Source organism: Escherichia sp. MOD1-EC6021 (assembly GCF_002965245.1).
Taxonomy (GTDB): Bacteria; Pseudomonadota; Gammaproteobacteria; order Enterobacterales; family Enterobacteriaceae; genus Escherichia; species Escherichia coli_F.
The window spans coordinates 1-115,343 of the sequence record NZ_PTRU01000008.1; the positions used below are offsets into that span (position 1 = coordinate 1).

A 115,343-nucleotide genomic window follows, 5' to 3' on the forward strand; every position below is an offset into this window, starting at 1 on the left:
CCGGGTGTGTAAGCGCAGCGATGCGTTGAGCTAACCGGTACTAATGAACCGTGAGGCTTAACCTTACAACGCCGAAGGTGTTTTGGCGGATTGAGAGAATTTCAGCTTGGATCCAGAGTCCGAAGGATTTTGCGCTGAGACAAGGCGGCAAATGAAGCGAAGGAAGGAGCATACTGAAGTATGTGACTGATTTTCGCGAATGCAGCCAACGCAGTATTAGCACAAAAGACACAGGACAGAGCACAGGAATTTGCCTGGCGGCCTTAGCGCGGTGGTCCCACCTGACCCCATGCCGAACTCAGAAGTGAAACGCCGTAGCGCCGATGGTAGTGTGGGGTCTCCCCATGCGAGAGTAGGGAACTGCCAGGCATCAAATTAAGCAGAAGGCCATCCGTCAGGATGGCCTTTTTGCGCTGGTGCGGAAAAAATGCCGGATGCGACGCTGGCTGCATCTTATCCGTCCTACGCTCCCACATAAGCCAGATTCAACAGCGAATACGGCTTCCCCAAATTGCCCACTTAAATACTTCCTCCTTACCAGAAATCTATCCTTAAGCTCCTTAATAACCATTTTCCTGCTAACTAAATTCATGGTTAAGGTTGCATAATGATGCGCAACAAATGTATAACATTTTCCTTACCAAAAAAATAAACAACAGCGACCGACAAAAGCATCGGATTACGGCAGGAGACATAATGGCATGGCTGAAAGTACTGTAACGGCAGACAGCAAACTGACAAGTAGTGATACTCGTCGCCGCATCTGGGCAATTGTGGGGGCCTCTTCAGGTAATTTGGTCGAGTGGTTCGATTTCTATGTCTACTCGTTCTGTTCACTCTACTTCGCCCACATCTTCTTCCCTTCCGGGAACACGACGACTCAACTACTGCAAACAGCAGGTGTTTTTGCTGCGGGATTTCTGATGCGCCCAATAGGCGGTTGGCTATTTGGCCGGATAGCCGATAAACATGGTCGCAAAAAATCGATGCTGTTATCGGTGTGTATGATGTGTTTCGGCTCACTGGTTATCGCCTGTTTGCCAGGCTACGAAACAATCGGTACCTGGGCTCCGGCATTATTGCTTCTTGCTCGTTTATTCCAGGGATTATCCGTTGGCGGAGAATATGGCACCAGCGCCACCTATATGAGTGAAGTTGCCGTTGAAGGGCGCAAAGGTTTTTACGCATCATTTCAGTATGTGACGTTGATCGGCGGGCAACTGCTAGCTCTACTGGTTGTCGTGGTTTTACAACACACCATGGAAGACGCTGCACTCAGAGAGTGGGGATGGCGTATTCCTTTCGCGTTAGGAGCTGTGTTAGCTGTTGTGGCGTTGTGGTTACGTCGTCAGTTAGATGAAACTTCACAACAAGAAACACGCGCTTTAAAAGAAGCTGGTTCTCTAAAAGGATTATGGCGCAATCGCCGTGCATTCATCATGGTTCTCGGTTTTACCGCTGCAGGCTCCCTTTGTTTCTATACCTTCACCACTTATATGCAGAAGTATCTGGTAAATACTGCGGGAATGCATGCCAACGTGGCGAGTGGCATTATGACTGCCGCATTGTTTGTATTCATGCTTATTCAACCACTTATTGGCGCGCTGTCGGATAAGATTGGTCGTCGTACCTCAATGTTATGTTTCGGTTCTCTGGCAACCATTTTTACCGTTCCTATTCTCTCAGCATTGCAGAACGTTTCTTCGCCTTATGCCGCTTTTGGTCTAGTGATGTGCGCCCTGCTGATAGTGAGTTTTTATACTTCAATCAGTGGAATACTGAAGGCTGAGATGTTCCCGGCACAGGTTCGCGCATTAGGCGTTGGTCTGTCATATGCGGTCGCCAATGCTATATTTGGTGGTTCGGCGGAGTACGTAGCGTTGTCACTGAAATCAATAGGAATGGAAACAGCCTTCTTCTGGTATGTGACCTTGATGGCCGTGGTGGCGTTTCTGGTTTCACTAACATTGCACCGTAAAGGAAAAGGGATGCGTCTTTAGTGATGCGCCAGTTGCCAGACGGTATAGCCAGTAGTTGCACCGGCGACATCCCAGGTAAAATCTTTCCAGCTCCAGCCGCTCCCCTCGGGGCGGCTATCCCAAAGTTCTTTTGACGCGCCCAGCCCAACAGAGAACATCAGCCCGAAAGTGGCACTGCGATCGCGACTCATCCCCTGATGCTGTGAATATTCATTTCCGGCAGCGGAAAGCATCGCCGAGGCGATAAAGTGTTGAGCTTTATCCTGCCCGCTCCAGCTATCGTTAGCCATATGGCTGCATCCAGAAAGTAACAATAGCGAACAGACAAAAAGAATACGCAAAACGTGGCCTCCAAAAACAAACCCCGTACAGGACGGGGTTGTGATTACAGGATGCGGCTAATTAATCGGTCGATGCGGATACGGCGCAAACGGCGAATGAGTTTACGAACCTTCACCGGATAATCGGCAATACTTTGCAGATCGCGATAGTGCTTAACGATGGTGGTATGCTCGCGGATCAGCTCCAGTTCTTTCTCTCGCTGTGGCGCAAGCTCCAGTTGCGGATCGTGAATCAAAATGGCGTTTTCCAGATCCAGACGCCAGGCGCGTGGGTTCAGGTTATTGCCGGTGAGCAACATCCACTTATCATCAACCCACATCCCTTTCAGGTGATAGGTGTTGTCGTCATCTTTCCATAACCGAACCACTAACTGGTCAGTGTTGACGTAATACTGCAAACGGCTCAGGAAACGACGCAGATTGATCTCATAGAGATAAGGCAGTGCGCCAATTATCTTGAAAGGCTCATCTTCCGGAATGTAGAAGTCATTCGCAGTTTTATCGCCAACAATAATTTCGACCTTTTTCCCTTCGCGCAGTAACTGGATGATATTACGCACAAGGATTGCTGGCAGGTTGAAATATGGTGTGCAAATGGTTAGTTTCTGCTCGGCACAAGGCATAAGATGGAAAATGGTCTTGTTCAACAGACTCGATTTCCCCAGGCCCACCAATGGCGTAACAGAAAGCTGAACGTTATCAGCATCACCCTGGAAATGATAAGCGGCATCACGCAGCTCCTGGCGGAACAGACGAATGTCATTCTTGATTTCCGGGCTTTTTGGGCGATTAACATCATCCAAACGATTAACGCCGCGACCATTCATTATATTCTGTGTAACCCATTCGAACATAATGTCTGACATCTTGCGGTTACGAATCAGATGATAACGGTCGTAGCGGTATTTATCGTGCTGATGCAGATAAACATCGTTCAAGCTGGCACCGCTATAAAGAACGCTATCGTCGATGATAAAGCCTTTAAAGTGCAGAACACCAAGGGCCTCACGGGTATTGATTGGAACGCCATAAACTGGAACATCTACGCCCGGATTTTCCTGCGCCATGCGGCAGTACCAGTCAGCGTTAGTGTTAGATGCCGCAGCGCCAATGCGTCCACGTTGTGCACGATGCCAGTCGACCAGCACCCGCACATCCAGTTCCGGACGCTGCCGTTTAGCCTCATACAACGCGTTCAGAATGCCTTTGCCACCGTCATCCTGTTCGAGATACAGGGCGACAATGCAAATGCGCTGCTTCGCGCTGGCTATTTTTTCCAGCAGCGTCTCCCGGAAGTCGGCGGGAGCGTAAAAGAAATCGACATCATCAACTGATTGAGAAATCTTGGGTAGTTGGGCAAGGTGTTGTTGATGTTTATTACGCTTAAATTTTGACAACATCACAGTGCATTTCTTCTCTGTTCATTGAAGGGTCCTCTGTGCAATGCAGACGACATAAGCGGGCAATAATAACACCAGTCCCGATTAAGTGGTCAACATTTCCAGTACCTTACTCATGATTCCTCGCGCTGGGCAAGATTTAGCGTAAGCCCAACGATCCCCTCTTCGAGCTGGATATCAACGTTAAACCCGAGCTTGCGGGCCAGCGCCACCATGCCACGATTGTTTGGCATCGTAATACCATTCAGACGTTGCAGTCCGTGATCTCGCGTATAGGTAATCAACTTTTCCATTAAGCGTCGACCTAAGCCTAACCCTTTGAGATCCGAGCGAACCAGCACGGCAAATTCGGCATCGATGTTATCAGGGTCGGAGATCGCACGCGTGACGCCGAGGATCTCTTCCGTTTGATCAATACGTCGTACCGCTACAAATGCCATTTCCCGATCGTAGTCGATCTGCGTCATGTTGGCTAAATCTTCATGGGTAAATTCGTTGATCTCGCTAAAGTAGCGGTAATAAAGATCTTCTTTGGTGACTCGCGAAATGAACTGCTGAAGTTGTGGCTCATCTTCTGGCAAAATCGGGCGGAACAAGCAGCGTTCACCGTTTTTCAATTCTACCCATTCTTCCAGCTGATGAGGATAAGGGCGGACTGCCAGGCGACTCTCGTTATCGCCTTCAAACGGAGCGATATCCAGCGTGACATCAAGCGCGGTAAATTCATTGCCGGAAGCCAGCAAAGGATGAATATCCAGCCTCTGAATCTCCGGACAATCGACAATCAAGTTAGAAACCTGCACCAGTAACTGGCTTAATCCCGCCACATCCAGCGGGCGTAGCGCACTACGTGCACGAATCTTTTTACTTTTGATCCCCTGAATGACCAGATAACGTGCCAGGTTCATGTTCAGCGGCGGTAGTGCGACGACGGCTTGATCTTCAGGACGCCACTCCACACCGCCTTCGCCCAGCATGATCAACGGTCCGAAAACCGGATCGTGCTCAACCACTACTCGCAACTCCTGAGCGCCAGCACGGTTAGCCATACTTTGTACCAACAGGCCGTGGATACACGCCTGCGGCCAGGCCATTTTTACGCGATCGAAAATAGCATTTGCGGCTTGCTGGACTTCATTGGCTGTACGCAAGTAGAGCATGACGCCCTGAACTTCTGATTTATGTGGAATATCCGGCGAGCGTAATTTTAGTGCCACCGGATAACCAATCTGTTCGGCAATATGCACAGCCTCGGTGCTGTCAGTGGCAATCCAGGTGGGAAGTGTGTTCATGCCGTACGCTTGCAGGATAGGCTGAACTTCATGGGTATCGAGCGACGTTGCCCCTTCGACAATGGCCTGTTGCAACAGAAGATGCGCTTCTGCGGTATTAGAGGTCAGATTGCTGGGCAACGCCGGCGTTTCGCGTAGTTGCTTCTGATTACGCCGGTACTCCACCATATGCATAAAAGCGGTGATGGTTCCTTCCGGGGTGCGGTAGGTCGGCAGCCCGGCTTCGCTGAATAAACGTCGTGCCTCTTGCGAGGAGTGCTCGCCGCACCAGTTCGTCAGCAGAGAAACATACTTGCTGCGGGGATGATGCTTTACCGCTTCAATTAATGCATGCGCGCTTTCTGTTGCGGGAGCTGCGGCGCTGGGCGAATGAATAACCATCAGCGCATCAAAATCCTGACTGTGGAGCAGAATATCCAGCGTTTTAATATAATGCTCACTGCTGGCGTCATCGCGAAGATCGAGTGGGTTAGAGATTGCCACATGTTCTGGCAGTGCATCGCGCAATTTCTGGCAGGTTTCTTCACTGAGCGTAGCCAGCTTGCCATTGCGTGACCATAAGGCATCCAGCGCCAGTGCGGCAGGTGCTGCACCGTTGCTGATAATCATCAGCCGCTCTCCACGTAGCGGGCGCATATGGCTAAGGGTTTCGACTGCCGAAAACAGCTCGTGGGTATCCTGCACTCGCAACAAACCGGCGCGCTGAATAGCTGCATCCCAAGCAGGATCCATTCCTGCCGTGGTGTTCAGTAGTCGTTGCGCCGCCGGGCTACGTCCGCTTTTAATCACCAGAATCGGTTTATTACGTGAGGCGCTACGTGCAGCCGAAACAAAACGTCGCGCATCACTTAATTGTCCGAGGTAGAGCAGGATTGCACTAGTTTTGCTGTCGCGCGCCAGATAATCGAGCAATTCATCAACGTCGATATCCAGACTGTCGCCGAGAGCAATAAAGTAGGAAAAGCCCATTTCCCGCTGTTGTGCCCAGTCGAGGATGGTATTGGAGACGGCGGCAGACTGCGAAATAAACGCCAGTTTGCCGCGTTTAATCGGTACAGGCGAAAAGCTGGCATTCAGGCCTTGCCAGGGGGCCAGTAATCCCAGACTGTTTGGCCCCAGCAGACGCATGTTATGGCGCAGGGCGCAGGCGCGGAGATCTTCGTGTTGCGATGCCGGGGCGGAAAGAATAATGCAGGTTTTACAGCCTTTCTCGCCGAGCTCTTCCAGAAGAGTAAGATTGCGGCTGGCATTGGTACATAAAACCGCAAGATCGGGTGTAAAGGGCAGGCTGGCAATATCCGGCCAGGCCAACACACCCAACACCGCTTTCCAGGCAGGCGTCACCGGGAGTACCGGCCCGTTAAATCCCCCCGCCAGCAGGTTACGCATCATCAGGTAACCTGCGCGATTGGGTTTCATCGATGCGCCAATTACCGCAATCGATTTTGGTCGCAGTAGTGCTTCCAGTCCTCGCTGACTCATATCGGTCTCCCGCAGAAGTGACCGAATGATTTTAAACGCTTTCTAACTGTTCTGCTGTGATGCTACCCAGATGTTGCGTTTTTCCTGCCAGATAGCGTGTTTTAAAGCGGGTGAAATACTCGCCTAGACCTGCCGCCGCTCCGGTATCGCCGGCCATATCTAACAGTGCGATGGCAACTTCGGCAGTGCAGTATTGGCCTTCAGCCTGGGCTTCACGCAGGCGATAGGCAGAAAGCCGGGAAAGATCGACGGAAATGACGGGAAGATTATCCAGATACGGACTTTTACGAAACATCTTGCGAGCTTCCGGCCAGGTACCATCGAGCATGATAAACAGCGGTGGCTTACCAGCAGGTGGTGTAAAAATCACTTCCCGTTGCTCATCAGCATACGAGGCGGGAAAGACCACCATTGGCTGATAATCCGGGTTTTGTACCAGAGCCAGCAAATCCTGCGAGGGTTCGGTACGGGACCATTGAAACGCGACGGTATTTGGCAAGATATCGGCAATCAGACGCCCGGTGTTACTGGGCTTCATTGGCTCGGTGTCGAACATCAGCAAACAAAAGCGACTTTTAGCTTCCGCTGGAGTAATTGTCGAACAGAGACATAATTTCTCTGGCAAAAGACAGCGTTGGCAGCGACGAACGCGATTACCGCGGGCAAGAAAAGGACGTGTTGCGCGCGCAATACGCTCGGCGCGTAACTGGAGAACAGCGTTTTCGGTCATAAGAGAGCGTCGAAAAAACGCCATTGTCGCAGAGGAGAAAACGGGGCACAAGATGCACCCCGACAAGATTAAAGCGATTCGTTCAGCCAGCTATCGAAAGGTGCTTTTGGTACTGCGCCATTAAGCATGTCGACAACCTGACCGTTTTTGAAAATCATGATTGTCGGAATGCTACGAATACCAAAGCGGCTGCTTAATTCACGTTCAGCTTCGGTATTCACTTTCACAAAGCGCACTTTACCGCTACGTTCTTGCGCAACATCTTCAAAAATTGGTGCGAAATTACGGCAGGGGCCGCACCACGGCGCCCAGAAGTCGATCACCACAGGCAGATCATCTTTCAGCAATTTATCGAGCGTTTCACCGGTCGCATTAATCACCTCTCCGTCAAATAAGTCGTGACCGCAGCGTCCGCATTTTGCCGCATCTTCGATCCGATCGTCGGGAATGCGATTGATGGCCTGACAATGGGTACAAACGGTATTCATAACTAACCTCGGGATGAGTAAGGAGACTTATCGGCAACGACGCCGGTATGTTTCTAATATGTTACATATTATCGGGGACATTGTTCCAGACAACAATCTGTTTTATTCAATAGGTATGATAGTCGCAGGCTTTGGTACGAAATCATGGCGAACCGCGCGCACTTCGGGTAATCTGCGCGCTTCGCGCAGCGCTGGTGGAGAAAAGCATGAACGATGAGATGAAAGGTAAAAGCGGCAAGGTCAAAGTGATGTATGTCCGCAGTGATGATGATTCTGATAAACGTACCCATAACCCGCGTACCGGGAAAGGGGGCGGGCGTCCAGGAAAATCTCGTGCCGACGGTGGCCGTCGCCCCGCCCGCGATGACAAACAAAGTCAGCCCCGTGACCGCAAGTGGGAAGAGTCTCCGTGGCGCACGGTTTCCCGCGCGCCGGGTGATGAGACGCCGGAAAAGGCCGATCACGGTGGCATCAGTGGTAAAAGTTTTATTGATCCGGAAGTGTTGCGTCGTCAGCGTGCGGAAGAAACCCGCGTCTACGGCGAAAACGCCTGTCAGGCACTGTTCCAGAGCCGCCCCGAAGCGATTGTTCGCGCCTGGTTTATTCAGAGCGTAACGCCACGTTTTAAAGAAGCATTGCGCTGGATGGCGGCAAACCGCAAAGCGTATCATGTGGTGGATGAAGCGGAACTGACCAAAGCGTCAGGCACGGAACATCACGGCGGCGTTTGCTTCCTGATCAAAAAGCGTAACGGTACAACCGTGCAGCAGTGGGTAAGTCAGGCAGGTGCGCAGGATTGTGTACTGGCACTGGAAAACGAATCTAACCCGCATAACCTGGGTGGCATGATGCGCAGTTGCGCGCACTTCGGCGTGAAAGGCGTCGTGGTGCAGGATGCGGCGTTGCTGGAATCCGGTGCGGCTATCCGTACCGCAGAAGGCGGTGCAGAGCATGTTCAGCCGATTACTGGCGACAACATTGTTAACGTGCTGGATGACTTCCGCCAGGCGGGTTACACCGTAGTGACCACCTCCAGCGAGCAGGGTAAACCGCTGTTCAAAACCAGTCTGCCAGAGAAAATGGTGCTAGTGCTGGGTCAGGAATATGAAGGGTTACCGGATGCCGCACGCGATCCGAACGATTTGCGCGTGAAGATTGATGGTACGGGCAACGTTGCCGGGCTAAATATCTCTGTTGCAACCGGCGTTTTGCTTGGTGAATGGTGGCGTCAGAATAAAGCCTGATAAATCAGCCGGGTGGCAACGCTGCCATCCGGCGTTTTCCTGCAAATTTACTCACTTTCTGCCGGTAATACTGGCATCCAGTCAATCGGTTTCTCGCCACGTTGTTCCAGCCACTGATTTGCCAGCACAAAATGGTTGCAGCCAAAGAACCCACGATGCGCCGAAAGCGGTGATGGATGCGGCGCTTTCAGTATGTGATGGCGTTGTTTATCAATAATCGCCCCTTTCTTCTGTGCATGTGATCCCCACAACAAAAACACCACGCCTTCGCGATGCTGGTTGATCAGGCTGATGACTTTATCGGTGAAGGTCTCCCAGCCGAGGCTAGCGTGGGAATGCGCCTGACCTGCGCGAACCGTCAACACAGTATTGAGTAGCAGAACGCCCTGACGCGCCCAGCTTTCAAGATAACCATGATTAGGGCGGGTGAAACCGGGAATAGTATTTTCCAGCTCTTTATACATATTCAGCAGTGACGGCGGTGTCGCAATGCCGGGGCGAACGGAAAATGCCAGACCATGCGCCTGTCCCGGTCCGTGATAAGGATCCTGGCCGAGAATCACCACTTTAACGTCACCCAACTCTGTAAAGCGGAACGCGTTAAAGACATCCTTTTGTGGCGGATAGATAGTGACGCCGGCCTGCCGCTCGCTGGCGACGGTCTGTAGGGTATTAAGAAAATAGGGTTGCTGCTTCTCTTCAGCCAGCACGTCATGCCAGGTTAATTCGTTTGCCATCTCGCTCTCCCGCGAATCTTCAATCCGCCTAGCTTAACTGCTTCTTTCTACAGAACAAAATCATGCTCATTTTTTAGACTTAAACGAGTGCAAAAAAATGTAAATTGGTAAAATTTCACACCTGCATAAGTTGATGTAAAACAATAAAATCCATTTGCGACCACACTTGATGTGTGGTTTTTATTGATTTAAATCAAAGAATCAAGGGTGTTTGAGGAGTATATATACACTCAAGCAACAATGGTTTTACCAATTGGCCGCGACAGGCTAATCAAATCAAATAATTTTGCCGGGGAGGCATCACATGATTACAGGTATCCAGATTACTAAAGCTGTTAATGACGATCTGCTGAACTCTTTCTGGCTGCTGGACAGCGAAAAAGGCGAAGCGCGTTGCATCGTTGCGAAAGCAGGTTTTGCAGAAGACGAAGTGGTTGCAGTAAGCAAACTGGGTGACATTGAATACCGTGAAGTTCCAGTAGAAGTTAAACCAGAAGTTCGCGTTGAAGGTGGTCAGCACCTGAACGTAAACGTTCTGCGTCGTGAAACTCTGGAAGATGCAGTTAAGCATCCGGAAAAATATCCGCAGCTGACCATCCGTGTATCCGGTTATGCAGTTCGCTTTAACTCTCTGACTCCGGAACAGCAGCGCGATGTTATCGCTCGTACCTTTACTGAAAGCCTGTAAGGTTTAAGTAGCAAGTTACTAAGCGGAAGAGGGCGACCTCTTCCGCTTTTTTTCATTAACAGAAAATGCGCACCGCGCAATAGACCAGCAACAACGCCAGCACGATATTTAACTGGCGACCATACTGGCGAAACAATCGCTGAAACAGATGCCCCGCCAGCGCCCAGCACACATTGCCAAAGGTCCCAATCATTGCCAGCAAAACGCTGACGCCAATCACCCAGCTTAACGCCTGCGTTTGTGGCAGGATAAATGTCGACAGTGCTGTAATGCCGTACAAAATAATTTTGACGTTCACAAACTGCAAAGCAAAGCTGGCCCAGAAGCTGATCGGTTTGGCCTGAAGTCCGTCTTCCTTGGTTGGACTGGTAGCGATTTTCCACGCCAGCCAGACAATATATGCCGCTCCTGCCCAACTCAAAAGGTGCACCGCTGCTGGGTCAATAACAGCCAGTGAAAATGAAATTCCTGCACACAGTAACATCACAATCAAAAATCCCAGACTCATCCCTGCCAGCACGTGGGTACTCCGACGAAATCCATGCGACGTGGCAGAGCTAAGAGCGAGTATATTGTTTGGTCCTGGCGTCAGGGCGGTAATCAGGGTGTAGGTCCAAAAAGCACTTAAAAGGGTCGGTGTCACTTGTTATCTCCTCTGTTTTGGTAGACAGTACCCGACACAAAACATTTAAAAAAATGAATGTTTTCACATTCTAAATTCGATATTTTCGATAGGTTTGGAGTTATGGATCTGCGCCGTTTTATTACGCTTAAAACCGTGGTGGAAGAGGGTTCCTTTTTGCGAGCTTCGCAAAAATTGTGTTGCACACAATCGACGGTGACTTTTCATATTCAGCAGCTTGAACAGGAGTTCTCAGTACAATTGTTTGAGAAAATTGGCCGACGGATGTGCCTCACTCGCGAAGGCAAAAAGTTGCTGCCGCACATCTATGAACTCACCAGAGTGATGGATACGCTTCGTGAGGCTGCCAAAAAAGAGTCTGATCCGGACGGAGAACTGCGCGTTGTTTCAGGCGAAACGCTGCTCTCTTACCGAATGCCGCAGGTGTTGCAGCGTTTTCGGCAACGTGCACCAAAAGTGCGTTTATCACTGCAGTCGCTGAACTGTTACGTGATCCGTGATGCTCTACTGAATGATGAGGCCGACGTCGGTGTTTTTTATCGCGTAGGAAATGATGATGCTCTGAATCGACGAGAATTGGGTGAACAATCGCTGGTGCTGGTGGCTTCACCGCAAATTGCAGATATCGATTTTACCCAGCCGGGAAGACATAACGCCTGTAGTTTTATTATCAACGAACCGCAATGTGTCTTCCGGCAGATATTTGAGAGCACGCTGCGCCAGCGGCGGATCACGGTGGAAAATACCATTGAGCTTATAAGTATCGAAAGCATAAAGCGTTGTGTCGCGGCGAATATCGGAGTTAGCTATCTGCCGCGTTTTGCGGTGGCAAAAGAGTTGGAGTGCGGAGAATTAATCGAATTGCCTTTTGGCGAACAGTCGCAGACCATTACGGCAATGTGCGCACACCATGCCGGGAAAGCGGTTAGCCCGGCGATGCACACTTTTATTCAGTGTGTTGAAGAGTGTTTTTTGCCGGGATAAAAATAATGCCGGGCTTAAACCCGGCACCCAACTTGTCGACGAAGTGCGTTTTGTTCATGCCGGATGCGGCGTGAACGCCTTATCCGGCCTACAAGATCGTGCAAATTCAATATATTGCATGAGCCATGTAGGCCTGATAAGCGTAGCGCATCAGGCAGTTTTGCGTTTGCCAGCACTTTTAATTCCGGGCTTAAACCCGGAATTAAGATCACTCTTCTGTCGTTTGCGGTGGTACGCCTGTTCCGCTTGGTTTGCGTCGCTTACCAATATTTTTGGTATCGCGATGGCGTTTTTTCACCCGTGGCTTCTCTTTCTCTTTAGCCTTTTTCTTCTCGGCGCGTTTTGCCAGTACTTTCTTCGATGGCTTGCCGGTCTGCTTTTCGCTTGGCGCACGCGTTTTCGGGCGTAACTCATCAATAACGCGAGCTTTAATTGGCTCTTCAATATAGCGGCCTACTTTGCCCAGCAGCAGATGGTCATGAGCTTCAACCAGTGAAATCGCGGTTCCCTTACGACCAGCGCGAGCAGTACGTCCGATACGGTGTAAATAAGTATCGCCACTGCGTGGCATATCGAAGTTAAAGACATGGCTGACATCCGGAATGTCGATACCGCGCGCGGCAACATCGGTGGCAACCAGTACGTTTACGCGACCTTCGGTCAGACGCTTGATCGCTTCGTTACGCTTGCCTTGTACCATCTCACCTTCGAGATAGCAGTTGTTGATGCCCGCTTCGCGCAACCAGTTTGCCAGTTCATGCACACGCTCACGCTTACGCACAAATACAATTGAGCGGGTCGCTTCCGGTTGTTTTAACAGATGCACCAGTAATGCGGTTTTATGTTCCAGGTCATCGGCGCGGTAATACCACTGATGAATTTTTTTGCGCTCACGGGTGGATGGATTCGCAGAAACTTCCACCGGATCTTCAAGCAGACGCTCGGCAAAATCCTGAATGGCATCGCCTTCAAGCGTTGCCGAGAAGAGCAGGGTCTGTTTACGCCAGCGCGTTTCGCCTGCAATATGTTCGATATCCTGAGCAAAACCCATATCCAGCATACGGTCTGCTTCGTCGAGGATCAGCGTTTCAACCGCGCGGCAATCGAAGTTCTCTTCTTTTATGTATTGCAGCAGACGTCCGGTCGTGGCAACCACGATATCCTGGTTTTCGCTGAATACTTCCGCGTGGTTCATATAGGCTACGCCGCCGGTGATGGTGGCGATATCCAGATGCGTATGTTTCGCCAGTTCGCGGGCATGATCGGCCACCTGCATCGCCAATTCGCGAGTCGGGGTGAGGATCAAAATACGCGGCGGACCGGATTTCTTACGGGGAAAATCGAGCAGGTGCTGCAACGCTGGCAGCAGATACGCCGCCGTTTTACCGGTGCCTGTCGGCGCAGAACCGAGTACATCACGGCCATCGAGCGCAGGCGGAATGGCGGCAGCCTGAATGGCGGTCGGGCGAGTGAAACCTTTATCCTGGAGGGCTTCCAGCAGGCTTTCGTCGAGTTCAAGTTCGGAAAAAGTCGTTACAGTCATGTTCTACCTCTGTGTGGGGCGCTGATTATAGACGTTACGGCTGCAATCTTCATCTGTTTGTATGGATATCGCTTCTCGGGTATTGTTCACACCCGGTGCTATCGCCGTTTTTCCTGCAAGGTTTTATTTTCATGTCACAGTCTACATCCGTGCTTCGTCGTAATGGATTTACTTTTAAACAGTTTTTTGTTGCTCACGATCGCTGTGCGATGAAAGTGGGAACGGATGGCATTTTGCTGGGCGCATGGGCACCGGTGGCTGGGGTAAAACGTTGCCTTGATATCGGCGCGGGTAGCGGGTTGCTGGCATTAATGCTGGCGCAGCGAACCGATGACAGCGTGATGATTGATGCCGTTGAACTGGAAAGTGAAGCTGCGACTCAGGCGCAGGAAAATATCAACCAGTCCCCGTGGGCAGAGCGGATTAATATCTATCCGGCGGATATTCAGCAGTGGATCACACAGCAGACAGCACGCTTTGATTTAATCATCAGTAACCCGCCTTATTATCAGCAGGGCGTTGAGTGCGCTACGCCGCAGAGGGAACAGGCACGCTATACCACTACGCTTGATCATCAATCGTTGCTAACCTGCGCGGCGGAGTGCATTACTGAAGAGGGATTTTTTTGCGTGGTGTTGCCAGAGCAGATTGGTAATGGTTTTACTGAACTGGCATTAAGAATGGGCTGGCATTTACGTTTACGGACGGATGTGGCGGAAAACGAAACGCGACAGCCGCATCGGGTGCTGCTGGCATTCTCCCCACAGGCGGGAGAATGCTATAGCGATCGCTTAGTGATTCGTGGGCCAGACCAGAGCTATTCCGAAGCGTACACTGCGCTGACCCAGGCTTTTTATTTGTTTATGTAAAGGTTGTCGGGGGAAAGGATCGATGGGCCAGAGTGAGTGAGCAACTCCGGGTAATCCAGCGTGAAATGCAGCCCCCGGCTCTCCTTGCGCACCATCGCACAGCGAACAATCAACTCGGCAACCTGTACCAGATTACGCAGCTCCAGCAAATTATTTGATACGCGGAAATGGGCGTAATATTCGTCTATTTCCTGCTGAAGCATATTGATCCGCCGCAGGGCGCGTTCCAGACGTTTCGTTGTGCGCACAATGCCGACGTAATCCCACATAAACAGACGTAGCTCGTGCCAGTTATGTTGAATCACCACCAGTTCGTCAGGGTTCTCAACACGGCTTTCATCCCACGGCGGTAACGTACTGACGCCGTGGGCATAAGGCATACGCCTGGTAATATCCTCCGCCGCCGACCAGCCGTAAACCAGACACTCCAGTAATGAATTTGAGGCCATGCGGTTAGCGCCGTGTAAGCCGGTATAACTCACTTCGCCAATGGCGTACAAACCTTCGACGTCCGTACGCCCATGATCATCAACCATTACACCACCGCAGGTATAATGTGCAGCAGGCACAATCGGCACCGGTTCTTTCGTGAGATCTATCCCCAGCCCGAGCAACTTTTCATAGATCATCGGGAAATGCTGGCGAATAAAATCGGCAGGCTTATGGCTGATGTCGAGATACATACAATCCGCACCGAGGCGTTTCATTTCATGATCAATAGCGCGGGCGACAATATCGCGCGGGGCCAGTTCGCCGCGCTCATCGAAATCGGGCATAAAACGCGTGCCATCCGGGCGCTTGAGATAAGCACCTTCGCCGCGCAGTGCTTCCGTTAACAGGAAATTTCGTGCCTGTGGGTGATAGAGCGCGGTAGGGTGAAACTGATTAAATTCGAGATTGGCGACCCGGCAGCCCGCGCGCCACGCCATAGCAATGCCATCGCCAGAAGAAATATCCGGATTGGTGGTGTACTGATAAACCTTCGACGCACCGCCGGTTGCCAGCACAACCGCTTTTGCGTGGCAGGTTTCAACCGTTTCTTTATTTCGGTTCCATACCCACGCGCCTACAACTCGTCGCGTGCCCGGCAGGCCAATTTTGTCAGAGACAATCAGATCAACCGCGTTGCTGCGCTCCAGCACGCGAATATTCGGATGGTTCTGCGCCTTGCTCACTAGTGTGGTTTCTACTTCTTTACCGGTGGCGTCCGCAGCATGAAGAATTCGTCGGTGACTATGTCCACCTTCACGGGTCAAATGGTAACTTTCTTCGCCATTCGATTGAACGTGGGTATCAAACAACACCCCCTGGTCGATTAACCATTGCACACAAGAACGCGCATTGCTGGCGACAAATTCAACTGCATGGCGATCACAAATACCAGCACCGGCAATCATTGTGTCTTCCACATGCGAATCAATGCTGTCAGTTTCATCAAACACGGCGGCAATTCCGCCCTGGGCATAAAATGTTGAACCTTCCGTGACTGGGCCTTTACTTAGAACGATGACATGATGCCGATCAGCCAGACGTAGCGCCAGTGAAAGCCCGGCAGCGCCGCTACCGATAATCAACACGTCACATGAATGTTCAGGGAGAGTATTCATTTTCTTTGTTTAATTTACTAAACACGGTTTGGTCAGCATAGCATCATGTTGTGCGATTAAACACCTGCTATTTTAATTTTTGTTACAGAGGCTAAACAGACCGAATCACGGCGACGAGAAAACGAGAAGTTACTGGCTGGCGAAGGATTAGGTGGTGAAATAAAAAGGCCGTTGGGTTACTCTTCAGGCAGTTAAATGGGCATTTCTACACAGATAATGCGATGTTCAGATTCTGTAGACTTATAATGATAGATAATGATCCGTCTACAGCATGACAAACAAAAACAGATGCGTTACGGAACTTTACAAAAACGAGACACTCTAACCCTTTGCTTGCTCAAATTGCAGCTAATGGAGTGGCGTTTCGATAGCGCGTGGAAATTTGGTTTGGGGAGACTTTACCTCGGATGAGCGAGCAGTTAACGGACCAGGTCCTGGTTGAACGGGTCCAGAAGGGAGATCAGAAAGCCTTTAACTTACTGGTAGTGCGCTATCAGCATAAAGTGGCGAGTCTGGTTTCCCGCTATGTGCCGTCGGGTGATGTTCCCGATGTGGTACAAGAAGCTTTTATTAAAGCCTATCGTGCGCTGGATTCGTTCCGGGGAGATAGCGCTTTTTATACATGGCTGTATCGGATTGCTGTAAATACAGCGAAAAATTACCTGGTTGCTCAGGGACGCCGTCCACCTTCCAGTGATGTGGATGCCATTGAAGCTGAAAACTTCGAAAGTGGCGGCGCGTTGAAAGAAATTTCGAACCCTGAGAACTTAATGTTGTCAGAAGAACTGAGACAGATAGTTTTCCGAACTATTGAGTCCCTCCCGGAAGATTTACGCATGGCAATAACCTTGCGGGAGCTGGATGGCCTGAGCTATGAAGAGATAGCCGCTATCATGGATTGTCCGGTAGGTACGGTGCGTTCACGTATCTTCCGAGCGAGGGAAGCTATTGATAACAAAGTTCAACCGCTTATCAGGCGTTGACGATAGCGGGATACTGGATAAGGGTATTAGGCATGCAGAAAGAACAACTTTCCGCTTTAATGGATGGCGAAACGCTGGATAGTGAGCTGCTTAACGAACTGGCTCATAACCCAGAAATGCAGAAAACCTGGGAAAGCTATCACTTAATCCGTGACTCAATGCGGGGTGATACTCCCGAGGTGCTCCATTTCGATATCTCTTCACGCGTAATGGCCGCCATTGAAGAAGAGCCAGTACGTCAACCGGCGACACTGATCCCAGAGGCCCAGCCTGCGCCGCATCAATGGCAGAAAATGCCATTCTGGCAGAAAGTACGTCCATGGGCTGCACAGCTTACCCAAATGGGCGTAGCAGCATGCGTATCGCTTGCAGTTATCGTTGGCGTCCAGCACTATAATGGGCAATCTGAAACGTCCCAGCAGCCCGAAACGCCAGTATTTAATACACTGCCGATGATGGGTAAAGCCAGCCCGGTTAGCCTGGGAGTACCTTCTGAAGCGACTGCAAACAATGGTCAACAGCAGCAGGTACAGGAGCAGCGTCGTCGCATTAATGCAATGTTGCAGGATTACGAACTGCAACGTCGACTCCACTCTGAACAGCTTCAGTTTGAGCAGGCCCAAACACAGCAAGCCGCTGTACAGGTGCCAGGAATTCAAACTTTAGGAACGCAATCGCAGTAATGAAGCAACTTTGGTTTGCCATGTCATTAGTGACAGGTAGCCTGTTATTCTCTGCTAACGCCTCGGCCACTCCCGCGTCCGGGGCGTTATTACAGCAGATGAACCTGGCCAGTCAGTCACTGAATTACGAGCTGTCATTCATCAGCATCAATAAACAGGGTGTTGAGTCTCTGCGTTATCGACATGCACGCCTCGATAACCGTCCTCTTGCACAATTGTTGCAAATGGATGGCCCGCGCCGGGAAGTGGTACAGCGCGGCAATGAAATCAGCTACTTTGAACCGGGCCTTGAACCGTTCACGCTTAATGGCGATTACATTGTTGATTCTCTGCCATCGCTCATCTATACCGATTTCAAACGCCTTTCTCCTTACTACGACTTTATCTCCGTGGGACGCACGCGTATTGCTGATCGTCTTTGCGAAGTCATTCGCGTGGTGGCCCGTGATGGCACACGCTACAGCTACATCGTGTGGATGGACACCGAATCGAAATTACCGATGCGGGTTGATCTCCTTGATCGCGATGGTGAAACGCTGGAACAATTTCGCGTGATTGCTTTTAACATTAATCAGGATATCAGCAGCAGTATGCAGACGCTGGCGAAAGCAAATCTGCCGCCGCTGCTTTCTGTTCCTGTAGGTGAAAAAGCTAAATTCAGCTGGACGCCAACCTGGTTGCCACAGGGGTTTAGTGAGGTTTCCAGCAGCCGACGTCCGTTACCGACGATGGACAACATGCCTATCGAATCACGTCTCTATTCCGACGGATTATTCAGCTTCTCGGTAAACGTTAACCGCGCTACGCCATCGAGCACTGATCAGATGTTGCGCACCGGACGCAGAACCGTCAGTACAAGCGTACGTGATAACGCCGAAATCACCATTGTCGGCGAACTGCCGCCGCAAACGGCGAAACGCATTGCCGAGAATATTAAGTTCGGGGCAGCGCAATGATCAAAGAGTGGGCTACGGTCGTCTCCTGGCAAAACGGGCAGGCGCTGGTCAGTTGTGATGTTAAAGCCTCATGCAGCAGCTGTGCTTCTCGTGTCGGTTGCGGTAGCCGCGTGCTGAATAAACTTGGCCCACAAACCACGCATACCATTGTCGTACCCTGTGATGAACCGTTAGTGCCGGGGCAAAAAGTGGAATTAGGAATCGCCGAGGGCAGCCTGCTTAGCTCCGCATTACTGGTTTATATGTCGCCGTTGGTGGGATTATTCCTCATCGCTTCGTTATTTCAGCTACTCTTTGCTTCAGATATTGCAGCATTATGCGGTGCGATTCTCGGCGGCGTTGGTGGATTCCTGATTGCACGCGGCTACTCGCGAAAGTTTGCTGCCCGGGCGGAATGGCAACCGATCATCTTAAGCGTGGCATTGCCGCCAGGCCTTGTGCGATTTGAAACATCTTCGGAAGACGCGAGCCAGTGATTTCACTGGCTTTGTTGCATTTTGCATAACAAATGCGAGGACGTTTCCAGATACCACAATCCATACGGTATGAACATTTCCTCGCCTCAATGTTGTAGTGTAGAATGCGGCGTTTCTATTAATACAGACGTTAAGCTCAGAACAGCGACTTCTAAAAGCCTGGTTAACCGGGCATTAAGGCACAATAATCATACTTTATGAAGAATATACGTAACTTTTCGATCATAGCTCACATTGACCACGGTAAATCGACGCTGTCTGACCGTATTATCCAGATCTGCGGTGGCCTGTCTGACCGTGAAATGGAGGCGCAGGTTCTCGATTCCATGGATCTTGAGCGTGAGCGTGGCATTACCATCAAAGCGCAAAGCGTGACGCTGGATTACAAAGCGTCTGACGGCGAAACCTATCAGCTTAACTTTATCGACACCCCGGGCCACGTAGACTTCTCCTATGAAGTTTCCCGTTCGCTGGCTGCCTGTGAGGGTGCATTGCTGGTGGTCGACGCCGGGCAGGGCGTAGAAGCGCAAACCCTGGCAAACTGCTACACCGCGATGGAAATGGATCTCGAAGTAGTGCCGGTACTGAACAAGATTGACCTGCCGGCAGCTGATCCTGAACGCGTAGCAGAAGAGATTGAAGATATCGTTGGTATCGACGCCACCGACGCAGTGCGCTGCTCAGCAAAAACCGGCGTTGGTGTGCAGGACGTTCTCGAACGTCTGGTGCGCGACATTCCGCCGCCGGAAGGCGATCCGGAAGGCCCGTTACAGGCGCTAATTATCGACTCCTGGTTCGACAACTACCTGGGCGTTGTTTCACTTATCCGTATTAAAAACGGCACCCTGCGTAAGGGCGACAAAGTGAAAGTCATGAGTACCGGGCAGACCTATAACGCCGACCGTCTGGGTATTTTCACGCCGAAGCAGGTTGACCGCACTGAACTGAAATGCGGTGAAGTTGGCTGGTTGGTATGTGCGATCAAAGACATCCACGGTGCACCGGTAGGCGATACCTTAACACTGGCGCGTAATCCGGCAGAAAAGGCGCTGCCTGGCTTTAAGAAAGTCAAACCGCAGGTTTACGCAGGCTTGTTCCCGGTAAGCTCTGACGACTATGAAGCCTTCCGTGACGCGCTGGGCAAACTCAGCCTGAATGATGCCTCACTGTTCTATGAGCCGGAAAGCTCCAGCGCGTTGGGCTTTGGTTTCCGCTGCGGCTTCCTCGGCTTGCTGCACATGGAGATCATTCAGGAACGACTGGAACGTGAATACGATCTGGATCTGATCACCACTGCGCCGACCGTAGTGTATGAAGTTGAAACCACGTCAAGAGAAGTTATCTACGTCGACAGCCCATCCAAGCTGCCAGCGGTAAATAACATTTACGAACTGCGCGAGCCGATTGCAGAGTGTCACATGCTGCTGCCGCAGGCATATCTCGGCAACGTTATTACGCTGTGCGTAGAAAAACGCGGCGTGCAGACCAATATGGTTTACCACGGTAATCAGGTGGCGCTGACGTACGAGATCCCGATGGCGGAAGTGGTGCTCGACTTCTTCGATCGCCTGAAATCTACCTCTCGTGGTTATGCGTCTCTGGATTACAACTTCAAACGCTTCCAGGCGTCCGACATGGTACGTGTAGACGTATTAATCAACGGTGAACGTGTTGATGCGCTGGCGTTGATCACCCACCGTGATAATTCGCAAAACCGTGGTCGCGAGCTGGTGGAGAAGATGAAAGATCTGATCCCACGCCAGCAGTTTGATATCGCCATTCAGGCAGCGATTGGTACGCACATCATTGCGCGCTCCACCGTGAAACAGCTGCGTAAAAACGTACTGGCTAAATGTTATGGTGGCGATATCAGCCGTAAGAAAAAGCTGCTGCAGAAGCAGAAAGAAGGTAAGAAACGCATGAAGCAGATCGGTAACGTCGAGCTGCCGCAGGAAGCGTTCCTCGCCATTCTGCACGTCGGCAAAGACAACAAATAACCCTTAGGAGTTGGCATGGCGAATATGTTTGCCCTCATTCTGGTGATTGCCACACTGGTGACGGGCATTTTATGGTGCGTGGATAAATTCTTTTTCGCACCTAAGCGACGGGAACGTCAGGCAGCGGCTCAAGCGGCTGCTGGTGACTCACTGGATAAAGCAACGCTGAAAAAAGTTGCGCCGAAGCCAGGTTGGCTGGAAACCGGGGCTTCTGTTTTTCCGGTGCTGGCTATTGTATTGATTGTGCGTTCGTTTATTTATGAACCGTTCCAGATCCCGTCAGGTTCGATGATGCCGACTCTGTTAATCGGTGACTTTATTCTGGTAGAAAAGTTTGCTTACGGCATTAAAGATCCTATCTACCAGAAAACGCTGATCGAAACCGGTCATCCGAAGCGTGGCGATATCGTGGTCTTTAAATACCCGGAAGATCCAAAGCTTGATTACATCAAGCGTGCGGTGGGTTTACCGGGCGATAAAGTCACTTACGATCCGGTTTCAAAAGAGCTGACGATTCAGCCGGGATGCAGTTCCGGTCAGGCGTGTGAAAACGCGCTGCCGGTCACCTACTCAAACGTGGAACCGAGCGATTTCGTTCAGACCTTCTCGCGCCGTAATGGTGGGGAAGCAACCAGCGGATTCTTTGAAGTGCCGAAAAACGAAACCAAAGAAAATGGAATTCGTCTTTCCGAGCGTAAAGAGACTCTGGGTGATGTGACGCACCGTATTTTGACAGTGCCGATTGCGCAGGATCAGGTGGGGATGTATTACCAGCAGCCAGGGCAACAACTGGCAACCTGGATTGTTCCACCGGGCCAATACTTCATGATGGGTGACAACCGTGACAACAGCGCGGACAGCCGTTACTGGGGCTTTGTGCCGGAAGCGAATCTGGTAGGTCGGGCAACGGCTATCTGGATGAGTTTCGATAAGCAAGAAGGCGAGTGGCCGACTGGTGTGCGCTTAAGTCGTATTGGCGGCATCCATTAATAGCTTATCTTCGTTCACGTTGTCGCCGTTATGGCGACAACGTGAATTATTTATGAGATAAATCCCCCGTGGCTAACGACATCCCCCCTCGTTGTGTATAGAATATTCCCCCGAAGTTTAAGGTTGGCACCTCCAGGTTGCCACGGCACACGAAACAGCGTTGGTCCCCATATACCGGTAAACTGAAACTGCAGCGAAGCAGTTAGCAGAGCCATGTATATCAGGTCTGTTTCGTGTGCTGAATTGTTGACGCATTTATTTATTGGTATCGCATGAACCCCATCGTAATTAATCGGCTTCAAAGGAAGCTGGGCTACACTTTTAATCATCAGGAACTGTTGCAGCAGGCATTAACCCATCGTAGTGCCAGCAGCAAACATAACGAGCGTTTAGAATTTTTAGGTGACTCTATTCTGAGCTACGTTATCGCCAATGCGCTTTATCACCGTTTCCCTCGCGTGGATGAAGGCGATATGAGCCGGATGCGCGCCACGCTGGTCCGTGGCAATACGCTGGCTGAACTGGCGCGCGAATTTGAGTTAGGTGAGTGCTTACGTTTAGGGCCAGGTGAACTTAAAAGCGGTGGATTTCGTCGTGAGTCAATTCTCGCCGACACCGTCGAAGCATTAATTGGTGGCGTATTCCTCGACAGTGACATTCAAACCGTCGAGAAATTAATCCTTAACTGGTATCAAACCCGTCTGGACGAAATTAGCCCAGGCGATAAACAAAAAGATCCGAAAACGCGCTTGCAAGAATATTTGCAGGGTCGCCATCTGCCGCTGCCGACTTATCTGGTAGTTCAGGTACGTGGCGAAGCGCACGATCAGGAATTTACTATCCACTGCCAGGTCAGCGGCCTGAGTGAACCGGTGGTTGGCACAGGTTCAAGCCGTCGTAAGGCTGAGCAGGCTGCCGCCGAACAGGCGTTGAAAAAACTGGAGCTGGAATGAGCAACGATAAAAGTTACTGCGGATTTATTGCTATCGTCGGACGTCCGAACGTTGGCAAATCCACATTGTTGAATAAATTGTTGGGGCAGAAAATCTCCATCACCTCCCGCAAGGCGCAGACAACTCGTCACCGCATTGTGGGGATCCATACTGAAGGCGCGTATCAGGCGATCTACGTCGATACCCCAGGCCTGCATATGGAAGAAAAACGCGCCATTAACCGCCTGATGAACAAAGCGGCGAGCAGTTCCATTGGCGACGTTGAGCTGGTGATTTTTGTCGTTGAAGGCACCCGCTGGACGCCGGACGATGAAATGGTGCTCAACAAACTGCGCGATGGCAAAGCGCCGGTAATCCTCGCGGTGAACAAAGTGGATAACGTGCAGGAAAAAGCCGATCTGCTGCCGCATTTACAGTTCCTGGCAAGCCAGATGAACTTCCTCGATATCGTGCCGATCTCTGCCGAAACCGGGCTGAATGTCGACACTATCGCGGCAATCGTGCGTAAGCATCTGCCTGAAGCGACCCATCACTTCCCGGAAGATTACATCACCGATCGCTCACAGCGTTTTATGGCGTCTGAAATCATCCGCGAAAAACTGATGCGTTTCCTCGGCGCTGAACTGCCGTACTCCGTGACCGTGGAGATCGAACGTTTCGTCTCTAACGAACGCGGTGGTTATGACATCAACGGTTTGATTCTCGTTGAGCGTGAAGGGCAGAAGAAGATGGTTATTGGCAACAAAGGGGCCAAGATCAAAACCATCGGGATTGAAGCGCGTAAAGACATGCAGGAAATGTTCGAAGCGCCTGTCCACCTTGAACTGTGGGTAAAAGTGAAATCTGGCTGGGCCGACGACGAACGCGCACTGCGCAGTCTCGGTTACGTTGACGATCTTTAATTAGCATACTCTATGACTTTCGAGGTGCAGGAAGGCGGCAAGACCGTGAATCCCTGGGAGCTTACTAAAGTAAGTGACCAGGGTGAACGGGTGCAGCCAAGGCACCTGCAACTTGAAAGGCGACGAGTATGATGGAAGGCTGGCAGCGCGCATTCGTATTGCATAGTCGCCCGTGGAGCGAAACCAGCCTGATGCTGGACGTCTTCACGGAGGAATCGGGTCGCGTGCGTCTGGTTGCCAAAGGCGCACGCTCTAAACGCTCTACTCTGAAAGGTGCATTACAGCCTTTCACCCCTCTCTTGCTACGTTTTGGCGGGCGTGGCGAAGTCAAAACGCTGCGCAGTGCCGAAGCTGTCTCGCTGGCGCTGCCATTAAGCGGTATCACCCTTTACAGTGGTTTGTACATTAACGAACTTCTCTCCCGCGTGCTGGAATACGAGACGCGCTTCTCTGAACTCTTTTTCGATTACTTGCACTGCATTCAGTCTCTTGCAGGTGCCACTGGTACGCCAGAACCCGCGCTGCGCCGCTTTGAACTGGCACTGCTCGGTCATCTGGGTTATGGCGTCAATTTTACCCATTGTGCGGGTAGCGGCGAGCCGGTAGATGACACCATGACGTATCGTTATCGCGAAGAAAAAGGGTTTATCGCAAGCGTCGTTATCGACAATAAAACGTTTACTGGAAGGCAGTTAAAAGCGTTAAACGCGCGGGAATTTCCTGACGCAGACACACTACGTGCCGCGAAACGCTTTACCCGCATGGCGCTTAAGCCGTATCTTGGCGGTAAACCATTAAAGAGCAGGGAACTGTTCCGGCAGTTTATGCCTAAGCGAACGGTGAAAACACATTATGAATGATGAGGATTGTCATGGCTGAATTACTGTTAGGCGTCAACATTGACCATATTGCAACGCTGCGTAACGCACGTGGTACTGCTTACCCGGATCCGGTGCAGGCGGCGTTTATTGCTGAGCAGGCGGGGGCGGATGGCATTACCGTGCATCTACGTGAAGATCGTCGCCACATTACCGACCGCGACGTGCGCATCCTGCGTCAGACGCTGGATACCCGCATGAATCTGGAGATGGCGGTGACCGAAGAGATGCTGGCGATCGCCGTTGAAACAAAGCCGCATTTTTGCTGCCTGGTACCGGAAAAGCGTCAGGAAGTAACAACCGAAGGCGGCCTGGACGTCGCAGGGCAGCGTGAAAAAATGCGCGATGCCTGCAAACGTCTGGCGGAGGCCGGGATCCTGGTTTCTCTGTTTATCGACGCCGATGAAGAGCAGATCAAAGCCGCGGCAGAGGTTGGCGCACCGTTTATCGAGATCCACACCGGTTGCTATGCTGATGCCAAAACTGACGCCGAACAGGCGCAAGAGCTGGCGCGTATCGCCAAAGCCGCGACCTTTGCCGCTAGTCTCGGTCTGAAAGTTAACGCTGGTCACGGTCTGACCTATCACAACGTGAAAGCCATTGCCGCCATCCCTGAGATGCATGAACTGAATATCGGTCATGCCATTATTGGTCGTGCAGTGATGACCGGACTGAAAGATGCGGTGGCAGAAATGAAGCGTTTGATGCTGGAAGCGCGTGGCTAATGGCAATATTAGGTTTAGGTACGGATATTGTGGAGATCGCTCGCATTGAATCGGTGATCGCCCGATCCGGTGAGCGCCTGGCACGCCGCGTATTAAGCGATAACGAATGGGCAATCTGGAAAACGCACCACCAGCCGGTGCGTTTTCTGGCGAAACGCTTTGCCGTAAAAGAAGCCGCAGCAAAAGCGTTTGGCACCGGGATCCGCAATGGTCTGGCGTTTAATCAGTTTGAAGTATTTAACGATGAGCTTGGTAAGCCACGGCTGCGACTGTGGGGCGAGGCATTAAAACTGGCGGAAAAGCTCGGCGTTGTAAATATGCATGTAACGCTGGCAGATGAACGCCACTATGCTTGTGCCACGGTAATTATCGAAAGTTAAAATAATATCGTTCTCTTTAAAAAGTAAAACCCCCGAACTGGTAAGGAACGGGGGTTTTACTTTACAACTTTAATTTTGTGCAGCACACGATTCCAACAAAAATGATTATGGATCAATTTAGTTATCCTGTACAAGCAACTTGCAATCTTTAGCATAAAAACTCGAGCCTTTACGAAGAAATCGATATTGATGAAAAGATTAACGTGACCGCTTTTTGATAAGTACATTAGAATCGGCGTCGTTATTGGATATTTTGCTGTGTTCTACGCCATGCCACTGAATTCCCCCATTGAAACGAGTGGTGTCGTCAAAGCTCTGGTGTGGAGTGCGGCACTCGATTCCAATAACTCGCACGTTCAGTTTTGGGGAGATGTAAGGGCTAATCTGAACGGCTGCATTCCTTGTTTAAGGAAAAACGAATGACTGATTGCCGATACCTGATTAAACGGGTCATTAAAGTCGTCATTGCTGTTTTACAGCTGATCCTTCTGTTCTTGTAACACCAGGAAACGTACTTAAGGCGCGTCAGGTTAACCAGCCAGGCGCGCCTTTAATAATTAGACGTAAGTGTCGGCGTATATATTATCGGAATTCATTTAATGAATATATTCATTAATGACATCATGGAAATGAATATGTAACTTTCGCTTTTATACGAGCAAATAAGCAATATCCTGCTCATAGAGCAAAATATTAAATCTTATCCGCGTGGTGCATTAGCACAAATTTATCCCACAACTGTTCTTCCGTCTCGACATGTTGTGGATCCTTCACAATGGTATTGGGGATCGGGCACACCTTCTGGCAGGTGGGCGTCTCGTAGTGGCCTACGCATTCGGTACACTTATCGCTGTTAATCTCGTAGATATGTTCACCCATCGAAATCGCCTCATTCGGGCATTCGGGTTCACACATATCACAATTGATGCATTTTTTAGTGATTAACAGCGCCATAAGGAAACTCTCAAAACAACACAAACCGGGCGGGCATTATACGCGCATTCTTTACTCAAACCAGTTTTTTCACCAGCGCTTCACTATGACGAATACGTTCTGGTGCCAGTTCCAGATCCTGCTGAATCAGCGCAATGAACAGTAAATCCGTTAACATTCCCTGAGCGTGACAAGCAGAGATTGCAGCACTGTTTGTCGCTTGTTCTTCGGCAATGGTATACAGGCAGTGAGAAGCGCGTTGTTGCAGGGCATTGGGAGTAAAGCCGGTAATTGCCATCACTTTTCCGCCCACTCGCAGCATCTCATCTGCCGCCAGGTTTAACTCGCGTCGTACACCAGTGTAGGAAATGGCTAATAACAGATCGTCAGGGGACGACGCCTGGACTGTGGCGAGTAGCGCATGCATATCGCGCACTGCGGCGGCATTGAAGCCAATCTTCATCAGCTTCCAGGCAAAGTTTTGCGCCACCAGACCCGAAGCGCCAATACCGGTCAGAATTATCCGCCGCGCAGAGCGCAACATTGCCACGCCTTCATGCAGTTTCTCTTCACTATTAACGTTTAGCGTTGCGTACATGGCGGCAGTATTTTCTTTAATCAGTTTTTCGCCGACCAGCCGTAACGGATCATCACCACGGATTTGGTTGTGAATGGGCACAGAAGGGGATTCCGGCTGGCTTGCCAGCGCTTCACTCAACGCCAACTTCAATGCCGGAAAACCTTTATAGCCGAGTTTTTGCGCGAACTTCACGACGCTGGACTGACTGACTCCGGCTTCGTTGGCCAGTTGCTGAGAGCTTAAATGGCGCGCCGTATCAGGTTGTAGTAGCAGATAGTCCGCCAGTTTTTTATCACTCTGGGCAAGCCCCTGGTAACGCTGACGGATACGAAGTAAGCCGTTCATATCTTTCCTCGCGATGAAATTATGGCGACAACAGGCAATATGAAACACACGCGAGTGAATTTTATATTCCATTGCTGCTAATTGCCATGAATTAAAAATTCCAGATAGCCATGATGCAGTCGATTGTTGCCGGAAAAGTGATGATCTATCTGTTAGGCTATGTAGTAGCGAAGATTAATCAGGATGTTTCAGTCCAGAGGAGTATGGTTTGGCAACTCACGAGCGTCGTGTGGTGTTTTTTGACTTAGATGGAACATTGCATCAGCAGGATATGTTCGGCAGTTTTTTGCGTTATTTACTGCGTCGCCAACCGCTGAATGCATTACTTGTCCTGCCGTTGTTGCCGGTCATTGCCATCGCGTTATTGATAAAAGGTCGTGCAGCACGCTGGCCGATGAGTCTGCTTCTTTGGGGATGCACTTTTGGTCACAGTGAAGCGCGCTTACAAGCGTTGCAGGCCGATTTTGTGCACTGGTTTCGCGACAATGTTACCGCTTTTCCGCTGGTTCAGGAGCGTTTGACTACCTACCTGTTAAGTTCCGATGCGGATATTTGGTTGATCACAGGATCTCCGCAGCCGCTGGTTGAAGCGGTTTATTTCGATACGCCCTGGCTGCCGCGGGTTAATCTTATCGCCAGCCAAATTCAGCGTGGCTATGGTGGTTGGGTATTGACGATGCGTTGTCTGGGACATGAAAAGGTCGCGCAACTGGAGCGCAAAATCGGCACGCCGCTGCGGCTGTACAGTGGCTATAGCGACAGTAATCAGGACAACCCGCTGCTTTATTTCTGCCAGCATCGCTGGCGGGTAACCCCGCGTGGTGAACTCCAGCAACTGGAATAGAGTAAAGCATAGCGTCCGTGTATAATGCGCCGCGCTTTTATAACCGGAGTTTTCTTTTTGTCTGAAGTCGAATTTAGCCACGAATACTGGATGCGTCACGCGCTGACGCTGGCGAAGCGTGCATGGGATGAGCGGGAAGTGCCGGTCGGCGCGGTATTAGTGCATAACAATCGGGTAATCGGCGAAGGCTGGAACCGTCCGATTGGTCGACATGATCCCACCGCGCATGCAGAAATCATGGCCCTGCGGCAGGGCGGTCTGGTGATGCAAAATTATCGTCTGATCGACGCCACGTTGTATGTCACGCTTGAGCCATGTGTGATGTGTGCCGGAGCAATGATCCACAGTCGTATTAGTCGCGTGGTCTTTGGTGCGCGTGATGCGAAAACGGGCGCTGCGGGATCTTTAATGGATGTGCTGCACCATCCGGGTATGAATCATCGAGTGGAAATAACGGAAGGAATACTGGCAGACGAGTGCGCGGCGTTGCTCAGTGACTTCTTTCGCATGCGCCGCCAGGAAATTAAAGCGCAGAAAAAAGCGCAATCCTCGACGGATTAATTTTGTTTCTCTTCACTCCCTTTCCTGGAAAACAGCAGAGAGGGAGAGTGGGTCAAATAGTTTGATGACGACTGGGAAAGAAACGAGAGAAAAGGAAATTTCTCTTTGCCCAGCTCAGTTGGCGATACTGCCGGATAATCCTGCGCCAGTTGCATCGCCGCTTCTGTAGCCTGCTTCTCTTTCTCTTGCAGATAACCCACCAGGCTAATCTGATACTTACGAATATTTTCTACATAAGCGTAGGCTTCATGCCCACGTGCGTAGCCGTAAGTCAGCTTGCTGTAATAGGGTTTCTGGCTAAGTAAAGGCAGGCGCTGTTTCACGTCAGCCCAACTGTCAGGATTACCTTTAGTTTTTGCCGTCAGGGCGCGGGCATCCAGCATATGCGCATAGCCCATATTGTACGCGGCGAGGGCAAACCAGATCCGTTCGTTCTCCGGCACACTTTCCGGCACTTTACTCATCATATCCTGCAAATAACGCACACCGCCGCTGATGCTCTGTTCGGCATCGGTACGATCCGTAATGCCGAGGCTTTGTGCGGTATTTTTGGTTAACATCATCATGCCACGCACACCCGTCGGGGAAGTGGCCTGTGCATCCCAGTGCGATTCCTGATAAGCAATAGCGGCCAGCAAACGCCAGTCAATTTCTTCGGCGTACTTCTCAAACAGCGGTTTCAACTGCGGTAGTACGGTATCGACGGCGCGTAAAAACGTGCGCGTATCGACGTAATCAAAATCAGCGCCATGCCCCAGGTATTTCTCTTCAATGCGTGCCAGCGTGCCGTCTTCATTCATTTCGTTGAAGAAGTCGAGCAGAGCGGCAGAAAGGGTATTATCGCCATCTAATCGGCTAAACCAGGTCACCGGCTGTTCGTCGGTGATATCAAGCGCTACAGCGAGTTCCGGGTGAACGCGCTGAAACAGGCTGATGGCGACAGAATCAGCAATGGTGTAATCGAGTTTTCCTTCGATGACATCTTCCATTAGTTCTGCTGAGCCTTTTTTGTCGTCTACCTTCCAGCTTAATTCCGGGAATTTTGTTTCTTTCAGGGTCTGGAGATCGTTAACCACCACATGGCCTGGTGCGATGGTAAGTTGCTCCGCTGTCAGATTGCCCAGCGTACGCGGGCGATACTGACCCACTTTATAAACCAGTTGTTGTGACACGGAATAGTAGGTAGGGCCAGGCTGATAGTTTTTTACCCGCTCACTGTTATAAACCAGTCCTGCAGCCAGCAGATCGGCGTTGCCGTTATCGAGGTCGTCAAACAGCTGGCTGATATTCTGCCGCACGGTCACTTTCAGTTTTACGCCGAGGTACTCGGCAAACTGTTTCGCCAGTTCGTAATCCAGGCCAAAAGGTTTCCCGTTGATTTCGTTATAAGTCAGTGGGGTATGAATAGTACTCACACGCAACTCTCCCCGCGCTTGAATGGCGGCGATACGGTTGTCGGCTTTACCAAACCATGGAATGGATGGCCAGAGAGCGACCGCGAGCAGCAGTGCCAGAATGCCAATGAACAGATAATTAATCTTTAATTTTTTCAATTAGTTAATTCTCTGTGTCGTGCGCATCCCAGCTTGAAAAAACGTAATAATAGTGAAAGGTTTACTCATAAATGAGCGGCATTTTGCGTAAACCAGCGCCAGTTGGCAACTTATTACAGCCATTGGCGGCACGCGTTGCTAATTCACAATGGTGATTTTATTTCCACGCAAACGGTTTCGTCAGCGCATCAGATTCTTTATAATGACGCCCGTTTCCCCCCCTTGGGTACACCGAAAGCTTAGAAGACGAGAGACTTATGATGGAAATTCTGCGTGGTTCGCCTGCATTGTCGGCATTCCGAATCAACAAACTGCTGGCACGTTTTCAGGCTGCCAGGCTCCCGGTTCACAATATTTACGCCGAGTATGTCCATTTTGCTGACCTCAATGCGCCGTTAAACGATGATGAGCACGCACAACTTGAACGCCTGCTGAAATATGGCCCGGCACTCGCCAGCCATGCCCCGCAAGGCAAACTCCTGCTGGTGACCCCGCGTCCTGGTACCATCTCTCCCTGGTCTTCGAAAGCGACCGATATCGCCCATAACTGCGGGCTGCAACAGGTAAACCGCCTTGAGCGCGGCGTTGCTTACTATATAGAAGCCGGTACGCTGACCCATGAACAATGGCAGCAGGTGACCGCTGAACTGCACGACCGCATGATGGAAACGGTCTTTTCTGCTTTAGATGATGCAGAGCAGCTGTTTGCACACCATCAACCGACTCCGGTCACCAGCGTTGATTTGCTGGGGCAGGGCCGTCAGGCGCTAATCGACGCTAACCTGCGTCTTGGCCTGGCACTGGCGGAAGATGAAATTGACTATCTGCAGGATGCATTCACAAAGCTGGGTCGTAACCCGAACGACATCGAGCTGTATATGTTCGCCCAGGCGAACTCTGAGCACTGCCGCCACAAAATTTTTAACGCCGACTGGATTATCGACGGAGAACAACAGCCGAAATCGCTGTTCAAGATGATCAAAAACACCTTCGAAACCACGCCGGATCACGTTCTTTCTGCTTATAAAGATAACGCCGCCGTGATGGAAGGTTCCGAAGTGGGCCGCTACTTTGCTGACCGCGAAACGGGCCGCTACGACTTCCATCAGGAACCGGCGCACATCCTGATGAAAGTCGAAACCCACAACCACCCAACGGCGATTTCTCCGTGGCCGGGGGCGGCAACTGGTTCCGGTGGCGAAATTCGCGATGAAGGTGCCACCGGCCGCGGCGCGAAGCCGAAAGCTGGTCTGGTCGGTTTCTCCGTATCTAACCTGCGTATTCCTGGCTTTGAACAACCGTGGGAAGAAGATTTCGGTAAGCCTGAGCGCATTGTCACCGCGCTGGACATCATGACAGAAGGTCCGCTGGGCGGCGCGGCATTTAACAACGAATTTGGTCGTCCGGCACTGAACGGCTACTTCCGTACCTATGAAGAAAAAGTGAACAGCCACAACGGCGAAGAGCTGCGCGGGTATCACAAACCGATCATGCTGGCGGGTGGGATCGGCAACATTCGCGCCGATCACGTACAAAAAGGCGAGATCAACGTCGGTGCGAAACTGGTCGTTCTCGGCGGCCCGGCAATGAACATCGGTCTTGGCGGCGGCGCGGCCTCTTCCATGGCCTCCGGCCAGTCTGACGCGGATCTCGATTTCGCGTCCGTTCAGCGCGATAACCCGGAAATGGAACGTCGTTGCCAGGAAGTGATCGACCGCTGCTGGCAGCTTGGCGACGCGAACCCGATTCTGTTTATCCACGACGTCGGCGCAGGCGGTCTTTCTAACGCCATGCCGGAGCTGGTGAGCGACGGCGGGCGCGGCGGTAAATTTGAACTGCGCGATATCCTGAGCGACGAACCGGGCATGAGCCCGCTGGAAATCTGGTGTAACGAATCCCAGGAACGCTACGTGCTGGCAGTTGCTGCCGATCAGTTACCGCTGTTTGACGAACTGTGTAAGCGTGAGCGCGCACCGTACGCGGTGATTGGTGAGGCCACCGAAGAATTACATCTTTCTCTGCACGATCGTCATTTTGATAATCAACCCATCGATCTGCCGCTCGACGTACTACTTGGCAAAACGCCGAAGATGACCCGCGATGTGCAAACGCTGAAAGCGAAAGGCGACGCGCTGGCCCGTGAAGGGATCACCATCGCTGACGCGGTGAAACGTGTGTTACATCTGCCGACTGTGGCGGAGAAAACCTTTCTGGTGACCATCGGCGATCGCAGCGTAACCGGCATGGTGGCGCGCGATCAGATGGTGGGTCCGTGGCAGGTGCCGGTCGCTAACTGCGCAGTCACTACCGCCAGCCTCGACAGTTACTACGGTGAAGCGATGGCAATAGGCGAACGTGCGCCAGTTGCACTGCTGGATTTCGCCGCTTCTGCCCGCCTGGCGGTCGGTGAAGCGTTAACTAACATCGCCGCTACGCAGATTGGCGATATCAAACGCATTAAACTTTCCGCTAACTGGATGGCGGCAGCAGGTCATCCAGGTGAAGACGCGGGCCTGTATGAAGCCGTTAAAGCGGTGGGCGAAGAGCTTTGTCCGGCGCTGGGCCTGACGATTCCGGTGGGTAAAGACTCCATGTCGATGAAAACCCGCTGGCAGGAAGGTAGCGAAGAGCGCGAAATGACGTCGCCGCTGTCGCTGGTGATTTCTGCATTTGCCCGCGTGGAAGATGTGCGTCACACCATCACGCCGCAGCTTTCTACCGAAGATAACGCACTGCTGCTGATTGATCTGGGCAAAGGCAATAACGCGCTGGGTGCAACGGCGCTGGCGCAGGTTTATCGTCAGCTTGGCGACAAGCCTGCTGATGTGCGCGACTTCGCGCAACTGAAAGGTTTCTATGACGCGATTCAGGCACTGGTTGCACAGCGTAAGCTGCTCGCGTATCACGACCGCTCTGATGGCGGGCTGGTGGTAACGCTGGCGGAAATGGCCTTTGCTGGTCATTGCGGCATTGACGCAGATATCGCCACTCTGGGTGACGATCGCCTGGCGGCGTTGTTTAACGAAGAACTGGGTGCGGTGATTCAGGTTCGAGCCGCTGACCGTGAAGCAGTTGAAGCGGTACTGGCACAGCATGGGCTTGCTGATTGCGTCCATTATGTTGGCCAGGCGGTTTCCGGTGACCGTTTTGTAATTACCGCCAACGGGCAGACTGTATTCAGCGAAAGCCGCACCACGTTGCGTGTCTGGTGGGCAGAAACTACCTGGCAGATGCAGCGCCTGCGTGACAACCCGGAGTGTGCCGATCAGGAACATCAGGCGAAATCTAACGACGCCGATCCGGGCCTGAATGTGAAACTGTCGTTTGATATCAACGAAGATGTGGCAGCACCGTATATTGCCACTGGTGCGCGTCCGAAAGTTGCCGTGCTGCGTGAGCAGGGGGTGAACTCGCATGTTGAAATGGCGGCAGCTTTCCACCGTGCAGGCTTCGATGCAATCGATGTGCATATGAGCGACCTGCTGGCTGGACGCACGGGCCTGGAGGATTTCCACGCTCTGGTAGCGTGCGGCGGTTTCTCCTACGGTGACGTGCTGGGTGCTGGTGAAGGCTGGGCGAAGTCTATCCTGTTCAATGACCGTGTACGCGATGAGTTTGCAACCTTCTTCCACCGTCCGCAAACGCTGGCGCTGGGGGTATGTAACGGTTGCCAGATGATGTCTAACCTACGCGAACTGATCCCAGGTAGCGAGTTGTGGCCACGTTTCGTGCGTAACACCTCCGATCGCTTTGAAGCGCGTTTCAGCCTGGTAGAAGTGACCCAAAGCCCGTCTCTGCTGTTGCAAGGGATGGTGGGTTCGCAGATGCCGATTGCTGTCTCTCACGGCGAAGGGCGCGTGGAAGTGCGCGATGCGGCGCATCTGGCGGCACTGGAAAGCAAAGGGCTGGTGGCACTGCGCTATGTCGATAACTTTGGTAAAGTCACCGAAACCTACCCGGCTAACCCGAACGGTTCTCCGAATGGTATTACGGCGGTCACGACTGAAAATGGTCGAGTCACCATTATGATGCCGCACCCGGAACGTGTTTTCCGTACTGTCAGTAACTCCTGGCATCCGGAAAACTGGGGCGAGGATGGCCCATGGATGCGTATTTTCCGCAATGCGCGTAAGCAGTTGGGGTAAGTCGTCAAACTATTGGTTTTGCTGCCCGGATGTGGCATTCACGCCGCATCCGGCATTAAACGCCGACCACAAAAAAAGCTCCCAGCTCCGGGAGCTTTTTTTGTGTCTGTAAATCACGACAATGGGTGGTTTACCGTGTCGCTTTTTGGCGACATTTAATTGATTGATTTTATTTGGATCTAATAAATTTATCTTAAGGTGTCTCTTTTTAGCGACACAATGGCTGATTTACACCCAAATAGCGAAGAAGTCATAAATCCATCAAAACAACGTATAATCAGTACGTTACCAAACTATTTTATTTATTGGCACAGTTACTGCATAATAGTCATCAGTGGCTCATTCACCGACTTATGTCAGCCCCTTCGGGACGTGCTACATAAAATTCGAATGACGCACAACAAGGTGCCTGCCGTCCAACTTCTGATATCAGCTTAGCTATATCAACCCTCGGGCGAAACGTCGAGTTAGGCACCGCCTTATTCCATAACAAAGCCGGGTCATTCCCGGCTTTGTTGTATCTGAACTTCCCCTCGGTTAGCATCAGGCTATTCGCGTCTGACGAGAGTAACACCTTGAAACGCTGGCCCGTTTTTCCCCGCTCATTACGACAACTGGTAATGCTGGCATTTTTGCTGATTCTGCTACCCCTGTTGGTGCTGGCATGGCAAGCCTGGCAAAGCCTGAATGCGCTTAGCGATCAGGCGGCGCTGGTTAACCGCACTACGCTTATTGATGCCCGGCGCAGTGAAGCGATGACCAACGCGGCGCTGGAGATGGAGCGTAGCTACCGTCAGTATTGCGTGCTGGACGACCCAACTCTGGCGAAGGTTTATCAAAGCCAGCGCAAGCGTTACAGCGAAATGCTCGATGCCCACGCAGGCGTACTGCCGGACGATAAACTATACCAGGCATTGCATCAGGACTTGAACAATCTGGCTCAACTTCAGTGTAACAACAGCGGTCCCGATGCTGCCGCCGCCGCGCGTCTGGAAGCCTTTGCCAGCGCCAATACCGAAATGGTACAGGCCACGCGCACAGTGGTGTTCTCTCGTGGACAGCAGCTTCAGCGTGAAATCGCCGAACGTGGGCAATATTTTGGTTGGCAATCGCTGGTGTTATTTCTGGTAAGTCTGGTGATGGTACTGCTCTTCACGCGGATGATTATCGGCCCGGTAAAAAATATTGAACGGATGATCAACCGTCTGGGGGAAGGGCGTTCTCTGGGCAATAGCGTTTCGTTCAGTGGACCGAGTGAGTTACGCTCGGTTGGGCAACGTATTCTTTGGTTAAGTGAGCGCCTGTCATGGCTGGAATCCCAGCGCCATCAATTCTTAAGACATTTATCTCATGAATTAAAAACCCCGCTGGCGAGTATGCGCGAGGGCACTGAATTACTGGCTGACCAGGTTGTCGGGCCGCTTACGCCCGAGCAAAAAGAGGTGGTGAGCATCCTTGATAGCAGCAGCCGCAATTTGCAAAAACTGATCGAACAACTGCTTGATTACAACCGTAAACAGGCGGACGGTGCAGTGGAACTGGAGAATGTTGAATTAGCACCGCTGGTGGAGACAGTGGTTTCTGCTCATAGCCTGCCCGCACGGGCTAAAATGATGCATACCGACGTCGATCTCAAAGCAACAGCTTGCCTGGCGGAGCCAATGCTGCTGATGAGCGTACTGGATAATCTTTACTCCAATGCGGTGCACTACGGGGCTGAATCCGGTAACATTTGCCTTCGCAGCAGTTTACATGGCGCGCGGGTTTATATTGATGTCATCAATACGGGCACACCCATTCCGCAAGAGGAACGCGCCATGATCTTCGAACCCTTTTTTCAGGGAAGCCACCAGCGAAAAGGGGCGGTGAAGGGCAGCGGTCTGGGATTAAGCATTGCCAGGGATTGTATTCGCCGTATGCAGGGGGAACTGCATCTGGTCGACGAGAGCGGGCAAGAGGTTTGCTTCCGCATTGAATTACCGTCGTCGAAAAACACGAAATAATGTTAAGAGCCTATCCCATCAGGCTATTTTATTTGCCAGTTTGGCCTCGTGCAGTGCTCGAAATCCTTACGTACTACGTGTACGCTCCGGTTTCTCCGCACTGTCCATGTCCAAACTGCCTGCAACAATTACGCCCACTGGGATAGGTTTTAAGTCTGGTGAATATGCGACACATTTTTCAACGATTATTGCCCCGACGGCTATGGCTGGCAGGGCTGCCATGTCTGGCATTGCTGGGTTGCGTGCAGAGTCACAATAAGCCAGCTATTGATACGCCAGCAGAAGAAAAAATTCCGGTTTATCAACTGGCTGACTATCTTTCTACTGAATGCAGCGACATCTGGGCACTGCAAGGTAAGTCAACCGAAACCAATCCGCTTTACTGGCTGCGGGCGATGGATTGTGCTGATCGTTTAATGCCTGCGCAGTCGCGTCAGCAAGCCCGCCAATATGACGACGGCAGCTGGCAAAATACCTTCAAACAAGGGATTTTGCTCGCCGACGCCAAAATTACGCCTTATGAGCGCCGCCAGCTGGTCGCGCGCATTGATGCGTTAAGTACCGAGTTCCCGGCACAGGTTCGCCCACTGTATCAACTCTGGCGCGACGGTCAGGCGCTGCAACTGCAACTGGCGGAAGAGCGCCAACGCTACAGCAAACTCCAGCAGTCCAGCGACAGCGAACTGGATACTTTGCGCCAGCAACATCACGTTCTACAGCAGCAACTGGAGCTCACCACCCGCAAGCTGGAAAATCTGACCGATATTGAACGTCAGCTCTCGACCCGCAAACCGGCTGGCAATTTCTCGCCGGATACGCCGCACGAGAGTGAAAAGCCCGCGCCATCTACCCATGAGGTCACTCCTGATGAGCCATAAACCTGCGCATTTATTACTGGTCGATGACGATCCAGGATTGCTGAAACTGCTTGGCCTGCGTCTGACCAGTGAAGGCTACAGCGTGGTTACGGCGGAAAGTGGAGCTGAAGGATTGCGGATACTGAATCGTGAAAAAGTAGATTTAGTCATCAGCGATCTGCGGATGGATGAAATGGATGGTATGCAACTGTTTGCTGAAATCCAGAAAGTGCAGCCAGGTATGCCAGTAATCATCCTCACCGCGCATGGTTCCATTCCCGATGCGGTTGCCGCGACACAGCAGGGCGTGTTCAGTTTCCTCACCAAGCCCGTCGATAAAGACGCGCTGTATCAGGCAATTGATGATGCGCTGGAACAATCCGCGCCAACCACCTACGAACGCTGGCGCGAGGCGATTGTCACCCGCAGCCCGCTGATGCTGCGTTTGCTGGAACAGGCGAGGCTGGTGGCGCAGTCAGATGTTAGCGTTTTGATTAACGGTCAGAGCGGTACCGGGAAAGAGATTTTTGCCCAGGCGATCCACAACGCCAGCCCGCGCAACAGCAAGCCGTTTATTGCTATTAACTGTGGCGCATTGCCCGAGCAATTACTGGAGTCCGAGCTGTTTGGTCATGCGCGTGGTGCGTTTACTGGCGCTGTCAGCAATCGCGAAGGTTTATTCCAGGCGGCGGAAGGCGGTACGCTGTTTCTCGATGAGATTGGCGACATGCCCGCACCGTTGCAGGTCAAACTGCTACGCGTGTTGCAGGAGCGCAAAGTGCGCCCGCTGGGCAGCAACCGCGATATTGATATCGACGTGCGGATTATTTCCGCCACTCACCGCGACCTGCCAAAAGCGATGGCGCGCGGGGAATTCCGTGAAGATCTCTATTACCGCCTCAACGTTGTCAGCCTGAAAATTCCGGCACTGGCGGAGCGCACAGAAGACATTCCGCTACTGGCAAATCACCTGTTGCGCCAGGCGGCAGAGCGACATAAACCATTTGTCCGCGCGTTCTCCACCGATGCAATGAAACGCCTGATGACCGCGAGCTGGCCGGGCAACGTGCGCCAGTTGGTCAACGTGATTGAACAGTGCGTGGCGCTGACATCATCTCCGGTGATTAGTGATGCGTTAGTCGAGCAGGCGCTGGAGGGCGAAAACACGGCGCTGCCAACCTTTGTTGAGGCGCGTAATCAGTTTGAACTCAACTACTTGCGTAAGCTGCTGCAAATTACCAAAGGCAACGTCACCCACGCGGCGAGAATGGCGGGGCGCAACCGGACAGAATTTTATAAACTGCTTTCCCGACACGAGCTGGATGCAAACGATTTCAAGGAATGAATTGGCGTTATGTGTTACGTTTAGCAGATCAAAAGACAGGCGACCTTTTCAAGGAATAGCATGAAAAAGATTGATGCGATTATTAAACCCTTCAAGCTGGACGATGTCCGCGAAGCACTGGCTGAAGTCGGCATTACCGGCATGACGGTCACCGAGGTGAAAGGTTTTGGCCGCCAGAAAGGCCATACCGAGCTGTATCGCGGCGCGGAGTATATGGTGGATTTTCTGCCGAAAGTGAAAATTGAGATTGTCGTGCCGGACGACATTGTCGATATCTGCGTAGATACGATTATTCGCACGGCGCAAACCGGCAAAATCGGTGACGGTAAAATTTTCGTCTTTGACGTGGCACGGGTCATTCGTATCCGTACCGGCGAAGAGGACGACGCGGCAATTTAAACCGCGTCAGGGTTGCCGGGTGTCTCCATCCGGCAACCTCAAATCACAGCACTTTATGCGGGCCAAAGCATTCGTAATGAATGTTTTCCTGTTTCACCCCCAGTTCCACTAACTGTTTCGCGGCAAACTGCATGAAGCCAACCGGGCCGCAGAGATAGAACTGCATTGTCGGATCGCTGAACGCACCTTCCAGTTTGCTCAAATCCATCAGACCTTCACTATCAAACTGACCTTTAGCGCGATCGGCTTCGCTCGGCTGACGATACCAGGTGTGCGCGGTAAAGCGTGGCAGTGCTTGCCCCAGTTCCTTAACTTCATCGGCAAAGGCATGAACATCGCCATTTTCTGCCGCATGGAACCAGTTTACCTGAGCGCTATGACCTGCTTTTGCCAGCGTGTCGAGCATTGCCAGCATTGGTGTTTGACCGACACCGGCAGAGATTAACGTCACCGGCGTGTCATCTGCGATAGCCATAAAGAAATCACCTGCCGGAGCGACCAGTTTCACGACATCGCCAACATTGGCGTGATTGTGTAACCAGTTTGATACCTGCCCACCCTCTTCGCGTTTCACCGCAATACGATAGCCTTTGCCATCCGGTTTGCGAGTCAAAGAGTACTGACGAATTTCCTGATGCGGAAAACCTTCCGGCTTCAGCCAGACGCCGAGATATTGCCCTGGACGGTATTCCGCCACTGCGCCGCCGTCCACCGGCTCAAGTTCGAAGCTGGTGATAAGCGTGCTGCGCGGTGTTTTAGCTACAATGCGGAAATCGCGAGTACCTTCCCAGCCACCGGCTTTGCTGGCGTTTTCGTTATAGATTTCTGCCTCGCGATTGATAAATACATTAGCCAGTACGCCATAGGCTTTACCCCACGCGTCCAGCACTTCCTGGCCCGGACTGAACATTTCGTCCAGCGTCGCCAACAGGTGTTCACCGACGATATTGTATTGTTCCGGTTTGATCTGGAAGCTGGTGTGTTTCTGAGCGATTTTTTCAACCGCTGGCAGCAGCGCAGGCAGGTTTTCGATATTGCTGGCGTAGGCGGCAATGGCGTTAAACAAGGCTTCACGTTGATCGCCATTACGCTGGTTACTCATGTTAAAAATATCTTTGAGTTCTGGGTTATGAGTAAACATACGGTCGTAGAAATGGGCGGTTAACTTTGGCCCTGTTTCCACCAGTAAAGGGATGGTGGCTTTTACTGTAGCGATGGTTTGAGCGTCAAGCATATGGTCTTCCTTTTTTTGCATCTTAATTGATGTATCTCAAATGCATCTTATAAAAAATAGCCCTGCAATGTAAATGGTTCTTTGGTGTTTTTCATGAGGAATGTGATGAAGTGAAAAATTTGCATCACAAACCTGAAAAGAAATCCGTTTACGGTTGCAAGCTCTTTATTCTCCAAAGCCTTGCGCAGCCTGAAGGTAATCGTTTGCGTAAATTCCTTTGTCAAGACCTGTTATCGCACAATGATTCGGTTATACTGTTCGCCGTTGTCCAACAGGACCGCCTATAAAGGCCGAAAATTTTATTGTTAGCTGAGTCAGGAGATGCGGATGTTAAAGCGTGAAATGAACATTGCCGATTATGATGCCGAACTGTGGCAGGCTATGGAGCAGGAAAAAGTACGTCAGGAAGAGCACATCGAACTGATCGCCTCCGAAAACTACACCAGCCCGCGCGTAATGCAGGCGCAGGGTTCTCAGCTGACCAACAAATATGCTGAAGGTTATCCGGGCAAACGCTACTACGGCGGTTGCGAGTATGTTGATATCGTTGAACAACTGGCGATCGATCGCGCGAAAGAACTGTTCGGCGCTGACTACGCTAACGTCCAGCCGCACTCCGGCTCCCAGGCGAACTTTGCGGTCTACACCGCGCTGCTGGAACCCGGCGACACCGTTCTGGGTATGAACCTGGCGCATGGCGGTCACCTGACTCACGGTTCTCCGGTTAACTTCTCCGGTAAACTGTACAACATCGTTCCTTACGGTATCGATGCTACCGGTCATATCGACTACGCCGATCTGGAAAAACAAGCCAAAGAACACAAGCCGAAAATGATCATCGGTGGCTTCTCTGCATATTCTGGCGTGGTTGACTGGGCGAAAATGCGTGAAATCGCTGACAGCATCGGTGCTTACCTGTTCGTTGATATGGCGCACGTTGCGGGACTGGTCGCTGCTGGCGTCTACCCGAACCCGGTTCCTCATGCTCACGTAGTGACTACCACCACTCACAAAACCCTGGCGGGTCCGCGCGGCGGCCTGATCCTGGCGAAAGGCGGTAGCGAAGAACTGTACAAAAAACTGAACTCTGCCGTTTTCCCTGGTGGTCAGGGCGGCCCGTTGATGCACGTAATCGCTGGTAAAGCGGTTGCTCTGAAAGAAGCGATGGAACCTGAGTTCAAAACTTACCAACAGCAGGTCGCGAAAAACGCTAAAGCGATGGTAGAAGTATTCCTGGAGCGCGGCTACAAAGTGGTTTCCGGCGGTACTGATAACCACCTGTTCCTGGTTGATCTGGTTGATAAAAACCTGACCGGTAAAGAAGCTGACGCCGCTCTGGGCCGTGCTAACATCACCGTCAACAAAAACAGCGTACCGAACGATCCGAAGAGCCCGTTTGTAACCTCCGGTATTCGCGTGGGTACTCCGGCGATTACACGTCGTGGCTTTAAAGAAGCCGAAGCGAAAGAACTGGCTGGCTGGATGTGTGACGTGCTGGACAGCATCAATGATGAAGCCGTTATCGAGCGCATCAAAGGTAAAGTTCTCGACATCTGCGCACGTTACCCGGTTTACGCATAAGCGAAACGGTGATTTGCTGACAATGTGCTCGTTGTTCATGCCGGATGCGGTGTGAACGCCTTATCCGGCCTACAAATTATTGCAAATTCAAGATATTGCAATCTCCGTGTTGGCCTGCTAAGCGTAGCGCATCAGGCAATTTTTCGTTTGAGATCATCAAGGCTTTCTTCGGGAAGCCTTGTTACGTTATCGCGCCATCAAATCTGTCGTAACTGCGCCTCAACATACAAATAGCCAATCCCAAGCACCTGCTGTGCGCGGCTTAATTGCCCAAAGCCAATTTGCGTCGCTTTCACGCTCGGTCCTTCGTCACGGTCGAACGGGTTAAATCCTGTCTGGCGAATAATGGAATTAAGCCAGTTCTCACCAAAGGCGCAGCTGCGACCATACAGCCAAATCTGATTAATATTGAGGATATTGAGGAAGTTATACAGACTCAAACCAATGGCGTTGGCACTGCGGTCAACCCAGCTGGTGATCCACGGTTCTCCACTCTGCCAGGCAGCGATTAATTGTGCGGTTGTCAATTTTTCAGGATCAAGCTGAGTATTAACCGGTTGTGATTTTAGCCATACTCGCGCCTGTTTTTTTAATGCGCTTAACGAGGCGACGGTTTCCAGGCAGCCATAACGTCCACAGTCGCAGGCGACGCCATCCGGATTAACGATGGTGTGACCAATCTGTCCGCTACCATACAAACTGCCGCGATAAATTTGCTCGTTAATCACGAACGACGAGCCAATACCGTAATCAACGTTGATCACGCAGAAATCCCGTCCTTGCGAATTATTTTGCCATTTCTCCGCAAGCGCCAGCATCACGCAGTCATTATCGACCATCACCCGAATGCCCAGCTTCTCTTCCAGCAGATACTTCACCTCAACCGGCGTTGTCCACGGCGCTTGCGGCATGGTTTGCGACACGCCAGTCACTGGATCAACCTGACCGTGGATTGCCAGCGCCAGGTTGATAGTACGGTCCGGCCACAGTTTACGATGACGATGCCAGCATTTTTCGATTTCGGACAACAGAGCCTGCGGTGTCGGTGCATCAATCTGAAAATATTCAAATTCGCCTTTCGGACTTAAACAGGCATTAGCGACCTGACACTCAATGCTGGTGGGCGTCACGTTCAGGCACAGCGTCCAGTCACCTTCCGGCGCGATCAGCCATGTACCGCTACTGTGCCCGCGCGTCTGGCTTTCATCGTCGATATTCACCACCCGTTTTTCGCTTTCCAGCTCCTGCAAAATATTACTGACCGCCGGAATTGAAATTTGCGCCAGCCGGGCCAGCGTTGATTTATTGGCGCGCTTTTGCCGGTACAGCAGTTCCAGAATCACGCATTTGTTATGGTGGCGGATCTGTTGATTGTTAATGCAGGCTTTCATCTTCACTAAACCTTGTTTAGTTAATTGCGTGATTATTCCGCGAAAACATTGCCAGATTGTTCAATACACTGCCACAAATCTTTTAATTCAGTATGTCTTGTTAATATTGAGGGCACCATGACTCCAGTAAAAGTGTGGCAAGAGCGCGTTGAGATCCCGACTTATGAAACAGGTCCGCAGGATATACACCCTATGTTCCTGGAAAATCGCGTTTATCAGGGATCGTCCGGTGCGGTTTATCCCTACGGCGTGACCGATACGCTGAGCGAGCAGAAAGTCCTGAAATCCTGGCAAGCGGTGTGGCTGGAAAACGACTATATCAAAGTGATGATCCTGCCGGAGTTGGGCGGTCGGGTGCATCGCGCGTGGGATAAAGTGAAACAGCGCGATTTTGTCTATCACAATGAGGTGATTAAACCGGCGCTGGTAGGGCTATTGGGGCCGTGGATTTCGGGCGGGATTGAGTTTAACTGGCCACAACACCATCGCCCGACTACCTTTATGCCCGTTGATTTCACCATCGAAGCCCATGAAGACGGCGCACAGACGGTGTGGGTCGGCGAAACGGAGCCGATGCACGGTTTACAGGTGATGACCGGTTTCACACTACGCCCTGACCGGGCGGCGCTGGAGATTGCCAGTCGCGTCTATAACGGCAATGCCACGCCGCGTCATTTCTTGTGGTGGGCTAACCCGGCAGTGAAAGGTGGCGAAGGGCATCAGAGCGTTTTCCCGCCGGATGTAACGGCGGTGTTTGATCACGGCAAACGGGCTGTTTCAGCTTTCCCTATCGCTACCGGCACTTACTACAAAGTGGACTACTCCGCCGGAGTGGATATTTCTCGCTATAAAAATGTGCCAGTGCCGACTTCGTATATGGCCGAAAAATCGCAGTACGATTTTGTTGGCGCATGGTGTCACGATGAAGATGGCGGTTTGCTACACGTTGCCAACCACCACATCGCGCCAGGTAAAAAACAGTGGAGCTGGGGACACAGTGAATTCGGCCAGGCGTGGGATAAGAGCCTGACCGACAATAACGGCCCGTATATCGAACTGATGACGGGTATTTTTGCCGATAACCAGCCCGATTTTACCTGGCTTGATGCTTACGAAGAGAAGCGTTTCGAGCAGTATTTCCTGCCTTATCATTCTCTGGGCATGGTGCAAAACGCCTCCCGCGATGCGGTGATTAAACTCCAGCGTAGCGAGCGGGGGATTGAGTGGGGGCTGTATGCCATCTCCCCGTTGAAAGGATGCCGCCTGGCGATCCGCGAAATCGGCAAATGCAACGCGTTGCTCGACGATGCCGTGGCTCTGACGCCAGCGACCGCCATTCAGGGCGTGTTGCATGGTATCAATCCTGACAGACTAACCATTGAACTCTCCGATGCCGATGGCAATATCGTACTGAGTTATCAGGAACATCAGCCACAAGAGTTGCCGTTGCCAGACGTCGCCAAAGCGCCACTGGCAGCACAAGAGATTACCAGTACAGATGAAGCCTGGTTTATCGGTCAGCATCTGGAGCAATATCATCATGCCAGCCGTTCACCGTTCGATTACTACCTGCGCGGCGTGGCGCTGGACCCGCTGGATTATCGCTGTAACCTGGCGTTGGCGATGCTGGAATATAACCGCGCTGATTACCCACAAGCGGTGGCGTATGCCACTCAGGCGCTGAAACGCGCACATGTGCTGAACAAAAACCCGCAGTGCGGACAGGCGAGTTTAATTCGCGCCAGTGCTTACGAACGTCAGGGGCAATATCAACAAGCCGAAGAGGATTTCTGGCGTGCGGTCTGGAGCGGAAACAGTAAAGCCGGTGGCTATTATGGTCTGGCACGGCTGGCGGCGCGTAATGGTCACTTCGACGCGGGTCTGGATTTTTGCCAACAAAGTCTTCGCGCCTGCCCAACCAATCAGGAAGTGCTTTGCCTGCATAACCTGCTGCTGGTGTTAAGTGGTCGTCAGGACAACGCGCGTTTGCAGCGAGAGAAGTTGCTGCGTGATTATCCGCTGAACGCCACTCTGTGGTGGCTGAACTGGTTCGATGGTTGTAGCGAATCTGCCCTCGTACAGTGGCGAGGTCTGTGTCAGGGACGCGACGTTAACGCCCTGATGACCGCCGGGCAACTGATTAACTGGGGCATGCCCGCTCTGGCGGCAGAGATGCTGAACGCACTGGACTGTCAGCGCACGCTACCGCTTTACCTGCAAGCCAGCTTGCTGCCGAAAGCTGAACGCGGCGAACTGGTCGCAAAAGCCATTGATGTTTTCCCGCAGTTTGTCCGTTTCCCTAATACGCTGGAAGAGGTTGCGGCGCTGGAGAGTATTGAAGAGTGCTGGTTTGCCCGGCATTTACTGGCCTGTTTCTACTACAACAAGCGCAGCTACGGCAAAGCAATTGCCTTATGGCAACGTTGCGTTGAGATGTCGCCGGAGTTTGCCGACGGCTGGCGTGGGCTGGCAATCCATGCGTGGAATAAGCAGCATGATTATGAACTGGCCGCGCGTTATCTTGATAGTGCTTATCAGCTTGCGCCGCAGGATGCTCGTCTGCTTTTTGAACGGGATTTGCTGGATAAGCTAACCGGAGCCGCACCGGAGAAACGACTGGCTCGTCTGGAAAATAATCTGGAAATTGCTCTGAAACGCGACGACATGACCGCAGAATTGCTCAATTTGTGGCATCTCACTGGTCAGGCGGACAAAGCGGCAGACATTCTCGCCACGCGTAAATTCCATCCGTGGGAAGGTGGGGAAGGGAAGGTCACCAGCCAGTTTATCCTCAACCAGTTATTACGCGCCTGGCAGCATCTTGATGCCAGAGAGCCGCAGCAGGCCAGCGAACTGCTTCATGCCGCGTTGCATTATCCGGAGAATTTAAGCGAAGGCCGTTTACCGGGGCAAACTGACAACGACATCTGGTTCTGGCAGGCGATATGCGCCAAGGCGCAGGGCGATGAAACTGCAGCGACGCGTTGTTTACGTCTGGCGGCGACCGGCGATCGCACCATTAACATCCACAGTTATTACAACGATCAGCCGGTTGATTATCTCTTCTGGCAAGGGATGGCGCTGCGATTACTGGGCGAACAACAAACCGCACAGCAACTGTTTAGTGAAATGAAACAGTGGGCGCAAGAGATGGCAAAAACCAGTATCGAAGCGGATTTCTTTGCCGTCTCGCAACCTGACTTGTTATCGCTGTATGGCGATTTACAACAGCAACATAAAGAAAAATGTCTGATGGTGGCGATGCTGGCGGCTGCGGGATTAGGCGAGATTGCGCAATACGAATCTGCTCGCGCTGAATTGACGGCGATTAATCCAGCCTGGCCGAAAGCGGCATTATTCACCACCGTGATGCCTTTTATTTTTAGCTACGTTCACTAAACACTATTAACTGTAATATTTGAGCGGCACGCGCTGCCGCTCACGCTCAAATAATTAAAATAAGCCGTTGTAAATAAAAACCCTACAGGAGGCACTATGCCTAAAAAAATGAGAACAACCCGTAATCTATTATTAATGGCTACGCTATTAGGTAGCACACTATTTGCCAACGCTGCGGAAAAAGAAATGACCATTGGTGCAATATACCTTGATACCCAGGGATATTACGCCGGAGTGCGCCAGGGCGTTCAGGATGCGGCAAAAGATTCTTCAGTACAGGTACAGTTAATTGAAACTAACGCCCAGGGCGATATTTCGAAAGAAAGTACCTTTGTTGATACCCTCGTGGCGCGTAATGTCGATGCCATTATTTTGTCGGCAGTGTCCGAAAATGGCAGTAGCCGCACCGTTCGCCGCGCCAGTGAGGCGGGTATTCCGGTGATTTGCTACAACACCTGTATTAATCAAAAGGGTGTCGATAAATATGTCTCGGCATATCTGGTTGGCGATCCGCTGGAATTTGGTAAAAAACTGGGTAACGCTGCCGCAGATTATTTTATTGCCAACAAAATTGACCAGCCGAAAATTGCTGTCATCAATTGCGAAGCCTTTGAAGTTTGTGTGCAACGACGTAAAGGGTTTGAAGAAGTATTAAAAGCCCGCGTTCCCGGCGCGAAAATTGTCGCTAATCAGGAAGGGACTGTTTTAGATAAAGCGATTTCTGTTGGTGAAAAACTGATTATCTCCACGCCAGATCTCAACGCCATTATGGGGGAATCGGGTGGAGCGACACTCGGCGCGGTAAAAGCGGTACGTAATCAAAATCAGGCTGGAAAAATTGCCGTTTTCGGTTCAGATATGACCACTGAAATTGCTCAGGAACTGGAAAATAACCAGGTGCTGAAAGCGGTAGTGGATATTTCCGGTAAGAAAATGGGCAATGCTGTTTTCGCGCAAACATTGAAGGTTATCAATAAACAAGCCGACGGTGAAAAAGTGATTCAGGTACCAATCGATCTCTATACCAAAACGGAAGACGGTAAACAGTGGCTGGCAACGCACGTTGATGGTCTGCCCTAATCGCTGATTCGCAGAGGTCCCTATGTTCACGGCAACAGAGGCAGTTCCGGTAGCAAAAGTGGTGGCAGGAAATAAGCGTTACCCCGGCGTCGTTGCGCTGGATAACGTTAACTTTACGCTCAATAAAGGCGAAGTTCGCGCGCTGTTAGGCAAAAACGGTGCGGGAAAATCGACCCTCATTCGAATGCTTACCGGTAGCGAACGTCCGGATAGCGGTGATATCTGGATTGGCGAGACGCGACTGGAAGGCGACGAAGCTACGCTGACTCGCCGTGCCGCTGAACTGGGGGTACGCGCGGTTTATCAGGAATTAAGTCTGGTGGAGGGGCTGACGGTGGCGGAAAACCTCTGCCTCGGTCAGTGGCCCCGCCGCAACGGCATGATTGATTACCTGCAAATGGCGCAGGATGCCCAACGTTGCTTACAGGCGCTGGGCGTCGATGTTAGCCCTGAACAACTTGTTTCGACACTAAGCCCGGCGCAAAAGCAACTGGTGGAAATTGCGCGGGTGATGAAAGGCGAGCCGCGCGTGGTCATTCTTGATGAACCTACCAGTTCGCTTGCCAGTGCGGAAGTTGAACTGGTGATCAGCGCTGTGAAAAAGATGTCGGCACTGGGCGTGGCGGTGATTTATGTCAGCCACCGGATGGAAGAAATTCGCCGCATTGCCTCCTGTGCCACCGTTATGCGCGATGGTCAGGTGGCGGGCGATGTGATGCTCGAAAACACCTCCACGCATCATATTGTGTCGCTAATGCTAGGGCGCGATCACGTTGATATTGCGCCGGTAGCCCCTCAGGAAATTGTGGATCAGGCCGTGCTGGAAGTCCGTGCATTACGCCATAAGCCCAAGCTGGAGGATATCAGCTTTACGTTACGTCGCGGCGAAGTGCTTGGCATTGCTGGCCTGCTGGGGGCAGGGCGCAGTGAATTGCTGAAGGCGATTGTTGGGCTGGAGACGTATGAACAGGGCGAAATTGTTATCAACGGCGAGAAAATCACGCGCCCCGATTACGGCGAGATGCTGAAACGCGGCATTGGCTATACGCCAGAAAACCGCAAAGAAGCGGGGATCATTCCCTGGCTGGGCGTTGACGAAAATACGGTACTGACCAATCGGCAAAAAATCAGCGCCAACGGTGTGCTGCAATGGTCCACCATCCGCCGCCTGACCGAAGAGGTGATGCAGCGGATGACGGTCAAGGCAGCCAGCAGCGAAACGCCCATCGGCACGCTTTCTGGCGGCAATCAGCAAAAAGTGGTGATCGGTCGTTGGGTCTATGCCGCCAGCCAGATTTTATTGCTCGACGAGCCAACGCGCGGCGTCGATATCGAAGCCAAACAGCAGATTTACCGTATTGTCCGCGAGCTGGCTGCCGAAGGGAAAAGCGTGGTGTTTATCTCCAGTGAAGTGGAGGAGTTGCCGCTGGTGTGCGACCGCATCCTGTTATTACAGCACGGTACGTTCTCGCAGGAGTTTCACTCGCCGGTCAATGTGGATGAGCTGATGTCCGCCATTCTGTCTGTGCACTGATGAATTTTACCGAGGAACCTGAAGATGTCTGCTTCGTCATTACCATTGCCGCAGGGCAAGAGCGTCTCGCTCAAACAATTTGTCAGTCGCCATATTAATGAGATCGGTTTGCTGGTGGTAATCGCCATTCTTTATCTGGTCTTCTCCCTGAATGCGCCTGGCTTTATCTCATTGAATAACCAAATGAACGTGCTGCGCGATGCTGCCACCATCGGGATCGCCGCCTGGGCGATGACGCTGATTATTATCTCCGGTGAAATTGATGTCAGCGTTGGACCGATGGTGGCTTTTGTCTCGGTGTGCCTGGCATTTTTGCTGCAATTTGACGTTCCACTGGCGATTGCTTGTCTGCTGGTGTTGCTGTTAGGCGCGCTGATGGGGACGCTGGCCGGCGTGCTGCGCGGCGTGTTTAACGTGCCCAGTTTCGTTGCCACGCTGGGGCTGTGGAGCGCCCTGCGCGGAATGGGGCTGTTTATGACCAACGCCCTGCCAGTGCCGATTGACGAAAACGAGGTGCTGGACTGGTTAGGTGGACAATTTCTCGGTGTGCCGGTATCCGCGCTGATCATGATGGTGTTGTTTGCGCTGTTTGTGTTCATTAGCCGCAAAACCGCCTTCGGGCGCTCGGTTTTTGCTGTTGGCGGTAATGCCACGGCGGCGCAGTTGTGCGGTATTAACGTTCGTCGGGTACGCATTCTTATTTTTACCCTTTCGGGATTATTAGCGGCGGTGACCGGCATTTTGCTGGCAGCTCGCCTCGGTTCTGGTAACGCAGGTGCGGCAAACGGTCTGGAGTTTGACGTCATCGCCGCGGTCGTGGTCGGCGGTACGGCACTTTCCGGCGGTCGCGGTTCCTTGTTCGGTACGTTGCTTGGTGTGCTGGTGATTACGCTAATCGGTAACGGTCTGGTGTTGCTCGGGATTAACTCTTTTTTCCAGCAGGTGGTGCGCGGCGTCATCATCGTGGTGGCGGTTCTGGCGAATATCTTGCTGACCCAGCGAAGCAGTAAAGCGAAACGCTAAACCTTAACGCCCCTGGCGCGGGTGCGGCAGGGATGAAAATTAATCGTATTGTTAATGAGGGATTTATGAAAACGATGCTGGCAGCTTATTTACCAGGAAATTCGACCGTCGATCTGCGGGAAGTTGCGGTGCCGACGCCGGGGATTAACCAGGTACTGATCAAAATGAAATCCTCCGGAATTTGCGGGAGCGATGTCCACTATATCTACCACCAGCACCGCGCTACGGCGGCGGCACCCGATAAACCGTTATACCAGGGATTTATCAACGGTCATGAACCGTGCGGGCAGATTGTGGCGATGGGGCAAGGCTGCCGCCATTTTAAAGAGGGCGACCGCGTGCTGGTGTATCACATTTCTGGCTGTGGTTTTTGCCCGAACTGCCGTCGCGGTTTTCCTATCTCTTGTACTGGCGAAGGAAAAGCCGCTTACGGCTGGCAGCGTGACGGCGGTCATGCCGAATATCTGCTGGCGGAAGAAAAAGATCTGATCCTCCTGCCGGACGCGCTGAGCTATGAAGATGGTGCGTTTATCAGTTGCGGCGTTGGTACAGCGTATGAAGGGATTTTGCGCGGCGAAGTTTCCGGCAGTGATAACGTGCTGGTGGTCGGTCTGGGGCCGGTCGGCATGATGGCGATGATGCTGGCGAAAGGTCGCGGTGCAAAAAGGATCATCGGCGTTGATATGCTGCCGGAACGTCTGGCGATGGCGAAACAGTTAGGGGTGATGGATCACGGCTATTTAGCAACGACCGAAGGTCTGCCGCAGATTATCGCCGAACTCACCCGCGGTGGCGCGGATGTTGCGCTCGATTGTTCAGGTAATGCCGCAGGTCGCTTACTGGCGTTGCAATCCACTGCTGACTGGGGACGGGTGGTTTACATCGGGGAAACCGGAAAAGTGGAGTTCGAGGTTAGCGCTGATCTGATGCATCATCAACGGCGGATTATTGGCTCCTGGGTGACCAGTCTGTTCCATATGGAAAAATGCGCCCACGATTTAACGGACTGGAAACTGTGGCCGCGTAATGCCATTACCCATCGCTTCTCACTGGAACAGGCAGGAGATGCCTATGCGCTGATGGCGAGCGGTAAATGCGGGAAAGTTGTGATTAACTTCCCGGATTAAGGAGTCAGCGGATGACCATCTATACCTTATCTCACGGGCCGCTAAAGCTGGACGTTTCTGACCGGGGCGGCGTCATCGAAGGCTTCTGGCGTGACGCGACGCCGCTCTTACGTCCCGGTAAAAAAAGCGGTGTGGCAACCGATGCCTCTTGTTTTCCGCTGGTGCCGTTTGCAAACCGGGTGAGCGGCAATCGTTTTGTCTGGCAGGGGCGTGAGTATCAACTGCAACCGAATGTTGAGTGGGATGCGCACTATCTGCACGGCGACGGCTGGCTGGGGCAGTGGCAATGTGTCTCGCGCAGCGATGATAGCTTGTGTCTGGTGTATGAACATCGCAGCGGTGTTTATCACTATCGGGTAAGTCAGGCGTTTCATTTAACGGCAGATACGCTGACGGTGACGCTCTCTGTCACCAATCAAGGGGCAGAGACGCTGCCATTTGGTACCGGCTGGCATCCTTATTTCCCGTTGTCACCACAAACGCGGATTCAGGCGCAGGCGAGCGGTTACTGGCTGGAGCGGGAGCAGTGGCTGGCGGGTGAGTTTTGCGAGCAGCTACCGCAGGAGCTGGATTTCAACCAGCTCGCGCCGTTGCCGCACCAGTGGGTAAACAATGGCTTTGCCGGATGGAATGGTCAGGCCCGCATCGAGCAGCCGCAGGAGGGTTATGCCATCATCATGGAAACGACGCCACCTGCACCATGTTATTTCATCTTTGTTTCCGACCCGGCGTTTGATAAAGGATATGCGTTTGATTTCTTCTGTCTGGAACCGATGAGCCATGCGCCGGATGACCATCATCGCCCGGAAGGAGGTGACCTCATTGCGCTTGCGCCGGGGGAATCAACAACGTCAGAGATGTCGTTGCGGGTTGCGTTACTGTAATTTATAAAATGCCGGATAAGGCGTTCACGCCGCATCCGGCATCTTTCCTAACGCCGATCGAGAGAAATTGCCCCCGGCCCGGTAATTGCCAACAGCAGGAATGCGCCAGCGATACTGACATTCTTCCAGAAATTAATCATATTTGGCCCAACCGCATCGCCGGTCATATCCCAGTAATGGTGACCAATCACCGCCGTACCCAGCGTGTAGAAAATAAACAGCACCGCCAGCGGACGGGTGAAAAAGCCAAGCACGATTAAAATCGCGGCGGGTACTTCCATAACTACCGCAATAATCGCTGCCAGCATCGGCATCGGCGCGCCCAGCGAGGCCATATATTGGACCGTACCGTCAAAGCCCATCATTTTGGGAAAACCAAAAATAATGAAAATTAAGACCACGGCGATACGGGCAATTAATAACAAAACGGGGCGGGCAGCACCAAAATCAAAATAACGTAGTGTGTTCATAACCAATCCCTTTGCAAGATAATGTGATTTAAACGTAATACACACTCTGGTACCTCGCCACGCCCCAGGCGTTGAGATATTCGCTAATTATCCTGGTTACAGTGATTTAAGCGCGATGTCCTCATCTATCAGCAGTTTCGCATCAAACGTTTTGCCGCTCTGGATCCATTTGCGGATTGGGCGAATCTCACGGCCCTGATTCAGCGTGACTGCACCGATAAGCACGCCGTTTTGCAGATTAAACCAAATCGCCTTCTGAGTTTCCGGGTTGCCACGACAAATCCAGTCATCGCCATGCATATCGCCAATAAACTGTAAGTTATCACTGTACTGATCGCTCCAGAACCACGGCGGCGGCAGTCGCGGAAGCGGTAGCCCCAACATTGCGGAAGCGGCAATTTGCGCCTGGTTATTGGCGTTTTCCCAGCTTTCGCAGCGGTGTAGTGCACCATTATCAAGACGGGTGATTGCCACATCGCCACCGGCAAAGATCGCGGGATCGCAGGTGCGGCAAGCTTCATCAATGACAATACCATTGGCAGTATCAAGGTTGGCCTCGCGAGCCAGTTGGTCGTTGGCGCTGATACCAATACCGTAAATCACCACATCGGCCTGAAGCGTTTCGCCACTTTGCAGCGTCAGTTCTACTTTTTCACCATCGACCACATGTTCAATGGCATGATTGAGCAGAATGCTCACACCAGCCTGCTGATGGCGCTGTAAAAGATAGTGTTGCACGGGTGGTGGTGCATTACGGCCCATGACGGTTGCCGCCAGTTCAATCACTGTCACCTTACATCCACGCTGCGTGGCGCTGGCAGCCAGTTCCAGACCAATAGTTCCGGCACCGACAATCACGACTGACCGTTCGGGCTGCAGAACTTCTCGCAGTCTGGCGGCATCGCCGGCATGGCGCAGGGTAAAGCAGCGTTCTCCCAGTGCGTCAAGCAATGGCAGCGGTCGGGCTGCCGCGCCAGTAGCAATAAACAGCTGATCCCAGTGCCAGCTTTCGCCGTTGGCTAACGCAAGTTCTCGTGTGTCGCGGCCCAGCGTTTTGATGGTTACGCCAGAATGCAGATGAACATTGTTTTCCTGCCACCAGTTAGCGGGTAACACCGACTGCAACTGTGGGGAATCCTCCAGCAACATGGCTTTCGAGAGCGGTGGACGTTCATATGGAAGATGCTGCTCATCAGAAAACAAATGCAGCTCACCGGTGAATCCTTGCTGGCGTAGCGAAGCCGCAGCCATGGCCGCCGCTTGCCCGCCACCGACAATAATGATCGTTTTTTCTTTCATCGTACTTCCTTAAAGATCCAGCCCTGCCGCTACGTGGCGAATTCCGCGAATAGCTAATCCCGCATCAGCGTTGATCATCACCCCGCTTAATGCGCGATTATTGCGCCGCGATGCCAACATCACATACGGACCCGTAAAATCCGCCGGTTGCGGGAAAAATTGCAGCGGTAATATGGCGGCAATTTTCTCCGGCGTCAGAGACTGCATTATCGAGGTTTCACTTTGCCCGAGCGCCTGTGGGCCGCGCAGGTCGCTGGCCATACCACACGGGCCGACGCCATTCACCCGCACTTTCGGTGCCAGTTCATAAGCCAGTTGGCGAATAAGTCCGGTTGCGGCATGTTTACTGGCGGTGTACAGCGGGCCACCGCCGCCGGGATACCAGGCGGCATTTGACAGTGTGAAAATCATGCTGCCTTCACTGGCGATTAACGCCGGAGCGCAGGCTTTTGCGCCCAGCAGGTAACCGAGTACGTTGACGTTAAACAGCTCGTGGAAGCCGGTTTCGAGCGTCTCTGCGGGAGTATTAACCAGTGAGGCATTGTGATCCCAGATGCCCGCATTGCCGATAAAACAATCCAGCTTGCCAGAACGAGTCAGGATCTGATCGACCGCGCGTTGATAATCGGCATAGCAGGTCACGTTACCTTCCACCGCCAGAATATGTTCGCCAAATCGCTGACGCAGACTGGCGACTTTTGCCGCCGACAGTTCCAGCGTGGCAACCTGCGCACCTTCTTCGATAAATCGCTCGACCAGCGCCAGGCCTAATCCCGATCCGCCACCTGTAATAAAGATGGACTCGTTATGCAGATCGCTCATGGCTGCGCCTCCGGTAAGTCGATGAAGATATCACCACCTTCAACGTGTACTGGATAAGTGGTTAGCGGATCGGTGGCGGGCAGGCATAACGCTTTCCCCGTCTTCAGGCAAAAGCTGGCGGCGTGCAGTGGGCACTCTACCGTAGCATCATCTTCCAGATACCCTTCTGACATCGACGCATTACCATGACTGCAACGATCGTTAATGGCATAAAACTCGCCGCCAACGTTGAACAGGGCGATGACGGGCGAGGTATCGATCCGGAGAGCCTCACCCTCCGGCACATCCGCAACGGGACACGCATAAATTCGATTCATCAGAACAGTACACTCAGGTTATGGGACGTGATCACCGCTTGATCCAGGATGATATCCCGTTCCAGCAAGCGCCAGTTGCCATCTTCCAGACGACGAACTTTGTCAAAACGAGTCCCGACATACAACGTTTCATCGCGCTCTTTTTGTGCCCGATAAAGCAGATAATTTACCCGCACAGCAAACACGTCTGGGGTGTCTGTTTCGCTTACCTGGCAGTTGCTGATTAAGTGACGGGTGCGTGACGGCGGTTCTTCTGCCCAGGCCATGCCCGTTTCCAGACGGGCGATTCGCCGTTCCAGCTGGTCTTTGGTGTCATTAAAAATCCAGGTTGTCGGTGGCTGAACGCCTTTGCGGCGGTCACGCGTTTGCGCGTTAACCGTGGTGCGCATGGTGTAACGAATCTCTTCGTCGAGCTGCGCTAGCCAGTCACGAAATTTCCAGTCATCCAGCAGACTGGCTTCGTGATAGAGAAACTGGCTAATGCGGTGATGTAACTCCAGTGAAACCTGCGCACTCATTTCATCACCTCCTGCTGGTATGCGGCGGTTTTATCGAGCACTTCCTGCCAGCTTTCGCTGCTCAGGAGATCGGCCCAGCGTTGATACATTCCACGGGCGGCCGTTTCTGAGAAGATATAGTTTGTAATGCCTGGAATGCCGTCGTCGCGATGTTTTTCCTGACCAAGCCCCATTTCCAGACACAGTTTGCTGTTGCGGGCGCGGTGACCTTTCAGCAATTTCTGGATTTCACACCAGTTCTCCGAGTCATCCTGCTCGAGAAAACCAGCAGGACCAAAAGCACGAGTGGCGCTGTTTTCAAAAGCGGCTTTAACCTCATCAGAGGCGGCTTTGTCAGTAATACAGAACGCCCATACTTCGACTTGATCTGGGCCGCGCGGATGCCAGACGCGGAGTGTGGCAGTGCCGTTGAGCCAGGAAAGCGTGGGGAAAATATTGTTATGACCCGCCAGGCGCAGGGCGCGAACTTCACCTAAACGTTGTTCTGCTTCGGCATAGGTTTCGCGGTAATAGCTGGAAACCGCGCCATCGACCCAGACATTAGCATCCGGTTTTTCAGTAAAGAAGAAACCGCTACCGTGACCGTCCTGACCAAATTGCAGCGCATCTTTGGCGGTTTCCCACACCGGGCGGGCGGTTTGTCCATCACCGAGACGCTTATCGCTGCCATCATCTTTCGCCCCTAATACCTGAACGGCAGAAGCATGGCTGAACAGGGCGTGATACTGGTCACTGGCGAACTGCTCTGCCGGGAATTTCCAGTTGCAGTTGATCACCCACTTCTGTACGCCGCCGACAATTTCGGTGCCGCCTTCGCGACGATCCAGCATGCCATCCAGATACCAGGCAATGTCACCCAGGTAATCACGCAGGCCCGGCGCGGAGGTATCCCAGTTGCCAAAAATCAGCCCCTTATAACTCTCCACACAGGGAACTTCGTTTAACCCCCAGTGGGATTTACACAGCCCTTGTGGGTAGGCGCGAGGTTCCAGCGGTACATCAATCAACTCGCCGTTAATACCATAAGACCAGCCATGATACGGGCAGGTAAAGGCGCGAGTGTTGCCGCAATCGGCATAACTCACACGCATGGCCCGGTGGCGGCATTGGTTGAGAAACGCCTTGATGCTGCCGTCTTTCTGGCGCACCACGACAACCGCATCTTCTCCCATGTAGGTGTTAAAAAAATCACCGGGTTTAGGGATCTGGCTTTCATGAGCGAGAAACAGCCAGCAACGACCGAAAATGCGCTCAAGCTCCAGTTGGTAAATATCCGGGTCGGTATAAATACGCGGAGTAACCCGACCGTTTTGGGTGTCAATCAGTTGGTAAATGTTCAAATCTGAGGGTGTGGTCATATTTTTTAATCCTGAAAGATAAGATGTATTGACCTTCTATTTTTGTGCCATAAGGATGTTGCTGGTTGGTTGCTGATATGTGAAATAGTTAATTTCTACCAACTGAGACGTTTTTTCGATAACAAGGGGAAGGTGATGGAACTACGGCATTTACGCTATTTTGTCGCAGTGGCGCAGGCACTGAACTTTACCCGTGCGGCGGAAAAACTGCATACCTCACAGCCTTCGTTAAGCAGCCAGATCCGCGATCTCGAAAACTGTGTTGGTGTTCCGCTACTGGTACGTGATAAACGTAAAGTCGCGTTGACGGCGGCGGGAGAATGTTTTCTCCTGGACGCGCAGGCAATCCTGGAACAAGCGGAAAATGCCAAACAACGGGCGCGGAAAATTGTTCAGGAAGATAAGCATTTAATCATCGGTTTTGTGCCATCGGCGGAAGTGAATTTACTGCCAAAAGTATTGCCCATGTTCCGACTGAAACAGCCAGAAACTTTGATCGAATTGGTGAGTTTAATTACCACGGAACAGGAAGAAAAAATTCGCCGTGGTGAACTGGATGTCGGCTTAATGCGCCATCCTGTCTATAGCCCGGAGATTGATTATCTGGAACTTTTTGACGAACCATTAGTGGTGGTGTTGCCGGTTGATCATCCTTTAGCACAAGAAAAAGAGATCACCGCCGCGCAGCTGGATGGCGTGAATTTCGTTAGTACCGATCCGGCGTATTCCGGTTCGCTTGCGCCGATCGTTAAGGAGTGGTTTGCGCAAGAAAACAGCCAGCCGAATATCGTCCAGGTGGCAACCAATATTCTGGTAACGATGAATTTGGTGGGGATGGGGCTTGGCGTAACTTTGATACCCGGTTATATGAATAATTTTAATACCGGGCAGGTGGTATTTCGGCCAATTGCCGGAAATGTGCCTTCCATTGCCCTACTAATGGCGTGGAAGAAAGGCGAAATGAAACCGGCATTACGCGATTTCATCGCCATTGTGCAGGAACGTTTGGCAAGCGTAACGGCATAAATACGCAATAATTTTGCAAGGTGCGTTGTGGGGCGCAGCTTTTTTAGTGCTTGCGAACAGGCGTTACAGACATCGGGAAGCAGGCTCGAATATTCTTATTTTTCAACTTGCACCAACATTCGATTAACCCCAGACTAACGCCTCCTGACGGGAGGGACTCATGGTTTTGCAATCCACGCGCTGGTTGGCGCTCGGTTATTTCACATACTTTTTTAGTTACGGCATTTTTCTACCTTTCTGGAGCGTCTGGCTTAAGGGGATTGGCTTAACGCCAGAAACTATCGGCCTGTTATTGGGGGCTGGTCTGGTTGCCCGTTTTCTCGGGAGTTTGCTCATCGCGCCCCGCGTTAGCGATCCTTCCCGCCTGATTTCCGCCTTGCGCGTACTGGCACTGTTGACACTTCTCTTTGCTGTCGCCTTCTGGGCGGGGGCGCATGTAGCGTGGTTGATGGTGGTGATGATTGGCTTTAACCTCTTTTTCTCACCGCTGGTACCGTTGACCGATGCACTGGCGAATACATGGCAAAAACAGTTCCCGCTTGATTACGGCAAAGTGCGACTGTGGGGCTCGGTGGCGTTTGTCATTGGCTCGGCGCTGACAGGCAAACTGGTCAGTATGTTGGATTATCGGGTGATCCTCGCGCTGTTGACGTTGGGCGTGGCGTCCATGCTGCTCGGATTTCTCATTCGTCCAACGATTCAGCCACAAGGGGCTAGCCGTCAGCAGGAGAGCACGGGAGGGCCAGCCTGGCTGACACTGGTCCGCCAGAACTGGCGCTTTCTGGCCTGCGTTTGTTTATTACAGGGAGCGCATGCAGCCTATTACGGTTTTAGCGCTATTTACTGGCAGGCAGCTGGGTATTCTGCTTCAGCGGTGGGCTATTTGTGGTCGCTGGGCGTGGTGGCAGAAGTCATTATTTTTGCGCTGAGTAATAAACTTTTCCGCCGTTGTAGTGCACGCGATATGCTGCTGATCTCGGCGATTAGCGGCGTAATGCGCTGGGGAATTATGGGAGCAACGACGGCGTTGCCGTGGTTGATAGTAGTGCAAATTCTGCATTGCGGCACCTTCACGGTCTGCCACCTGGCGGCCATGCGTTATATTGCCGCCCGCCAGGGTAGCGAAGTCATTCGTTTGCAGGCGGTTTACTCTGCCGTTGCAATGGGCGGTAGTATCGCCATCATGACCGTCTTCGCCGGTTTCCTGTATCAATATCTGGGCCACGGCGTGTTCTGGGTGATGGCGCTGGTGGCGCTTCCGGCAATGTTCTTGCGCCCGAAAGTTGTTCCCTCATGCTGATTCGAGCATTTTGCGGATCTGCTCCTGTTGGTGTGTTGTCAGCGTCAGATCTGTGTAGATCAGCGGTGGTGAAAAGAGCGGTAACGGCGTGGTGTAAGGCGCAATAATCAGTGCCGCGCCGCGTGGAGCACCTCTCTGCAAAAATGCTTTTACCGACATATGCTTAATGTTGAGCGGCAGTAACGTTAGTTCACGTAACTGCTGCTCAATCTGCGCTTCACGCTCGCTATCATTCCCGGTCAGTAGAATAATCTGTTTTTCATGCAGGTCGTTTTCCTGCATTAGCCAGGCACCGAAAATCACCGCGACCAGACCGCTTTCCTCATCAGAAAGATGGACGCTGTATTCACTTTCGAATCCGGTCAGCGCCGCGCGGGTGGTGCGCACCAGGCGTGGGTACAGTCTGGAGAACTCTTCTGGCAGGGTGTTATCAATACCGATGGCAAACAAACTGCGATTTAACGCCTGGGCGAGGTGAGTATAAAGCTGATCGCATAACCCCTGTTCATCATAAAAACGAACATTTCCCAGCTCACGAAAATGGTTTACCAGACGTTTGATAGACTGACGCAATTGTCTATCCCGCTGATGCGCATCCCGAATTGGATCGGGAACTCGCAACATGGAAAAAAGTAATGCCATAAATAGTGGCTCATCAGGCGGTACAGGCTGGAGCGCCCGACGCTGCCAGTGGCGTCCAATTTCCTGCGCTACCTGAAATTCCAGGCAGGATTCTGCCCAGCGACGTTGGAGCGGATTAAACTGAGGCGTAATGCCAGCGTGGTGTTGCAGCAAGCAATATTGCAGATACAGACACAGGAAATGAATATCGCGCGATTCAAAGCGTTTTTGTAGCCGTCGAGAGCAGAGATTCACTAACGCTTGTAGATTGGTATCGTCGTAAAAGTTACGCGAAATTCCGCGCCGCTTTAGTTCACTCTTCAGAGCAGGTGTGAATTGGCTGGTAATAAATGACGGACACAGACGGAAACCACGTCGTAGCCAATGAAATAAACACAAACGTTGGTTAAGCACTGTGCCTTCAACCCGATAGCTACCGTCATAACCAGTAGTCAGTGTGAGTTGATGATAGCGCAGGATCTCCCGTCCTGTTTCGCTGATATCAAGACTGGCAATATCATCATCCACACCATTAAGCTTGCTGAAGGTTGCCGTGGTGGCGGTCAACCCCGGCTGAAAGAGTGTCAGCAAGATCTGGCAGCGGCGCTGGGGAGCCGAAAGGACAGATGGTGAAGCAAGCGTAGGCATCATCTGTAGATCTCCCATAAGCATAATTGATAAGAATAGCTAAAGTTTGCTCAGGGAAATGGCGAAGGGAATGCTAATCATCAGAAATGTTGGCAAGCGTCACAGAATTTTTCTCATCTTAAACTGTTCTGACCAGTGGATTAGCTCGTCTAAAGGTGGATTTGTGAATGATTATCGCGCTAGCGATCATGGGTTAGTTGTGCGGATTCAACGTGCTAAGGATAAAATCCACTATTTGTTCGCGATAAACATCACCGTGACGATCGGAAAAAGCATCAATGTGTTCGCCGTCAGGGATTAAGATTAAACGTTTTGGCTCTTTTGCCAGATCATACAACTTTTGGCTGTGCTGCCATGGGATAACGTGATCGGCCTTACCGTGAATGAGTAAAACTGGGATCGGGCTGACGCTGGCGATGTAATTTTCGCCGCTGTAACTCTCATCAAGTAAGTAGCCACTGCCGGGGATCATCTGGTTGGCGATGGTTGCATAAGAGGCAAATGTGGAGTCGAGGATCACTGCACGTATGCCCTCACGATCACCCTGACCAACAACATCAAGAATATTCGCCCCGCCAATACTCTGCCCGAACAGTACCAGTCGTTGTGGGTTTACATCACTGCGATGGCGCACCACATTGATGGCACTTAGCGTATCGTCCAGCAATCCGGCCTGAGACGGTGTGCCTTTTGATTTACCAAACCCGCGATAATCAAACATAAAAACGTTGAAATTACGCTCGGGTAACCAACTGACCAGCGGCCAGTGGGCGGACATATTTCCGGCATTGCCGTGAGCATGAATGATGGTTGCGATGGCGTTGTCAGCGGGGCCTGTCGAAGAAGGGATAAACCAGCCTTGCAGACGAGTACCGTCCTTAGCTGTAAATTCGACGGATTCCGCCGACCAGGGGTCGGGACCGTAAATTTTGTCGTCGGGATAATAGAAGAAGTTGATGGCAACGCGCGGCACTAAATAAACGCAGAAGGCAACAACAAAGAGAATAAACAGAATTTTGAGAACGCGTGTGTTCACTGGCAGTGCCATAACCTTTCCTTGCGACTTCTTTATCATCCATTAATCGGGGAAAGATGGTGGGAGAGTGACGAAAGAAAGTAAAGCAGAGCGGAAGCATTTCGGAATAGCGCCTGAAAGGCGAGGGCGGGTGAGAGAAATCACCCGCCAGAGAAATTAACGCTTCAGGGCGTCGCTTAACTCGTCACGCATGTTCGCCAGCATGGCTTTAACAACGCGCGGGTTACCGGCAACGATGTTACCGGTCAGCATGTAGTTATGACCACCGGTGAAGTCGCTGACGATGCCGCCCGCTTCACGAACCAGCAGCTCACCTGCGGCGAAATCCCACGGACGCAGACCGATTTCAAAGAAACCGTCAACACGACCTGCGGCAACGTAAGCCAGATCCAGCGCCGCAGAACCAGTACGACGGAAGTCTGCACATTCGTTGAACAGTTTGCCGACGATGTTGATGTAAGTGGTAGCGTACTGTTTTGCTTTGAACGGGAAGCCGGTCGCCAGAATAGTACCGTCGAGATCGCGAGCGGTGCTGCCGCGCAGACGGTAGCCGTTCAGCTGTGCGCCCTGACCGCGAGTCGCAGTGAACAGTTCGTTACGCATAGGATCATAAACCACAGCAACTTCAGTGCGGCCTTTGATACGAACGGCAATAGATACCGCGAAGTGCGGCAGGCGTTTGATAAAGTTGGTAGTGCCATCCAGTGGATCGATAACCCATTGAACATCCTGATCGGTACCTTCAAGTTCACCGCTTTCTTCGGTGATGATGGTGTGCTGTGGGTAAGATTTACGAATCGTGTCGATAATCACCGCTTCGGCAGCTTTATCTACGTTGGTCACGAAATCGTTACTGCCTTTCTGGCTCGCTTCTACAGCGTCCGGGGTTTCATAGTTTTTGGCAATTAAATTACCCGCCTTGCGCGCTGCGCGCACGGCGATGTTCAGCATCGGATGCATCGGTCTCTCTCACTGGATGTTAAAGAACGGGAAAACGGCGCAGAGTATAGCAGCGAGATCGGCATCTGTCTTCGTTTTATGATAAGATGCGTGAATAATCTTTAGATGAAGAAAGACAATGCTGCAAAATATTCGAATTGTGCTGGTGGAGACGTCACACACCGGTAATATGGGTTCTGTTGCCCGTGCCATGAAAACAATGGGCTTAACCAATCTGTGGCTGGTTAATCCACTAGTGAAACCTGACTCCCAGGCGATTGCTCTGGCAGCAGGGGCCAGCGATGTGATTGGTAATGCTCACATTGTCGATACACTCGACGAAGCGTTAGCCGGTTGTAGCCTGGTGGTTGGCACCAGTGCACGCTCGCGCACGCTGCCGTGGCCGATGCTCGACCCGCGCGAATGCGGTTTGAAAAGCGTCGCTGAAGCGGCAAATACGCCGGTGGCACTGGTTTTTGGTCGTGAGCGTGTCGGCTTGACCAATGAAGAGTTGCAAAAGTGCCATTATCATGTCGCCATTGCCGCTAACCCGGAATACAGTTCGCTTAACCTGGCGATGGCTGTTCAGGTTATTGCCTATGAAGTGCGCATGGCCTGGCTGGCGACTCAGGAGAACAGCGAGCAGGTTGAACATGACGAGACGCCGTATCCGCTGGTCGATGATCTGGAACGTTTTTACGGTCATCTTGAACAAACGCTGCTGGCAACCGGCTTTATCCGTGAAAACCATCCGGGGCAGGTGATGAATAAGCTGCGTCGTCTGTTTACCCGTGCGCGCCCGGAAAGCCAGGAGTTGAATATCCTGCGCGGGATTCTGGCTTCTATTGAGCAGCAGAATAAAGGTAACAAGGCCGAATAACCGAGGTTGCCTGATACGGCGCTTAACGCGTCTTGTCAGGCCTACATTGTACTGAACCCCTGGTCGGATAAAGTGTTTACGCCGCACCCGACAACAGGTACAAACGCCACGATAAAAAAATGGCACTGAAGGTTAAATACCCGACTAAATCAGTCAAGTAAATAGTTGACCAATTTACTCGGGAATGTCAGACTTGACCCTGCTATGCAATACCCCCACTTTTACAATAAAAAACCCCGGGCAGGGGCGAGTTTGAGGTGAAGTAAGACATGAGACTGACATCTAAAGGGCGCTATGCCGTGACCGCAATGCTTGACGTTGCGCTCAACTCTGAAGCGGGCCCGGTACCGTTGGCTGATATTTCCGAACGTCAGGGAATTTCCCTTTCTTATCTGGAACAACTGTTTTCCCGTCTGCGTAAAAATGGTCTGGTTTCCAGCGTACGCGGACCAGGCGGTGGTTATCTGTTAGGCAAAGATGCCAGCAGCATCGCCGTTGGCGAAGTGATTAGCGCCGTTGATGAATCTGTAGATGCCACCCGTTGTCAGGGTAAAGGCGGCTGCCAGGGGGGCGATAAATGCCTGACCCACGCGCTTTGGCGTGATTTGAGCGACCGTCTCACCGGTTTTCTCAACAACATTACTTTAGGCGAACTGGTTAATAACCAGGAAGTGCTGGATGTATCTGGTCGTCAGCATACTCACGACGCGCCACGCACCCGCACACAAGACGCGATCGACGTTAAGTTACGCGCTTAATTTAACCGTCCTGTTTCGTGTTGCATCTGCGTTGACTGCACATACTCACTCCGGTCACTTACTTATGTAAGCTCCCGGAGATTCGTAAGTTTGTCAACTTGCTGAAACCCGAAACAGTTAGGTTAAAGATAACAAGATATTAGAATCAGGCCGGGGCGTCTCGCGCTCCGTAAACACGGTCGTACATCCAGCCGGTAGCCTGGTTCCTTGCATTGAGTGATGTACGGAGTTTATAGAGCAATGAAATTACCGATTTATCTCGACTACTCCGCAACCACGCCGGTGGACCCGCGTGTTGCCGAGAAAATGATGCAGTTTATGACGATGGACGGAACTTTTGGTAACCCGGCCTCCCGTTCTCACCGTTTCGGCTGGCAGGCTGAAGAAGCGGTAGATATCGCTCGTAATCAGATTGCCGATCTGGTTGGCGCTGATCCGCGAGAAATCGTCTTTACCTCTGGTGCTACCGAATCTGACAACCTGGCGATCAAAGGTGCTGCTAACTTTTATCAGAAAAAAGGCAAGCACATCATCACCAGCAAAACCGAACACAAAGCGGTACTGGATACCTGCCGTCAGCTGGAGCGCGAAGGTTTTGAAGTCACTTACCTGGCACCGCAGCGTAACGGTATTATCGACCTGAAAGAACTCGAAGCAGCGATGCGTGATGACACCATCCTTGTTTCCATCATGCACGTAAATAACGAAATCGGCGTGGTGCAGGATATCGCGGCTATCGGTGAAATGTGCCGTGCTCGTGGCATTATCTATCACGTTGATGCAACCCAGAGCGTGGGCAAACTGCCTATCGACCTGAGCCAGTTGAAAGTTGACCTGATGTCTTTCTCCGGTCACAAAATCTACGGCCCGAAAGGTATCGGTGCGCTGTATGTGCGTCGTAAACCGCGCGTACGTATCGAAGCACAAATGCACGGCGGCGGTCACGAGCGCGGTATGCGTTCCGGTACTCTGCCTGTTCACCAGATCGTCGGGATGGGCGAAGCCTATCGCATCGCAAAAGAAGAGATGGCGACCGAGATGGAACGCCTGCGCGGCCTGCGTAACCGTCTGTGGAACGGCATCAAAGATATCGAAGAAGTTTACCTGAACGGTGACCTGGAACACGGTGCGCCGAACATTCTCAACGTCAGCTTTAACTACGTTGAAGGTGAGTCGCTGATTATGGCGCTGAAAGACCTTGCGGTTTCTTCCGGTTCTGCCTGTACGTCAGCAAGCCTCGAACCGTCCTACGTGCTGCGCGCGCTGGGGCTGAACGACGAGCTGGCACATAGCTCTATCCGTTTCTCTTTAGGTCGTTTTACTACTGAAGAAGAGATCGACTACACCATCGAGTTAGTTCGTAAATCCATCGGTCGTCTGCGTGACCTTTCTCCGCTGTGGGAAATGTACAAGCAGGGCGTGGATCTGAACAGCATCGAATGGGCACATCATTAATCGGTATCGGAATCAGGAGAATTTATAATGGCTTACAGCGAAAAAGTTATCGATCATTACGAGAATCCGCGTAACGTGGGTTCCTTCGACAACAACGACGAGAACGTGGGCAGTGGCATGGTGGGTGCACCGGCCTGTGGCGACGTGATGAAGTTGCAGATTAAAGTCAACGATGAAGGTATCATTGAAGACGCGCGTTTTAAAACTTACGGCTGCGGTTCCGCTATCGCTTCCAGCTCCCTGGTCACCGAATGGGTGAAAGGGAAGTCTCTCGACGAAGCACAGGCGATCAAAAACACCGATATTGCTGAAGAACTTGAACTGCCGCCGGTGAAAATTCACTGTTCTATTCTGGCAGAAGACGCGATCAAAGCCGCCATTGCGGACTATAAAAGCAAACGTGAAGCAAAATAAGAGTTGAGGTTTGGTTATGTCGATTACACTGAGCGACAGTGCAGCAGCGCGAGTAAATACCTTTCTGGCTAACCGCGGCAAAGGGTTTGGCCTGCGTCTGGGTGTGAGAACCTCCGGATGTTCAGGTATGGCTTATGTACTGGAATTTGTTGACGAACCGACGCCGGAAGACATCGTGTTTGAAGACAAAGGCGTGAAAGTCGTGGTCGATGGCAAAAGCCTGCAATTTCTGGACGGTACGCAACTGGATTTCGTAAAAGAAGGCCTGAACGAAGGGTTTAAATTTACCAACCCGAACGTCAAAGATGAGTGTGGTTGCGGCGAAAGCTTCCACGTTTGATGCGCATACCGATAACCCCACCGTGGTCAGCTGCGCGTGGGGTTTGTTTTACCTGATTCGTCGTTATTGCGGCGGATCGCAGCCCTGAGAATGTTATGGATTACTTCACCCTCTTTGGCTTGCCTGCCCGTTATCAACTCGATACCCAGGCACTGAGCCTGCGTTTTCAGGATCTACAACGTCAGTATCATCCTGATAAATTCGCCAGCGGAAGCCAGGCGGAACAACTCGCCGCCGTACAGCAATCTGCAACCATTAACCAGGCCTGGCAAACGCTGCGTCATCCGTTAATGCGCGCGGAATATTTACTTTCTTTGCACGGTTTTGATCTCGCCAGCGAGCAGCATACTGTGCGCGACACCGCGTTCCTGATGGAACAGCTGGAGCTTCGCGAAGAACTGGACGAGATCGAACAGGCGAAAGATGAAGCACGGCTGGAAAGCTTTATCAAACGTGTGAAAAAGATGTTTGATACCCGCCATCAGTTGATGGTTGAACAGTTAGACAACGAGACGTGGGACGCGGCGGCGGATACCGTGCGTAAGCTGCGTTTTCTCGATAAACTGCGAAGCAGTGCCGAACAACTCGAAGAAAAACTGCTCGATTTTTAATTTCTGGAAGCTAAACATGGCCTTATTACAAATTAGTGAACCTGGTTTGAGTGCTGCGCCGCATCAGCGTCGTCTGGCGGCCGGTATTGACCTGGGCACAACCAACTCGCTGGTGGCGACAGTACGCAGCGGTCAGGCCGAAACGTTAGCCGACCATGAAGGCCGTCACCTGCTGCCCTCTGTTGTTCACTATCAACAGCAGGGGCATTCGGTGGGTTATGACGCGCGCACTAACGCAGCGCTTGACACCGCCAACACCATTAGTTCTGTTAAACGCCTGATGGGGCGCTCGCTGGCTGATATCCAGCAACGCTACCCGCATTTGCCTTATCAATTCCAGGCCAGCGAAAACGGCTTGCCGATGATTGAAACAGCAGCGGGATTGCTGAATCCGGTGCGCGTTTCTGCGGACATCCTCAAAGCACTGGCGGCGCGGGCAACTGAAGCCCTGGCAGGCGACTTGGATGGTGTCGTTATCACCGTTCCGGCGTACTTTGACGATGCCCAGCGTCAGGGCACCAAAGACGCGGCGCGTTTGGCTGGGCTGCATGTTCTGCGCTTGCTTAACGAACCGACCGCTGCGGCTATCGCCTACGGACTGGACTCCGGTCAGGAAGGCGTGATCGCTGTTTATGACCTCGGTGGCGGGACGTTTGATATTTCCATTCTTCGCTTAAGTCGCGGCGTGTTCGAAGTGCTGGCGACCGGCGGTGATTCCGCGCTCGGCGGCGATGACTTTGACCATCTGTTAGCAGATTACATTCGCGAACAGGCGGGCATTCCTGACCGTAGCGATAACCGCGTTCAGCGTGAACTGCTGGATGCCGCCATTGCGGCCAAAATCGCGCTGAGCGATGCGGACTCTGTGACCGTGAATGTTGCGGGCTGGCAGGGTGAAATCAGCCGTGAACAATTCAATGAACTGATCGCGCCATTGGTAAAACGAACCTTACTGGCTTGTCGTCGTGCGCTGAAAGACGCGGGCGTTGAGGCTGACGACGTACTGGAAGTGGTGATGGTTGGTGGTTCTACCCGCGTGCCGCTGGTGCGTGAACGGGTGGGTGAATTTTTCGGTCGTCCACCGCTGACTTCCATCGACCCGGATAAAGTCGTCGCTATTGGCGCGGCGATTCAGGCGGATATTCTGGTGGGTAATAAGCCGGACAGCGAAATGCTGTTGCTTGATGTGATCCCGCTGTCGCTGGGCCTGGAAACCATGGGCGGCCTGGTGGAGAAAGTGATCCCGCGTAACACCACAATTCCGGTGGCGCGCGCCCAGGATTTCACCACCTTTAAAGATGGTCAGACGGCGATGTCTATCCATGTAATGCAGGGTGAGCGTGAGCTGGTGCAGGACTGCCGCTCGCTGGCGCGTTTTGCGCTGCGTGGTATTCCGGCGCTACCGGCTGGCGGCGCGCATATTCGCGTAACGTTTCAGGTCGATGCTGATGGTCTTTTGAGCGTGACGGCGATGGAGAAATCCACCGGCGTTGAGGCGTCTATTCAGGTTAAACCGTCTTATGGTCTGACCGACAGTGAAATCGCTTCGATGATCAAAGACTCAATGAGCTATGCCGAGCAGGACGTAAAAGCCCGTATGCTGGCTGAACAAAAAGTAGAAGCAGCGCGTGTACTGGAAAGTTTGCACGGCGCGCTGGCTGCTGATGCCGCGCTGTTAAGCGCCGCAGAACGTCAGGTCATTGACGATGCTGCCGCTCACCTGAGTGAAGTGGCGCAGGGCGATGATGTTGACGCCATCGAACAAGCGATTAAAAACGTAGACAAACAAACCCAGGATTTCGCCGCTCGCCGCATGGACCAGTCGGTTCGTCGTGCGCTGAAGGGCCATTCCGTGGACGAGGTTTAATATGCCAAAGATTGTTATTTTACCTCATCAGGATCTCTGTCCTGATGGCGCTGTTCTGGAAGCGAATAGCGGTGAAACCATTCTCGACGTTGCGCTGCGTAACGGCATCGAGATTGAACACGCCTGTGAAAAATCCTGTGCTTGCACCACCTGCCACTGCATCGTTCGTGAAGGTTTTGATTCGCTGCCGGAAAGCTCAGAGCAGGAAGACGACATGCTGGACAAAGCCTGGGGGCTGGAGCCGGAAAGCCGTTTAAGCTGCCAGGCGCGCGTTACCGACGAAGATTTAGTGGTCGAAATTCCGCGTTACACTATCAACCATGCGCGTGAGCATTAACAGAGGTTAGTATGGGACTTAAGTGGACCGATAGCCGCGAAATTGGCGAAGCACTGTACGATGCATATCCCGATCTTGATCCGAAAACGGTTCGATTCACTGATATGCATCAGTGGATTTGCGATCTGGAAGATTTCGACGACGACCCGCAGGCGTCCAACGAGAAAATCCTCGAAGCGATTTTATTAGTCTGGCTGGACGAAGCCGAGTGATTTCCGCGTCATGCTTCACGCCGCAGATGCGTTGGCTGCGCTCGTTCACCCCAGTCACATAGTTATCTATGTTCCTGAGGCTTCACTCACTTGCCGCCTTCCTGCAACGCGAATCATTTAGCGGAAAAATCCTGGGGCTGCCAACTGGTGGCCCTTTTACAAATAAGGATAACTAAAATGACAGAAGCGATGAAGATTACCCTCTCGACCCAACCTGCCGACGCGCGCTGGGGAGAAAAAGCAACTTACAGCATTAATAATGACGGCATTACCCTGCATTTGAACGGGGCAGACGATCTGGGGCTGATCCAGCGTGCGGCGCGCAAGATTGATGGTCTGGGCATCAAGCATGTTCAGTTAAGCGGTGAAGGCTGGGATGCGGATCGTTGCTGGGCATTCTGGCAAGGTTACAAAGCCCCGAAAGGCACGCGTAAAGTGGAGTGGCCGGATCTGGACGATGCCCAGCGTCAGGAACTGGATAACCGCCTGATGATCATCGACTGGGTGCGTGACACCATCAACGCACCAGCAGAAGAACTGGGGCCATCGCAACTGGCACAGCGTGCTGTTGATCTGATCAGCAACGTCGCAGGCGATCGTGTGACTTACCGGATCACCAAAGGTGAAGATCTGCGCGATCAAGGTTATATGGGGCTGCACACTGTCGGGCGTGGTTCAGAACGTTCCCCGGTATTGCTGGCGCTGGATTACAACCCAACTGGCGATAAAGAAGCGCCGGTGTACGCGTGCCTGGTAGGTAAAGGCATCACCTTTGATTCCGGCGGCTACAGCATCAAACAGACCGCGTTTATGGACTCAATGAAGTCTGACATGGGCGGTGCGGCAACGGTTACCGGGGCGCTGGCATTTGCCATTACGCGCGGTCTGAACAAGCGTGTGAAGCTGTTCCTCTGCTGTGCGGATAACCTGATTAGCGGCAACGCGTTCAAACTGGGCGATATCATTACCTATCGCAACGGTAAAAAAGTCGAAGTCATGAACACCGATGCGGAAGGGCGTCTGGTTCTGGCAGATGGCCTGATTGACGCCAGTGCGCAGAAACCGGAACTGATTATCGATGCCGCGACACTCACCGGGGCGGCGAAAACCGCGCTGGGTAATGATTATCACGCATTGTTCAGTTTTGACGATGCGCTTGCCGGTCGCTTGCTGGCGAGTGCTACACAAGAGAACGAACCGTTCTGGCGTCTGCCGCTGGCTGAATTCCACCGCAGCCAGCTGCCATCTAACTTTGCGGAACTGAACAATACCGGAAGCGCGGCGTATCCGGCGGGTGCAAGTACGGCGGCGGGCTTCCTGTCGCACTTTGTTGAGAACTATAAACAAGGTTGGCTGCATATCGACTGTTCGGCGACTTACCGTAAAGCACCAGTTGAACAGTGGTCTGCGGGTGCGACCGGGCTGGGTGTGCGCACGATTGCTAATCTGTTAACGGCGTAAACTAATATGCCGGATGCGGCGTAAACGCCTTATCCGGCCTACAAAGTATTGTGAATTCAAAAAATTGCGATTCCCTTGTAGGCCTGATAAGCGTAGCGCATCAGGCACTTGTGCCCCGAACGTTGAATGAATTGTGGTTCTTATGTCCGAAACAAAAAACGAACTTGAAGACCTGCTGGAAAAAGCAGCAACCGAACCGGCGCACCGCCCGGCCTTTTTCCGTACTCTACTGGAATCCACTGTCTGGGTACCAGGTACGGCGGCGCAGGGCGAGGCAGTGGCTGAAGATAGCGCGCTTGATTTACAGCACTGGGAAAAAGAAGATGGCACCAGCGTTATTCCTTTTTTTACCTCGTTAGAAGCACTTCAACAGGCGGTTGAAGACGAACAGGCATTTGTCGTAATGCCCGTTCGCACATTGTTTGAGATGACCCTTGGCGAAACGCTCTTCCTTAATGCCAAACTGCCAACCGGTAAAGAATTTATGCCGCGTGAAATCAGTTTGCTGATTGGTGAAGAAGGGAATCCGCTGAGCAGTCAGGAAGTACTGGAAGGCGGTGAATCGCTGATATTATCGGAGGTCGCAGAGCCGCCAGCGCAAATGATTGATTCACTTACCACCTTATTTAAAACCATTAAGCCGGTGAAGCGTGCTTTTATTTGTTCAATTAAAGAGAACGAAGAGGCACAGCCTAATTTACTTATTGGCATTGAAGCCGATGGTGATATCGAAGAAATTATTCAGGCGGCGGGAAGTGTAGCGACCGATACATTACCTGGCGATGAACCCATCGATATTTGTCAGGTGAAAAAAGGGGAAAAAGGAATTAGCCACTTTATTACCGAACATATTGCGCCATTCTATGAACGTCGCTGGGGTGGTTTTTTGCGTGACTTTAAACAGAATCGGATAATCTAAAATATGCCGCCCCAAAGGGCGGCATTCGGGCTTACTTGCTGCTCTGAAGGTTGTTAACCACCAGTAAATTGTCGCCGGAGAGACTCCGGTTATTATTTACCTCGGTTAACAGCGCACCAGAAACAATAAGTACGATACAGAAGCACCGTATCTTCATTGTGCGGTCCATGCGAAGACCGCATCACGACAGCACCACTGGCGATATTGCCGCGATAGCAAGCGCTGTGGGGTGCCTGCATTTACGGTCATGGAACATCCTTTCCTAAAGCCAGCGCCCGTTTGCGAGACGGCGAAAAGGGCCGTCACGAATAATACTCTCATATTTGAATAATTACTCTATTTATTATCTTGACTTAGCCAGGCATAAAAGAGAGTATTTCAACACTGTGGGGTGCCTGCGTTGCTCCGGCAACACAAGTCAACCTGCTGGAAAGGCCGCGAACCAGACCAGCAATAAAAAACCGCCAAATTCGGCGGTTTTTTATTGCCTGTAAAAAGCTTATTTCTCTGGCTCAACCGGTAAATCGGCCCGTGCGCCCCATTCACTCCATGCGCCGTCGTATAGTTTCACGTTTGGCACATCCAGCGTCGCGAGTGCCAACAAAACCACGGCTGCTGTTACACCAGAACCGCAGCTGACGATAATTGGTTTGTCGTAGCTGACACCGCGACCAAAAAATATCGCATCCAGCTCATCGGTCGTTTTTAGTTCGCCTTCACGTACCAGTTCCGTCCACGGAACGTTCAATGCACCGGGAATATGTCCGCGACGTAAACCTGGGCGAGGTTCATCAACTTCTGCGTTAAAACGTGTAGCCGGGCGGGCATCAATAATTTGCGCCGTATTTTCATGGCTTGCCAATAATACATCGGTTACTTTCACCACGGCTTCAGGATTAAACGCGGCGTTAAACTCACCTTCTGGCAGCGCTACTGCGCCTTCTTCTAATAGCAGATCATCACGCTGCCAGCCTGCAAGTCCACCACCCAGAATCGACACTTTCTCTACACCAAAGGTGCGCAGCATCCACCATGCGCGTGGGGCTGAGAAAAGATTACCTTCGTCATAGACAATCAGGTGCTTATCCTGGTTAACGCCTAACTCACGCATTGCAACGGCGAACGTTTCCGGGCGCGGCAGCATGTGCGGAAGCGGGGAAGTGTGATCAGAAAGCGCTTCGATATCAAAAAACACTGCGCCGGGAATATGTCCATTCAGATACTCCTGGGCAACGTTACGATCTTCCTGTCCAGGCGGTGCCATGCGGGCATCGATAATCTGAATTTCCGGGTCATCAATATGTTCGGCGAGCCAGTCGGCTCCTACAAACCATGTCGTGGACATAGGCATCTCCATTTTTGCCGGGTTAGGCTAAATTGTCGGATGTTTAGTGAAAAGCGACAAGCAAAAGAGGCTGATTTGGCTGTCTGAGCCACAATTCTCACTAAAATTCGGATTCCATGGGCGCGATACTGAATTACATAACGTAAATTCTCACGCATAATAATTATTCGACGTTGCTAACGGGCCATTGTGGCAGGGATGAAAAATGAAAAAGTTACGCGTAGCCGCCTGCATGCTAATGCTGGCGCTGGCAGGGTGCGACAACAACGATAACGCGCCAACAGCGGTGAAAAAAGATGCGCCTTCTGAAGTTACTAAAGCGGCATCTTCAGAAAACGCGAGTTCAGCAAAACTCTCTGCACCGGAGCGACAAAAACTGGCACAACAGAGTGCCGGTAAGGCGCTGACATTGCTGGATCTGTCTGAAGTCCAACTCGATGGCGCAGCCACGCTGGTGCTGACTTTCTCTATCCCTCTCGACCCGGATCAGGATTTCTCGCGCGTTATTCACGTCGTCGATAAAAAGAGCGGCAAAGTGGATGGTGCCTGGGAGTTGTCAGATAATCTTAAAGAGCTGCGTTTACGCCACCTCGAGCCGAAACGTGATTTGATCGTTACTATTGGCAAGGAGGTCAAGGCACTCAACAACGCAACCTTCAGTAAAGATTACGAAAAAACTATAACTACCCGCGATATCCAGCCGAGCGTCGGTTTTGCCAGCCGTGGTTCGCTGCTGCCTGGAAAAGTTATTGAAGGGCTGCCGGTAATGGCGCTCAATGTTAACAATGTCGATGTTAACTTCTTCCGTGTTAAGCCAGAATCTCTGCCAGCATTTATTAGCCAATGGGAATACCGAAATTCGCTGGCGAACTGGCAGTCAGACAAACTGCTGCAAATGGCGGATCTGGTTTATACCGGACGTTTTGATCTCAATCCTGCGCGTAACACCCGTGAAAAATTATTGCTGCCGCTGGGTGATATCAAACCGCTTCAGCAGGCGGGTGTGTATCTGGCTGTGATGAATCAGGCTGGACGTTACGATTACAGTAATCCCGCGACGCTGTTTACATTAAGTGATATCGGCGTATCGGCCCACCGTTATCACAATCGTCTGGATATCTTTACCCAAAGCCTGGGAAACGGCGCGGCCCAGCAAGGAGTTGAAGTCTCATTATTAAATGAGAAAGGGCAGACTCTGACTCAGGCAACCAGTGACGCCCAGGGGCATGTGCAGCTGGAAAATGATAAAAACGCGGCATTACTGTTGGCGCGTAAAGACGGTCAGACAACGCTACTCGATTTAAAACTTCCGGCGCTGGACTTAGCAGAATTTAACATTGCTGGCGCGCCAGGCTATAACAAACAGTTTTTCATGTTTGGCCCGCGCGATCTTTATCGCCCGGGTGAAACAGTCATCCTTAATGGTTTATTGCGTGATGCAGACGGTAAAGCGTTGCCCGATCAACCCATCAAGCTGGACGTAATTAAACCCGACGGGCAGGTACTCAGGAGCGTCGTTAGTCAGCCGGAGAATGGCCTCTATCACTTTACCTGGCCACTCGATAGTAATGCGGCCACCGGCATGTGGCATATCCGAGCCAACACGGGCGATAACCAGTATCGGATGTGGGATTTCCACGTCGAAGATTTTATGCCAGAGCGCATGGCGCTGAATCTGACCGGTGAGAAAACCCCGCTAACGCCGAAAGATGAAGTGAAATTCTCCGTGGTGGGTTACTACCTGTACGGGGCGCCTGCTAATGGTAATACTTTGCAAGGGCAACTTTTCCTGCGCCCACTGCGTGAAGCTGTGTCAGCCTTACCTGGTTTCGAATTCGGCGATATAGCTGCTGAAAACCTTTCGCGCACGCTGGATGAAGTTCAGTTGACGCTGGATGATAAAGGGCGCGGCGAAGTTTCTACAGAAAGCCAGTGGAAGGAAACGCATTCCCCATTACAGGTTATTTTCCAGGGCAGTTTGCTGGAGTCTGGCGGTCGCCCGGTGACGCGCCGTGCTGAGCAGGCTATCTGGCCTGCCGATGCATTGCCGGGGATCCGTCCGCAATTCGCCTCGAAATCGGTTTACGATTATCGCACTGACAGTACGGTAAAACAGCCCATTGTTGATGAAGGCAGTAACGCCGCTTTTGACATCGTTTATAGCGATGCACAGGGCGTCAAAAAAGCTGTGTCTGGCTTACAAGTGCGCCTGATTCGCGAACGCCGCGATTACTACTGGAACTGGTCAGAAGATGAAGGCTGGCAGTCACAGTTTGATCAAAAAGATCTGATCGAAAATGAACAAACACTGGATCTTCAGGCTGATGAAACCGGTAAAGTCAGTTTCCCGGTAGAGTGGGGCGCTTATCGTCTGGAAGTCAAAGCGCCGAATGAAGCGGTCAGTAGTGTGCGTTTCTGGGCTGGCTATAGCTGGCAGGACAATAGCGACGGTAGCGGTGCTGTGCGACCAGACCGTGTCACGCTGAAACTGGATAAAGCCAGTTATCGCCCTGGTGATACCATTAAGTTGCACATTGCCGCGCCAACGGCGGGTAAAGGCTATGCGATGGTCGAGTCCAGTGAAGGGCCGCTGTGGTGGCAGGAGATTGATGTTCCGGCACAAGGGCTGGATCTGACGATTCCGGTCGATAAAACCTGGAATCGTCATGATCTTTATTTAAGTACGCTGGTGGTACGTCCTGGCGATAAATCCCGCTCCGCGACGCCAAAACGCGCAGTTGGCGTGTTGCATTTGCCGCTTGGCGATGAAAACCGTCGTCTCGATCTGGCGCTGGAAACTCCAGCGAAAATACGCCCCAATCAGCCATTAACCGTGAAAATTAAAGCCAGCAATAAAAATGGTGAGATGCCAAAACAGGTGAATGTGCTGGTGTCTGCGGTTGATAGCGGTGTGTTGAATATTACTGATTATGTCACGCCAGATCCGTGGCAGGCATTCTTTGGTCAGAAACGCTATGGCGCAGATATTTACGATATTTACGGTCAGGTCATTGAAGGTCAGGGGCGTCTGGCAGCTCTGCGTTTTGGTGGCGATGGTGATGAACTGAAACGCGGTGGTAAACCGCCAGTAAATCACGTCAATATTGTTGCGCAACAGGCGCTACCGGTAACACTCAACGAACAGGGCGAAGGCACGGTTACATTGCCGATTGGTGATTTTAACGGTGAATTGCGCGTCATGGCACAAGCATGGACAGCAGATGATTTCGGTAGCAACGAAAGCAAAGTGGTTGTTGCCGCACCGGTGATAGCAGAACTGAACATGCCGCGCTTTATGGCCAGCGGTGACACCTCACGTCTGACGCTGGATATCACTAATCTTACCGATAAACCGCAAAAACTGAACGTTGCTCTGACCGCCAGTGGCTTGCTTGAACTGGTTAGCGATTCACCCGCAGCCGTTGAATTAGCGCCGGGCGTGCGAACCACGCTGTTTATCCCGGTGCGAGCATTGCCGGGTTATGGTGATGGTGAAATTCAGGCCACTATTAGCGGGTTAGCGTTACCGGGCGAAACCGTTGCCGATCAGCATAAGCAGTGGAAAATGGGTGTCCGTCCGGCATTTCCGGCACAAACCGTCAATTACGGTACGGCGTTGCAGCCTGGTGAGACATGGGCGATTCCAGCTGATGGATTGCAAAACTTCTCGCCTGTTACGCTGGAAGGGCAATTGTTGTTGAGCGGCAAAGCACCGTTGAATATTGCACGTTATATCAAAGAGTTAAAAGCGTATCCGTACGGTTGTCTGGAGCAAACCGCCAGCGGCCTGTTCCCGTCACTTTACACCAACGCAGCCCAACTGCAGGCGTTGGGAATCAAAGGCGACAGTGATGAGAAGCGCCGTGCGGCAGTCGATATCGGCATTTCTCGTTTACTGCAAATGCAACGTGATAACGGTGGCTTTGCGCTGTGGGATAAAAACGGTGATGAAGAGTACTGGCTGACGGCTTACGTGATGGATTTCCTGGTCCGCGCAGGTGAGCAGGGTTACAGCGTGCCGACAGAAGCCATTAACCGGGGGAATGAGCGTCTACTGCGCTATTTACAAGATCCGGGCATGATGTCGATTCCGTATGCGGATAATCTCAAAGCCAGTAAATTCGCCGTACAGTCTTACGCTGCGCTGGTGCTGGCCCGTCAGCAAAAGGCACCGCTGGGTGCGCTGCGTGAAATCTGGGAGCATCGTGCCGATGCTGCGTCTGGATTACCGCTGCTGCAACTTGGCGTTGCGCTGAAAACCATGGGCGATGCAACGCGTGGTGAAGAAGCGATTGTGCTGGCACTGAAAACGCCGCGCAATAGTGATGAGCGGATATGGCTGGGTGATTACGGTAGTCCACTGCGCGACAACGCATTGATGCTCTCCTTGCTGGAAGAGAACAAATTGCTACCCGATGAGCAGTACCCTCTGCTGAACACACTTTCGCAGCAGGCGTTCGGTGAACGCTGGTTATCAACTCAGGAAAGCAACGCGCTGTTCCTGGCTGCCCGTACGATTCAGGATTTACCGGGCAAATGGCAGGCGCAAACGTCTTTCTCTGCTGAGCTGCTGACAGGTGAGAAAGCGCAAACCAGCAATCTGAATAGCGATCAACTTGCCACCTTACAGGTGACCAACAGTGGCGATCAGCCGTTATGGCTGCGTGTGGATGCCAGCGGTTATCCGCAATCCGCCCCTTTACCGGCGAGCAATGTGCTGCAAATCGAGCGCCATATTCTTGGCACTGACGGTAAGAGCAAATCGCTGGATTCGTTACGTAGCGGCGATCTGGTACTGGTCTGGGTGCAGGTCAAAGCCAGTAACAGCGTGCCGGATGCTTTGGTCGTTGATTTACTGCCTGCGGGCCTGGAACTGGAAAACCAGAACCTGGCTAACGGCAGCGCCAGCCTGGAGCAAAGTGGTAGCGAAGTGCAAAACCTACTCAGTCAAATGCAACAAGCGAACATTAAGCACATTGAGTTCCGTGACGATCGCTTTGTGGCGGCGGTTGCCGTTGATGAATATCAACCAGTCACGCTGGTGTATCTGGCGCGGGCGGTAACGCCGGGAACATACAATGTTCCGCAACCAATGGTGGAATCGATGTATGTTCCCCACTGGCGGGCGACTGGCGCGGCTGAAGATCTGTTGATTGTCAGACCGTAAATGCCTCGCCTGTTAACCAAACGCGGCTGCTGGATAGCGCTGGCAGCTGCGCCTTTTCTCCTTTTTTTTGCCGCGTGGGGAGCAGATAAACTCTGGCCCCTGCCATTGCATGAAGTCAATCCCGCACGCGTAGTCGTGGCGCAGGATGGTACGCCACTCTGGCGTTTCGCCGATGCTGAGGGCATCTGGCGCTATCCGGTAACCATCGAAGATGTCTCTCCGCGTTACCTTGAAGCACTGATCAATTATGAAGATCGCTGGTTCTGGAAGCATCCGGGGGTGAATCCATTCTCGGTGGCGCGCGCAGCATGGCAAGATCTCACTTCGGGACGGATTATTTCCGGCGGCAGCACACTCACCATGCAGGTTGCTCGTCTGCTTGATCCTCACCCCAAAACTTTTGGCGGCAAAATTCGCCAGCTCTGGCGCGCGTTTCAACTGGAATGGCACTTGTCTAAACGTGACATTCTGACCTTGTATCTTAATCGCGCTCCGTTTGGTGGTACGTTGCAGGGGATCGGTGCGGCAAGTTGGGCATATCTCGGAAAATCGCCTGCGAATTTAAGCTATTCCGAGGCGGCAATGCTGGCGGTGTTACCACAAGCGCCCAGCCGACTGCGTCCGGATCGCTGGCCGGAACGTGCCGAGGCCGCACGTAATAAAGTGCTCAATCGGATGGCTGCGCAAGGTGTGTGGTCCCGTGAGCAGGTAAAAGAATCTAGTGAAGAGCCCATCTGGTTGGCACCCAGACAAATGCCGCAACTGGCACCGCTGTTTTCGCGCATGATGCTCGGTAAAAGCAAAAGCGACAAAATCGTTACTACGCTGGATGCTGGTTTACAGCGTCGTCTGGAAGAACTGGCGCAAAACTGGAAAGGACGATTGCCACCGCGCAGTTCGTTGGCAATGATCGTTGTTGATCATACTGATATGAGTGTGCGCGGCTGGGTAGGATCGGTTGATCTTAATGATGATTCCCGCTTTGGGCATGTCGATATGGTCAATGCGATCCGATCGCCGGGATCGGTACTCAAACCGTTTGTTTATGGTCTGGCGCTGGATGAAGGCTTGATCCACCCAGCATCGCTGTTGCAAGACGTTCCCCGGCGCACTGGTGATTATCGACCAGGCAACTTTGACAGCGGTTTTCATGGCCCGATCAGCATGAGTGAGGCGCTGGTGCGCTCGCTGAACTTACCTGCTGTGCAGGTGCTGGAAGCCTATGGGCCGAAACGGTTTGCGGCAAAGTTACGCAATGTTGGATTGCCGTTATATCTGCCCAACGGCGCTGCACCGAATCTTTCGCTCATTCTCGGCGGCGCAGGTGCAAAACTGGAGGATATGGCTGCAGCGTATACCGCATTTGCTCGCCACGGTAAGGCGGGTAAGTTGCGCTTACAGCCGGGGGACCCATTACTTGAGCGACCGTTAATGTCGCCGGGGGCCGCGTGGATTATCCGCCGTATTATGGCAGATGAAGCGCAGCCGCTTCCGGATGGCGCTTTGCCACGCGTCGTACCTCTGGCGTGGAAAACAGGAACCAGTTATGGCTATCGCGATGCATGGGCTATTGGCGTTAACGCTCGTTACGTAATTGGGATCTGGACTGGCAGACCGGACGGTACGCCCGTTGTCGGTCAGTTTGGCTTTGCCAGCGCCGTACCGCTGTTGAATCAGGTCAATAATATCTTACTGTCGCGCAGTGCGAATCTGCCGGAAGACCCGCGTCCTGATTCTGTAAGCCGTGGCGTTATCTGCTGGCCTGGTGGGCAATCATTGCCAGAAGGCGATAGCAATTGCCGCCGTCGTCTTGCCACCTGGCTGCTGGACGGGAGCCAGCCGCCAACTCTGTTACTGCCCGAGCAGGAAGGCATTAATGGCATTCGTTTCCCCATCTGGCTGGATGAAAACGGCAAACGTGTTGCCGCTGATTGTCCTCAGGCTCGACAAGAAATGATTAATGTCTGGCCATTACCACTTGAACCCTGGCTACCTGCTGCTGAACGACGAGCAGCGCGCTTACCTGGGGCATCAACAAATTGCCCGCCGTATGGTCGTGATGCTCAGGTACCTTTACAGTTGATTGGTGTGCGTGATGGCGTAATTATCAAACGTCTGCCAGGAGCTACTGATGCGTCATTACCAGTACAATTAAGCGGAGGAACAGGCGAACGCTGGTGGTTTCTTAATGGTGAACCGTTAGCTGAACGCGGGCGTAACGTGACTCTGCATTTGACAGAGAAAGGCGATTATCAATTGCTGGTAATGGACGAAATGGGGCAGGTGGCGACAGTGAGATTTGTCATGCAGTAGTCTGTTTTGCTCATATTTGTTGCTTAAACTCGTTTTATTTTAAAAAAATGTTACCTTCATCAATAGTCAACGGCCCTGTTGCTCATTATAATCCGCGCCATCTCGTACGCTGGTACAGACAACAACAGAATAATTTACAGAGGTAAAAATGGCTATTGAACGTACTTTTTCCATCATCAAACCGAACGCGGTAGCAAAAAACGTCATTGGCAATATCTTTGCGCGCTTTGAAGCTGCAGGGTTCAAAATTGTCGGCACCAAAATGCTGCACCTGACCGTTGAACAGGCTCGTGGCTTTTATGCTGAACACGATGGAAAACCGTTCTTTGATGGTCTGGTTGAATTCATGACCTCTGGCCCGATCGTGGTTTCCGTGCTGGAAGGTGAAAACGCCGTTCAGCGTCACCGCGATCTGCTGGGCGCGACCAATCCGGCAAACGCACTGGCTGGTACTCTGCGTGCTGATTACGCTGACAGCCTGACCGAAAACGGTACTCACGGTTCTGATTCCGTCGAATCTGCCGCTCGCGAAATCGCTTATTTCTTCGGCGAAGGTGAAGTGTGCTCGCGCACGCGTTAATAATTTCGTAAATGCCGCGTGCAAACGTGGCATCCATGCGCCAGAATTTGTACAATGCAGCGCCCCCGGACGAGCAGCCGCTCACCGGGGCGTTTCTTTTTTCAACCCTCCAGGGGCCATAACGTGTAATAACGAGGCCGGAATAGCATATGTCTGAACAATTAGTCACACCTGAAAACGTCACCACGAAAGATGGAAAAATCAACCTGCTGGATCTCAACCGTCAGCAGATGCGGGAGTTTTTTAAAGATTTAGGTGAAAAACCCTTCCGCGCCGATCAGGTGATGAAGTGGATGTATCACTATTGCTGCGACAACTTTGATGAGATGACCGACATCAACAAAGTGTTGCGCGGCAAACTAAAAGAGGTGGCGGAAATCCGCGCACCGGAAGTGGTTGAAGAACAGCGTTCATCTGACGGCACCATTAAATGGGCGATTGCCGTTGGCGATCAGCGCGTCGAAACGGTGTATATCCCGGAAGACGACCGTGCCACGCTTTGCGTTTCCTCGCAGGTGGGGTGTGCGCTGGAGTGTAAATTCTGTTCCACCGCCCAGCAGGGCTTTAACCGCAATCTGCGGGTGTCGGAAATTATCGGCCAGGTGTGGCGTGCAGCGAAAATCGTTGGCGCAGCAAAAGTCACCGGTCAGCGCCCAATCACTAACGTAGTGATGATGGGTATGGGCGAGCCGCTGCTCAACCTGAACAACGTCGTTCCGGCGATGGAAATCATGCTCGATGATTTCGGTTTTGGTCTGTCTAAACGTCGCGTTACGCTCTCTACATCAGGCGTTGTTCCGGCGCTGGATAAACTGGGCGATATGATCGACGTAGCGCTGGCAATTTCCCTGCATGCGCCGAACGACGAAATTCGTGACGAAATTGTGCCGATCAACAAAAAGTACAATATCGAAACGTTCCTTGCTGCGGTGCGCCGCTATCTGGAGAAATCTAACGCCAATCAGGGCCGAGTCACTATTGAATACGTGATGCTTGATCACGTTAACGACGGCACTGAACACGCGCACCAACTGGCGGAGCTGCTGAAAGATACGCCGTGTAAGATCAACCTGATCCCGTGGAACCCGTTCCCTGGCGCGCCGTATGGACGCAGCTCAAACAGTCGTATCGACCGTTTCTCTAAAGTGCTGATGAGCTACGGTTTCACCACTATTGTGCGTAAAACTCGTGGTGATGATATCGATGCTGCCTGTGGTCAGTTGGCGGGCGATGTTATCGACCGTACGAAACGTACCCTGCGTAAACGAATGCAGGGTGAGGCCATCGACATTAAAGCGGTCTGATAGCCATTACGCCACGGTTACTTTATGTACCGTGGCGTAATCTTTTATGAATGAAGTATTAAGTTGCAATTGTCTGGTCAATATTAACGGTGCGTTTTTGCTGACTTTAAGGCAGTATGTAACGATGCAACAGTAAGTTAGCCTTAGTGAATGTGGGCTTTGTCACGAGCACACAGACGGTCTTATACTGTATGATAACGGTTAACTTAACGGATGTTTCGCGGTGTGGGTGAGCATGATGGTTCACCGGCATCTCAATTCTCATTTAAACGTACCTGCAGCGAATGAATACTGAAGCCACGCACGACCAAAATGAAGCACTTACTACCGGCGCTCGCCTGCGTAATGCTCGCGAACAACTAGGACTTAGTCAGCAGGCCGTTGCTGAGCGACTTTGCCTGAAGGTTTCCACGGTACGCGACATTGAAGAAGATAAGGCACCTGCCGATCTTGCTTCAACATTCCTGCGCGGATATATCCGCTCTTATGCGCGTCTGGTACATATTCCAGAAGAAGAACTGCTACCGGGGCTGGAAAAACAGGCTCCACTACGAGCTGCAAAAGTTGCGCCGATGCAGAGTTTTTCCCTCGGTAAACGCCGCAAAAAACGTGACGGCTGGCTGATGACCTTCACCTGGCTGGTGTTGTTTGTGGTTATTGGCCTGAGCGGTGCCTGGTGGTGGCAAGACCACAAAGCTCAGCAGGAAGAGATCACTACTATGGCCGATCAATCTTCTGCGGAACTGAGCAGTAATAACGAACAGGGGCAGAGTGTTCCGTTAGATACGTCGACAACCACAGACCCGACTACGACGTCCACGCCGCCAGCGTCTGTGGATACTACCGCAACTAACACGCAAACACCTGCCATAACTTCGCCAGCACCAGCTGTTGATTCACAACAGAATGCAGTTGTTTCACCTTCGCAGGCAAATGTTGATACCGCTGCGACCCCGGCACCAACGGCAACAACAACGCCAGATGGTGCTGCGCCGTTGCCAACCGATCAGGCTGGCGTGACCACGCCGGCGGCTGACCCGAATGCGCTGGTGATGAACTTTACTGCCGATTGCTGGCTGGAAGTCACTGACGCTACCGGTAAAAAACTGTTTAGCGGTATGCAGCGTAAAGACGGTAATTTGAACTTAACCGGCCAGGCTCCGTACAAACTGAAAATTGGTGCGCCAGCCGCAGTACAGATCCAGTATCAAGGGAAACCTGTCGATCTGAGTCGTTTTATCAGAACTAACCAGGTTGCGCGTCTGACCCTAAATGCCGAACAATCACCGGCGCAGTAACAGACGGGTAACGCGGGAGATTTTTCATGCATAACCAGGCTCCAATTCAACGTAGAAAATCAACACGTATTTACGTTGGGAATGTGCCGATTGGCGATGGTGCCCCCATCGCCGTACAGTCCATGACCAATACGCGTACGACAGACGTCGAAGCTACGGTCAATCAAATTAAGGCGCTGGAACGTGTTGGCGCTGATATCGTCCGTGTCTCCGTACCGACGATGGACGCGGCAGAAGCGTTCAAGCTCATCAAACAACAGGTTAACGTACCGCTGGTGGCTGATATCCACTTTGACTATCGCATTGCGCTGAAAGTAGCGGAATACGGGGTCGATTGTTTGCGTATTAACCCTGGCAATATCGGTAATGAAGAGCGTATTCGCATGGTGGTTGACTGTGCGCGCGATAAAAACATTCCGATCCGTATTGGCGTTAACGCTGGATCGCTGGAAAAAGATCTGCAAGAAAAGTATGGCGAACCGACGCCGCAGGCATTGCTGGAATCTGCCATGCGCCATGTTGATCATCTTGATCGTCTGAACTTCGATCAGTTCAAAGTCAGCGTCAAAGCGTCTGATGTCTTCCTCGCTGTTGAGTCTTATCGTCTGCTGGCAAAACAGATCGATCAACCGCTGCATCTTGGGATCACCGAAGCGGGCGGCGCACGTAGTGGGGCAGTAAAATCTGCCATTGGTTTAGGCCTGCTGCTGTCTGAAGGCATCGGCGACACGCTGCGCGTATCGCTGGCGGCCGATCCGGTCGAAGAGATCAAAGTCGGTTTCGATATTTTGAAATCGCTGCGTATCCGTTCGCGCGGGATCAATTTCATCGCCTGCCCGACCTGTTCGCGTCAGGAGTTTGACGTTATCGGTACGGTTAACGCCCTGGAGCAACGCCTGGAAGATATCATCACCCCGATGGACGTTTCGATTATCGGCTGCGTGGTGAATGGACCAGGTGAGGCGCTGGTTTCTACACTCGGCGTTACCGGCGGCAACAAGAAAAGCGGCCTCTATGAAGATGGCGTGCGCAAAGACCGTCTGGACAACAACGATATGATCGACCAGCTGGAAGCGCGCATTCGTGCGAAAGCCAGCCAACTGGATGAAGCGCGTCGAATTGACGTTCAGCAGGTTGAAAAATAATAACGTGATGGGAAGCGCCTCGCTTCCCGTGTATGATTGAACCCGCATGGCTCCCGAAATATTGAGGGGCGCGTTGAGGGTTCATTTTTATATTCAGAAAGAGAATAAACGTGGCAAAAAACATTCAAGCCATTCGCGGCATGAACGATTACCTGCCTGGCGAAACGGCCATCTGGCAGCGCATTGAAGGCACACTGAAAAACGTGCTCGGCAGCTACGGTTACAGTGAAATCCGCTTGCCGATTGTAGAGCAGACCCCGCTATTCAAACGTGCGATTGGTGAAGTCACCGACGTGGTTGAAAAAGAGATGTACACCTTTGAGGATCGCAATGGCGACAGCCTGACTCTGCGCCCTGAAGGGACGGCGGGCTGTGTACGCGCCGGCATCGAGCATGGTCTTCTGTACAATCAGGAACAGCGTCTATGGTATATCGGGCCGATGTTCCGTCACGAGCGTCCGCAGAAAGGGCGTTATCGTCAGTTCCACCAGTTGGGTTGCGAAGTTTTCGGTCTACAAGGTCCTGATATCGACGCTGAACTGATTATGCTCACCGCCCGCTGGTGGCGTGCGCTGGGTATCTCTGAACACGTAACTCTTGAGCTGAATTCTATCGGTTCGCTGGAAGCACGCGCCAATTATCGCGATGCGCTGGTTGCATTCCTTGAGCAGCATAAAGAAAAGCTGGACGAAGACTGCAAACGCCGCATGTACACTAACCCGCTGCGCGTGCTGGATTCCAAAAATCCGGAAGTGCAGGCCCTTCTCAACGACGCCCCAGCATTAGGTGACTATCTTGACGAGGAATCTCGTGAGCACTTTGCTGGTCTGTGCAAACTGCTGGAGAGCGCGGGTATCGCTTACACCGTAAACCAGCGTCTGGTGCGTGGTCTGGACTACTATAACCGTACTGTTTTTGAGTGGGTGACTAACAGCCTCGGTTCTCAGGGCACCGTGTGCGCAGGCGGTCGTTATGACGGTCTGGTGGAACAACTGGGTGGTCGTGCAACACCGGCAGTCGGTTTCGCGATGGGTCTCGAACGTCTTGTATTGTTAGTTCAGGCCGTTAATCCGGAATTTAAAGCCGATCCTGTTGTCGATATATATCTGGTGGCTTCAGGTGCTGACACACAATCTGCGGCTATGGCATTAGCAGAGCGTCTGCGTGATGAATTACCGGGCGTGAAACTGATGACCAACCACGGCGGCGGCAACTTTAAGAAGCAGTTTGCCCGTGCTGATAAATGGGGCGCCCGCGTTGCTGTGGTGCTGGGTGAGTCTGAAGTGGCTAACGGCACAGCAGTAGTGAAGGATTTGCGCTCTGGTGAGCAAACGGCAGTTGCGCAGGATAGCGTAGCCGCGCATTTGCGCACGTTACTGGGTTAAGGAAGGAGAAGGACAGCGTGGAAATTTACGAGAACGAAAACGACCAGGTTGAAGCGGTTAAACGCTTTTTTGCTGAAAATGGCAAAGCACTGGCTGTTGGGGTGATTTTGGGCGTTGGCGCATTGATTGGCTGGCGCTACTGGAACAGCCATCAGGTTGATTCTACACGCTCCGCTTCTCTTGCCTATCAAAATGCGGTTACCGCAGTGAGCGAAGGCAAACCGGATAGCATCCCGGCGGCGGAAAAATTTGCTGCTGAAAATAAAAATACCTATGGTGCGCTGGCTTCTTTGGAACTTGCGCAGCAATTTGTTGACAAAAATGAACTAGAGAAAGCTGCCACCCAGTTACAACAGGGATTGGCGGACACGAGCGATGAAAATCTCAAAGCCGTGATAAATCTGCGTCTTGCCCGCGTTCAGGTACAGCTCAAGCAGGCTGATGCCGCGCTGAAAACCCTCGATACCATCAAAGGTGAAGGGTGGGCTGCCATTGTTGCCGACCTGCGTGGCGAAGCATTGCTGAGCAAAGGTGATAAGCAAGGTGCGCGTAGTGCATGGGAAGCTGGCGTGAAAAGCGATGTTACCCCGGCACTGAGCGAAATGATGCAGATGAAAATTAATAATTTGTCCATCTGAGAGGGACCCGATGCAATTGCGTAAATTACTGCTGCCAGGACTGCTTTCCGTTACCCTTTTAAGCGGCTGTTCTCTGTTTAACAGCGAAGAAGATGTGGTAAAGATGTCCCCATTGCCGACCGTTGAAAACCAGTTTACGCCGACCACGGCGTGGAGCACTTCCGTGGGTAGCGGCATTGGCAACTTCTATTCCAATCTTCATCCGGCACTGGCGGACAACGTTGTCTATGCAGCGGACCGCGCTGGTTTAGTAAAAGCGCTGAATGCGGATGATGGCAAAGAAATCTGGTCTGTCAGTCTGGCCGAGAAAGATGGCTGGTTCTCTAAAGAGCCTGCATTACTTTCTGGCGGCGTGACCGTGTCTGGCGGACATGTCTACATTGGCAGCGAAAAGGCGCAGGTTTACGCGCTGAATACCAGCGATGGTACTGTGGCATGGCAAACTAAAGTCGCGGGTGAAGCGCTTTCTCGCCCGGTGGTCAGCGACGGTCTGGTGTTAATCCACACCAGTAACGGTCAGTTGCAAGCCCTGAACGAAGCTGACGGCGCTGTCAAATGGACAGTTAACCTCGATATGCCTTCACTCTCTTTGCGTGGCGAGTCTGCGCCAGCAACGGCTTTTGGTGCGGCCGTCGTGGGTGGCGATAATGGTCGCGTCAGCGCAGTGCTAATGGAACAGGGCCAGATGATTTGGCAGCAGCGTATTTCCCAGGCGACCGGTTCTACTGAAATTGACCGCCTGAGCGATGTTGACACGACTCCCGTCATTGTTAACGGCGTTGTTTTCGCGCTGGCCTATAATGGTAACCTGACGGCGCTTGATCTGCGCAGCGGTCAGATTATGTGGAAGCGCGAACTGGGTTCGGTGAATGATTTCATCGTCGACGGCAACCGCATCTATCTGGTCGATCAAAATGACCGGGTGATGGCGTTGACCATTGATGGCGGCGTTACGCTGTGGACACAAAGCGATCTGCTGCATCGCCTGTTGACTTCTCCGGTGCTGTATAATGGCAACCTGGTGGTAGGTGACAGTGAAGGTTATCTGCACTGGATCAACGTCGAAGATGGTCGTTTCGTTGCCCAGCAAAAAGTTGATAGCTCCGGTTTCCAGACTGAACCGGTTGCCGCTGACGGCAAACTGCTGATCCAGGCAAAAGACGGGACTGTGTACTCTATTACACGTTAATCGTCTCTGTCGTTCACTTTGAAAACGGCTCCTGGACAGGGGCCGTTTTCCTGTTTTTAACAACGACACGAATATAGCGTGCGTTGTCTGATGATTTATAAAAATGAGGCTTTAAACATGGTACCTGTGGTCGCGCTTGTCGGGCGCCCTAACGTAGGAAAATCCACGTTATTTAACCGTCTAACTCGCACCCGAGATGCGCTGGTTGCGGATTTCCCGGGTCTGACTCGTGACCGTAAGTACGGTCGTGCGGAAATTGAAGGCCGCGAGTTTATCTGTATTGATACCGGCGGGATTGACGGAACAGAAGACGGTGTAGAAACCCGCATGGCGGAACAGTCGCTGCTGGCGATTGAAGAAGCGGACGTCGTACTGTTTATGGTGGATGCGCGCGCGGGCCTGATGCCTGCGGATGAAGCGATTGCTAAACATCTGCGCTCCCGCGAAAAACCGACCTTCCTGGTGGCAAACAAAACCGATGGTCTGGATCCGGATCAGGCCGTTGTTGATTTCTATTCGCTCGGTTTAGGTGAAATCTATCCTATCGCCGCGTCTCACGGTCGTGGCGTATTAAGTCTGCTGGAGCACGTGCTGTTGCCGTGGATGGAAGATATCGCACCACAAGAAGAAGTGGATGAAGACGCTGAGTACTGGGCGCAATTTGAAGCGGAAGAGAACGGCGAAGAAGAAGAGGAAGACGACTTTGACCCGCAAAGTCTGCCAATCAAACTGGCGATAGTGGGTCGTCCTAACGTCGGTAAGTCTACACTCACTAACCGTATCCTTGGCGAAGAACGCGTCGTAGTTTACGACATGCCGGGCACTACGCGTGACAGTATCTACATTCCAATGGAACGCGATGGGCGTGAGTATGTACTCATTGACACTGCGGGCGTACGTAAACGCGGCAAAATCACCGATGCGGTAGAGAAATTCTCCGTAATCAAAACATTGCAGGCGATTGAAGATGCCAACGTGGTGATGTTGGTGATTGATGCTCGCGAGGGTATTTCCGATCAGGATCTCTCCTTACTGGGCTTTATTCTCAATAGTGGGCGCTCACTTGTGATTGTAGTGAACAAGTGGGACGGCCTGAGCCAGGAAGTGAAAGAGCAAGTAAAAGAGACGCTGGACTTCCGTCTGGGCTTTATCGACTTCGCCCGTGTGCATTTTATCTCTGCATTACACGGCAGCGGCGTTGGTAACCTGTTTGAGTCAGTACGTGAAGCGTATGACAGCTCCACCCGTCGCGTGGGTACGTCAATGCTGACGCGTATCATGACCATGGCGGTTGAAGATCACCAGCCGCCGCTGGTTCGCGGGCGTCGTGTGAAGCTGAAATATGCCCACGCCGGGGGTTATAACCCGCCAATTGTGGTGATTCATGGCAACCAGGTGAAAGACCTGCCTGATTCCTATAAGCGTTATCTGATGAACTACTTCCGCAAGTCTCTGGACGTGATGGGTACGCCGATTCGTATTCAGTTCAAAGAAGGGGAAAACCCCTATGCGAACAAGCGTAACACCTTGACGCCGACCCAGATGCGCAAGCGTAAGCGTTTGATGAAGCATATTAAGAAAAGTAAGTAATTTCTTATCTGGTTTCCCTTTCCAAACGGAGAGGGAAACTGAACAACAGGCGAGGAGTATTTATGGAACTCAACTGCCCAACCTGCCATAACCCTCTCGAACGCAACGGTGAAACTGCCCACTGTGCAACTTGTGCCAAAGATTTCACCATTCAGGCGCTTTGTCCTGACTGCCATCAGCCATTACAGGTGTTAAAAGCTTGTGGTGCAGTAGATTATTTCTGCCAGCATGGGCACGGTTTAATATCCAAAAAACGCGTTGAATTTATTGTTGTTTAATATTATTTAAATATATGGTGCAATCATTTGTATTCATAATATAAATGATTGCATCCTATTTTATTTGTTGAAACGCAAATGTAAGTGAGCGAAATCACTGTGTTATAAATTTAAGATTATATTTAGTTTTCCTGGCGTGCCTTTCTTAATAATCTGGAATAGAATATTAGAGCTAATTTTAAGCATTATTAATGTCACAGGGGATGTGCATGCTGCGATGGAAACGCTGTATTATGCTAACATTTATCTCTGGAGCGGCTTTTGCGGCTCCAGAGATAAATGTTGAGCATAAAGAATCGTTACCTGATTTAGGTAGTCAGGCCGCACAACAGGAAGAGCAAACTAACAAGGGTAAATCGCTAAAAGAGCGTGGTGCCGATTACGTCATTAACTCTGCCACGCAAGGGTTTGAAAACCTTACACCCGAGGCGCTGGAGTCCCAGGCCAGAAGCTATCTGCAAAGTCAAATTACCTCTACGACACAATCTTATATTGAGGATACACTCTCCCCCTACGGTAAGGTCCGAACGAATCTTTCTCTTGGTCAGGGCGGCGATCTGGATGGCAGTTCCATCGACTATTTTGTTCCCTGGTATGATAATCAAACTACTGTTTATTTCAGCCAATTTTCTGCACAACGAAAAGAAGATCGTACGATCGGGAATATTGGGCTTGGTGTAAGACATAATTTTGATAGATGGTTATTGGGTGGAAATATATTTTATGATTATGATTTTACCCGTGGGCATCGCCGTTTAGGTTTAGGTGCCGAAGCCTGGACTGATTATTTAAAATTCTCTGGCAACTATTATCACCCGCTTTCTGACTGGAAAGACTCCGAAGATTTCGATTTTTATGAGGAGCGCCCGGCGCGCGGCTGGGATATTCGCGCCGAAGCCTGGCTACCTGCTTACCCGCAGCTTGGCGGTAAAATCGTTTTCGAACAGTATTACGGTGATGAAGTCGCGCTTTTTGGCACCGATAATCTGGAGAAAGATCCCTTCGCCGTCACGCTGGGTGTGAAATACCAGCCCGTACCACTCATTGCCGTAGGAACGGATTTCAAAGCCGGCACTGGCGATAATACCGATCTTTCTGTTAACGCAACGCTGAACTACCAGTTTGGCGTCCCGCTCAAAGACCAGCTTGATCCTTACAAAGTAAGCGCGGCTCACTCGCTCATGGGCAGCCGTCACGACTTTGTTGAACGTAACAACTTTATTGTTCTGGAATACAAAGAGAAAGATCCCCTCGATGTCACTTTGTGGCTGAAAGCTGATGCGACGAATGAACATCCCGAGTGCGTGATTAAAGATACGCCAGAAGCAGCCATCGGGCTGGAAAAATGTAAGTGGACCATTAACGCGCTCATTAATCATCATTACAAAATCGTTGCTGCCTCCTGGCAGGCGAAAAACAATGCTGCACGTACGCTGGTGATGCCGGTTATCAAAGAAAACACCCTTACCGAAGGGAACAACAACCACTGGAATCTGGTACTGCCTGCCTGGCAGTACAGCTCTGATAAAGCCGACCAGGAAAAACTCAATACCTGGCGGGTACGCCTGGCGCTGGAAGATGAAAAAGGCAATCGGCAGAACTCCGGCGTGGTGGAAATCACCGTTCAGCAGGATCGTAAAATTGAGCTCATCGTTAACAACATCGCCAATGTACCGGATGAGAACAATCACAGCCACGAAGCCAGCGCGCAAGCGGATGGTGTAGATGGCGTCGTCATGGATCTCGACGTTACGGATAGCTTTGGCGACAACACTGACCGTAACGGTAATGTCTTGCCGCAGGATAATCTCAGCCCGCAGCTGTTTGATGCCAACGATAAAAAAGTGACGCTGACGAATAAACCCTGCACCACCGAAGTGCCGTGCGTTTTTATCGCCAAACAAGATAAAGAAAAGGGGACCGTTACGCTCTCCAGTACGTTGCCCGGTACTTTCCGCTGGAAGGCGAAAGCCGCCCCTTATGATGACAGTAACTATGTTGACGTAACGTTCCTGGGTTCTGACATCGGCGGGCTGAATGCTTTTATCTACCGCGTTGGTGCAGCTAAGCCCGTCAATCTTATCGGCAACAAAGAACCGTTGCCTCTCAATAGCCGCTATCGCTTTGTGCTGTGGCGCGACGCTAACAAAGACGGCGTGTTCCAGCTTTCTGAGAAGCTCACTGACGACGAGATGAAACAGTATGACTATCAGTGGGAATTCACGGGGAATAGCGTAAATGGCAATACCGGCGCGCAAACCAATACCACGAACGTCGATATAGAGATCCCGGCAACCAACAAGGAAGCGGCAGCAAAATTTAATGCTCAGGTAACCGATGGTGTGCAGGGATACGGTTTGCAGGTCAATTACAGCAAGAAATAGGGTCGGCGCCATGGCTGATCGGGCCACCGCTGAATATTAATCAAGGAGAGTGTTTATGAAACCTCATATGAAACGTGGCCTGACAAAAGTCGCGCTGGCACTGATGCTGGCTGGATACTGTGCCGTACCAGCCGCTATGGCGGAAGATGCCGCCTGGGTCGCCAGTGGAACTACCGCTGAATTCGAAGGGACTATACCCTGGCTCTATCGCGAAGGGGGGAATGCCACGATTAACTCGGAAGATGCGGATCACATTAAAGTGACGTCAGATGGTAAAGGGACCCGTCCTCCGGGTAGCGAGACGGATAAACGCCTTTACTCAGGGGATACCATCACGCTGGGTTGGGATATCGGCGATACCGAAGGGGATATTGATGATGGTCCCGCAGGCATTGATGCGAAAACGACAGCCACTATCAAATGGTACAGCTACAGCAATAATGCGGGTGGCGATAAAACGGAGCTGACCGCAGCGGCAGGCAAGACGAATTATAAACTCACTGATGACGATCGTGGGCGTTATATCGGTGTTGAAATCCAGCCCATCACCCAGACCGGTAATCCCTTCGAGGGAACGTCGCTGACTCTGCTGGATATTTCAACGGCCAGCGGTGGCGGCAGCGATACGGACAATGTCGATCCCGGCCCGGTTGTGAACCAGAATCTGAAAGTTGCCATCTTCGAGAAAGGCACCACTACCAACCTTATCGGTGGTAACACGGCCATTGCGCTTAACAAAACGTATGTGGCCAAACTGTACTCGGATGAAAACCAGAACGGTAAATACGACGCGGGTACGGATATGGACGTTACCGCTAACTACGACTTTGCATGGGTCTTTAACGGTAACAGTAAACAACTTGCTGCGGCGGGCGGTATTGCTAATGCCAGCTTCGATAACAATGACATTGTTATCCCGCAAACTAACGAAGAAGCAAGAACCAGCCTTAACGGTAGTGACCGTAATGGTAAGAGTGGTCTTGCGATCCCGGCAAACGGCGACGGCGTTCAGGGCTATACGCTGTCTATCATTTACAAACACCACTAATGCGCACAACAGCATTCCCATACGGGAATGCTGTTTTCCGCCTGTTTTGCTTAGCGACGCGTTAAGCAAAACAGGTTGATGTTTTGTTTATCATGCTGGAGTTTTCTACATGTCGGTATGTCTGAAACCAGGGAAAATCATTATGCTTCTGGGCATGTTGGCAGCTTTTATGCTGTCTGACTTTGCACGGGCAGGGGCGGAATGGCAGACATATCCTGATTCTACAGGCGAGTTTAACGGAACCGTTCCTTTTGCCGACAGCGCCAGCGTACCCGTCTATCAGGGCAGTGTTCAGCTTAATCCTGCTGAATCTCATGATGTCGGGTTTTCTGCTAAACCGAATGAATTTAGCGTTGACGATGACGCTGCTAACCTGATTGTCGCTAATCCTCAGGACAATGACGGCGACCAGTTTTCCACACCACCTGCGCTGCGCTGGGAAAATCAAACACCCCCTACCGTCAGCCTGGTGTGGGCCGATGCCGCCACGCCCGATGTGCCCCTTAACCCACAACCCATTGCTAACCGTAGCTTTTGCGCTCAGGGGCTGGCCGGACGCTCGCTGGTGGCCTGGCCGCAGATTGATGCGCAGCAAACCCTCCCACTGCTCTACCTGCTGACCTCGACCGGGTATCCCTATGCGGGGACGGTGGCGCTGGTGGACCAGAAAGTGACCCTTAACATCGCACCCGCGCAGGGCGACTTAATCTCGGTGAGCGCCAGTGGTTTTAACGAAACGATCGCGGCGGCAAAAACCACCGTTGGCGACACCATCACGCTCACCGTCACGACTAAAGATTGTCAGGGCAACGTCGCGGGTAATATTCCGTTTATTATCAAACGTAAAGATGCTGAAAATCGCCAGGGGGCGGTGAATAATACTGCGCCAGTGGTACTGGATAGCACTGAGTTAACGACGACGGCAACCGAATACTATGGCACTTCTGATGCCAACGGCACGGCCACCATCACGGTGAGCCAACCGAACGGCCCTGGCGTCAAAACGCCTCTGGTGGTCAGCATTTCCGGCATTGCGCAAACCAGCGAAACCGCAGTGATTTTTACCGTACTCACCAGCCCGGACGTGGCGCAGGCTACGATGTGGGGCCATATGGCGGAGACGGTAGAAGCCCACGGTTACACCTTCAGTCGACCAAAGCTGGCGGCAGAAGTCAGCAATGAAAGCGCCACGGTCGTCGATCACAACGAAACCTGGTCCACCTTCACCTGGAGCGGCGCAGATAACCACTGCACCGTGCTGCCCGGCATGCGCCACTTCGGCGCGCTGGCGACCGTTATCCCCACATCGGTGCAGACAGTCCTTGGCTGGCCGATGCAGGGGGATTATTACTGGTCATCGCTGGCGGGCACCACCGGGCAGCACCATGCGGCGGATGTCTCTAACCGTGGTGAAACGCAAAAGCCGGATAGCACCCCGTTTCTTGTAAGCTGCGTGGATAAACCCGCGCCTGATGTCGAACCGAAAATCGTCCTTACGCCCGAAAACTATGATGATACGGCACAGGCGATGAAAGCGCAGGTGGGCGAAGACGCCACGATGCGTCTGACGATCACCGACAATAAAAATAACGATCAACCACTGGCGTATTACTACTTCTCGCTGCATCTGGATGACGGCGTTAACCGCAAAAATCAAACCGATTCCGCCTGGGAAGCCCATCCGGTGCAGATTACTGGTGGTTCGAATTTGCAACAGGTTGATGCTCACACCTATGAAGGCATGACCGATGTCAACGGTCAGGCTTCGCTAACCCTGAGTCAGCCCGACGGCGCAGGCGTGAAAACCCATATCACGGCGAAAATGCGCAGCAATTTTACGGCTACAGATGCCAAAGACGTGATTTTTACTGTGATCACCAGCCCGGACAGCGACAAGGCGCGGATGTGGGGCCATATGCGCGGCATTGTTGTATCTGGCAGTCTGTTCAAACGCCCAGTGCTGGCGGATGAAACTGAGCATGAACTGGGATCGGTGCGGGAAAATAACGAAGACTGGGCGCTGTTCGATCAAGACACCAGTATGCAGGCTGAATGCGGCGTCGGCCATACGCCAAGTCAGAGTGGGCTGGAAAGCCTTTTTTCAGCCCATCCCGGTAACGCGATTGGCACTGAGTATGGCTGGCCCACCGCACAACAGAACTACCTAAGCGCGGTGGAGCAAGCCACGCATTCATCGGTGAATTTGGCGAACGGAAACGTCGACAGCTACCCCGGCTTTAAGCGAAATTACCTCTCCTGTTCGGGCAATGAGATGGTCGCGAAGGTTGAAGTGAGCACCGATCACGATGTCACCCCTGGCACCAAAGCGCAGGCCAAAGTGGGAGACACCGTCGTGATGACCGTGCGTACGGTTAACGCGCTCAATAATACCCCCGTTCCCTTTACTGCCTTCACCATCACTAAAGGCATGGGGTATAACCGAGCGGGGCTGGTGAGCGGGTTTGATGACCCGAGCAGCGGCGCAATCTCGATGAATGGCACGCAATACGGCACATCGCAGCCGTCGATGGTTTATACGGGTACGACAGATGCACAAGGCGTGGCAACGGTCGAAATAGAGCAACCCCAGGGGGTGGGGTTAAGAACCGTGCTGAGCATTACGCCGGTCAATTCCCATCTACCAAATGCCATTAATTACAATGTTATTTTTACCACCCCAACCAGCCCGGATGTTAGTGGGGCGCAGATGTGGGGCCATATGGATGAAACGATTACCGTTGATTCATTAACCTTTACCCGGCCTAAGCTGGCAGCAGAAATCGCCAGTCCGGATGGCACACTAACGGAAAAAAACGAAGTCTGGGCGCGCGTTAGCCAGGCCAGTACGGCCATTACCAGTAAAGGCGGTTGCGGAACCAATATGCTGCCGCGCCGCTCCCAGCTCAGTGCGCTCTATGACGCTAATAACGGTAATGCGGTGCAAGCCACACACGGCTGGCCGACGCAGCGTCAGCCCTACTGGAGCAGTTCCCCCGCGGATTTAACGCCGCACAATTACACCATTGCCCTGGATAACGGCGCACAGGCCATCGGCGGCGATACGCCGGTTTACGTCAGTTGCCTGACGACGGCGAACAAACCTGCCAGCAGCATTACGCTGGATGTGGTTGATAACGCACAGTGGGCTGCCGGAAATAACGCGGCGAAGCTGAAAAAAAGCGAAACGCTACGGGTTAAGGTAACGGTAAAAGATGCGCAGGGTAATCCGCTCACGGATATGCCATTTAAACTGAGTCGCGGAGACGGTTATACCCGCACGGGCGAAAAACATATTGCCGGTAGTGGCGATGCGCTGGTGGCACCGGTGGTGATTAACAGTGGGCTGGCGGATGAAACGACGTTGAACGACACCGCGGGATTTTATACTGCCATGACCGGTAGCGACGGCAGCAAAATCCTCAATATTACCCGCCCGGATACTCACGGCACCAAAACGGCGCTGACGGCGACGTTGTATTCCGATCCAACAAAAAAAGACAGCCTGGATACAATCTTTACTGTGGTCACCAGCCCGGATAGTAGCAAAGCGAAAATGTGGGGGCATATGCCGGAAACGGTGACGGCTGCGGACGGTACGGTATTTAAACGCCCGCTGTTGTTGAAGGAACTGGCCTATCAGACTGGGCGAACATCGACGTCTGAAGACAATGAAAACTGGGCGTTGTTTAACATTAATTATGCGAGTTCTTCCACGACGTATAGTGGCTGTGGAACCAGCTATATTCCGACTCAAGCCGGTCTGACGTCACTGTTTGCTAATAATGCGGGCAACACCATGAAAACCGTGCAGGGCTGGCCGGTGGCAACACGCTATTTGTCCAACACGTCCGACAACGGCAGCATGGAGCAGCGTAACTACAAGGCGGTAGATCTCAGCAATGGCACGAGTGCGGCAGTGTCATCAACGGCGCTGCAACTGCTGACCTGCCAGACCACGCCGGTAACCACGGTGGGCCAAATTCTGCTGGAAGCGGCAGATCCGGCGACGCTGGATACCACCTATAACGTGGTAAAAGCGAAAAAAGGCGAAGAATCCGTGGTGCGCGTCACCACCAAAGATACGCAAGGCAACCTGGTGGGCAATACGGCATTTATCCTGACGCGTGCCAACAGCGTGAGTCGGGCTAACGCATCAGCAACCGCGAGCGTGGGCGCGCTGACGGTGACGGATGCTTGGGGAAATACGCGAAATAATTTCCAGTCGACGAGTGAAACGATTTACGGCGTGACTGGTGCAGACGGGTCAACGACATTTACCCTGAAACAGGATAACAGTACCGGGTTAAGAACCGATCTCACGGCAAAACTGGATACGTCCAGCAGCGTCAAGGCGACGCTACCGGTGGTCTTTACTGTCGTGACCAGCCCGGATTCGCCAAAAGCGAATTTTTGGGGACATATGGCCGAAACGGTGATGGCCTCCGACGGTACAATCTATAAACGACCACTGTTGTTGAAAGAGCTGAGTAACACCAGTGGTCGAAATTCTACGGCTGAAAACGGTGAAGATTGGGCAAGATTCACCTGGACTCAGTCGGCTGACACCAGCATGAATGGGTGTGGTACAGATTATATGCCGACGCTGGATGGACTGAAGTCTTTGTATGACGCCAATAGCGGTAATGTGATGAGTACGGTGCAGGGATGGCCGGTAAAAACGACCTATCTCACCAATACCCCGAGTGATACGCAAACAGGGAGCCGTTACTACAATGTGGTGCAACTGAATACTGGTGCAGTCTCACAAATCTCGACGAACACAGTCGTGCTACAAACCTGCCGCACAACGCCGTTGACGGCTGCTAGCCAGATTACGCTGGAGGCCTCAGACCCCGCGCAATTTGTCAGCATTGACAGTACGCTTAGCGCGATCAAAGTGCAGAAAGGCGATAGCGTGTCGATCCGCATTTCGACTAAAGATGCACAGGGGAATTTAGTCGGCAATACGCCGTTTGCCCTGAAACACGCTAACCCGGTCAATCGCCAAAATGTGGCGTCAACATCGCAGAAAGTGTCGGTCACGACTGCGTCGGGTACGACGGTGGATACCACTGCATCGACCATTCTGTATGGCGTGACCGGGCCAGACGGAACCACCACGATGACACTCCGACAGGATGCGTCCACCGGACTCAAAACCGACTTTTATGCTCTGTTGAACGATACCGGCGTGTCGTCGAACACCTTGCCAGTGATCTTCACCGTCGTCACCAGCCCGGATACACCGCTGGCGGCCAACTGGGGGCATATGGCGGAAACCTTTACCAGCAGCAAGGGCGTCACCTTCAAACGGCCTTTCCTCAAAGCTGAACTTTCTGGTGGTACGGCGGTAACGACCAATAATGAAGTCTGGTCGCGCCTGACAGCAACGGAGAAAACGGATGCCAGCAAGGCGGGTTGTGATGAGAGTTATCAACCGCTGATGACTGACATGCAGGGGTTGTATGCGGATTACCCTAACAACCAGTTGGGCACGGTGCTCGGCTTGCCGACTTCCGCCGGGTATATGTGGGCCTACGACATGATGACGGTTTCTGGCAGTAGCTGGAGCAACCAGGCGTTTTCACTCGTTAATGGTCAGACAGTTCAGGCACCGTCCAGTTATACGGCGGTAGTGATGTGCCTGGTGGAACCGCATACCGTTCCGGCGATGATAGCGATCACTTCAACAGCACAAGATGCGGCAAAAACGGCCAGTAATGGTGGTCGACCGAGCGCCGTAGCGAAGAAAGGGGAGACGATTCCGCTGACGGTGACCGTACGTGATAGCGCCGGGAATCCGGTACCCTACGCCGACTTTACCCTCACGCGTGAAACGACGCTGGATCGCTCGAAAGCAACCGTTAACTCGAGTGCGGACGATCTTACCGTGAAGTCATTGATACCCGCGAACAGTGACGCTGTGCTGACGGCAAATGGGGCAAAAGTGCTCAGAACAACGGGCAGTGATGGCACAGCCACCTTTGAAGTGAGCCAGAATGCCACGACAGGTCTGGCGACACCGATAACCGTCACGCTGGCGCGCGATACAACCAAAACCGCCACGCTGGATGTTATCTACACGGTGATAACCAGCCCGGACTCACCGAGCGCGAAATTCTGGGGACACATGCCGGACACCTTTACCAGTTCGGCAGGCGTCACCTTCAGACGACCGCTCCTGAAAGCCGAAGCGACTTCAGGGTCATCGATTAGCACTAACGGCAATGGTGAAGTGTGGTCGTATATGAGCAACGTTCAAAATTTAACATCGACAGATTGTCCGCTGGAGAATCAACCGCGCAGTAATGAATTGTTGGATTTGTATAATGATCATCCCAACGGCGCGATAATGACTGACCTGGGGCTGCCGATATATGCAGGCAAGTGGTGGGCTTATGATATGGTCATGCCGGATTTATATACGTGGCAGTATCAGACTGTCAGCCTGAGCGCAGGAGATATCGCGAAGAGCTCGGCAAACAACGCGCTGATGCTTTGCCTGGCGAAGCCGCATCCGGCAGGCGTCAGCGTAATGTTGACGTCATCCGCAATGGATAACGCCAGAACCCTCAGTAATGGCGGGCGACCCAGCGCGTCAGTGAAAAAAGGTAACCCACTGCCAATTGTGGTGACGGTCAAAGATCGTGATGGCAACCCGGTGGCGGGAGAGGCCGTTACGCTCAGGCGTGGTTCAGCGATGAGCCGTTCAGGAGCAGGAGTGGGCACGCCGGCAAATGCAATGACGTTGACAGAATTGACACCTGTGTCGGCGGAGTTTTCTCTGGCCGCACACGATACGCAATGGCAAGGTTTCACCGGCAGTGATGGTACGGCCACTTTCAATGTTGAACAGCCTGAGACCATCGGCCTGGCCATTCCGTTCACCGCTATACTGGCGCGAGATGTCGCAACTACCAGCGTCCTTGATACGATCTTTACCGTCGTCACCAGCCCGGATTCCGCAATGGCGACCTACTGGGGCCATATGCCGGATACGGTAACGGCGGAAAACGGCGTGGTCTTTGAACGGCCTAAATTGTTGAAAGAGCTGCCGTCGAGCGCCGGAGTCAGTCAGGTGACGGATAACAATGAAGTGTGGCCGTTGTTTAAGGCAACGCAAAGGGAAGATAGCAGCCTCAGTCCTTGTGAAGCGGCACGTCGGCCATTGAGCGATGATTTATTATCGCTCTACGCGCGCTATCCGGGGAACACGCTGACGACTCAAATCGGCTGGTCTACGAAGTATGCATGGTGGGCACTGGATAACAAGCAGGGGAATGCCCTGGTTGTCAGTCTGAATAATGGTTTTGAGTCGTCGACGGCGAGTACGGGGTATCAGGGATGTCTGGTCAATCCCCGCGCGACCGTCTCCAGCGTCACGCTGACATCGACGGCGATAGATGCTACTACGCAGGCAGCGAAGGTAAAAAAAGGTGAAGCCGTGCCCCTCGTTGTTACCGTAAAAGACAGCGCCGGGAAGCCGGTACCGAATGTCGCTTTCACCTTAAAACGTGGTGAAGCCGTGCCACGCAACAGCGGGGCGACGTTGTATGGTGATATTGCGGCGATGGATGATATGACGGTACAACCTGCCAGCGGGACGGTGGTAACGCTGGTTGACAGTGGGAATACGGTCGACGGTGTGACAGGGGCGGACGGTACGGCAAGTTTTACCGTTCGTCAGGATAATACGCCAGGATATAAAACGCCGTTGACGGTGACGCTGACGGATAACGCCACAATAACGGCGACGCTGGACACGATTTTCACCGTGCCGACCAGTCCGAATGTCGCCACGGCGTATTTCTGGGGGCATATGGCGGATACCGCCACCGTAAGTGGCAAGACGTTACATCGCCCGCTATTGAAATCAGAGTTGCCGTCAGGGGCTACAGCGGCAGTAGCGCCAACGGTGAATAATGAAATCTGGGCGCTGGCACATGTGATCGATGCTCAAAAATGGGATATTGCAAAGCAGTGCGGTGACTTTAGTAGAGCACCGAGCTATACCGATTTACAGTCGTTACATAGCAGCTTTAGCACGCTGGGATGGCCATCATCGATAAGCTTCCCCTATTTCTCTACCGATCGGGCCGGTTCGTTCTATTGTGGCATGGATGAAGGGGCGGGGACACAAAACTGCGGTATTCAGGCATCCAGTACTGCGGGGTTTGCGACCTGCTTCCAGTAGTCTTAACGGGTCTGTAAATGGGGGCCAAGATGTAAATAAGATTCGCAATGCGTCATTAGGTTTTCTTGCGCGGCTTGCGGCTTTTCGTCACAGCACTCACTTCACTGATCACTACGCCATCGCCCAGGCGAGTGGTCAGTGTCTCACCCACTTTCACCTGCTTAACCTGTTTCAGCACTGCGCCATCAGCGGCGCTGGTAACGCTATAACCGCGTGCGAGCGTGGAGAGTGGACTCACCGCTTCGAGGTGCGTCACTGTATTACCAAAGCGTTCGCGCGTGGCGCTAAGCTGTGCGCGAAGTGTTTCAGCGAGACGATATTCCAGCTGTTGGATCCGCGTTTGCGCACGGTGAATCTTCGGCTGCGGATTTTGCTGATTCAGCCGCTGTGTTAATCGCTGCTGTTGCTGACCGGCGCGTTTAAGCTGATTCTCCAACGCAAAGCTCATCCGCTTTTGCAGACGCTCAAGCGTGGTTTGCTGACGCGCCAGCCGGAGCTGTGGATGCTGCTGCTGTAAACGGTGATGAATCTGCGTAAAACGTCGTGTGCGGTTGGCGAGGTAGTAATCCATCGCCATTTCCAGCCGTTGCTGCGCAGACTGCACCTGACGCAGTAACTCTTGCTGATTGCGGCTCACCACTTCGGCGGCGGCTGACGGCGTTGGCGCACGTAGATCAGCAACAAAGTCGGCAATCGTCACATCGGTTTCATGCCCAACGGCGCTGACCACCGGAATGCGGCTGGCAAAAATCGCCCGTGCCACGCGTTCATCGTTAAAACTCCATAAATCTTCCAGCGAACCACCGCCACGCCCGACGATCAATACGTCGCACTCGTTGCGAAGATTCGCCAGCTCAATGGCGCGAACGATTTGCCCCGGTGCGTCATCGCCCTGAACGGCGGTCGGGTAAATTATCACTGGCAGAGACGGATCGCGGCGTTTCAACACATGCAAAATATCGTGCAGTGCAGCACCGGTCTTTGAGGTGATAACGCCCACGCAGTGCGCAGGTGACGGTAGCGGATTCTTGAATTGCTGGTCGAATAACCCTTCAGCCTGCAACTTCGCTTTAAGCTGTTCGTACTTCTGTTGCAGCAAACCTTCACCGGCGGGCTGCATACTTTCGACAATAATTTGATAATCGCCGCGCGGTTCATACAGCGTAATGTTGGCACGAACTAAAACCTGTTGCCCATGCTGCGGGCGAAAGGTCACCCGGCGATTGCTGTTGCGGAACATCGCGCAGCGCACCTGGGCGTTATCGTCTTTAAGCGTAAAGTACCAGTGACCGGAAGCCGGTTGTGTGAAATTAGAGATTTCGCCACTGATCCACACCTGCCCCATCTCATGCTCAAGCAGCAGACGAACCGTTTGATTCAGGCGGCTAACGGTAAAAATTGCAGGGGATTGAGAAGGTAACATGTGAGCGAGATCAAATTCTAAATCAGCAGGTTATTCAGTCGATAGTAACCCGCCCTCCGGGGATAGCAAGCATTTTTTGCAAAAAGGGGTAGATGCAATCGGTTACGCTCTGTATAATGCCGCGGCAATATTTATTAACCACTCTGGTCGAGATATTGCCCATGCTACGTATCGCTAAAGAAGCTCTGACGTTTGACGACGTTCTCCTCGTTCCTGCTCATTCTACCGTTCTGCCGAATACTGCTGACCTCAGCACCCAGCTGACGAAAACTATTCGTCTGAATATCCCTATGCTCTCCGCAGCAATGGATACCGTAACGGAAGCGCGCCTGGCTATCGCCCTGGCTCAGGAAGGCGGTATCGGCTTTATCCACAAAAACATGTCCATTGAACGCCAGGCTGAAGAAGTTCGCCGCGTGAAAAAACACGAATCTGGCGTGGTAACCGATCCGCAGACTGTTCTGCCAACCACGACGCTGCGCGAAGTGAAAGAGCTGACCGAGCGTAACGGTTTTGCAGGCTATCCGGTTGTGACCGAAGAAAACGAACTGGTCGGCATTATCACCGGTCGTGACGTGCGTTTTGTTACCGATCTGAACCAGCCGGTTAGCGTTTACATGACGCCGAAAGAGCGTCTGGTAACCGTGCGTGAAGGCGAAGCCCGTGAAGTGGTGCTGGCAAAAATGCACGAAAAACGCGTTGAAAAAGCGCTGGTGGTTGATGATGAATTCCACCTGATCGGCATGATCACTGTGAAGGACTTCCAGAAAGCGGAACGTAAACCGAACGCCTGTAAAGACGAACAAGGCCGTCTGCGTGTAGGTGCAGCGGTTGGCGCAGGTGCGGGTAACGAAGAGCGTGTTGATGCGCTGGTTGCCGCAGGCGTTGACGTTCTGCTGATCGACTCCTCTCACGGTCACTCTGAAGGCGTTCTGCAGCGTATCCGTGAAACTCGCGCTAAATATCCTGACCTGCAAATCATCGGCGGCAACGTGGCAACAGCTGCAGGTGCCCGCGCGCTGGCAGAAGCCGGTTGCAGTGCCGTTAAAGTGGGTATCGGCCCAGGTTCTATTTGTACTACCCGCATTGTTACTGGCGTCGGTGTACCGCAGATCACTGCCGTTGCTGACGCAGTAGAAGCCCTGGAAGGCACCGGGATTCCGGTTATCGCTGACGGTGGTATTCGTTTCTCTGGCGATATCGCGAAAGCTATCGCTGCTGGTGCAAGCGCGGTGATGGTAGGTTCCATGCTGGCGGGTACGGAAGAATCCCCGGGTGAAATCGAACTCTACCAGGGCCGTTCTTACAAGTCTTACCGTGGGATGGGCTCTCTGGGCGCGATGTCCAAAGGTTCTTCTGACCGTTACTTCCAGAGCGACAACGCTGCCGACAAACTGGTGCCGGAAGGTATCGAAGGTCGCGTAGCCTATAAAGGTCGCCTGAAAGAGATCATTCACCAGCAGATGGGCGGCCTGCGCTCCTGTATGGGCCTGACCGGCTGTGGTACTATCGACGAACTGCGTACTAAAGCGGAGTTTGTACGTATCAGCGGTGCGGGCATTCAGGAAAGCCACGTTCACGACGTGACCATTACTAAAGAGTCCCCGAACTACCGTCTGGGCTCCTGATTCTCTTCGCCCGACTTCATGTCGGGCGATTTATATTATCTGTTTCACTTGCCTCGGAATAAGCGTCAATGACGGAAAACATTCATAAGCATCGCATCCTCATTCTGGACTTCGGTTCTCAGTACACCCAACTGGTTGCGCGCCGCGTGCGTGAACTGGGTGTTTACTGCGAACTGTGGGCGTGGGATGTGACAGAAGCACAAATTCGTGACTTCAATCCAAGCGGCATTATTCTTTCCGGCGGCCCGGAAAGCACCACCGAAGAAAACAGCCCGCGTGCGCCGCAGTATGTCTTTGAAGCAGGCGTACCGGTATTCGGCGTTTGCTATGGTATGCAGACCATGGCAATGCAGCTGGGTGGTCATGTTGAAGCCTCTAACGAACGTGAATTTGGCTATGCGCAGGTTGAAGTCGTAAACGACAGCGCACTGGTTCGCGGTATCGAAGATGCTCTGACAGCAGACGGTAAACCTCTGCTCGATGTCTGGATGAGCCACGGCGATAAAGTTACCGCTATCCCGTCCGACTTCATCACCGTAGCCAGCACCGAAAGCTGCCCGTTCGCCATCATGGCAAATGAAGAAAAACGCTTCTATGGCGTACAGTTCCACCCGGAAGTGACTCACACCCGCCAGGGGATGCGCATGCTGGAGCGTTTTGTGCGTGATATCTGCCAGTGTGAAGCCCTGTGGACGCCAGCGAAAATTATCGACGATGCAGTAGCCCGTATCCGCGAGCAGGTAGGCGACGATAAAGTGATCCTCGGCCTCTCTGGTGGCGTGGATTCCTCTGTGACTGCAATGCTGCTGCACCGCGCAATCGGCAAAAACCTGACTTGCGTATTCGTCGACAACGGCCTGCTGCGTCTCAACGAAGCAGAGCAGGTTCTGGATATGTTTGGCGATCACTTTGGTCTGAACATTGTTCACGTTCCGGCAGAAGATCGCTTCTTGTCAGCGCTGGCTGGTGAAAACGATCCGGAAGCAAAACGTAAAATCATCGGTCGCGTTTTCGTTGAAGTATTCGATGAAGAAGCGCTGAAACTGGAAGATGTGAAGTGGCTGGCGCAGGGTACTATCTACCCTGATGTTATCGAATCTGCCGCGTCTGCAACCGGTAAAGCTCACGTCATCAAATCTCATCACAACGTGGGCGGCCTACCGAAAGAGATGAAGATGGGCCTGGTTGAACCGCTGAAAGAGCTGTTCAAAGACGAAGTGCGTAAAATTGGTCTGGAGCTGGGCCTGCCGTACGACATGCTGTACCGTCACCCGTTCCCGGGACCAGGGCTTGGCGTTCGTGTGCTGGGCGAAGTGAAGAAAGAGTACTGCGACCTGCTGCGCCGTGCTGATGCCATCTTCATTGAAGAACTGCGTAAAGCGGACCTGTACGACAAAGTTAGCCAGGCGTTTACCGTGTTCCTGCCGGTACGTTCTGTTGGCGTAATGGGCGATGGTCGTAAATACGACTGGGTTGTGTCTCTGCGTGCCGTCGAAACCATCGACTTTATGACCGCACACTGGGCGCATCTGCCGTACGATTTCCTTGGTCGCGTTTCCAACCGCATTATCAATGAAGTGAACGGTATTTCCCGCGTGGTGTATGACATCAGCGGCAAGCCACCGGCGACTATTGAGTGGGAATGATTTGATCCCTGCACTATGAATTAGCAAAACCCTCTGTTACTACAGAGGGTTTTTTATACTCACGAATCATAGGATTGAAGTTACTGACATCGCTTAGTTAAACCAGCTGTCCGATTTGTTCTCTTCTGCTTTGCCCACGCTTTTCATCAGATCGCGACCGCCTTCAGTCATATTCCTGTTTGCGTCAGCTTCAGATTGCACCACATCGGTTTGCGCAGCTTTGTGCTTCAGTTCCTGATCGATAAATTCGTTTTCTCGCTTAACGCGGGCTTCTTCTTTCGCCAGCGCCAGTTTTTGTTTCTGAATCTCTAAGCTGCGTAGCTCATCTTCATAACTTTGATCGCGTTTCTTGTCCGCAGTGGCTTCGGCGTCCAGTTTATCCTGACGAGCTTTCTTATTTGCCGCTGCCGTTGCCGCTCTTTTGTTAGCGGCGGCCTGGGCGTTTGCGCGACGTTGCTTCTCTTGCTGGATTTCCCTGTTGCGCTCCGCGACCCATTCGTCATGCTGCCTTTGCTCTTCATTTTTACCTTGCTGTTCCGCTTCTGCGACAGCAGAGAGTTGATCCTGCAATGATGAGGCGATAGCCGGATAGCTTAAGGAGGCTAAGATGGCGCAAAGAAAAACTTTCTTCATGACTCCTCCTGATTATTAGCTCTTTTCAGGACATTTGGTATTTGGCTGAATACGCGTTTCGTTATACGTCGTGGTAATAACAACGGCTAAACCTGTCGTAAACTGGCACTCTTTACCCACCTGGGTGGAGGTATACACTTTGGTGCCTTCCTTATACGTTAGAGAAACACCTTCCACTAAGGTTTTATCATTCACCATAGAACCTGCTGCCGCGCCAACAGCTCCGCCGCCAACTGCACCTGCCGTCGTTCCGGAATTGCTGCCAGACCCCACGTTGTGGCCGATAACACCGCCAGCGACTGCACCAATAAGCGCGCCGAAGGCTTGTGCGTTTCGTTTATTTTGGGAGTTGTCTACGGCAACTTTTGCGGGAAGAATGGAAATAATATTAACGGTTTTAGTTTCTTGTTTGGTATTCAGTTGATCGGTTTGATAAACATCGGCGGCATGATCATCAGCATTTGACTGGCATCCTGCCAGAGTGAATGACGCTAACATTGCCACAGGCAGAAGACATTTTTTAAATTTCATCACTATTCCTTGTTATACACATTACGAAAAATAAGACATTTAAGATCATCAAAAGAGGAAAGTAAATGTATTGCGTATAAAGGAATAGATTAAATTTATTAAAATTCATGTGGAAAATAATTTATAAAAATACATCATTAAAACATATGTATTAATTTTATATTTATTTCGCAGCCAAACAGGATAAACATCAGTCAGGACAAAGACGTAAAATTTAAGATGAAAGAATATCTGCCGCTTTGATAATCTCAAAGAGCAACTGCATCCGACAGCGAGGTGCCGTTATGTTCAGTGAAGGTGGAGAAGGTAACCGCTAACGTTGTACCGGTGATTCGACGGAGAGTGTGGATTGTTGAGCTTCTTTTTTGCTCTGATGGTGCTGCCAGGCACCGACGGACGAGTAGATAAAGCGGCCAAAGAAGAAGATAAAGCTGATGAGCAGTACGATACGGGTCATGCGACTGTTAAATCGGTGTCGTTTTCGCATACTGGTTGCCTGACTCACAAAAGGTTCCTTGAAGTATGTCCCACGCCGTGGACGGTACTTACATTAAGGCACAACAGGACAAAATGGTCAATTCTTCGTTATGTAAAAAAGCGTCAGTGGATACATATTTTAATGTTATGGAAGTTAATTTAATTATTTACAATGATGATGTAATAATGATGAATTAACATGATAAACGTAATAATTCATTAATCAGGGTTATTTTGTTTGATATATATCAATTGGAACTTTCATATGACACTTAGAATCAATGCTCTCTATAGTGATGAATAATCATCATTCGAAGTCAGGTGGGATGCCTGTCTGAATACACCTCCTTCAGGATGTGGGGGATTCTGCTGAGCATCTATGAAACTGAATGCAACCTATATAAAAATACGTGATAAATGGTGGGGGCTTCCGCTGTTCCTGCCTTCTTTCATCTTGCCCATTTTCGCCCATATTAATACTTTCGCGCATATTTCTTCCGGTGAGGTTTTTCTCTTTTACCTGCCTTTGGCACTGATGATCAGCATGATGATGTTTTTCAGCTGGGCGGCATTGCCAGGGATCGCCTTAGGGATTTTTGTCCGCAAATATGCAGAGCTGGGTATTTACGAAACGCTCTCATTAACAGCTAATTTTATTATCATTATCATTCTCTGTTGGGGCGGTTACAGGGTCTTTACTCCCCGGCGTAACAACGTTTCACATGGTGATACCCGTTTAATTGCCCAGCGTATATTCTGGCAGATTGTATTTCCTGCAACGCTGTTTCTAATACTTTTCCAATTTGCTGCGTTTGTTGGATTACTGGCGAGCAGAGAAAATCTGGTCGGCGTCATGCCTTTTAACCTCGGGACCTTAATCAATTATCAGGCCTTACTGGTGGGCAATCTGATTGGTGTTCCGCTGTGCTACTTCATCATTCGGGTGGTGCGAAATCCGTTTTATTTACGCAGCTATTATTCGCAATTAAAACAGCAAGTTGATGTCAAAGTCACCAAAAAAGAGTTCGCGCTCTGGCTACTGGCATTAGGTGCGTTGTTGTTGCTGTTATGCATGCCGTTAAATGAAAAAAGCACGATTTTCAGCACCAATTATACCTTGTCATTATTGCTACCCCTGATGATGTGGGGAGCCATGCGCTATGGTTATAAGTTGATTTCGCTGCTCTGGGCGGTCGTGCTGATGATCAGCATCCACAGCTATCAAAATTACATTCCCATTTATCCTGGCTATACCACGCAACTGACCATAACCTCCTCCAGTTATCTGGTATTCTCTTTTATTGTCAATTATATGGCTGTACTGGCAACCCGTCAGCGAGCGGTAGTCAGACGCATTCAGCGGCTTGCGTATGTGGACCCGGTGGTTCATCTGCCAAATGTTCGCGCCCTGAATCGCGCGTTGCGTGATGCCCCCTGGTCTGCGCTTTGTTATTTACGCATCCCCGGCATGGAAATGCTGGTTAAGAACTATGGCATCATGCTACGGATTCAATACAAGCAAAAACTTTCTCACTGGCTGTCACCATTGCTGGAACCGGGTGAAGATGTTTATCAGCTTTCGGGTAACGATCTCGCGCTGCGACTGAATACAGAATCGCACCAGGAGCGCATTACCGCACTGGATAGCCATCTCAAGCAATTTCGTTTCTTTTGGGATGGAATGCCGATGCAACCGCAGATTGGCGTCAGTTACTGCTATGTGCGCTCGCCAGTGAATCATATCTACTTACTGCTGGGAGAGCTAAATACGGTCGCCGAACTTTCCATCGTGATCAACGCCCCGGAAAATATGCAGCGTCGCGGGGCAATGTATTTGCAACGCGAATTGAAAGATAAAGTCGCGATGATGAATCGGCTACAGCAGGCGCTGGAACACAACCATTTTTTCCTGATGGCCCAGCCGATTACCGGTATGCGTGGTGATGTCTACCATGAGATCCTTCTGCGCATGAAAGGTGATAATGATGAACTGATCAGCCCCGACAGCTTCTTGCCGGTCGCGCACGAATTTGGTTTATCGTCGAGTATCGACATGTGGGTCATTGAGCATACGCTGCAATTTATGGCTGAAAACAGAGCGAAGATGCCCGCTCACCGTTTTGCGATTAATCTGTCGCCAACCTCGGTATGTCAGGCTCGTTTTCCCGTTGAAGTCAGTCAGCTGCTGGCTAAATACCAGATTGAAGCGTGGCAACTTATTTTTGAAGTCACCGAAAGTAATGCGCTGACCAATGTTAAGCAGGCGCAAATCACCTTGCAGCATCTTCAGGAATTAGGCTGCCAGATTGCGATTGATGATTTCGGCACCGGCTACGCCAGCTATGCGCGGCTTAAAAATGTGAATGCCGATCTCCTTAAAATTGACGGCAGTTTTATCCGCAATATTGTGTCAAATAGTCTGGATTACCAGATAGTGGCGTCGATTTGTCACCTGGCGCGAATGAAGAAAATGCTGGTAGTGGCAGAGTACGTTGAAAACGAAGAGATCCGCGAGGCGGTGCTTTCTTTAGGGATAGATTATATGCAGGGTTATCTTATTGGTAAGCCGCAACCGTTAATTGATACGCTGAATGAAATCGAACCCATTCGCGAAAGTGCCTGAACAGCGAGGGCCGACATTTCTCGTCGGCCCGCAAAGCATTAAGCAGCTATTTCAGGTGAACTTTCTTCTTCAATTTTCAATCGCCAGCCAGCCACGCCTTCCCAGTATTCTTGCTCCTTTTCCAGATCAAGCAGTACCAGTGCATTCTGACTAAACCAGTCATGCGGAAAACGCAATGTCCAGTGACTGTCATCGGTAATCAGCGTTAATGTTGGCGGTGTGGTGGTTGCCTGACGTTGATTGTTGAGCAAGACGCCAAGACGCAATAGCTGAATCAGCGGCAGAAACTGTTTCTTTTTAAACAAGGTAAAGCGCGGCAGATCGTCGAGCTTAATCGCTTTACGGTGATAGCGCACCAGCGTCGCCATCATCAGCTGCTGTTCCTGATTAAAACCCGGCAAGTCGCTGTTTTGCAGAATATAAGCGGAGTGGCGATGCAAACCGCTGTGGTTGATATTCAATCCGACCTCATGCAGCATGGCGGCCCATCGCAGTAGCGCTTCCAGTTGCGGATGCGCCAGCTTCGGTTGCTGCTCCCGCCACTGTTCGTACATTTGCATAGTGGTATCCAGCACCCGTCGGGCCTGTTCACTGTCGATGTGATACTGGTTGGCGAGGCTGCTGGCGGTGCGACTACGCACATCCTGATGACGGAAACGTCCTTCCATTTCATACAGTACGCCTTCGCGTAACGCCCCGTCAGAAAGGCGCAGTTCACGGATGGCTAAAGCATCAAACACACCGCATAAAATCGCCAGTCCAGGAACGAAGACTGTTTTCCGTTCTTCGGAAAGACCCGGTAAACTCAGCGATGCGAAATTACGGTGACGTAAAACTTCTTTTACCAGTTTTTCCAGACGTTCCGGGGTAATTATCCCGTCTTTCTCGCCCATTTCCATTAACACTTCATGGGCGGCTTTTATGGTACCGGAAGCGCCCATTGCCACGTTCCAGCCCTGAATTCGAAATTGCCAGGTTAAAGTTTCCAGTTTTTGTGCTGCCGCCATGCGAGCGCGCTGAAAATTCTCTTTATTGATGACCCCGCCAGGGAAATAAAGCTGGGCAAAGCTGACACAACCCATCCGGCGGCTTTCAACGAGAATCGGTTCGAAATTTTCACCAATCACCAGTTCCGTAGATCCGCCGCCAATATCAATAACCAGTTTGCGACCTTTTTCCGGCTGGGTATGTTCCACGCCCATGAAAATCAGACGGGCTTCTTCATTACCGGAAATAATTTCAATCGGGTAGGGAATGACCTTTTCCGCGCGTTTCAAAAAGTCAGTAGCATTCAACGCCTGACGCAGCGTATGGGTGCCAACAATACAAACGCTGGCAGGCGAAAATCCCTGCAAGCGTTCAGCAAACAACGATAGGCAGTTCAATCCGCGTGTGATTGCCTCTTCACTCAACATATTATCTGGCCCCAGACCGTCTGCCAGATGGACCCGCTGTTTCAGGCGACCAATAATCTGCATAGCGCCATCCACCACACGGGCAATAACCATGTGGAAACTGTTTGAACCAAGATCGACCGCAGCAAACTCCTGCGGACGAGGGGATTTGTCGTGTATTGGCATAGGGTTATTCAGGTTGTTCGAGGGATTTGATGTAATCGTAAATCGCCAACTGCGCCCGCACTTTGCGGCGGTTACCGCGGGGAACGTAGCGATTACTAAGTTCTTTATCGATATAACGCGCTTTGACCGTATCGCTGAATAAAATGTCGATGATGTCCAGTACTCGCTGCTTCAGGCGTGGATCGAGTAGTGGCGTCGCTACTTCAATACGATAATCAATATTGCGCGTCATCCAGTCGGCGGAAGAAAGATAAACCTTTTTATCGCCGCCATTTTCAAAAATATAAACCCGGTCATGTTCAAGGTAACGGTCAACAATACTGATAGCACGGATGTTATCACTAATGCCTTCCAGATTAGGGATCAGCGAACACATTCCACGAACCAGCAGATTCACCGGCACGCCGGAGCTGGAAGCCGCATACAGACGGTCGACCAGACCTTTATCGACAAGGTTATTTAGCTTTAGAGTGATACCGCTGGGCAGCCCTTGCTGCGCGTTGGCGATCTCGCGGTCCACCATCTCATACAACAAACGGCGGGAGTTTTGTGGTGACACCATTAAATAATCAAATGTCACCGGACGGTATGGGTTTTCAATAAAGTTGAACACACGCCGTACTTCGTTGGTAATGCGCGCATCAGCGGTCAGCAACGAATAGTCAGTATAAAGCCGCGCGGTTTTTTCGTTAAAGTTCCCGGTCCCGATGTGCGCGTAACGCACCACTTCACCGTTTTCTTTACGTGAAATCAGGAACAGCTTGGCGTGAATTTTGAGCCCCGGCGCAGAGAAGATAACGTGCACGCCTGCTTCGGTCAGGCGCTTCGCCCAGTGAATATTGGCTTCTTCGTCGAAACGCGCCTGTAACTCAACCACCACGGTGACTTTCTTACCGTTGTGTGCGGCGTGGATCATCGAGTCGATGATGCGTGAATCTTTCGCCACGCGGTAAATGTTAATTTTAATCGCCAGTACGCTCGGGTCGAACGAAGCCTGACGCAGCAGTTCCAGTACATGCTCAAAGGTATGATAAGGATAATAGAGCAACACATCGCGTTCGCGAATAGCATCAAAACCATTGCGGAACTGGGCTTTATCAAACCAAATGTGGCGTAAACGCGGCAGTGGTTTGTTCACCAGATTGGCTTTGCCGACATTGGGGAAATTAATAAAGTCTTTAAAATTATGATAACGACCGCCGGGGACGATGGAGTCGTAGCGGGAAATAGTCAGTTTTTCGCGTAACACTTCAACCAGCGCATTGGGCATATCGCGCTGATAAACAAAACGCACCGGCTCAGCAGTTAAACGCTGCTTGAGACTGGAAGACATCAACTCCATCAGGCTGGCTTCCATCTCATGCACTAAATCGTATTCGGCATCGCGGGTCATCTTCATTGAATAGGCATTCAGCGCGTCATAATCAAAGAAGCCTTTGAAAATATCATCAAGGCAGTAACGCAGAATGTTATCCAGAAGAATCATCGGCTTGCGTCGACGCGGCGCTTCTGGCGGTAAATTCACAAATCGCGGCACTTTATCTGATGGGATCTCCAGCAGCGCGTAACGGATGGTATCGCCACGGATAATTTCCACCGCCAGATAGGTGTAATCATCTTTCAGGAACTGCACTAAGTCAGTGTCAGGATTGATTAAAATCGGCGTAATGTGCTGACGCAGATACTGCTTAAAATAATGACGCAGCCAGTTTTGTTGATTGACGGAGAGTTGGCGTTCATTAATCAGGAAGATCTGGTTGCGCGCCATCTCCAGCAACAGCTCGTTGTAGAGGCCGTCGAATTCCTGATCGGCTTTCAGCACCCGGGACTGAATTTTGCCCAGTAAATGGCGGGAATGAGAGTTGGAACCTTGTTCTTCGCTAATAATGATGCGTCGCTTCAGTTCAGCGAAGCGGACTTTATAGAACTCATCAAGGTTATTGGAATAGATCCCCAGGAAACGCATCCTTTCAATCAGCGGGTTAGATTTGTCCGCCGCTTCCTGAAGCACGCGTTCATTGAACGATAACCAACTGAGCTCTTTTTCGATGTATAGCTTTTCCTGACCCATTACCACTTTTACTCCGTTTTATTCACGGGACACTGCCTGGATATTATGGCGAGCAATATTGGCAGATGTCCAACTATGCCAGAAAAGGGGGAAAAAAACTGCTGGAGCTTGCGATTTACAGGTGAATTGAAAAACGCCAGCGGCAGAGCTGGCGTTTTAACTACGGGGTCATTACTCGTCGGCAGCGTAGCCCTGAGGCGGCAGACGCTGACCATCCAGCCACGCGGCGTTTTCGTGCATTTTCAGACGACCATCGGCAAACCAGCTAATCACCAGTGGATAAATAGCGTGTTCCTGGGTTTGCACGCGGGCGGTGATGTCATCCTCCGTATCACCAGCAAATACCGGGACTTTCGCCTGTAAAATAACCGGGCCACCGTCCAGTTCATCGGTGACGAAATGCACCGATGTACCGTGCTCTTCATCGCCATTTTCCAGCGCCTGACGATGGGTGTGTAATCCGGGATATTTCGGCAGCAGAGAAGGGTGAATGTTCA

Annotated in this window: 95 protein-coding genes and 1 rRNA gene (1 of these 96 running past the window's edge); 64 read left to right on the forward strand and 32 right to left on the reverse strand. The window is 51.9% G+C overall.

The annotated features are described in order from the left end of the window. The first annotated feature begins 253 nt into the window (after positions 1 to 253). Positions 254 to 369: ribosomal RNA gene (gene rrf, locus BEB54_RS11085) — 5S ribosomal RNA — on the forward strand. A gap of 332 nt (positions 370 to 701) precedes the next feature. After that, positions 702 to 2,000: an alpha-ketoglutarate permease gene (gene kgtP / locus BEB54_RS11095; protein WP_000841107.1), complete on the forward strand. Its 1,299-nt coding sequence runs from the start codon at positions 702 to 704 to the stop codon at positions 1,998 to 2,000. Here the strand turns inward: kgtP and BEB54_RS11100 are convergent. The 5 genes from BEB54_RS11100 to trxC all read right to left on the reverse strand — a co-directional run bounded on the left by BEB54_RS11100 (position 1,997) and on the right by trxC (position 7,712). Further along, entirely contained in the window at positions 1,997 to 2,320 is a 324-nt protein-coding gene (locus BEB54_RS11100; RefSeq protein ID WP_072004035.1) for a YfiM family lipoprotein, read from the reverse strand. The genes kgtP and BEB54_RS11100 overlap by 4 nt on opposite strands. Before the next feature lie 44 nt (positions 2,321 to 2,364). Continuing rightward, positions 2,365 to 3,720 carry a CDP-diacylglycerol--serine O-phosphatidyltransferase gene (pssA, locus tag BEB54_RS11105; protein WP_105277566.1) on the reverse strand — a complete coding sequence of 452 codons (1,356 nt, stop codon included), beginning with the start codon at positions 3,718 to 3,720 and terminating at the stop codon, positions 2,365 to 2,367. A gap of 113 nt (positions 3,721 to 3,833) precedes the next feature. Further along, positions 3,834 to 6,494, reverse strand: a complete 2,661-nt coding sequence (patZ, locus tag BEB54_RS11110; protein WP_105282192.1) for a peptidyl-lysine N-acetyltransferase PatZ — start codon at positions 6,492 to 6,494, stop codon at positions 3,834 to 3,836. A gap of 31 nt (positions 6,495 to 6,525) precedes the next feature. After that, positions 6,526 to 7,224, reverse strand: a complete 699-nt coding sequence (tapT, locus tag BEB54_RS11115) for a tRNA-uridine aminocarboxypropyltransferase (protein ID WP_032184923.1) — start codon at positions 7,222 to 7,224, stop codon at positions 6,526 to 6,528. Positions 7,225 to 7,292: 68 nt separating this feature from the next. Beyond that, a complete protein-coding gene (gene trxC / locus BEB54_RS11120; RefSeq protein ID WP_001098726.1) occupies positions 7,293 to 7,712 on the reverse strand; it encodes a thioredoxin TrxC in 420 nt (139 codons plus the stop codon). 206 nt (positions 7,713 to 7,918) lie between these two features. Between trxC and BEB54_RS11130 the strand changes: the two genes are divergently transcribed. Then, complete coding sequence (locus tag BEB54_RS11130; protein WP_000997419.1) at positions 7,919 to 8,956, forward strand: tRNA/rRNA methyltransferase; 1,038 nt, start codon at positions 7,919 to 7,921, stop codon at positions 8,954 to 8,956. A 47-nt stretch (positions 8,957 to 9,003) separates the two neighbouring features. Here BEB54_RS11130 and ung read toward each other — a convergent pair whose 3' ends face one another. Then, positions 9,004 to 9,693 (reverse strand): uracil-DNA glycosylase, encoded by a 690-nt coding sequence (ung, locus tag BEB54_RS11135; protein ID WP_032184921.1) that lies wholly within the window; start codon positions 9,691 to 9,693, stop codon positions 9,004 to 9,006. A 304-nt stretch (positions 9,694 to 9,997) separates the two neighbouring features. On the opposite strand from ung, the gene grcA reads away from it, so the two are divergent. Then, the gene (gene grcA, locus BEB54_RS11140) at positions 9,998 to 10,381 is read left to right on the forward strand and encodes an autonomous glycyl radical cofactor GrcA (RefSeq protein WP_105282193.1); all 384 of its coding nucleotides are present in this window, start codon (positions 9,998 to 10,000) and stop codon (positions 10,379 to 10,381) included. A 55-nt stretch (positions 10,382 to 10,436) separates the two neighbouring features. Here grcA and eamB read toward each other — a convergent pair whose 3' ends face one another. Further along, positions 10,437 to 11,024 (reverse strand): cysteine/O-acetylserine transporter, encoded by a 588-nt coding sequence (gene eamB / locus BEB54_RS11145; RefSeq protein ID WP_032184919.1) that lies wholly within the window; start codon positions 11,022 to 11,024, stop codon positions 10,437 to 10,439. Positions 11,025 to 11,126: 102 nt separating this feature from the next. Here eamB and BEB54_RS11150 point away from each other — a divergent pair, with 102 nt between their 5' ends. Further along, complete coding sequence (locus BEB54_RS11150; protein WP_088541190.1) at positions 11,127 to 12,008, forward strand: LysR family transcriptional regulator; 882 nt, start codon at positions 11,127 to 11,129, stop codon at positions 12,006 to 12,008. Between the two features lie 208 nt (positions 12,009 to 12,216). Here BEB54_RS11150 and srmB read toward each other — a convergent pair whose 3' ends face one another. After that, the gene (gene srmB, locus BEB54_RS11155; protein ID WP_000219193.1) at positions 12,217 to 13,551 is read right to left on the reverse strand and encodes an ATP-dependent RNA helicase SrmB; all 1,335 of its coding nucleotides are present in this window, start codon (positions 13,549 to 13,551) and stop codon (positions 12,217 to 12,219) included. A gap of 131 nt (positions 13,552 to 13,682) precedes the next feature. Between srmB and trmN the strand changes: the two genes are divergently transcribed. Next, positions 13,683 to 14,420 carry a tRNA(1)(Val) (adenine(37)-N(6))-methyltransferase TrmN gene (gene trmN, locus BEB54_RS11160; RefSeq protein WP_001353022.1) on the forward strand — a complete coding sequence of 246 codons (738 nt, stop codon included), beginning with the start codon at positions 13,683 to 13,685 and terminating at the stop codon, positions 14,418 to 14,420. Here trmN and nadB read toward each other — a convergent pair. Continuing rightward, positions 14,405 to 16,027 carry an L-aspartate oxidase gene (gene nadB, locus BEB54_RS11165; protein ID WP_105277568.1) on the reverse strand — a complete coding sequence of 541 codons (1,623 nt, stop codon included), beginning with the start codon at positions 16,025 to 16,027 and terminating at the stop codon, positions 14,405 to 14,407. The two genes, trmN and nadB, sit on opposite strands and share 16 nt — an antisense overlap. Positions 16,028 to 16,282: 255 nt before the next feature. On the opposite strand from nadB, the gene rseD reads away from it, so the two are divergent. The 13 genes from rseD (at position 16,283) to shoB (ending at position 26,450) form a co-directional block, all read left to right on the forward strand. Continuing rightward, positions 16,283 to 16,438: a rpoE leader peptide RseD gene (gene rseD, locus BEB54_RS28605; RefSeq protein ID WP_001303621.1), complete on the forward strand. Its 156-nt coding sequence runs from the start codon at positions 16,283 to 16,285 to the stop codon at positions 16,436 to 16,438. Beyond that, positions 16,435 to 17,010 carry an RNA polymerase sigma factor RpoE gene (rpoE, locus tag BEB54_RS11170; protein ID WP_001295364.1) on the forward strand — a complete coding sequence of 192 codons (576 nt, stop codon included), beginning with the start codon at positions 16,435 to 16,437 and terminating at the stop codon, positions 17,008 to 17,010. Before rseD ends, rpoE begins: the two co-directional genes overlap by 4 nt. Positions 17,011 to 17,042: 32 nt before the next feature. Continuing rightward, positions 17,043 to 17,693, forward strand: a complete 651-nt coding sequence (gene rseA / locus BEB54_RS11175) for an anti-sigma-E factor RseA (protein ID WP_001168459.1) — start codon at positions 17,043 to 17,045, stop codon at positions 17,691 to 17,693. Next, a complete protein-coding gene (gene rseB / locus BEB54_RS11180; RefSeq protein ID WP_032184914.1) occupies positions 17,693 to 18,649 on the forward strand; it encodes a sigma-E factor regulatory protein RseB in 957 nt (318 codons plus the stop codon). The genes rseA and rseB overlap by 1 nt, the downstream gene beginning before the upstream one ends. Next, on the forward strand, positions 18,646 to 19,125 hold the full coding sequence (gene rseC / locus BEB54_RS11185; protein WP_000589075.1) for a SoxR-reducing system protein RseC: 480 nt from the start codon (positions 18,646 to 18,648) through the stop codon (positions 19,123 to 19,125). The genes rseB and rseC overlap by 4 nt, the downstream gene beginning before the upstream one ends. Positions 19,126 to 19,322: 197 nt before the next feature. Beyond that, positions 19,323 to 21,122, forward strand: coding sequence for a translation elongation factor 4 (lepA, locus tag BEB54_RS11190; RefSeq protein WP_000790168.1), 1,800 nt, complete (start codon positions 19,323 to 19,325; stop codon positions 21,120 to 21,122). Between the two features lie 15 nt (positions 21,123 to 21,137). After that, positions 21,138 to 22,112 carry a signal peptidase I gene (gene lepB, locus BEB54_RS11195; RefSeq protein WP_000002542.1) on the forward strand — a complete coding sequence of 325 codons (975 nt, stop codon included), beginning with the start codon at positions 21,138 to 21,140 and terminating at the stop codon, positions 22,110 to 22,112. Positions 22,113 to 22,384: 272 nt separating this feature from the next. Next, a complete protein-coding gene (gene rnc / locus BEB54_RS11205; protein ID WP_001068343.1) occupies positions 22,385 to 23,065 on the forward strand; it encodes a ribonuclease III in 681 nt (226 codons plus the stop codon). Beyond that, complete coding sequence (era, locus tag BEB54_RS11210; RefSeq protein WP_000063883.1) at positions 23,062 to 23,967, forward strand: GTPase Era; 906 nt, start codon at positions 23,062 to 23,064, stop codon at positions 23,965 to 23,967. The genes rnc and era overlap by 4 nt, the downstream gene beginning before the upstream one ends. Before the next feature lie 131 nt (positions 23,968 to 24,098). After that, positions 24,099 to 24,827 (forward strand): DNA repair protein RecO, encoded by a 729-nt coding sequence (gene recO, locus BEB54_RS11215; RefSeq protein WP_000399393.1) that lies wholly within the window; start codon positions 24,099 to 24,101, stop codon positions 24,825 to 24,827. 11 nt (positions 24,828 to 24,838) lie between these two features. Next, a complete protein-coding gene (gene pdxJ / locus BEB54_RS11220) occupies positions 24,839 to 25,570 on the forward strand; it encodes a pyridoxine 5'-phosphate synthase (RefSeq protein ID WP_024198867.1) in 732 nt (243 codons plus the stop codon). Then, complete coding sequence (acpS, locus tag BEB54_RS11225; RefSeq protein ID WP_000986047.1) at positions 25,570 to 25,950, forward strand: holo-ACP synthase; 381 nt, start codon at positions 25,570 to 25,572, stop codon at positions 25,948 to 25,950. Before pdxJ ends, acpS begins: the two co-directional genes overlap by 1 nt. A 419-nt stretch (positions 25,951 to 26,369) precedes the next feature. Then, entirely contained in the window at positions 26,370 to 26,450 is an 81-nt protein-coding gene (gene shoB, locus BEB54_RS11235; protein ID WP_000128779.1) for a type I toxin-antitoxin system toxin ShoB, read from the forward strand. A gap of 193 nt (positions 26,451 to 26,643) precedes the next feature. Here the strand turns inward: shoB and yfhL are convergent, their stop codons facing one another. Both yfhL and BEB54_RS11245 read right to left on the reverse strand, forming a co-directional pair. Further along, on the reverse strand, positions 26,644 to 26,904 hold the full coding sequence (yfhL, locus tag BEB54_RS11240; RefSeq protein ID WP_001196297.1) for a 4Fe-4S dicluster ferredoxin YfhL: 261 nt from the start codon (positions 26,902 to 26,904) through the stop codon (positions 26,644 to 26,646). Between the two features lie 55 nt (positions 26,905 to 26,959). Continuing rightward, on the reverse strand, positions 26,960 to 27,808 hold the full coding sequence (locus BEB54_RS11245) for a MurR/RpiR family transcriptional regulator (protein ID WP_032184911.1): 849 nt from the start codon (positions 27,806 to 27,808) through the stop codon (positions 26,960 to 26,962). A 208-nt stretch (positions 27,809 to 28,016) separates the two neighbouring features. Between BEB54_RS11245 and yfhb the strand changes: the two genes are divergently transcribed. Together yfhb and tadA are read left to right on the forward strand one after the other, a co-directional pair. Continuing rightward, a complete protein-coding gene (gene yfhb / locus BEB54_RS11250; protein WP_000190661.1) occupies positions 28,017 to 28,652 on the forward strand; it encodes a phosphatidylglycerophosphatase C in 636 nt (211 codons plus the stop codon). 57 nt (positions 28,653 to 28,709) lie between these two features. Beyond that, the gene (gene tadA / locus BEB54_RS11255; RefSeq protein WP_001353025.1) at positions 28,710 to 29,213 is read left to right on the forward strand and encodes a tRNA adenosine(34) deaminase TadA; all 504 of its coding nucleotides are present in this window, start codon (positions 28,710 to 28,712) and stop codon (positions 29,211 to 29,213) included. Here the strand turns inward: tadA and mltF are convergent. Further along, a complete protein-coding gene (gene mltF, locus BEB54_RS11260) occupies positions 29,210 to 30,766 on the reverse strand; it encodes a membrane-bound lytic murein transglycosylase MltF (protein ID WP_000734228.1) in 1,557 nt (518 codons plus the stop codon). The genes tadA and mltF overlap by 4 nt on opposite strands. 257 nt (positions 30,767 to 31,023) lie before the next feature. Here mltF and purL point away from each other — a divergent pair, with 257 nt between their 5' ends. The 5 genes from purL to glnB all read left to right on the forward strand — a co-directional run bounded on the left by purL (position 31,024) and on the right by glnB (position 39,515). Then, positions 31,024 to 34,911 (forward strand): phosphoribosylformylglycinamidine synthase, encoded by a 3,888-nt coding sequence (gene purL / locus BEB54_RS11270; protein WP_105277569.1) that lies wholly within the window; start codon positions 31,024 to 31,026, stop codon positions 34,909 to 34,911. Positions 34,912 to 35,486: 575 nt separating this feature from the next. Beyond that, positions 35,487 to 36,914: a two component system sensor histidine kinase QseE/GlrK gene (gene qseE / locus BEB54_RS11275; protein WP_105277570.1), complete on the forward strand. Its 1,428-nt coding sequence runs from the start codon at positions 35,487 to 35,489 to the stop codon at positions 36,912 to 36,914. A gap of 164 nt (positions 36,915 to 37,078) precedes the next feature. After that, positions 37,079 to 37,792, forward strand: coding sequence for a two-component system QseEF-associated lipoprotein QseG (qseG, locus tag BEB54_RS11280; protein ID WP_105277571.1), 714 nt, complete (start codon positions 37,079 to 37,081; stop codon positions 37,790 to 37,792). Next, positions 37,782 to 39,116, forward strand: coding sequence for a two-component system response regulator GlrR (glrR, locus tag BEB54_RS11285; RefSeq protein WP_105277572.1), 1,335 nt, complete (start codon positions 37,782 to 37,784; stop codon positions 39,114 to 39,116). The genes qseG and glrR overlap by 11 nt, the downstream gene beginning before the upstream one ends. Positions 39,117 to 39,176: 60 nt before the next feature. After that, positions 39,177 to 39,515, forward strand: a complete 339-nt coding sequence (gene glnB / locus BEB54_RS11290) for a nitrogen regulatory protein P-II (protein WP_000717691.1) — start codon at positions 39,177 to 39,179, stop codon at positions 39,513 to 39,515. Between the two features lie 43 nt (positions 39,516 to 39,558). Here glnB and hmpA read toward each other — a convergent pair whose 3' ends face one another. Then, positions 39,559 to 40,749, reverse strand: coding sequence for an NO-inducible flavohemoprotein (gene hmpA, locus BEB54_RS11295; RefSeq protein ID WP_105277573.1), 1,191 nt, complete (start codon positions 40,747 to 40,749; stop codon positions 39,559 to 39,561). Between the two features lie 327 nt (positions 40,750 to 41,076). On the opposite strand from hmpA, the gene glyA reads away from it, so the two are divergent. Further along, positions 41,077 to 42,330, forward strand: a complete 1,254-nt coding sequence (glyA, locus tag BEB54_RS11300) for a serine hydroxymethyltransferase (protein ID WP_000919159.1) — start codon at positions 41,077 to 41,079, stop codon at positions 42,328 to 42,330. Between the two features lie 197 nt (positions 42,331 to 42,527). Here glyA and BEB54_RS11305 read toward each other — a convergent pair whose 3' ends face one another. Beyond that, positions 42,528 to 43,721: an ROK family protein gene (locus tag BEB54_RS11305; protein WP_032184904.1), complete on the reverse strand. Its 1,194-nt coding sequence runs from the start codon at positions 43,719 to 43,721 to the stop codon at positions 42,528 to 42,530. Between the two features lie 117 nt (positions 43,722 to 43,838). Between BEB54_RS11305 and BEB54_RS11310 the strand changes: the two genes are divergently transcribed. The 6 genes from BEB54_RS11310 (at position 43,839) to BEB54_RS11335 (ending at position 52,768) form a co-directional block, all read left to right on the forward strand. Next, positions 43,839 to 47,120 (forward strand): DUF5107 domain-containing protein, encoded by a 3,282-nt coding sequence (locus BEB54_RS11310; RefSeq protein WP_105277574.1) that lies wholly within the window; start codon positions 43,839 to 43,841, stop codon positions 47,118 to 47,120. A gap of 96 nt (positions 47,121 to 47,216) precedes the next feature. Further along, positions 47,217 to 48,200: a substrate-binding domain-containing protein gene (locus BEB54_RS11315; protein WP_001124916.1), complete on the forward strand. Its 984-nt coding sequence runs from the start codon at positions 47,217 to 47,219 to the stop codon at positions 48,198 to 48,200. Between the two features lie 22 nt (positions 48,201 to 48,222). Further along, positions 48,223 to 49,734 (forward strand): sugar ABC transporter ATP-binding protein, encoded by a 1,512-nt coding sequence (locus BEB54_RS11320; RefSeq protein WP_105277575.1) that lies wholly within the window; start codon positions 48,223 to 48,225, stop codon positions 49,732 to 49,734. A 24-nt stretch (positions 49,735 to 49,758) separates the two neighbouring features. Continuing rightward, positions 49,759 to 50,757: an ABC transporter permease gene (locus tag BEB54_RS11325; RefSeq protein ID WP_025238570.1), complete on the forward strand. Its 999-nt coding sequence runs from the start codon at positions 49,759 to 49,761 to the stop codon at positions 50,755 to 50,757. A 32-nt stretch (positions 50,758 to 50,789) separates the two neighbouring features. Next, positions 50,790 to 51,884 (forward strand): zinc-dependent alcohol dehydrogenase family protein, encoded by a 1,095-nt coding sequence (locus BEB54_RS11330; protein WP_161398431.1) that lies wholly within the window; start codon positions 50,790 to 50,792, stop codon positions 51,882 to 51,884. An 11-nt stretch (positions 51,885 to 51,895) separates the two neighbouring features. Continuing rightward, entirely contained in the window at positions 51,896 to 52,768 is an 873-nt protein-coding gene (locus BEB54_RS11335) for an aldose 1-epimerase (RefSeq protein WP_000158524.1), read from the forward strand. A gap of 47 nt (positions 52,769 to 52,815) precedes the next feature. Here the strand turns inward: BEB54_RS11335 and BEB54_RS11340 are convergent, their stop codons facing one another. From BEB54_RS11340 to hcaE, 6 genes are all read right to left on the reverse strand, one after another. Continuing rightward, the gene (locus BEB54_RS11340; RefSeq protein ID WP_001094726.1) at positions 52,816 to 53,238 is read right to left on the reverse strand and encodes a DoxX family protein; all 423 of its coding nucleotides are present in this window, start codon (positions 53,236 to 53,238) and stop codon (positions 52,816 to 52,818) included. Positions 53,239 to 53,334: 96 nt separating this feature from the next. After that, positions 53,335 to 54,537 carry a phenylpropionate dioxygenase ferredoxin reductase subunit gene (gene hcaD / locus BEB54_RS11345; protein WP_105282194.1) on the reverse strand — a complete coding sequence of 401 codons (1,203 nt, stop codon included), beginning with the start codon at positions 54,535 to 54,537 and terminating at the stop codon, positions 53,335 to 53,337. 9 nt (positions 54,538 to 54,546) lie between these two features. Further along, on the reverse strand, positions 54,547 to 55,359 hold the full coding sequence (hcaB, locus tag BEB54_RS11350; RefSeq protein ID WP_001281377.1) for a 3-phenylpropionate-dihydrodiol/cinnamic acid-dihydrodiol dehydrogenase: 813 nt from the start codon (positions 55,357 to 55,359) through the stop codon (positions 54,547 to 54,549). Beyond that, entirely contained in the window at positions 55,356 to 55,676 is a 321-nt protein-coding gene (locus BEB54_RS11355) for a bifunctional 3-phenylpropionate/cinnamic acid dioxygenase ferredoxin subunit (RefSeq protein ID WP_001080102.1), read from the reverse strand. Before BEB54_RS11355 ends, hcaB begins: the two co-directional genes overlap by 4 nt. Continuing rightward, a complete protein-coding gene (gene hcaF / locus BEB54_RS11360; RefSeq protein ID WP_105277577.1) occupies positions 55,676 to 56,194 on the reverse strand; it encodes a 3-phenylpropionate/cinnamic acid dioxygenase subunit beta in 519 nt (172 codons plus the stop codon). The genes BEB54_RS11355 and hcaF overlap by 1 nt, the downstream gene beginning before the upstream one ends. After that, entirely contained in the window at positions 56,191 to 57,552 is a 1,362-nt protein-coding gene (gene hcaE / locus BEB54_RS11365; protein ID WP_000211170.1) for a 3-phenylpropionate/cinnamic acid dioxygenase subunit alpha, read from the reverse strand. Before hcaE ends, hcaF begins: the two co-directional genes overlap by 4 nt. 135 nt (positions 57,553 to 57,687) lie before the next feature. Here hcaE and hcaR point away from each other — a divergent pair, with 135 nt between their 5' ends. Then, entirely contained in the window at positions 57,688 to 58,578 is an 891-nt protein-coding gene (gene hcaR / locus BEB54_RS11370) for a DNA-binding transcriptional regulator HcaR (protein WP_105277578.1), read from the forward strand. A 160-nt stretch (positions 58,579 to 58,738) separates the two neighbouring features. Continuing rightward, the gene (locus BEB54_RS11380; RefSeq protein ID WP_032184893.1) at positions 58,739 to 59,878 is read left to right on the forward strand and encodes a 3-phenylpropionate MFS transporter; all 1,140 of its coding nucleotides are present in this window, start codon (positions 58,739 to 58,741) and stop codon (positions 59,876 to 59,878) included. On the opposite strand, the gene csiE is transcribed toward BEB54_RS11380, so the two are convergent. The 3 genes from csiE to suhB all read right to left on the reverse strand — a co-directional run bounded on the left by csiE (position 59,870) and on the right by suhB (position 63,143). After that, a complete protein-coding gene (csiE, locus tag BEB54_RS11385) occupies positions 59,870 to 61,150 on the reverse strand; it encodes a stationary phase inducible protein CsiE (protein ID WP_032184892.1) in 1,281 nt (426 codons plus the stop codon). The two genes, BEB54_RS11380 and csiE, sit on opposite strands and share 9 nt — an antisense overlap. A 190-nt stretch (positions 61,151 to 61,340) precedes the next feature. After that, positions 61,341 to 62,195 (reverse strand): alpha/beta hydrolase, encoded by an 855-nt coding sequence (locus BEB54_RS11390; RefSeq protein ID WP_024212144.1) that lies wholly within the window; start codon positions 62,193 to 62,195, stop codon positions 61,341 to 61,343. A 144-nt stretch (positions 62,196 to 62,339) separates the two neighbouring features. After that, on the reverse strand, positions 62,340 to 63,143 hold the full coding sequence (gene suhB, locus BEB54_RS11395; RefSeq protein WP_000553451.1) for an inositol-1-monophosphatase: 804 nt from the start codon (positions 63,141 to 63,143) through the stop codon (positions 62,340 to 62,342). A 118-nt stretch (positions 63,144 to 63,261) separates the two neighbouring features. On the opposite strand from suhB, the gene trmJ reads away from it, so the two are divergent. The 11 genes from trmJ to sseB all read left to right on the forward strand — a co-directional run bounded on the left by trmJ (position 63,262) and on the right by sseB (position 72,376). After that, a complete protein-coding gene (gene trmJ / locus BEB54_RS11400) occupies positions 63,262 to 64,002 on the forward strand; it encodes a tRNA (cytosine(32)/uridine(32)-2'-O)-methyltransferase TrmJ (RefSeq protein ID WP_000940023.1) in 741 nt (246 codons plus the stop codon). A gap of 269 nt (positions 64,003 to 64,271) precedes the next feature. Then, on the forward strand, positions 64,272 to 64,760 hold the full coding sequence (gene iscR, locus BEB54_RS11405) for a Fe-S cluster assembly transcriptional regulator IscR (RefSeq protein WP_001241357.1): 489 nt from the start codon (positions 64,272 to 64,274) through the stop codon (positions 64,758 to 64,760). A 240-nt stretch (positions 64,761 to 65,000) separates the two neighbouring features. Then, positions 65,001 to 66,215: a cysteine desulfurase gene (iscS, locus tag BEB54_RS11410; protein ID WP_001295373.1), complete on the forward strand. Its 1,215-nt coding sequence runs from the start codon at positions 65,001 to 65,003 to the stop codon at positions 66,213 to 66,215. Positions 66,216 to 66,242: 27 nt separating this feature from the next. Next, a complete protein-coding gene (gene iscU / locus BEB54_RS11415) occupies positions 66,243 to 66,629 on the forward strand; it encodes a Fe-S cluster assembly scaffold IscU (protein ID WP_000331707.1) in 387 nt (128 codons plus the stop codon). 16 nt (positions 66,630 to 66,645) lie between these two features. After that, complete coding sequence (iscA, locus tag BEB54_RS11420) at positions 66,646 to 66,969, forward strand: iron-sulfur cluster assembly protein IscA (protein WP_000028953.1); 324 nt, start codon at positions 66,646 to 66,648, stop codon at positions 66,967 to 66,969. A 95-nt stretch (positions 66,970 to 67,064) separates the two neighbouring features. Further along, a complete protein-coding gene (gene hscB, locus BEB54_RS11425; protein ID WP_000384413.1) occupies positions 67,065 to 67,580 on the forward strand; it encodes a co-chaperone HscB in 516 nt (171 codons plus the stop codon). A gap of 16 nt (positions 67,581 to 67,596) precedes the next feature. Beyond that, entirely contained in the window at positions 67,597 to 69,447 is a 1,851-nt protein-coding gene (gene hscA / locus BEB54_RS11430) for a Fe-S protein assembly chaperone HscA (RefSeq protein ID WP_032184890.1), read from the forward strand. A gap of 1 nt (position 69,448) precedes the next feature. Beyond that, the gene (gene fdx, locus BEB54_RS11435) at positions 69,449 to 69,784 is read left to right on the forward strand and encodes an ISC system 2Fe-2S type ferredoxin (protein ID WP_001124471.1); all 336 of its coding nucleotides are present in this window, start codon (positions 69,449 to 69,451) and stop codon (positions 69,782 to 69,784) included. An 11-nt stretch (positions 69,785 to 69,795) separates the two neighbouring features. Next, positions 69,796 to 69,996 (forward strand): Fe-S cluster assembly protein IscX, encoded by a 201-nt coding sequence (gene iscX / locus BEB54_RS11440; RefSeq protein ID WP_000523616.1) that lies wholly within the window; start codon positions 69,796 to 69,798, stop codon positions 69,994 to 69,996. 177 nt (positions 69,997 to 70,173) lie between these two features. Further along, positions 70,174 to 71,457 carry an aminopeptidase PepB gene (pepB, locus tag BEB54_RS11445; RefSeq protein WP_032184889.1) on the forward strand — a complete coding sequence of 428 codons (1,284 nt, stop codon included), beginning with the start codon at positions 70,174 to 70,176 and terminating at the stop codon, positions 71,455 to 71,457. A gap of 142 nt (positions 71,458 to 71,599) precedes the next feature. After that, a complete protein-coding gene (gene sseB, locus BEB54_RS11450; RefSeq protein ID WP_032184888.1) occupies positions 71,600 to 72,376 on the forward strand; it encodes an enhanced serine sensitivity protein SseB in 777 nt (258 codons plus the stop codon). Positions 72,377 to 72,407: 31 nt separating this feature from the next. On the opposite strand, the gene timP is transcribed toward sseB, so the two are convergent. Together timP and sseA are read right to left on the reverse strand one after the other, a co-directional pair. Then, positions 72,408 to 72,533 carry a small toxic inner membrane protein TimP gene (gene timP, locus BEB54_RS29695; protein WP_001380605.1) on the reverse strand — a complete coding sequence of 42 codons (126 nt, stop codon included), beginning with the start codon at positions 72,531 to 72,533 and terminating at the stop codon, positions 72,408 to 72,410. Between the two features lie 342 nt (positions 72,534 to 72,875). After that, entirely contained in the window at positions 72,876 to 73,721 is an 846-nt protein-coding gene (sseA, locus tag BEB54_RS11455; RefSeq protein WP_105277579.1) for a 3-mercaptopyruvate sulfurtransferase, read from the reverse strand. Between the two features lie 205 nt (positions 73,722 to 73,926). On the opposite strand from sseA, the gene yfhM reads away from it, so the two are divergent. From yfhM to BEB54_RS11530, 14 genes are all read left to right on the forward strand, one after another. Next, a complete protein-coding gene (gene yfhM / locus BEB54_RS11460; RefSeq protein ID WP_105277580.1) occupies positions 73,927 to 78,888 on the forward strand; it encodes an alpha2-macroglobulin in 4,962 nt (1,653 codons plus the stop codon). Next, positions 78,889 to 81,201: a peptidoglycan glycosyltransferase PbpC gene (gene pbpC, locus BEB54_RS11465; RefSeq protein ID WP_105277581.1), complete on the forward strand. Its 2,313-nt coding sequence runs from the start codon at positions 78,889 to 78,891 to the stop codon at positions 81,199 to 81,201. Between the two features lie 148 nt (positions 81,202 to 81,349). Further along, positions 81,350 to 81,781 carry a nucleoside-diphosphate kinase gene (gene ndk, locus BEB54_RS11470; RefSeq protein WP_000963838.1) on the forward strand — a complete coding sequence of 144 codons (432 nt, stop codon included), beginning with the start codon at positions 81,350 to 81,352 and terminating at the stop codon, positions 81,779 to 81,781. Positions 81,782 to 81,930: 149 nt separating this feature from the next. Next, positions 81,931 to 83,085, forward strand: a complete 1,155-nt coding sequence (locus BEB54_RS11475) for a bifunctional tRNA (adenosine(37)-C2)-methyltransferase TrmG/ribosomal RNA large subunit methyltransferase RlmN (protein WP_000003317.1) — start codon at positions 81,931 to 81,933, stop codon at positions 83,083 to 83,085. Positions 83,086 to 83,369: 284 nt separating this feature from the next. After that, positions 83,370 to 84,383, forward strand: coding sequence for a cytoskeleton protein RodZ (gene rodZ / locus BEB54_RS11485; RefSeq protein ID WP_032184883.1), 1,014 nt, complete (start codon positions 83,370 to 83,372; stop codon positions 84,381 to 84,383). A 26-nt stretch (positions 84,384 to 84,409) separates the two neighbouring features. After that, a complete protein-coding gene (gene ispG, locus BEB54_RS11490; protein ID WP_000551807.1) occupies positions 84,410 to 85,528 on the forward strand; it encodes a flavodoxin-dependent (E)-4-hydroxy-3-methylbut-2-enyl-diphosphate synthase in 1,119 nt (372 codons plus the stop codon). Between the two features lie 110 nt (positions 85,529 to 85,638). Next, positions 85,639 to 86,913 carry a histidine--tRNA ligase gene (gene hisS, locus BEB54_RS11495; protein WP_001107167.1) on the forward strand — a complete coding sequence of 425 codons (1,275 nt, stop codon included), beginning with the start codon at positions 85,639 to 85,641 and terminating at the stop codon, positions 86,911 to 86,913. 17 nt (positions 86,914 to 86,930) lie between these two features. After that, positions 86,931 to 87,551: an ancillary SecYEG translocon subunit YfgM gene (gene yfgM, locus BEB54_RS11500; protein WP_000409211.1), complete on the forward strand. Its 621-nt coding sequence runs from the start codon at positions 86,931 to 86,933 to the stop codon at positions 87,549 to 87,551. A gap of 10 nt (positions 87,552 to 87,561) precedes the next feature. Then, positions 87,562 to 88,740, forward strand: coding sequence for an outer membrane protein assembly factor BamB (gene bamB, locus BEB54_RS11505; RefSeq protein WP_001177040.1), 1,179 nt, complete (start codon positions 87,562 to 87,564; stop codon positions 88,738 to 88,740). Between the two features lie 117 nt (positions 88,741 to 88,857). Next, positions 88,858 to 90,330 carry a ribosome biogenesis GTPase Der gene (gene der / locus BEB54_RS11510; protein WP_001353036.1) on the forward strand — a complete coding sequence of 491 codons (1,473 nt, stop codon included), beginning with the start codon at positions 88,858 to 88,860 and terminating at the stop codon, positions 90,328 to 90,330. Positions 90,331 to 90,392: 62 nt separating this feature from the next. Then, positions 90,393 to 90,608, forward strand: a complete 216-nt coding sequence (locus BEB54_RS11515) for a zinc ribbon domain-containing protein (RefSeq protein ID WP_105277582.1) — start codon at positions 90,393 to 90,395, stop codon at positions 90,606 to 90,608. 209 nt (positions 90,609 to 90,817) lie between these two features. Beyond that, positions 90,818 to 92,992 (forward strand): intimin-like inverse autotransporter SinH, encoded by a 2,175-nt coding sequence (sinH, locus tag BEB54_RS11520; protein WP_105277583.1) that lies wholly within the window; start codon positions 90,818 to 90,820, stop codon positions 92,990 to 92,992. Positions 92,993 to 93,047: 55 nt separating this feature from the next. Continuing rightward, positions 93,048 to 94,040, forward strand: coding sequence for a SinI family autotransporter-associated protein (locus BEB54_RS11525; protein WP_105277584.1), 993 nt, complete (start codon positions 93,048 to 93,050; stop codon positions 94,038 to 94,040). 109 nt (positions 94,041 to 94,149) lie between these two features. Further along, positions 94,150 to 102,234 (forward strand): adhesion domain-containing protein, encoded by an 8,085-nt coding sequence (locus BEB54_RS11530; RefSeq protein WP_105282195.1) that lies wholly within the window; start codon positions 94,150 to 94,152, stop codon positions 102,232 to 102,234. A gap of 55 nt (positions 102,235 to 102,289) precedes the next feature. On the opposite strand, the gene xseA is transcribed toward BEB54_RS11530, so the two are convergent. Further along, positions 102,290 to 103,657, reverse strand: a complete 1,368-nt coding sequence (gene xseA, locus BEB54_RS11535; protein WP_105271458.1) for an exodeoxyribonuclease VII large subunit — start codon at positions 103,655 to 103,657, stop codon at positions 102,290 to 102,292. Between the two features lie 161 nt (positions 103,658 to 103,818). Between xseA and guaB the strand changes: the two genes are divergently transcribed. Together guaB and guaA are read left to right on the forward strand one after the other, a co-directional pair. Further along, a complete protein-coding gene (gene guaB, locus BEB54_RS11540) occupies positions 103,819 to 105,285 on the forward strand; it encodes an IMP dehydrogenase (protein WP_001299507.1) in 1,467 nt (488 codons plus the stop codon). A gap of 68 nt (positions 105,286 to 105,353) precedes the next feature. After that, on the forward strand, positions 105,354 to 106,931 hold the full coding sequence (guaA, locus tag BEB54_RS11545; protein ID WP_000138270.1) for a glutamine-hydrolyzing GMP synthase: 1,578 nt from the start codon (positions 105,354 to 105,356) through the stop codon (positions 106,929 to 106,931). Positions 106,932 to 107,024: 93 nt separating this feature from the next. Here guaA and BEB54_RS11550 read toward each other — a convergent pair whose 3' ends face one another. The 3 genes from BEB54_RS11550 to BEB54_RS11565 all read right to left on the reverse strand — a co-directional run bounded on the left by BEB54_RS11550 (position 107,025) and on the right by BEB54_RS11565 (position 108,600). Further along, positions 107,025 to 107,564, reverse strand: a complete 540-nt coding sequence (locus tag BEB54_RS11550) for a DUF5384 family protein (RefSeq protein ID WP_000755178.1) — start codon at positions 107,562 to 107,564, stop codon at positions 107,025 to 107,027. A gap of 15 nt (positions 107,565 to 107,579) precedes the next feature. Next, positions 107,580 to 108,098 carry a glycine zipper 2TM domain-containing protein gene (locus BEB54_RS11555; RefSeq protein ID WP_001295476.1) on the reverse strand — a complete coding sequence of 173 codons (519 nt, stop codon included), beginning with the start codon at positions 108,096 to 108,098 and terminating at the stop codon, positions 107,580 to 107,582. A 310-nt stretch (positions 108,099 to 108,408) separates the two neighbouring features. Then, on the reverse strand, positions 108,409 to 108,600 hold the full coding sequence (locus tag BEB54_RS11565) for a YfgG family protein (RefSeq protein ID WP_000076001.1): 192 nt from the start codon (positions 108,598 to 108,600) through the stop codon (positions 108,409 to 108,411). A 17-nt stretch (positions 108,601 to 108,617) separates the two neighbouring features. On the opposite strand from BEB54_RS11565, the gene BEB54_RS28990 reads away from it, so the two are divergent. Further along, on the forward strand, positions 108,618 to 108,770 hold the full coding sequence (locus BEB54_RS28990; RefSeq protein WP_000017552.1) for a hypothetical protein: 153 nt from the start codon (positions 108,618 to 108,620) through the stop codon (positions 108,768 to 108,770). A 181-nt stretch (positions 108,771 to 108,951) separates the two neighbouring features. Beyond that, complete coding sequence (pdeF, locus tag BEB54_RS11575; RefSeq protein WP_105282196.1) at positions 108,952 to 111,195, forward strand: cyclic-guanylate-specific phosphodiesterase PdeF; 2,244 nt, start codon at positions 108,952 to 108,954, stop codon at positions 111,193 to 111,195. Between the two features lie 38 nt (positions 111,196 to 111,233). Here pdeF and ppx read toward each other — a convergent pair whose 3' ends face one another. The 3 genes from ppx to purN all read right to left on the reverse strand — a co-directional run. Beyond that, positions 111,234 to 112,775, reverse strand: a complete 1,542-nt coding sequence (gene ppx / locus BEB54_RS11580) for an exopolyphosphatase (protein WP_032184874.1) — start codon at positions 112,773 to 112,775, stop codon at positions 111,234 to 111,236. A gap of 4 nt (positions 112,776 to 112,779) precedes the next feature. Next, entirely contained in the window at positions 112,780 to 114,846 is a 2,067-nt protein-coding gene (gene ppk1, locus BEB54_RS11585; RefSeq protein ID WP_000529576.1) for a polyphosphate kinase 1, read from the reverse strand. A 171-nt stretch (positions 114,847 to 115,017) separates the two neighbouring features. Further along, on the reverse strand, positions 115,018 to 115,343 hold the 3' portion of the coding sequence (purN, locus tag BEB54_RS11590) for a phosphoribosylglycinamide formyltransferase (protein WP_001028614.1). 313 nt of this gene lie beyond the right edge of the window; the window shows 326 of its 639 coding nt (coding positions 314-639); the start codon falls outside the window, past its right edge; the stop codon is at positions 115,018 to 115,020.

Bases quoted from the DNA above. Each gene is read 5' to 3' on its own strand.
- kgtP (WP_000841107.1), top strand. From the start codon at position 702: ATGGCTGAAAGTACTGTAACGGCAGACAGCAAACTGACAAGTAGTGAT.
- pssA (WP_105277566.1), bottom strand. From the start codon at position 3,720: ATGTTGTCAAAATTTAAGCGTAATAAACATCAACAACACCTTGCCCAA.
- patZ (WP_105282192.1), bottom strand. From the start codon at position 6,494: ATGAGTCAGCGAGGACTGGAAGCACTACTGCGACCAAAATCGATTGCG.
- tapT (WP_032184923.1), bottom strand. From the start codon at position 7,224: ATGACCGAAAACGCTGTTCTCCAGTTACGCGCCGAGCGTATTGCGCGC.
- trxC (WP_001098726.1), bottom strand. From the start codon at position 7,712: ATGAATACCGTTTGTACCCATTGTCAGGCCATCAATCGCATTCCCGAC.
- BEB54_RS11130 (WP_000997419.1), top strand. From the start codon at position 7,919: ATGAACGATGAGATGAAAGGTAAAAGCGGCAAGGTCAAAGTGATGTAT.
- ung (WP_032184921.1), bottom strand. From the start codon at position 9,693: ATGGCAAACGAATTAACCTGGCATGACGTGCTGGCTGAAGAGAAGCAG.
- grcA (WP_105282193.1), top strand. From the start codon at position 9,998: ATGATTACAGGTATCCAGATTACTAAAGCTGTTAATGACGATCTGCTG.
- BEB54_RS11150 (WP_088541190.1), top strand. From the start codon at position 11,127: ATGGATCTGCGCCGTTTTATTACGCTTAAAACCGTGGTGGAAGAGGGT.
- srmB (WP_000219193.1), bottom strand. From the start codon at position 13,551: ATGACTGTAACGACTTTTTCCGAACTTGAACTCGACGAAAGCCTGCTG.
- trmN (WP_001353022.1), top strand. From the start codon at position 13,683: ATGTCACAGTCTACATCCGTGCTTCGTCGTAATGGATTTACTTTTAAA.
- nadB (WP_105277568.1), bottom strand. From the start codon at position 16,027: ATGAATACTCTCCCTGAACATTCATGTGACGTGTTGATTATCGGTAGC.
- rseD (WP_001303621.1), top strand. From the start codon at position 16,283: ATGATCCGTCTACAGCATGACAAACAAAAACAGATGCGTTACGGAACT.
- rpoE (WP_001295364.1), top strand. From the start codon at position 16,435: ATGAGCGAGCAGTTAACGGACCAGGTCCTGGTTGAACGGGTCCAGAAG.
- rseA (WP_001168459.1), top strand. From the start codon at position 17,043: ATGCAGAAAGAACAACTTTCCGCTTTAATGGATGGCGAAACGCTGGAT.
- rseB (WP_032184914.1), top strand. From the start codon at position 17,693: ATGAAGCAACTTTGGTTTGCCATGTCATTAGTGACAGGTAGCCTGTTA.
- rseC (WP_000589075.1), top strand. From the start codon at position 18,646: ATGATCAAAGAGTGGGCTACGGTCGTCTCCTGGCAAAACGGGCAGGCG.
- lepA (WP_000790168.1), top strand. From the start codon at position 19,323: ATGAAGAATATACGTAACTTTTCGATCATAGCTCACATTGACCACGGT.
- lepB (WP_000002542.1), top strand. From the start codon at position 21,138: ATGGCGAATATGTTTGCCCTCATTCTGGTGATTGCCACACTGGTGACG.
- rnc (WP_001068343.1), top strand. From the start codon at position 22,385: ATGAACCCCATCGTAATTAATCGGCTTCAAAGGAAGCTGGGCTACACT.
- era (WP_000063883.1), top strand. From the start codon at position 23,062: ATGAGCAACGATAAAAGTTACTGCGGATTTATTGCTATCGTCGGACGT.
- recO (WP_000399393.1), top strand. From the start codon at position 24,099: ATGGAAGGCTGGCAGCGCGCATTCGTATTGCATAGTCGCCCGTGGAGC.
- pdxJ (WP_024198867.1), top strand. From the start codon at position 24,839: ATGGCTGAATTACTGTTAGGCGTCAACATTGACCATATTGCAACGCTG.
- acpS (WP_000986047.1), top strand. From the start codon at position 25,570: ATGGCAATATTAGGTTTAGGTACGGATATTGTGGAGATCGCTCGCATT.
- shoB (WP_000128779.1), top strand. From the start codon at position 26,370: ATGACTGATTGCCGATACCTGATTAAACGGGTCATTAAAGTCGTCATT.
- yfhL (WP_001196297.1), bottom strand. From the start codon at position 26,904: ATGGCGCTGTTAATCACTAAAAAATGCATCAATTGTGATATGTGTGAA.
- BEB54_RS11245 (WP_032184911.1), bottom strand. From the start codon at position 27,808: ATGAACGGCTTACTTCGTATCCGTCAGCGTTACCAGGGGCTTGCCCAG.
- purL (WP_105277569.1), top strand. From the start codon at position 31,024: ATGATGGAAATTCTGCGTGGTTCGCCTGCATTGTCGGCATTCCGAATC.
- qseG (WP_105277571.1), top strand. From the start codon at position 37,079: ATGCGACACATTTTTCAACGATTATTGCCCCGACGGCTATGGCTGGCA.
- glrR (WP_105277572.1), top strand. From the start codon at position 37,782: ATGAGCCATAAACCTGCGCATTTATTACTGGTCGATGACGATCCAGGA.
- glnB (WP_000717691.1), top strand. From the start codon at position 39,177: ATGAAAAAGATTGATGCGATTATTAAACCCTTCAAGCTGGACGATGTC.
- hmpA (WP_105277573.1), bottom strand. From the start codon at position 40,749: ATGCTTGACGCTCAAACCATCGCTACAGTAAAAGCCACCATCCCTTTA.
- glyA (WP_000919159.1), top strand. From the start codon at position 41,077: ATGTTAAAGCGTGAAATGAACATTGCCGATTATGATGCCGAACTGTGG.
- BEB54_RS11305 (WP_032184904.1), bottom strand. From the start codon at position 43,721: ATGAAAGCCTGCATTAACAATCAACAGATCCGCCACCATAACAAATGC.
- BEB54_RS11310 (WP_105277574.1), top strand. From the start codon at position 43,839: ATGACTCCAGTAAAAGTGTGGCAAGAGCGCGTTGAGATCCCGACTTAT.
- BEB54_RS11315 (WP_001124916.1), top strand. From the start codon at position 47,217: ATGCCTAAAAAAATGAGAACAACCCGTAATCTATTATTAATGGCTACG.
- BEB54_RS11320 (WP_105277575.1), top strand. From the start codon at position 48,223: ATGTTCACGGCAACAGAGGCAGTTCCGGTAGCAAAAGTGGTGGCAGGA.
- BEB54_RS11325 (WP_025238570.1), top strand. From the start codon at position 49,759: ATGTCTGCTTCGTCATTACCATTGCCGCAGGGCAAGAGCGTCTCGCTC.
- BEB54_RS11330 (WP_161398431.1), top strand. From the start codon at position 50,790: ATGAAAATTAATCGTATTGTTAATGAGGGATTTATGAAAACGATGCTG.
- BEB54_RS11335 (WP_000158524.1), top strand. From the start codon at position 51,896: ATGACCATCTATACCTTATCTCACGGGCCGCTAAAGCTGGACGTTTCT.
- BEB54_RS11340 (WP_001094726.1), bottom strand. From the start codon at position 53,238: ATGAACACACTACGTTATTTTGATTTTGGTGCTGCCCGCCCCGTTTTG.
- hcaD (WP_105282194.1), bottom strand. From the start codon at position 54,537: ATGAAAGAAAAAACGATCATTATTGTCGGTGGCGGGCAAGCGGCGGCC.
- hcaB (WP_001281377.1), bottom strand. From the start codon at position 55,359: ATGAGCGATCTGCATAACGAGTCCATCTTTATTACAGGTGGCGGATCG.
- BEB54_RS11355 (WP_001080102.1), bottom strand. From the start codon at position 55,676: ATGAATCGAATTTATGCGTGTCCCGTTGCGGATGTGCCGGAGGGTGAG.
- hcaF (WP_105277577.1), bottom strand. From the start codon at position 56,194: ATGAGTGCGCAGGTTTCACTGGAGTTACATCACCGCATTAGCCAGTTT.
- hcaE (WP_000211170.1), bottom strand. From the start codon at position 57,552: ATGACCACACCCTCAGATTTGAACATTTACCAACTGATTGACACCCAA.
- hcaR (WP_105277578.1), top strand. From the start codon at position 57,688: ATGGAACTACGGCATTTACGCTATTTTGTCGCAGTGGCGCAGGCACTG.
- BEB54_RS11380 (WP_032184893.1), top strand. From the start codon at position 58,739: ATGGTTTTGCAATCCACGCGCTGGTTGGCGCTCGGTTATTTCACATAC.
- csiE (WP_032184892.1), bottom strand. From the start codon at position 61,150: ATGATGCCTACGCTTGCTTCACCATCTGTCCTTTCGGCTCCCCAGCGC.
- BEB54_RS11390 (WP_024212144.1), bottom strand. From the start codon at position 62,195: ATGGCACTGCCAGTGAACACACGCGTTCTCAAAATTCTGTTTATTCTC.
- suhB (WP_000553451.1), bottom strand. From the start codon at position 63,143: ATGCATCCGATGCTGAACATCGCCGTGCGCGCAGCGCGCAAGGCGGGT.
- trmJ (WP_000940023.1), top strand. From the start codon at position 63,262: ATGCTGCAAAATATTCGAATTGTGCTGGTGGAGACGTCACACACCGGT.
- iscR (WP_001241357.1), top strand. From the start codon at position 64,272: ATGAGACTGACATCTAAAGGGCGCTATGCCGTGACCGCAATGCTTGAC.
- iscS (WP_001295373.1), top strand. From the start codon at position 65,001: ATGAAATTACCGATTTATCTCGACTACTCCGCAACCACGCCGGTGGAC.
- iscU (WP_000331707.1), top strand. From the start codon at position 66,243: ATGGCTTACAGCGAAAAAGTTATCGATCATTACGAGAATCCGCGTAAC.
- iscA (WP_000028953.1), top strand. From the start codon at position 66,646: ATGTCGATTACACTGAGCGACAGTGCAGCAGCGCGAGTAAATACCTTT.
- hscB (WP_000384413.1), top strand. From the start codon at position 67,065: ATGGATTACTTCACCCTCTTTGGCTTGCCTGCCCGTTATCAACTCGAT.
- hscA (WP_032184890.1), top strand. From the start codon at position 67,597: ATGGCCTTATTACAAATTAGTGAACCTGGTTTGAGTGCTGCGCCGCAT.
- fdx (WP_001124471.1), top strand. From the start codon at position 69,449: ATGCCAAAGATTGTTATTTTACCTCATCAGGATCTCTGTCCTGATGGC.
- iscX (WP_000523616.1), top strand. From the start codon at position 69,796: ATGGGACTTAAGTGGACCGATAGCCGCGAAATTGGCGAAGCACTGTAC.
- pepB (WP_032184889.1), top strand. From the start codon at position 70,174: ATGACAGAAGCGATGAAGATTACCCTCTCGACCCAACCTGCCGACGCG.
- sseB (WP_032184888.1), top strand. From the start codon at position 71,600: ATGTCCGAAACAAAAAACGAACTTGAAGACCTGCTGGAAAAAGCAGCA.
- timP (WP_001380605.1), bottom strand. From the start codon at position 72,533: ATGAAGATACGGTGCTTCTGTATCGTACTTATTGTTTCTGGTGCGCTG.
- sseA (WP_105277579.1), bottom strand. From the start codon at position 73,721: ATGTCCACGACATGGTTTGTAGGAGCCGACTGGCTCGCCGAACATATT.
- yfhM (WP_105277580.1), top strand. From the start codon at position 73,927: ATGAAAAAGTTACGCGTAGCCGCCTGCATGCTAATGCTGGCGCTGGCA.
- pbpC (WP_105277581.1), top strand. From the start codon at position 78,889: ATGCCTCGCCTGTTAACCAAACGCGGCTGCTGGATAGCGCTGGCAGCT.
- ndk (WP_000963838.1), top strand. From the start codon at position 81,350: ATGGCTATTGAACGTACTTTTTCCATCATCAAACCGAACGCGGTAGCA.
- BEB54_RS11475 (WP_000003317.1), top strand. From the start codon at position 81,931: ATGTCTGAACAATTAGTCACACCTGAAAACGTCACCACGAAAGATGGA.
- rodZ (WP_032184883.1), top strand. From the start codon at position 83,370: ATGAATACTGAAGCCACGCACGACCAAAATGAAGCACTTACTACCGGC.
- ispG (WP_000551807.1), top strand. From the start codon at position 84,410: ATGCATAACCAGGCTCCAATTCAACGTAGAAAATCAACACGTATTTAC.
- bamB (WP_001177040.1), top strand. From the start codon at position 87,562: ATGCAATTGCGTAAATTACTGCTGCCAGGACTGCTTTCCGTTACCCTT.
- der (WP_001353036.1), top strand. From the start codon at position 88,858: ATGGTACCTGTGGTCGCGCTTGTCGGGCGCCCTAACGTAGGAAAATCC.
- BEB54_RS11515 (WP_105277582.1), top strand. From the start codon at position 90,393: ATGGAACTCAACTGCCCAACCTGCCATAACCCTCTCGAACGCAACGGT.
- sinH (WP_105277583.1), top strand. From the start codon at position 90,818: ATGCTGCGATGGAAACGCTGTATTATGCTAACATTTATCTCTGGAGCG.
- BEB54_RS11525 (WP_105277584.1), top strand. From the start codon at position 93,048: ATGAAACCTCATATGAAACGTGGCCTGACAAAAGTCGCGCTGGCACTG.
- BEB54_RS11530 (WP_105282195.1), top strand. From the start codon at position 94,150: ATGTCGGTATGTCTGAAACCAGGGAAAATCATTATGCTTCTGGGCATG.
- xseA (WP_105271458.1), bottom strand. From the start codon at position 103,657: ATGTTACCTTCTCAATCCCCTGCAATTTTTACCGTTAGCCGCCTGAAT.
- guaB (WP_001299507.1), top strand. From the start codon at position 103,819: ATGCTACGTATCGCTAAAGAAGCTCTGACGTTTGACGACGTTCTCCTC.
- guaA (WP_000138270.1), top strand. From the start codon at position 105,354: ATGACGGAAAACATTCATAAGCATCGCATCCTCATTCTGGACTTCGGT.
- BEB54_RS11550 (WP_000755178.1), bottom strand. From the start codon at position 107,564: ATGAAGAAAGTTTTTCTTTGCGCCATCTTAGCCTCCTTAAGCTATCCG.
- BEB54_RS28990 (WP_000017552.1), top strand. From the start codon at position 108,618: ATGTCCCACGCCGTGGACGGTACTTACATTAAGGCACAACAGGACAAA.
- pdeF (WP_105282196.1), top strand. From the start codon at position 108,952: ATGAAACTGAATGCAACCTATATAAAAATACGTGATAAATGGTGGGGG.
- ppx (WP_032184874.1), bottom strand. From the start codon at position 112,775: ATGCCAATACACGACAAATCCCCTCGTCCGCAGGAGTTTGCTGCGGTC.
- ppk1 (WP_000529576.1), bottom strand. From the start codon at position 114,846: ATGGGTCAGGAAAAGCTATACATCGAAAAAGAGCTCAGTTGGTTATCG.